This window comes from Microbispora sp. CL1-1 (assembly GCF_012034195.1).
GTDB lineage: Bacteria > Actinomycetota > Actinomycetes > Streptosporangiales > Streptosporangiaceae > Microbispora.
Genome location: NZ_JAATEK010000019.1, coordinates 1 through 115343 on the forward strand (window position 1 = coordinate 1; position 115343 = coordinate 115343).

97 protein-coding genes, 1 tRNA gene and 1 pseudogene (1 of these 99 running past the window's edge) are annotated in these 115343 nt (G+C 71.5%); 40 read left to right on the forward strand and 59 right to left on the reverse strand.

Annotated features, from left to right (window positions below):
* Positions 1–709 (forward strand): pectate lyase (locus tag HCK04_RS21895; protein WP_168066161.1); only part of this gene is annotated, 709 nt, incomplete at its 5' end.
* Positions 710–823: 114 nt separating this feature from the next.
* On the opposite strand, the gene HCK04_RS21900 is transcribed toward HCK04_RS21895, so the two are convergent.
* Positions 824–2176: a M20/M25/M40 family metallo-hydrolase gene (locus HCK04_RS21900; protein ID WP_142649245.1), complete on the reverse strand. Its 1353-nt coding sequence runs from the start codon at positions 2174–2176 to the stop codon at positions 824–826.
* A gap of 249 nt (positions 2177–2425) precedes the next feature.
* On the opposite strand from HCK04_RS21900, the gene HCK04_RS21905 reads away from it, so the two are divergent.
* Complete coding sequence (locus tag HCK04_RS21905; protein WP_142649246.1) at positions 2426–3808, forward strand: aspartate aminotransferase family protein; 1383 nt, start codon at positions 2426–2428, stop codon at positions 3806–3808.
* 67 nt (positions 3809–3875) lie between these two features.
* Positions 3876–4991 carry an alanine dehydrogenase gene (gene ald / locus HCK04_RS21910; protein WP_142649247.1) on the forward strand — a complete coding sequence of 372 codons (1116 nt, stop codon included), beginning with the start codon at positions 3876–3878 and terminating at the stop codon, positions 4989–4991.
* A gap of 218 nt (positions 4992–5209) precedes the next feature.
* Here the strand turns inward: ald and HCK04_RS21915 are convergent, their stop codons facing one another.
* Positions 5210–6661, reverse strand: a complete 1452-nt coding sequence (locus tag HCK04_RS21915; RefSeq protein ID WP_142649248.1) for a tetratricopeptide repeat protein — start codon at positions 6659–6661, stop codon at positions 5210–5212.
* Positions 6662–6916: 255 nt separating this feature from the next.
* Between HCK04_RS21915 and HCK04_RS21920 the strand changes: the two genes are divergently transcribed.
* On the forward strand, positions 6917–7936 hold the full coding sequence (locus tag HCK04_RS21920) for a hypothetical protein (protein WP_142649249.1): 1020 nt from the start codon (positions 6917–6919) through the stop codon (positions 7934–7936).
* A gap of 127 nt (positions 7937–8063) precedes the next feature.
* Here HCK04_RS21920 and HCK04_RS21925 read toward each other — a convergent pair whose 3' ends face one another.
* Together HCK04_RS21925 and HCK04_RS44280 are read right to left on the reverse strand one after the other, a co-directional pair.
* Complete coding sequence (locus HCK04_RS21925) at positions 8064–9314, reverse strand: sulfite exporter TauE/SafE family protein (RefSeq protein ID WP_168066163.1); 1251 nt, start codon at positions 9312–9314, stop codon at positions 8064–8066.
* 2 nt (positions 9315–9316) lie between these two features.
* Positions 9317–9517 carry a hypothetical protein gene (locus HCK04_RS44280; RefSeq protein WP_167530662.1) on the reverse strand — a complete coding sequence of 67 codons (201 nt, stop codon included), beginning with the start codon at positions 9515–9517 and terminating at the stop codon, positions 9317–9319.
* 52 nt (positions 9518–9569) lie between these two features.
* On the opposite strand from HCK04_RS44280, the gene HCK04_RS44285 reads away from it, so the two are divergent.
* From HCK04_RS44285 to murQ, 7 genes are all read left to right on the forward strand, one after another.
* Complete coding sequence (locus HCK04_RS44285; protein ID WP_168066165.1) at positions 9570–9707, forward strand: hypothetical protein; 138 nt, start codon at positions 9570–9572, stop codon at positions 9705–9707.
* A 67-nt stretch (positions 9708–9774) separates the two neighbouring features.
* Positions 9775–11595, forward strand: a complete 1821-nt coding sequence (locus HCK04_RS21940; RefSeq protein WP_142649251.1) for an ABC transporter substrate-binding protein — start codon at positions 9775–9777, stop codon at positions 11593–11595.
* 3 nt (positions 11596–11598) lie between these two features.
* The gene (locus tag HCK04_RS21945) at positions 11599–12606 is read left to right on the forward strand and encodes an ABC transporter permease (RefSeq protein ID WP_142649252.1); all 1008 of its coding nucleotides are present in this window, start codon (positions 11599–11601) and stop codon (positions 12604–12606) included.
* A 94-nt stretch (positions 12607–12700) separates the two neighbouring features.
* On the forward strand, positions 12701–13609 hold the full coding sequence (locus tag HCK04_RS21950) for an ABC transporter permease (protein ID WP_142649253.1): 909 nt from the start codon (positions 12701–12703) through the stop codon (positions 13607–13609).
* A 2-nt stretch (positions 13610–13611) separates the two neighbouring features.
* Positions 13612–14643, forward strand: a complete 1032-nt coding sequence (locus HCK04_RS21955) for an ABC transporter ATP-binding protein (RefSeq protein WP_142649254.1) — start codon at positions 13612–13614, stop codon at positions 14641–14643.
* A complete protein-coding gene (locus tag HCK04_RS21960) occupies positions 14640–15644 on the forward strand; it encodes an ABC transporter ATP-binding protein (RefSeq protein ID WP_142649255.1) in 1005 nt (334 codons plus the stop codon). The genes HCK04_RS21955 and HCK04_RS21960 overlap by 4 nt, the downstream gene beginning before the upstream one ends.
* A 65-nt stretch (positions 15645–15709) precedes the next feature.
* Complete coding sequence (gene murQ / locus HCK04_RS21965) at positions 15710–16705, forward strand: N-acetylmuramic acid 6-phosphate etherase (RefSeq protein WP_142649256.1); 996 nt, start codon at positions 15710–15712, stop codon at positions 16703–16705.
* 62 nt (positions 16706–16767) lie between these two features.
* Here murQ and HCK04_RS21970 read toward each other — a convergent pair whose 3' ends face one another.
* Positions 16768–17664 carry a MurR/RpiR family transcriptional regulator gene (locus HCK04_RS21970; RefSeq protein WP_142649257.1) on the reverse strand — a complete coding sequence of 299 codons (897 nt, stop codon included), beginning with the start codon at positions 17662–17664 and terminating at the stop codon, positions 16768–16770.
* 244 nt (positions 17665–17908) lie between these two features.
* Here HCK04_RS21970 and HCK04_RS21975 point away from each other — a divergent pair, with 244 nt between their 5' ends.
* Positions 17909–19465, forward strand: coding sequence for a family 10 glycosylhydrolase (locus HCK04_RS21975; RefSeq protein ID WP_142649258.1), 1557 nt, complete (start codon positions 17909–17911; stop codon positions 19463–19465).
* A 147-nt stretch (positions 19466–19612) separates the two neighbouring features.
* Here HCK04_RS21975 and HCK04_RS21980 read toward each other — a convergent pair whose 3' ends face one another.
* A complete protein-coding gene (locus HCK04_RS21980; protein ID WP_260617367.1) occupies positions 19613–20326 on the reverse strand; it encodes a carboxymuconolactone decarboxylase family protein in 714 nt (237 codons plus the stop codon).
* A gap of 76 nt (positions 20327–20402) precedes the next feature.
* Here HCK04_RS21980 and HCK04_RS21985 point away from each other — a divergent pair, with 76 nt between their 5' ends.
* From HCK04_RS21985 to HCK04_RS21995, 3 genes are read left to right on the forward strand one after another with little or no spacing between them, the layout of a single operon-like run.
* Positions 20403–21032 (forward strand): TetR/AcrR family transcriptional regulator, encoded by a 630-nt coding sequence (locus HCK04_RS21985; RefSeq protein WP_142649259.1) that lies wholly within the window; start codon positions 20403–20405, stop codon positions 21030–21032.
* Positions 21033–21052: 20 nt separating this feature from the next.
* Complete coding sequence (locus tag HCK04_RS21990; protein WP_142649260.1) at positions 21053–22282, forward strand: anhydro-N-acetylmuramic acid kinase; 1230 nt, start codon at positions 21053–21055, stop codon at positions 22280–22282.
* 21 nt (positions 22283–22303) lie between these two features.
* The gene (locus HCK04_RS21995; protein ID WP_142649261.1) at positions 22304–23122 is read left to right on the forward strand and encodes a MerR family transcriptional regulator; all 819 of its coding nucleotides are present in this window, start codon (positions 22304–22306) and stop codon (positions 23120–23122) included.
* 277 nt (positions 23123–23399) lie between these two features.
* Here the strand turns inward: HCK04_RS21995 and HCK04_RS22000 are convergent, their stop codons facing one another.
* Positions 23400–24866, reverse strand: coding sequence for an MDR family MFS transporter (locus HCK04_RS22000; RefSeq protein ID WP_142649262.1), 1467 nt, complete (start codon positions 24864–24866; stop codon positions 23400–23402).
* Positions 24867–24954: 88 nt separating this feature from the next.
* Here HCK04_RS22000 and HCK04_RS22005 point away from each other — a divergent pair, with 88 nt between their 5' ends.
* Positions 24955–25590, forward strand: a complete 636-nt coding sequence (locus tag HCK04_RS22005; protein ID WP_142649263.1) for a TetR/AcrR family transcriptional regulator — start codon at positions 24955–24957, stop codon at positions 25588–25590.
* 21 nt (positions 25591–25611) lie between these two features.
* On the opposite strand, the gene HCK04_RS22010 is transcribed toward HCK04_RS22005, so the two are convergent.
* Together HCK04_RS22010 and HCK04_RS22015 are read right to left on the reverse strand one after the other, a co-directional pair.
* Positions 25612–26274 (reverse strand): response regulator transcription factor, encoded by a 663-nt coding sequence (locus HCK04_RS22010; protein ID WP_142649264.1) that lies wholly within the window; start codon positions 26272–26274, stop codon positions 25612–25614.
* A complete protein-coding gene (locus HCK04_RS22015; protein ID WP_260617368.1) occupies positions 26271–27422 on the reverse strand; it encodes a histidine kinase in 1152 nt (383 codons plus the stop codon). The genes HCK04_RS22010 and HCK04_RS22015 overlap by 4 nt, the downstream gene beginning before the upstream one ends.
* A 218-nt stretch (positions 27423–27640) precedes the next feature.
* On the opposite strand from HCK04_RS22015, the gene ggt reads away from it, so the two are divergent.
* Positions 27641–29407, forward strand: a complete 1767-nt coding sequence (gene ggt / locus HCK04_RS22020; RefSeq protein WP_142649265.1) for a gamma-glutamyltransferase — start codon at positions 27641–27643, stop codon at positions 29405–29407.
* Between the two features lie 70 nt (positions 29408–29477).
* Here ggt and HCK04_RS22025 read toward each other — a convergent pair whose 3' ends face one another.
* A complete protein-coding gene (locus HCK04_RS22025; protein ID WP_142649266.1) occupies positions 29478–30941 on the reverse strand; it encodes an NAD(P)/FAD-dependent oxidoreductase in 1464 nt (487 codons plus the stop codon).
* Between the two features lie 174 nt (positions 30942–31115).
* Entirely contained in the window at positions 31116–31289 is a 174-nt protein-coding gene (locus HCK04_RS22030; RefSeq protein WP_168066169.1) for a hypothetical protein, read from the reverse strand.
* Between the two features lie 447 nt (positions 31290–31736).
* Here HCK04_RS22030 and HCK04_RS22035 point away from each other — a divergent pair, with 447 nt between their 5' ends.
* Together HCK04_RS22035 and HCK04_RS22040 are read left to right on the forward strand one after the other, a co-directional pair.
* On the forward strand, positions 31737–32645 hold the full coding sequence (locus HCK04_RS22035; protein ID WP_142649267.1) for an SURF1 family protein: 909 nt from the start codon (positions 31737–31739) through the stop codon (positions 32643–32645).
* A gap of 68 nt (positions 32646–32713) precedes the next feature.
* On the forward strand, positions 32714–33034 hold the full coding sequence (locus HCK04_RS22040; protein WP_142649268.1) for a DUF3817 domain-containing protein: 321 nt from the start codon (positions 32714–32716) through the stop codon (positions 33032–33034).
* 81 nt (positions 33035–33115) lie between these two features.
* Here HCK04_RS22040 and HCK04_RS22045 read toward each other — a convergent pair whose 3' ends face one another.
* Both HCK04_RS22045 and HCK04_RS22050 read right to left on the reverse strand, forming a co-directional pair.
* A complete protein-coding gene (locus tag HCK04_RS22045; RefSeq protein ID WP_142649269.1) occupies positions 33116–33310 on the reverse strand; it encodes a hypothetical protein in 195 nt (64 codons plus the stop codon).
* A gap of 582 nt (positions 33311–33892) precedes the next feature.
* Entirely contained in the window at positions 33893–34486 is a 594-nt protein-coding gene (locus tag HCK04_RS22050; protein ID WP_240971675.1) for a hemerythrin domain-containing protein, read from the reverse strand.
* A gap of 202 nt (positions 34487–34688) precedes the next feature.
* Here HCK04_RS22050 and HCK04_RS22055 point away from each other — a divergent pair, with 202 nt between their 5' ends.
* From HCK04_RS22055 to HCK04_RS22070, 3 genes are read left to right on the forward strand one after another with little or no spacing between them, the layout of a single operon-like run.
* A complete protein-coding gene (locus HCK04_RS22055; RefSeq protein WP_142649270.1) occupies positions 34689–35378 on the forward strand; it encodes a response regulator transcription factor in 690 nt (229 codons plus the stop codon).
* A 25-nt stretch (positions 35379–35403) separates the two neighbouring features.
* On the forward strand, positions 35404–39618 hold the full coding sequence (locus HCK04_RS42620; RefSeq protein WP_240971676.1) for a DUF4153 domain-containing protein: 4215 nt from the start codon (positions 35404–35406) through the stop codon (positions 39616–39618).
* 26 nt (positions 39619–39644) lie between these two features.
* The gene (locus tag HCK04_RS22070; protein ID WP_142649271.1) at positions 39645–41189 is read left to right on the forward strand and encodes an amidohydrolase family protein; all 1545 of its coding nucleotides are present in this window, start codon (positions 39645–39647) and stop codon (positions 41187–41189) included.
* Between the two features lie 125 nt (positions 41190–41314).
* Here the strand turns inward: HCK04_RS22070 and HCK04_RS22075 are convergent, their stop codons facing one another.
* Positions 41315–42004 carry a tetratricopeptide repeat protein gene (locus HCK04_RS22075; RefSeq protein ID WP_142649272.1) on the reverse strand — a complete coding sequence of 230 codons (690 nt, stop codon included), beginning with the start codon at positions 42002–42004 and terminating at the stop codon, positions 41315–41317.
* Positions 42005–42108: 104 nt separating this feature from the next.
* Here HCK04_RS22075 and HCK04_RS22080 point away from each other — a divergent pair, with 104 nt between their 5' ends.
* Genes HCK04_RS22080 through HCK04_RS22090 form a run of 3 tightly spaced genes read left to right on the forward strand, consistent with a single transcriptional unit; the run spans position 42109 to position 44949 of the window.
* A complete protein-coding gene (locus HCK04_RS22080; protein ID WP_142649273.1) occupies positions 42109–43350 on the forward strand; it encodes an alanine racemase in 1242 nt (413 codons plus the stop codon).
* Positions 43351–43363: 13 nt separating this feature from the next.
* Positions 43364–43750 carry a Rid family detoxifying hydrolase gene (locus HCK04_RS22085; RefSeq protein WP_142649274.1) on the forward strand — a complete coding sequence of 129 codons (387 nt, stop codon included), beginning with the start codon at positions 43364–43366 and terminating at the stop codon, positions 43748–43750.
* Between the two features lie 2 nt (positions 43751–43752).
* Positions 43753–44949 carry a hypothetical protein gene (locus tag HCK04_RS22090; protein ID WP_142649275.1) on the forward strand — a complete coding sequence of 399 codons (1197 nt, stop codon included), beginning with the start codon at positions 43753–43755 and terminating at the stop codon, positions 44947–44949.
* Between the two features lie 19 nt (positions 44950–44968).
* On the opposite strand, the gene hydA is transcribed toward HCK04_RS22090, so the two are convergent.
* From hydA to HCK04_RS22160, 14 genes are read right to left on the reverse strand one after another with little or no spacing between them, the layout of a single operon-like run.
* On the reverse strand, positions 44969–46435 hold the full coding sequence (gene hydA / locus HCK04_RS22095) for a dihydropyrimidinase (RefSeq protein ID WP_142649347.1): 1467 nt from the start codon (positions 46433–46435) through the stop codon (positions 44969–44971).
* A 59-nt stretch (positions 46436–46494) separates the two neighbouring features.
* Positions 46495–46884: a gamma-glutamylcyclotransferase gene (locus HCK04_RS22100; protein ID WP_142649276.1), complete on the reverse strand. Its 390-nt coding sequence runs from the start codon at positions 46882–46884 to the stop codon at positions 46495–46497.
* Between the two features lie 47 nt (positions 46885–46931).
* Positions 46932–47768, reverse strand: a complete 837-nt coding sequence (locus HCK04_RS22105) for an ATP-binding cassette domain-containing protein (protein ID WP_142649277.1) — start codon at positions 47766–47768, stop codon at positions 46932–46934.
* Positions 47765–48649 (reverse strand): ABC transporter ATP-binding protein, encoded by an 885-nt coding sequence (locus HCK04_RS22110; RefSeq protein WP_142649278.1) that lies wholly within the window; start codon positions 48647–48649, stop codon positions 47765–47767. The genes HCK04_RS22105 and HCK04_RS22110 overlap by 4 nt, the downstream gene beginning before the upstream one ends.
* Positions 48646–49578, reverse strand: coding sequence for an ABC transporter permease (locus tag HCK04_RS22115; protein ID WP_205830572.1), 933 nt, complete (start codon positions 49576–49578; stop codon positions 48646–48648). Before HCK04_RS22115 ends, HCK04_RS22110 begins: the two co-directional genes overlap by 4 nt.
* On the reverse strand, positions 49575–50654 hold the full coding sequence (locus HCK04_RS22120) for an ABC transporter permease (RefSeq protein ID WP_142649279.1): 1080 nt from the start codon (positions 50652–50654) through the stop codon (positions 49575–49577). The genes HCK04_RS22115 and HCK04_RS22120 overlap by 4 nt, the downstream gene beginning before the upstream one ends.
* A 42-nt stretch (positions 50655–50696) precedes the next feature.
* The gene (locus HCK04_RS22125; protein ID WP_142649280.1) at positions 50697–52325 is read right to left on the reverse strand and encodes an ABC transporter substrate-binding protein; all 1629 of its coding nucleotides are present in this window, start codon (positions 52323–52325) and stop codon (positions 50697–50699) included.
* 7 nt (positions 52326–52332) lie between these two features.
* A complete protein-coding gene (locus HCK04_RS22130; RefSeq protein ID WP_142649281.1) occupies positions 52333–54081 on the reverse strand; it encodes a hydantoinase B/oxoprolinase family protein in 1749 nt (582 codons plus the stop codon).
* A complete protein-coding gene (locus HCK04_RS22135; RefSeq protein ID WP_142649282.1) occupies positions 54078–56174 on the reverse strand; it encodes a hydantoinase/oxoprolinase family protein in 2097 nt (698 codons plus the stop codon). Before HCK04_RS22135 ends, HCK04_RS22130 begins: the two co-directional genes overlap by 4 nt.
* A gap of 58 nt (positions 56175–56232) precedes the next feature.
* The gene (locus HCK04_RS22140) at positions 56233–57564 is read right to left on the reverse strand and encodes an amidohydrolase family protein (RefSeq protein WP_142649283.1); all 1332 of its coding nucleotides are present in this window, start codon (positions 57562–57564) and stop codon (positions 56233–56235) included.
* Positions 57558–58760 (reverse strand): FAD-binding oxidoreductase, encoded by a 1203-nt coding sequence (locus HCK04_RS22145; RefSeq protein WP_142649284.1) that lies wholly within the window; start codon positions 58758–58760, stop codon positions 57558–57560. Before HCK04_RS22145 ends, HCK04_RS22140 begins: the two co-directional genes overlap by 7 nt.
* Positions 58757–60268 (reverse strand): FAD-dependent oxidoreductase, encoded by a 1512-nt coding sequence (locus HCK04_RS22150; protein ID WP_142649285.1) that lies wholly within the window; start codon positions 60266–60268, stop codon positions 58757–58759. Before HCK04_RS22150 ends, HCK04_RS22145 begins: the two co-directional genes overlap by 4 nt.
* Complete coding sequence (locus HCK04_RS22155; protein ID WP_142649286.1) at positions 60258–60551, reverse strand: (2Fe-2S)-binding protein; 294 nt, start codon at positions 60549–60551, stop codon at positions 60258–60260. The genes HCK04_RS22150 and HCK04_RS22155 overlap by 11 nt, the downstream gene beginning before the upstream one ends.
* Positions 60548–61513, reverse strand: a complete 966-nt coding sequence (locus HCK04_RS22160; RefSeq protein ID WP_142649287.1) for a dihydrodipicolinate synthase family protein — start codon at positions 61511–61513, stop codon at positions 60548–60550. Before HCK04_RS22160 ends, HCK04_RS22155 begins: the two co-directional genes overlap by 4 nt.
* Before the next feature lie 198 nt (positions 61514–61711).
* On the opposite strand from HCK04_RS22160, the gene HCK04_RS22165 reads away from it, so the two are divergent.
* Positions 61712–62743 carry a LacI family DNA-binding transcriptional regulator gene (locus HCK04_RS22165; protein ID WP_205830573.1) on the forward strand — a complete coding sequence of 344 codons (1032 nt, stop codon included), beginning with the start codon at positions 61712–61714 and terminating at the stop codon, positions 62741–62743.
* 53 nt (positions 62744–62796) lie between these two features.
* Here HCK04_RS22165 and HCK04_RS22170 read toward each other — a convergent pair whose 3' ends face one another.
* The 6 genes from HCK04_RS22170 to HCK04_RS22195 form a co-directional block, all read right to left on the reverse strand.
* Positions 62797–63792: a LacI family DNA-binding transcriptional regulator gene (locus tag HCK04_RS22170; protein WP_142649288.1), complete on the reverse strand. Its 996-nt coding sequence runs from the start codon at positions 63790–63792 to the stop codon at positions 62797–62799.
* A 79-nt stretch (positions 63793–63871) separates the two neighbouring features.
* Positions 63872–65260 (reverse strand): GH1 family beta-glucosidase, encoded by a 1389-nt coding sequence (locus tag HCK04_RS22175; protein WP_240971677.1) that lies wholly within the window; start codon positions 65258–65260, stop codon positions 63872–63874.
* Positions 65257–66081 (reverse strand): carbohydrate ABC transporter permease, encoded by an 825-nt coding sequence (locus HCK04_RS22180; RefSeq protein ID WP_142649289.1) that lies wholly within the window; start codon positions 66079–66081, stop codon positions 65257–65259. The genes HCK04_RS22175 and HCK04_RS22180 overlap by 4 nt, the downstream gene beginning before the upstream one ends.
* Complete coding sequence (locus HCK04_RS22185) at positions 66074–67096, reverse strand: sugar ABC transporter permease (protein ID WP_142649290.1); 1023 nt, start codon at positions 67094–67096, stop codon at positions 66074–66076. Before HCK04_RS22185 ends, HCK04_RS22180 begins: the two co-directional genes overlap by 8 nt.
* 123 nt (positions 67097–67219) lie before the next feature.
* Positions 67220–68521, reverse strand: a complete 1302-nt coding sequence (locus HCK04_RS22190) for an extracellular solute-binding protein (protein WP_142649291.1) — start codon at positions 68519–68521, stop codon at positions 67220–67222.
* A 278-nt stretch (positions 68522–68799) separates the two neighbouring features.
* Positions 68800–69747 carry an AraC family transcriptional regulator gene (locus tag HCK04_RS22195; protein WP_142649292.1) on the reverse strand — a complete coding sequence of 316 codons (948 nt, stop codon included), beginning with the start codon at positions 69745–69747 and terminating at the stop codon, positions 68800–68802.
* 152 nt (positions 69748–69899) lie between these two features.
* On the opposite strand from HCK04_RS22195, the gene HCK04_RS22200 reads away from it, so the two are divergent.
* From HCK04_RS22200 to HCK04_RS22215, 4 genes are all read left to right on the forward strand, one after another.
* On the forward strand, positions 69900–70418 hold the full coding sequence (locus HCK04_RS22200) for an anthrone oxygenase family protein (RefSeq protein ID WP_142649293.1): 519 nt from the start codon (positions 69900–69902) through the stop codon (positions 70416–70418).
* Positions 70419–70457: 39 nt separating this feature from the next.
* Positions 70458–70994, forward strand: coding sequence for a PadR family transcriptional regulator (locus HCK04_RS22205; RefSeq protein WP_142649294.1), 537 nt, complete (start codon positions 70458–70460; stop codon positions 70992–70994).
* Entirely contained in the window at positions 70991–72370 is a 1380-nt protein-coding gene (locus HCK04_RS22210; protein WP_142649295.1) for a DHA2 family efflux MFS transporter permease subunit, read from the forward strand. Before HCK04_RS22205 ends, HCK04_RS22210 begins: the two co-directional genes overlap by 4 nt.
* Positions 72371–72677: 307 nt before the next feature.
* Positions 72678–74072, forward strand: coding sequence for a glycoside hydrolase family 16 protein (locus tag HCK04_RS22215; RefSeq protein WP_142649296.1), 1395 nt, complete (start codon positions 72678–72680; stop codon positions 74070–74072).
* A gap of 64 nt (positions 74073–74136) precedes the next feature.
* Here the strand turns inward: HCK04_RS22215 and HCK04_RS22220 are convergent, their stop codons facing one another.
* Together HCK04_RS22220 and HCK04_RS22225 are read right to left on the reverse strand one after the other, a co-directional pair.
* Positions 74137–74724 carry a DUF5666 domain-containing protein gene (locus HCK04_RS22220; protein ID WP_142649297.1) on the reverse strand — a complete coding sequence of 196 codons (588 nt, stop codon included), beginning with the start codon at positions 74722–74724 and terminating at the stop codon, positions 74137–74139.
* A 250-nt stretch (positions 74725–74974) separates the two neighbouring features.
* A complete protein-coding gene (locus HCK04_RS22225; protein WP_142649298.1) occupies positions 74975–75568 on the reverse strand; it encodes a TetR/AcrR family transcriptional regulator in 594 nt (197 codons plus the stop codon).
* Positions 75569–75651: 83 nt separating this feature from the next.
* Here HCK04_RS22225 and HCK04_RS22230 point away from each other — a divergent pair, with 83 nt between their 5' ends.
* Positions 75652–76359, forward strand: coding sequence for an alpha/beta hydrolase (locus HCK04_RS22230; protein ID WP_142649299.1), 708 nt, complete (start codon positions 75652–75654; stop codon positions 76357–76359).
* A gap of 29 nt (positions 76360–76388) precedes the next feature.
* Here the strand turns inward: HCK04_RS22230 and HCK04_RS22235 are convergent, their stop codons facing one another.
* A complete protein-coding gene (locus tag HCK04_RS22235) occupies positions 76389–76778 on the reverse strand; it encodes a response regulator (RefSeq protein ID WP_244313084.1) in 390 nt (129 codons plus the stop codon).
* 128 nt (positions 76779–76906) lie between these two features.
* Between HCK04_RS22235 and HCK04_RS22240 the strand changes: the two genes are divergently transcribed.
* From HCK04_RS22240 to HCK04_RS22250, 3 genes are all read left to right on the forward strand, one after another.
* A tRNA-Arg gene (locus HCK04_RS22240) sits at positions 76907–76981 on the forward strand.
* A gap of 348 nt (positions 76982–77329) precedes the next feature.
* Positions 77330–77641 (forward strand): hypothetical protein, encoded by a 312-nt coding sequence (locus HCK04_RS22245; RefSeq protein ID WP_142649300.1) that lies wholly within the window; start codon positions 77330–77332, stop codon positions 77639–77641.
* Positions 77642–77643: 2 nt separating this feature from the next.
* Positions 77644–78825 carry a hypothetical protein gene (locus HCK04_RS22250; protein WP_142649301.1) on the forward strand — a complete coding sequence of 394 codons (1182 nt, stop codon included), beginning with the start codon at positions 77644–77646 and terminating at the stop codon, positions 78823–78825.
* 119 nt (positions 78826–78944) lie between these two features.
* On the opposite strand, the gene HCK04_RS22255 is transcribed toward HCK04_RS22250, so the two are convergent.
* The 3 genes and pseudogenes from HCK04_RS22255 to HCK04_RS42630 all read right to left on the reverse strand — a co-directional run.
* Positions 78945–79817, reverse strand: a complete 873-nt coding sequence (locus tag HCK04_RS22255) for a hypothetical protein (protein ID WP_142649302.1) — start codon at positions 79815–79817, stop codon at positions 78945–78947.
* Between the two features lie 61 nt (positions 79818–79878).
* On the reverse strand, positions 79879–81258 hold the full coding sequence (locus HCK04_RS44290) for a HEAT repeat domain-containing protein (protein ID WP_312845759.1): 1380 nt from the start codon (positions 81256–81258) through the stop codon (positions 79879–79881).
* Between the two features lie 81 nt (positions 81259–81339).
* Positions 81340–81648 (reverse strand): annotated as a pseudogene (locus HCK04_RS42630) (ADP-ribosylation/crystallin J1); the annotation flags it as partial.
* Between the two features lie 168 nt (positions 81649–81816).
* Here HCK04_RS42630 and HCK04_RS22265 point away from each other — a divergent pair.
* Complete coding sequence (locus tag HCK04_RS22265; RefSeq protein WP_142649304.1) at positions 81817–82155, forward strand: Imm51 family immunity protein; 339 nt, start codon at positions 81817–81819, stop codon at positions 82153–82155.
* A gap of 154 nt (positions 82156–82309) precedes the next feature.
* On the opposite strand, the gene HCK04_RS44295 is transcribed toward HCK04_RS22265, so the two are convergent.
* On the reverse strand, positions 82310–85006 hold the full coding sequence (locus HCK04_RS44295; RefSeq protein ID WP_142649305.1) for an RICIN domain-containing protein: 2697 nt from the start codon (positions 85004–85006) through the stop codon (positions 82310–82312).
* A 549-nt stretch (positions 85007–85555) separates the two neighbouring features.
* The gene (locus tag HCK04_RS22275; protein ID WP_142649306.1) at positions 85556–85969 is read right to left on the reverse strand and encodes an RNA-binding S4 domain-containing protein; all 414 of its coding nucleotides are present in this window, start codon (positions 85967–85969) and stop codon (positions 85556–85558) included.
* Between the two features lie 146 nt (positions 85970–86115).
* Between HCK04_RS22275 and HCK04_RS22280 the strand changes: the two genes are divergently transcribed.
* The 4 genes from HCK04_RS22280 to HCK04_RS22295 all read left to right on the forward strand — a co-directional run bounded on the left by HCK04_RS22280 (position 86116) and on the right by HCK04_RS22295 (position 89619).
* Positions 86116–86613: an NUDIX hydrolase gene (locus tag HCK04_RS22280; RefSeq protein ID WP_142649307.1), complete on the forward strand. Its 498-nt coding sequence runs from the start codon at positions 86116–86118 to the stop codon at positions 86611–86613.
* Positions 86614–86702: 89 nt separating this feature from the next.
* Positions 86703–88292, forward strand: a complete 1590-nt coding sequence (locus HCK04_RS22285; RefSeq protein ID WP_142649308.1) for a serine/threonine-protein kinase — start codon at positions 86703–86705, stop codon at positions 88290–88292.
* Positions 88293–88308: 16 nt separating this feature from the next.
* Positions 88309–89049 carry a VOC family protein gene (locus tag HCK04_RS22290; protein ID WP_142649309.1) on the forward strand — a complete coding sequence of 247 codons (741 nt, stop codon included), beginning with the start codon at positions 88309–88311 and terminating at the stop codon, positions 89047–89049.
* Positions 89050–89202: 153 nt separating this feature from the next.
* Positions 89203–89619: a hypothetical protein gene (locus HCK04_RS22295; RefSeq protein WP_260617369.1), complete on the forward strand. Its 417-nt coding sequence runs from the start codon at positions 89203–89205 to the stop codon at positions 89617–89619.
* Between the two features lie 164 nt (positions 89620–89783).
* Here HCK04_RS22295 and HCK04_RS22300 read toward each other — a convergent pair whose 3' ends face one another.
* The 17 genes from HCK04_RS22300 to HCK04_RS22380 form a co-directional block, all read right to left on the reverse strand.
* Entirely contained in the window at positions 89784–90620 is an 837-nt protein-coding gene (locus HCK04_RS22300; protein WP_142649311.1) for a rhodanese-like domain-containing protein, read from the reverse strand.
* Positions 90621–90665: 45 nt separating this feature from the next.
* Positions 90666–91619 carry an amidohydrolase family protein gene (locus tag HCK04_RS22305; RefSeq protein ID WP_142649312.1) on the reverse strand — a complete coding sequence of 318 codons (954 nt, stop codon included), beginning with the start codon at positions 91617–91619 and terminating at the stop codon, positions 90666–90668.
* A 22-nt stretch (positions 91620–91641) separates the two neighbouring features.
* The gene (locus tag HCK04_RS22310; protein ID WP_142649313.1) at positions 91642–92958 is read right to left on the reverse strand and encodes an LLM class flavin-dependent oxidoreductase; all 1317 of its coding nucleotides are present in this window, start codon (positions 92956–92958) and stop codon (positions 91642–91644) included.
* 52 nt (positions 92959–93010) lie between these two features.
* Positions 93011–94450, reverse strand: coding sequence for an NAD(P)/FAD-dependent oxidoreductase (locus HCK04_RS22315; protein WP_142649314.1), 1440 nt, complete (start codon positions 94448–94450; stop codon positions 93011–93013).
* Positions 94451–94480: 30 nt separating this feature from the next.
* Positions 94481–94981, reverse strand: a complete 501-nt coding sequence (locus tag HCK04_RS22320; RefSeq protein ID WP_142649315.1) for a hypothetical protein — start codon at positions 94979–94981, stop codon at positions 94481–94483.
* Between the two features lie 5 nt (positions 94982–94986).
* Positions 94987–96384 carry an NtaA/DmoA family FMN-dependent monooxygenase gene (locus tag HCK04_RS22325; RefSeq protein WP_142649316.1) on the reverse strand — a complete coding sequence of 466 codons (1398 nt, stop codon included), beginning with the start codon at positions 96382–96384 and terminating at the stop codon, positions 94987–94989.
* On the reverse strand, positions 96381–97901 hold the full coding sequence (locus HCK04_RS22330; protein ID WP_168066171.1) for an MFS transporter: 1521 nt from the start codon (positions 97899–97901) through the stop codon (positions 96381–96383). Before HCK04_RS22330 ends, HCK04_RS22325 begins: the two co-directional genes overlap by 4 nt.
* On the reverse strand, positions 97898–98968 hold the full coding sequence (locus tag HCK04_RS22335; RefSeq protein WP_142649318.1) for an LLM class flavin-dependent oxidoreductase: 1071 nt from the start codon (positions 98966–98968) through the stop codon (positions 97898–97900). The genes HCK04_RS22330 and HCK04_RS22335 overlap by 4 nt, the downstream gene beginning before the upstream one ends.
* Complete coding sequence (locus tag HCK04_RS22340; RefSeq protein ID WP_142649319.1) at positions 98965–99897, reverse strand: ABC transporter permease; 933 nt, start codon at positions 99895–99897, stop codon at positions 98965–98967. Before HCK04_RS22340 ends, HCK04_RS22335 begins: the two co-directional genes overlap by 4 nt.
* Positions 99898–99907: 10 nt before the next feature.
* The gene (locus HCK04_RS22345) at positions 99908–100738 is read right to left on the reverse strand and encodes an ABC transporter ATP-binding protein (RefSeq protein WP_142649320.1); all 831 of its coding nucleotides are present in this window, start codon (positions 100736–100738) and stop codon (positions 99908–99910) included.
* A 90-nt stretch (positions 100739–100828) separates the two neighbouring features.
* Positions 100829–101932 (reverse strand): ABC transporter substrate-binding protein, encoded by a 1104-nt coding sequence (locus HCK04_RS22350; protein ID WP_142649321.1) that lies wholly within the window; start codon positions 101930–101932, stop codon positions 100829–100831.
* A gap of 528 nt (positions 101933–102460) precedes the next feature.
* Entirely contained in the window at positions 102461–102967 is a 507-nt protein-coding gene (locus HCK04_RS22355; RefSeq protein ID WP_260617370.1) for a flavin reductase family protein, read from the reverse strand.
* Between the two features lie 587 nt (positions 102968–103554).
* A complete protein-coding gene (locus HCK04_RS22360; RefSeq protein ID WP_142649323.1) occupies positions 103555–104256 on the reverse strand; it encodes a hypothetical protein in 702 nt (233 codons plus the stop codon).
* A 234-nt stretch (positions 104257–104490) separates the two neighbouring features.
* Positions 104491–106332 carry a N,N-dimethylformamidase beta subunit family domain-containing protein gene (locus HCK04_RS22365; RefSeq protein WP_240971678.1) on the reverse strand — a complete coding sequence of 614 codons (1842 nt, stop codon included), beginning with the start codon at positions 106330–106332 and terminating at the stop codon, positions 104491–104493.
* The gene (locus HCK04_RS22370) at positions 106329–107675 is read right to left on the reverse strand and encodes a condensation domain-containing protein (protein ID WP_142649324.1); all 1347 of its coding nucleotides are present in this window, start codon (positions 107673–107675) and stop codon (positions 106329–106331) included. Before HCK04_RS22370 ends, HCK04_RS22365 begins: the two co-directional genes overlap by 4 nt.
* Positions 107672–107917: an acyl carrier protein gene (locus HCK04_RS22375; RefSeq protein WP_142649325.1), complete on the reverse strand. Its 246-nt coding sequence runs from the start codon at positions 107915–107917 to the stop codon at positions 107672–107674. The genes HCK04_RS22370 and HCK04_RS22375 overlap by 4 nt, the downstream gene beginning before the upstream one ends.
* A complete protein-coding gene (locus HCK04_RS22380; protein WP_142649326.1) occupies positions 107914–113919 on the reverse strand; it encodes a non-ribosomal peptide synthetase in 6006 nt (2001 codons plus the stop codon). Before HCK04_RS22380 ends, HCK04_RS22375 begins: the two co-directional genes overlap by 4 nt.
* 251 nt (positions 113920–114170) lie before the next feature.
* Between HCK04_RS22380 and HCK04_RS22385 the strand changes: the two genes are divergently transcribed.
* Positions 114171–115343: the 5' portion of an AMP-binding protein gene (locus tag HCK04_RS22385; RefSeq protein WP_260617371.1), read on the forward strand. It continues 252 nt past the right edge of the window; only the first 1173 of its 1425 coding nucleotides appear in the window; its start codon is at positions 114171–114173; its stop codon lies beyond the right edge, outside the window.

Genomic DNA, 115343 nt, shown 5'->3' on the forward strand with positions numbered 1-115343 from the left:
GAATCCGACGCCGCCGCCGTCGGGCTGGCCCAGCCCGAACGGCTCGCAGGCGGTCACCAGCACGATCAGCGTCTCCGGCACCGTGGACGGCGGTCTTAAGCGCTACTACGCAAGTGGTGACATGGGCGACGGCGGGCAGAGCGAGAGCCAGGACCCGATCTTCGAGCTGGCCAACGGCGCAACGCTCAAGAACGTGATCATCGGCTCGCCCGGCGCCGACGGCATCCACTGCCTGGGCAGCTGCACGCTGCAGAACGTCTGGTGGGAGGACGTCGGCGAGGACGCCGCCACCCTGCTGGGCAGCTCGTCGTCGCAGGTCATGACCATTGACGGCGGCGGCGCCAGGAGCGCCTCCGACAAGGTGTTCCAGCACAACGGCCCCGGCACGATGATCATCAGGAACTTCCAGGTGGAGAACTTCGGGAAGCTCTACCGCGCCTGCGGCAACTGCACGAACTCCTACCAGCGGCACGTCCAGATGTCGAACATCGTGGCGACCTCTCCCGGCAAGGCGCTCGCGGGCATCAACACCAACTGGGGCGACACCGCGCGCTTCTCGAACATCACGATCAAGAACGACTCCAGCCACAAGATCGTGATCTGCGAGAAGTACAAGGGTGTGCCGAAGGGCAGCGAGCCCACGAAGATCGGTGAGGGCGCCGACGGCACGAACTGCATCTACAGCTCTTCCGACATCCACTACCAGTAAGCGCGCCGGCCGGCCCGCGGATCCCCCGGGCCACGTGTGACGGCGGTGCGAGAAAAACGGAAGGCCCGGTGGTCCCCCCATCCACCGGGCCTTCTGTGTCCGATTGCCGCGGGCTCAGGACGCGCCGTGCCAGCCGCCGTAGTCGGCGAGGAACAGGGCCTCGGTCGTGATGATCCGCTTGAGCTCGTCCAGCACCAGCCGTTCGTTGGGGGCGTGGATCGAGGCGCCGTCGTCCTCGGCGCCGTACAGCAGGATCTCGGCCTGGGGGAACTGCCGGGCGAGGGCCGCCACCAGCGGGATCGAGCCGCCCTGGCCGACCTGGCGCGGCGCCCGCCCGAAGGCGCGCTCCAGCGCGCGCCCCGCGGCGTTCATGGCCGGGCCGCCCGGCTCGATCTGGAAGCCCGAGCCGGTGACGAAGTCGCTGAAGGAGACCTTGACCCCCCACGGCGCGACCTTCTCCAGGTAGGCCGTCACGTCGTTCAGCGCCTGCCGGGAGTCACCGCTCGCGGGGATGCGGATCGTGACGCGCGCGCGGGCCACCGCCTGGACCGCGTTGATGGCGCCGGTCACGGTCGGCACGTCCAGCCCGGTCACCGTGATCGCGTACGACGCCCAGAGCCGGTCGGCGAGCGAGCCGTCGCCGACCAGCGACACGCCGTCGAGCACTCCGGCGAGCTCGCGGAACTCCTCTTCGCCGGCGGCCTCGCCGGGGAAGGTCCCCGGTTCGAGCCCGGGCACCCGTACGCTGCCCTGGTCGTCGTGCAGGGCGGTCAGCATGCGCATGAGCGCGGCCAGCGCGTCGGGGGCGGCGCCGCCGAACGAGCCGCTGTGCACGGCCTCGGCGAGCGTGCGGACCTCCACGGTGAACGCGGCCATGCCGCGCAGCGAGGTGGTGATCGCGGGGTCGCCCACCGCGGGGTTGCCGACGTCGGCGATGACCATGGCGTCGGCGCGCAGCAGTTCGGGGTTCTTCTCGACGAACGCCTCCAGGCGCTCGCCGGCGTACTCCTCCTGGCCCTCGATGATGACCTTCAGCCCGACCGGGAACCGGCCGTTGAAAGTGCGCAGCGCGGCCACGTGGGCGATGACGCCGCTCTTGTCGTCGGCCGCGCCCCGGCCGTGCATGACCCCGTCGACGACCGTGGGCTCGAACGGCGGAGTGCGCCACAGGGCGAGGTCGCCTGCGGGCTGCACGTCGTAGTGCGCGTAGAGCAGCACGGTCGGGGCCCCTTCGGGGGCGGGCGCCTCGGCGAACACGGCGGGGAAGCTGCCCTCGATGGGGATCTGCCGGACGTGCGGGAGGCCGGCGTCGCGCAGCAGCCGCTCGACGAGCGCCGCGGCCTCAAGGACCGGGGCCTCGGAGTGGCCGGGGAACGCGACGGACGGTATGGCGACGAGGCGCTTGAGGTCCTCGACCGTCTGCGGCATGCCCTCCTCGACGGCGCGCTCGATCTCCTCTGGTGTCACGACGTTCTCCCGGAATGTACGCGGATCTTGCCAGGTCGGCTGGTGGAACCCCATTTGACCACAGGTCGGGCCGGCCCAGCTCCCGCGCCTGGACGGCCCCAATCTACGGTGACGGATTTCGTTGCCGTTACATGTCGATGTCACGGAATCCGAACTTCTTTCACAGTGACGCCACGTAATCACTTGGCAAAACGCGGAAGCGGCATGCACACTGTGCAGCAGCGACGGATCACCTGAGGGAAGGTTGCGATGACGCGCCCCGACGTTCTCAAGGCCGCACAGGACAATCTCTGGATGCACTTCACGCGCCACTCCTCCTACGAGGGAGGGGAGGTGCCCATGATCGTGCGCGGCGAGGGCGCCTACGTCTACGACATCCACGGCAAGCGGTATCTCGACGGCCTGGCCGGACTGTTCGTGGTGCAGGTCGGTCACGGCCGCGCCGAGCTGGCCGAGGCCGCCGCCAAGCAGGCCCAGGAGCTCGCGTTCTTCCCCCTGTGGTCGTATGCGCACCCGAAGGCGGCCGAGCTCGCCGCGCGGCTCGCGGAGCTCACCCCCGGTGACCTCAACCGCGTCTTCTTCACCACCGGCGGCGGCGAGGCCGTCGAGTCGGCCTGGAAGCTGGCCAAGCAGTACTACAAGCTCAAGGGCAAGCCGCTGAAGACCAAGGTCGTCAGCCGGTCCATCGCCTACCACGGCACCCCGCAGGGCGCGCTGTCGATCACCGGCATCCCGGCGCTCAAGCAGGTCTTCGAGCCGCTGGTGCCCGGCGCGATCAAGGCCCCCAACACGAACCTCTACCGCGCCGACGAGATCTCCGGCTTCCCCGGCCTGGACAAGGACCCCGAGGCGTTCGGCCGCTGGGCCGCCGACCAGGTCGGCAAGGCCATCGAGATGGAGGGCCCGGACACCGTGGCCGCCGTCTTCGTCGAGCCGGTGCAGAACGCCGGCGGCTGTTTCCCGCCGCCCCCCGGATACTTCCAGCGCCTGCGCGAGATCTGCGACGCCCACGACGTGCTGCTCGTGTCGGACGAGGTCATCTGCGCCTTCGGCCGTCTCGGCACGATGTTCGGCGGCCAGAAGTTCGACTACGTGCCGGACATCATCACCTGTGCGAAGGGCCTGACCAGCGGTTACTCGCCCATCGGCGCCATGATCGTGTCGGAGCGGCTGTTCGAGCCGTTCAAGCACGGCAGCGAGACCTTCGCGCACGGATACACCTTCGGCGGCCACCCGGTGTCGGCCGCCGTCGCCCTGGCCAACCTCGACATCTTCGAGCGGGAGGGGCTGCTTGAGCACGTCACGGCCAACGAGCCGGTGTTCAAGGCGACCCTCGACCGGCTGCGCGACCTGCCGATCGTCGGCGACGTCCGCGGCTCGGGCTACTTCTACGGAATCGAGCTGGTCAAGGACAAGTCCACCAAGCAGACCTTCAACGAGGAGGAGTCGGAGCGCCTGCTGCGCGGCTTCCTCTCGAAGGCGCTGTACGACGCCGGCCTGTACTGCCGGGCGGACGACCGTGGGGACCCGGTCGTGCAGCTCGCCCCGCCGCTGATCTGCGGCCCCAAGGAGTTCGACGAGATCGAGTCGATTCTCCGTTCGGTGCTCACCGAGGCGTGGGCCCGCCTTTAGACCATAGAGCTCGTGCGGCCGGGCAGGGGGCGACCGTGACGAGTGACCGCTTGAAAGGACACACCTCATGAAGATCGGCGTGCCCGCCGAGGTCAAGAACCACGAATACCGCGTCGCCGCCACCCCGGCCGGCGTCCACGAGCTCGTCCGTCACGGCCACGAGGTCGACGTCCAGCGCGGTGCCGGACTCGGCTCCCACATCACCGACGAGGAGTACCTCGCGGCCGGCGCCAAGCTGGTCGAGGGCGCCGACGAGGTGTGGGCCGAGTCGGAGATGATCCTCAAGGTCAAGGAGCCGATCGCGGAGGAGTACCACCGGCTCCGCGCGGACCAGATCCTGTTCACCTATCTCCACCTCGCCGCCTCCCGGCCGTGCACCGACGCGCTGCTCGCGGCGGGCACCACCGCCATCGCGTACGAGACCGTCCAGGTCGGCAACGGGCTGCCGCTGCTGGCCCCGATGTCGGAGGTCGCCGGGCGGCTGGCCCCCCAGGTCGGCGCGTACAACCTGATGCGGTTCAACGGCGGACGCGGCGTGCTTCCCGGCGGGGTGCCCGGCGTGGCCCCCGCCAAGGTCGTCGTGATCGGCGGCGGCGTCTCCGGCCTCAACGCGGCGCAGATCGCCGTCGGCATGGGCGCCGACGTGACGATCCTCGACGTAAACATCGACCGGCTGCGCTTCATCGACGCCATCTACCAGGGCCGGCTGAAGACGCTGGTCTCGACGTCGTACGCGATCGAGCGGGCGGTGATCGAGGCCGACCTGGTCATCGGCGCCGTGCTCATCCCGGGCGCCAAGGCCCCGACGCTCGTCTCCAACGAGCTGGTCTCCCGCATGAAGCCGGGCTCCGTGCTCGTCGACATCGCGATCGACCAGGGCGGCTGCTTCGAGGACTCCCGCCCGACCACGCACGCCGAGCCGACGTTCCGCGTGCACGAGTCGGTGTTCTACTGCGTGGCGAACATGCCGGGCTCGGTGGCCAACACCTCCACCTACGCCCTGACCAACGCGACCCTGCCGTACGCCGTGAAGATCGCCGACAGGGGCTGGAAGGACGCGCTGCGCGGCGACGAGGCGCTCGGCCTGGGTCTCAACACCCACGCAGGCGTCCTCACCAACGCGCCCGTCGCTTCGGCGCACGGCCTGGCGTACACGCCGGTCGCGGAGATCCTCGCCGCCTGACCGCAGACGTGGGGGATCAGCGCGGAAGTGCCTGACAAACGCTGCCCGTCGTGAGCGTGCAGGTGGATGCATCGCAAGGCGGAGGAGGAGGCCATAGCCGGAGCTATGGGCGACGAATCCGGGCCCCGCGGAGATCGTGAGCCGGTGAGCAATCTTCGCGGGTAGGGCGAGAACGCCGCGATGCGCCGCCTGGGCCACGCGCAGCAGGGCGTGATTTGTCAGGCACGACCGAGACCGAGGCGTCTGCGCAGATCCCTCGCGGTGCCGAGCACGTGCTCGACCTCGGCCGGGGTGGGTAACGGGGCCGTCCCCGGCCGCAGGAGCGTCGCGCGCACCAGGGCGAGGTGCTCGATCGCGGCCCGGTGCAGTCCGCTCGCCTGCGCGAGCCACCCCACGGTGTCCGCCGGGCCCACCACGTCGGGCCCGTCGCCGAGCGGCGAGGCCCCGGTGAGGAGCTCGGTGGTGACGAGATCCCACGTGCCGAGGATCTCGACCAGGTCCGCGGGCTCCGCCGCCGGGTCGCCGCGCCTGCGCGCCGCCGCCACGGCGAGCTCCGCGCGTGCGGCCTGCCCGGGCTCCGCCGGGCGGCTCCAGTAGGGCGGGGCCGGGTCGAGCAGGCACTCCTCGGTCTCGGGCGACGCGCCGAGCAGGGGCAGCAGCGTCCGCAGCTCGACCATGGCGCCGTGGTGCCCGCGTTCGGCCGCACGCCTGAACCAGTGGCGCGCGCCCTTCAGGTCGTTGTGCTCCGCGACGAGCAGCAGGCCGAGCCGGAAGGCCGCCTCGGGGTCGTCGGCCGCGGCCTGCCCATACCATCGGGCGGCCCCCGGCTTGTCGTCCATCCGGGCGCAGACGAGACCGGCCATCCGCCGCGCGTCCGGCCGGCCGGTCTGCGCCGCCCGTTCGAAGCAGGCGCGTGCCGTGGTCAGGTCGCCCCGGCAGAGCGCCATGTCGCCGAGCCGGAAGGCCGCCCCGGGGTGGTCGGCGCGGACGGCGAGCCGGTAGAACGCCTCCGCGCCCTTCTCGTCACGTGCCGCGTGCAGGAGCAGGGCCATGTGATAGGCGGCCTCCGCGTGGCCGCCACGTGCCGCGTACTCCCACCAGTGCAGCGCCTCGGCCTCGTCGCCTGCGGCGTAGCCCAGGAACCCCAGGTCGTGGGCCGAGCGCAGGTCGCCGTCCACGGCGGCCCTGAAGTGCCAGCGCCGCGCGCCGATGCCGTCGCCCTGGTCCTCGCAGAGCAGGGCCAGCCGCCGGGCCGCGTGGCGGGAGCCGTCCTCGGCCGCCCGCTCGAACCACTTGCGTGCTCCGTCGGCGTCGCCGCGCCGCTCCAGCAGCAGTGATGCCAGGTTCGTCGCCGCGTCGGCGTCACCGGTGTTCGCCGCCAGCTCGAACCAGCCGATGGCCTCCTCGGTCGTTCCGTGCGTGCGGTGCCACAGCCCGAGGTTGTAGGCGCTGTCGACGTTGCCCGCCCGCGCCGCCCGCTCCCACCAGAGCCGGGCGCCCAGCCGGTCGTCGCGCTCCGCGCACAGCCGGCCCAGCCGGTGCGCCGCGTCGCTGTCGCCGTCACGGGCCCTGTCGACCAGGTTCGCCTCGGCCGGGTCCAGGGGTTCAGGGGTACGCGGGACCGGTATCCCGGGCCACGCGGTCGCCTCCGTCGCTCCCACTAGTGTCATGGGACACAGGGTGACACGTAACCGAGTCGTCACGGAGGGTTATTGGCAAGACATTGGGATGACACGTGGGTGCGGCGCCGCGCAGGCACCACACCCCGCGCTCCCACCTGAGCTCGACGACGTGTCCGGCGGCCGGTGGTTCCGGGATATCCCGGAACCGGCCGCAGGGATTGCCACGATGTGGCCGGTCAGGGCCCCGGCGCATCGTGGGACTCGTCAGTACGGAGCTCGGACGGGAGAAGAGAGATGACTCAGATGAAGCGCCGTGGAGCGTACGTCAAGGCCCTCGTGGCCGGCGGGCTGGCCGCCGGTCTCACGTGCGCGACGGTGGCCGGTCCCGCGCAGGCGGACGTGAACCGGCGGCCCCCGAGAATCAACAGCATCATCCCGGTCGACGGCGGGTTACGGGTGACGTGGGGGCCGGACACGTTCTTCTCCGGCACGGTCGCGGGCGAGGCGACGGTCCTGACGTTCGGCGGCTACCAGGAGGGCACATGGAACGACCGCGGCGCCACCACCTCCTTCACCATTCCCGCCGCGCACGTGCGGGCCTACGCCGGCCAGGCCCCCCGGGTGACCGTCTGCTATCTGTGGCCCGGCGTCGGGCACCCCTCGGAGTGCGCTTCCAGCGACCCCATCCCGATCGCCGGGAACGTCCCCTCCTTCCCTCCGGGCGCGGGCCAGTTGCGCCCCGTGCCCAAGCCGCAGAACCTGCGGGTCGTCGCATACGGCGACTACCGGGCGACGGTGCAGTGGGTGAACGGCAGCTCGTACAAGAAGGTGCTGTTCCGGTATGACCCCGGTGTGCAGGTGGACATGCCGGGCAACGCGACCAAGGCCACCACGGGGACGCTGGTTCCCGGCAAGACCTACACCTTCAAGGTGGAAGGCGCCTGGTCGGGCGGTCTCTTCGCGACCCGTTACTCCGGGTGGACCGAGATCACGTACACCGTGCCGAAGAACCCGCCCTTCTGGCCGGGGGGTTCGGTGAAGAAGCCGTACGGGCCGGACACGTGCAAGCAGGGATACGTCTGGCGTGAGACCACTCCCGCCGACCACGTCTGCGTGACGCCCGCCACCCGCGACCAGGTGCGGGCCGACAACGCCCTCGCCGCGAGCCGGCGCCAGGGGTGGGGGCCGTACGGGCCGGACACCTGCAAGCAGGGATACGTCTGGAGAGGGGCCACTCCCGCCGACCACGTCTGCGTGACGCGCGCCACCTACAACCAGACCCAGGCCGACAACGCCCTCGCGGCGAGCCGCCGCGTTCCCTGATCCCCGTGCCCCGAGGTGCCCTGATCCCCTGCGATGCCCGCCCCCGCGTTCCCTGACCCCCGGCGGATGCCGGCCGGAGCCCCCGGCCGGCATCCGTCTTGCCCTGCCCGCGGGGATTGCCCGGGGGTCAGGGGGAGCGCTCGAACCTGACGAAGCCCACGTACATGCCCATGCCGCAGGCGTAGCGCAGCCGCCCCTGCGGACGGGCGGGCAGCCGCACCACGCGCTCTCCGGTCACGGGGAGCACGACGTCGTGGTCGTCGATCGTGAGCGTGCGCGTGCAGCCCCGGTTGTCCTTCGTCCTGAAGACGATCTCGACGGGCCGTCCGGCGGCGGCGACGGCGATCCCGGGCCGGAACCCCTCCGGGGTCGCCCAGACGGTGAGCCGCTGGACGCCGTCCGTGCCGGTGAGGGCGCGTCCCGCAGCGGCGGCGGGGGAGCCGAACTCCGGCAGGGAGACGTCCGGCAGCCAGCCGCCGAGCCGCAGCCCGGAGCCGGCGGTGAACAGCCCGGCGGCCAGGGCCGCGATCCCCGCGAGGGCGGCCAGCCGGGTCGAGACGAGCGTGCGCAGCAGCAGACCGAGGGCGGCGAAGGCGGGCGCTGTGCCGAGTGCGAGCCCCGCGAGCGTGGCCGCGCCCCCGAGCGCCGAGCCCGAGCCGACGGCCACGACCTCCATGCCGATCGTGACGCCGCAGGGTACGAAGATCGTGGCCATGCCCAGCGCCGCCGCCCGTGCAAGGCCGGGGGAGCGGGCCCCGCCGCCCGGGGAACCGGCCCCGCCGCCCAGTGGTGCACGACCCCGTGGTGCGCCATCTGTCAGTGCGGGACGCCGGGGTGCGCTGCCCGGTGGTGCGCTGTCCGGCGGCGGGATGTCAGGTGGTGCGCTGTCCGGTGAAGCACTGTCCGGTGAAGCACTGTCCGGCGGTGCGCTTTTCATCTGTGTGCGGTCCTGCGCGGGCCCACCGTCCGCGCACGAGCATGCACGCGGGTCGCCGTCCGCCGTCCCGGGCTCCGCCTGTGCGCACCGGCGGCGACGGAGCATCCGTACGGCGAGCACGACCACCGCGGTCCCGGCGGCGACGAGCAGTGCCGCGCGGGTGCGCGGGCCGACCTGTACGGCCGCGCCCAGCAGCCCGAGCAGCGCCCCGAGGGCGGTGTGGGCGGCGAGCCTGCCGGTCAGGAACGCCGCCACCGGCGGGAGGCCGCGGGCGAGGCCGTGAGACAGGGCGCGGGACGGGCCGCGAGACCGGCCGCGAGATTGGCCGCGAGATTGGGCGGCCAGGCCGATGAGGAGGCCGCCCTGGACGGCGGTGCACGACGCTGTGCCCGCGGCAAGGCCGGCGACGAGACCTCCGGCGAACAGGGCGGCCGGCTCCACGGTCAGCCGGTGAGCGCGAGGTCGTCCAGCGCGCCGGTCTTCGCCGCCTCCACGAGCGAGCCGAGCTGGTCGAGGCTCATCTCCACCTTCTGACCGAAGTCGTCGGTGATGACGACCTGACGCTCCGCCGGGGCGGAGACGTCCACGAACAGCTCGGGGCAGCCGCAGCTGCAGTTGCCACAGAATCGGGCGATGGACTTCACGCAGGTCCTCCTCGCAGGACGGGGGTCTTTGCTCGCAACGTAATGTGATCGCGTGGAAGCGACCAGTAACAGTTCGCTGACCGGCCGGAGAGAAGACCACCACTTGCGGCGGTTCGTCGCGGCGCTCGGTTTCGCCGTGACCGCGATGAAGGAAAGTTGCAGAACCCTCACGAGTTTTGCAGATTATTGACCTGTGCTTGGGCCGCCGCATAAGGTCCGGACAAGATCCGCATCAGAACAACCCCCCGGAGCGGTCAATGAAACGTCTGACAGCGGTCGCGGCGGTGCTCAGCCTCGCGGCCGTCGCGGCATGCAGCGGCGGCGGCACGAGCGGAAAATCCACGGGCGGCGGTGGCGGTGGCGGTGTCTACACCACGGTCGACATCAACAAGCCGTCACTCGACGTCAACGCGCCGATCAACCCGTGGAACCCCAAGGGCAACGCGTTCTGGGGCTACAACGCGATGAGGATCGCCTGGGCGAAGAACACCCTTACTGACCCGAACCAGTTCTATCCGGGCATCGCGGCGAGCTGGGACATCGCGCCGGACAACTCGTCCATCACCCTTCACCTGCAGCCGGGCAACAAGTGGTCGGACGGGCAGCCCGTCACCGCCGAGGACGTGAAGTTCTCCATCGCGCTGGCCTACACCCAGGGCAGCACCGCCTTCGCGGTCGACCCCGGCGCGGCCGGCGCCGCCTCGGACGTCGAGGTCGTCGACGACAGGACGATCAAGATCACCCAGGACATGAAGAACCCCAGCGTCACGTTCGTGCGCGGGGTCATGGACGCGTTCGTGGTGCCCGAGCACGTCTGGCAGAGCGTCGTCCCCGCCGACTTCTGGGACACGCTCAAGGCCGCACGCGGTGACGGCCCCGAGGCGGAGGCGGCGCGCGGACAGGTCAAGGCGCTGTCGGAGAAGGTGCTCGCGTTCGCTCCGGCCCAGGACGTGTCGGCCGGGCCGTTCGTCCTCAAGCGGATGAACCCCGGCGAGGCGCTGCTGGTGAAGAACCCGAACTTCTACAACGCCGCCAACGTCGCGCCCGACCAGCTCAAGCTGCTCAACACCACGGGCAACGAGCAGATCTGGAACTATCTGACCTCCGGCACGCTCGACAACGCACCGTTCACCGCGGTGCCCGCCGACGTGATGAAGCGCATCAAGGCGACGCCCGGCAACCAGGTGATCAAGGGCTACTCCCCGGTGGCCGTCTCGCTGGCGTTCAACCAGGCGAAGAAGCCGTACGACAACGTGCACGTGCGGCGCGGGCTGGCCTACCTGATCAACCGCCAGGAGGTCACGCAGATCGCCTCGCCCGAGGGCGGCACGGCGGCCGTGACCACGTCGGGCATCCACCAGAAGGCCGCCAGGGAATGGCTCGGCGCCGAGCTCGACACGCTGGAGCCGTACGCGCTGGACCCGGCGAAGGCGGAGAAGGAGTTCACCGAGGCCGGCCTCCAGAAGAAGGACGGCAAGTGGGCGCTGGCCGACGGCAAGCCGTGGAAGGTGACGATCAACATCCCGGCGCCGTTCTCCGACTGGGTCTCCGCGGCCAAGGCCATCACCAGCCAGCTCGCCACGGCCGGGGTGGACGCCGAGGTGGTGACCACGGCCGACTATCCGCTGTATCTGTCGGAGCTCGCCGAGGGCAAGTATGACCTCGGCTTCTGGCTCATCGCGCTCGGCCCCGCGCCGTACAACATCTACCAGCGCCTGTACGGCTCCTCGAACGGCTGGAACATCCTCGGCGGCAAGGTCAAGCACTCGCCGGCCGGCAAGGACGGCAACTGGATGGGCGGCCCCGAGACGATCGACGTCGAGGGCGTCGGCACGGTCAACCCCGGCGAGCTGACCGTCCAGCTCAACAGCGTCACGGGCGACGAGCAGAAGGCCGTCATCGCCAAGCTCGCCAAGGCGGCCAACCAGGATCTTCCGGTGATCCAGCTCTGGGACTACGTGAACACGCAGTTCGTCAACACCAACCGCTTCACCGGCTTCCCGGAGGACGAGAGTGATCTGCTGCGTCAGCCCTCCGGCGTCTGGATCCAGCTCGGCCTGATCAAGAAGAAGCAGTAGTCCATGGCGGTTCTCCTCAGGCGGCTCGCGGGCCATGTGGCCCGCGGGTTCGTCATGATCCTGGTCGTCACGACGATCAGCTTCCTGATCATCAGAAACGTTCCCGGAGATCCGCTCCTGGCCCGCTACCAGAAGCTCGTCGAGCAGGGCATGGCCCCCGACGCCGCCCAGCGCGCGGTCGAGGCGCTGTACGGCTTCACGCCGAAGGGCGGCCTGTGGGAGCAGTATCTCGACTACATGGGCGGGCTGGCCCACCTCGACCTCGGGCAGTCGCTGTCCGTGCCCGGCACCGGCGTGTCCACCGTGCTGTTCTCGGCCGCCAAGTGGACCCTGATCCCGGTGCTCGCCGGGACGCTGCTGAGCTTCCTCGTCGGCGTCGTCATGGGCGTCTACGCGGCGATCAAGCGGACCGGCGTGCTGGGCGACCTCCTCGCCATCTCCGGGTCGCTGCTGCACGGCGTGCCGCAGTATGTGCTGGCGCTGCTGCTGGGGGCGATCTTCACCACGCTGATCCCGATCCTCCCCGCCGGGGGGACGGCCGACATCGTGATCGACCCCGGCTTCACCGCCGACTACATCGGCTCGCTGGTGCAGCACGCCACCCTGCCGGTCGTCACGTACGCGCTGGCCGGCTATGGCGGGTGGATCCTCGCGATGAAGTCGAGCGTGGTCACCGTGCTCGGCGACGACTTCATCCTGGCGGCCGAGCTGCGCGGGATGAAGCGGTCGATCATCTTCCGCTACCTGGCGCGCAACGCGATCCTGCCGCTGTTCACGATCCTGGCTCTCTCGCTGGGCCTGCTCTTCGGCGGCTCGATCTTCATCGAGCGCATCTTCAACTACCCGGGCCTGGGGCTGATGCTCATCGACAGCATCAACAACCGCGACTACTCGCTGATGGGCGGGGCGTTCCTGCTCATCACGACGGCGGTCGTCGTCGCGAACATCGCCGCCGACCTCCTCTACACGGTCATCGACCCCCGGGTGCGCAGCGGAGGGGAGGCGGCATGACCGAGCGAATCAGCAGACACAGCGTGCCGCGTGGTGCGGCCATATGCGCGCCTCCGGCACGATGCCACCCCGAGCCGTCAGGCGAGGGGATCGCATGAGCGCCACCATCGTGCCGGAGGCGGAGACGGGGGCCGCCGCGGCGGTCCGCCGCAACTTCTGGCGGGGCGTCTGGCGGGTCATGCGGCGCAAGCCGAGCCGGATGGTCGGTGCGGTCATCCTCGTGGTGTTCGCCCTCATGGGGATCCTCGGGCCGATGCTCTACCCCGACCCCCTGCCGCGCGACACGAGCGCGCTCTACGCGCCCCCGAGCCTGCGGCATCCGTTCGGCACCGACTTCGAGGGGACGGACGTGCTCGCCCTCGTCGTCACCGGTTCCCGGTACGTCCTGCTGACGGCCCTCGTGACGGCCGCCATCACGGTCGTCGTCGGCGCGGGCGTCGGGCTGTTCGCCGGGTTCCGGCGGGGCCGCTGGGACACCGTGCTCATGCGGTTCACCGACATGAAGCTCACGATCCCGGGGCTGCCGCTGCTGCTGGTGCTGTCGACCGTGTGGAAGTTCACCGGCGCGGTCGAGATGGGCCTGGTGCTCGGGCTGCTCGGCTGGGGCGGTGTGGCCCGGGCCGTGCGGTCGCAGACGCTGTCGCTGCGCGAACGCGGCTTCATCGAGGCGGCCCGGGGGCTCGGCCTGTCCACGACGCACATCGTCGGCAGGGAGCTGCTGCCCGGCATGGCTCCGTACATCGCGATGAACGCGCTCATCGCGGTGACCGGCGCGGTCTACGCGCAGGTGGGCCTGTTCTTCCTGGGCGTGCTGCCGTTCGAGGCGAACAACTGGGGCGTCATGCTCAACCTCGCCGTCTTCGGCGGCGGCGCGCTGACCACGACGGCCGCGCTGCCCTATCTGCTGGCGCCGCTGCTGGCGATCCTGCTGCTCACGCTCGGCATCGTGCTGGTCGTGGACGCCATGGACGAGATCTTCAACCCCCGGCTGCGGGAGGAGTGAGCATGGCTCCCGAGCAGAGTCCTCCCGGCGTCCGGATCCGCGGGCTGACCGTGGTCTATCGCACCCCGGCCGGCGAGCTGCCCGCGGTGTCCGGCGTCGACCTCGACCTCGCGCCCGGCACGATCACCGGTGTCGTCGGCGAGTCGGGCTCCGGCAAGTCGACGCTCGCGTTGTCGCTGCTCAACGCCGTCCAGCCGCCCGGCAGGATCGCGGCGGGCAGCGTCGAGATCGACGGGCTCGGCGACGTCGTCGCGCTCGGCGGCGAGGGGCTGCGCCGAGCCCGGGGGCGGCACGTCGGGTATGTCTTCCAGGCGGCGCAGAACTCCCTCAATCCGCTCAAGACGGTCGGCAAGCAGGTGCTCGACCTGGGGCGTTCGCACGGCGTCGAGGACCCGCGCGGCCTGCTGGCCGACGCCCGCGACCTGCTCGGCCGGATGGGCCTGGACGGCGCCCGGGTGCTCGACTGCTATCAGCACGAGCTGTCGGGCGGCATGCGCCAGCGGGTCGGCATCATGCTGGCCCTGGTGCTGAACGCCCGCCTCGTCGTGCTGGACGAGCCCACGACCGCCCTCGACATGATCACGCAGGCGACGATCCTGCGCATCGTGCGGGAGGTGCACGCCGAGCGCGGGCTCACCACGCTCGTCATCACCCACGACCTCGGGGTGGTCGCCGAGGTCGCCGACCGGCTCGCGGTCATGTACGGCGGGCGGCTGGCCGAGCAGGGGCCCACCCGGGAGGTGCTGGCCGCGCCGCGCCACCCGTACACCCAGGGGCTGCTCGGGGCCATCCCGCGCCTCGTCGGCGACATCGGCGAGGCATGCGCCCTGCCGGGCCGCCCGCCGACGCTGGCCGGCATCCCGGCCGACGGGTGCGTGTTCCGCGAGCGCTGCCCGCTGCGCATGGACGTGTGCGAGACCGGCCGGCCGCCGGTGGTCGTCTCGGGCTCCCGGTCGGCGGCCTGCCATGCCGTACGGGAAGACGAGGGGAACAGACCGGCCGTGGCCGCCGTGACGGGGGAGGACCAGGCATGATCAGCGGGATCGGCATCACGAAGACGTTCCGGCAGCGCGGCGGCGTGCTCGGCGCCCGGGAGGTGCCCGCGCTGCGCGGCGTGGACTTCGCCATTCCGAAAGGAGGCGCGGTCTCGTTCATCGGCGAGTCGGGCTGTGGCAAGACGACGCTCGGCCGGATCATCGCCGGGCTGGAGACCTGCGACTCCGGGGAGATCGTCATCGACGACGTGGCGATGTCGTCGCTGAGCCACCGCAGGCGGCAGCCGTACTTCCGCCGGGTGCAGCTCATCCACCAGGACCCCTACTCCGCGCTGAACCCGACGCGCACGATCCACCAGGCCCTGGCCGCGCCGCTCGCGCTGCGGGCGAAACAGACCGGCCGGCCGCACTCGTGGGCGGACGAGCGGGCCAGGGAGCTGCTCGGGCTGGTCGGGCTCGACCCGGGCTACGTGCTGCCGCGTTATCCCCACCAGTTGTCGGGCGGCATGCGCCAGCGCGTGGTGATCGCCCGCGCGCTGACCGTCGATCCCGAGGTCCTGGTCGCCGACGAGGCCGTCTCGATGATCGATGTGTCGCTGCGCCTGGGCATCCTCGCGCTGCTCAAGGACCTGCGCGAGCGGCTCGGGGTGAGCGTGCTGTTCATCACCCACGATGTGGCGACTGCCCGCTATATCGGCACCGACGGCGAGCTGTACGTCATCTATCGCGGCCAGGTGGTCGAACGCGGCCCGGTCGAGACCGTCATCTCGGCCCCGGTGCATCCCTACACGCAGGCGCTGCTGTCGGCCATACCGGTGCTGCACGGCCTGGAGTCGCCGGGCGAGCAGCGCGTGGTGCCGGTGGAGGCGTCGGGAGAGTACCCGGACGGGTGCCTGTTCGCGCCGCGCTGCCCGTTCAGGACCGAGCGGTGCGAACGCGAGCGGCCCGCGCTCGGCCGCGACGGCGACACGCCGCAGGAGCACGCCTGCTTCCATCCCGAGCGCCGCAGCGTGGTCGCACTGCCGGTGAGCCGCCGGTGAGGAGTCGTCCGGACGCGTACGGCGAGCGGGGGAGGCCGGAGATGGAAACCGACGACAGGGACGAGATGACTGACCCACTGACGGGCCTGTCCACCGAGCACGGAGAGCTTGAAACCGAGCTCGGCGAGCTCTATACCGAGCAGGGCGAGTTGTACACCGAGCAGGGCGAGTTGTACACAGAGCAGAGCGATCCGCGTTATCGCGAGATCGACCGGCTGCCGACCGAGGAGATCGCCCGCCTGATGAACGCGGCCGACGCCACGGTGCCCGGCGCGGTGGCCAGGGCCATCCCGGCCGTCTCGGCCGCCATCGACGCGATCGCCGCCCGGATGGCGCGGGGCGGACGCCTGTTCTACGTGGGGGCGGGGACGTCCGGCAGGCTGGGCGTGCTCGACGCCTCGGAATGCCCGCCGACCTTCGGCACCGACCCCGAGCTGGTGCAGGGCGTCATCGCGGGCGGCGAGGCCGCGCTGACCCGGTCGGTCGAGGGTGCCGAGGACGACCGCGACGGCGGGGCGGCGGCCGTCGCCGACCGCGGCCTGGGCCTGCTCGACTCGCTCGTGGGGATCTCCGCCAGCGGACGCGCGCCGTTCGTGCTGGGGGCGCTGGACGCGGCCGCCCGCCGTGGGGCGCTGACCGTGAGCCTGTCCTGCAACCCGGGGTCGCCGCTGTCGGAGCGGGCCGAGCATCCGATCGAGGTGGTCGTCGGCCCCGAGGTGGTGGCCGGCTCGACCCGGCTCAAGGCGGGCACCGCGCAGAAGCTCGTGCTCAACATGATCTCCACGATCGTGATGATCCGGCTCGGCAGGACGTACGGGAACGCCATGATCGAGGTCTCGGCGGTGAACGAGAAGCTCGCGCGCAGGGCGACGCGGATGGTCGGCGACATCACCGGCGCGGGGGCCGCCGCCGCGCGGGGCGCGTTGGAGGCGGCGGACTGGAACGTCAAGGTGGCGGTGCTGATGATCGAGCGCGACCTTGGCCCGGACGGCGCCCGGGCGCTGCTGAAGGCCAACGGCGACCGGCTGGAGGCCGCCCGCCGCGCCGGCGGCGCGGCCTGACCGGCTGACCGGTGGCCGCGCTCTCGGGGAACCGGTGGAGCGGACGGTTCCGCGCGGGTGGGTCAGGCCGAACGGGCGCGGCGGTGGGCGTCGCCGAGATAGTCGGCGAGCGCGTCGCGGGTCGCCCGTAAGGCCGCGTCGGAGCTGTCGAACGTGCGCTGCGCGACGCCGACGAAGACGCAGTCGACGATGAGCAACTGACTGATCCGGCTGGCCAGCGCGCCCGGCCGGAACGCCGTCTCGCGCCCGGCGGAGACGAGGACGTGATCGGCGAGCCCGGCCAGCGACGAGCGCGGGTTGTTCGTGATGGCCACGGCCGTCGCGCCGGCCTTGCGGGCGACCCGGATCGGGCCGAGCACGTCGGGCGTCTCGCCAGTGCAGCTCACCCCGACGGCCACGTCTCCCTCGCGCAGCAGCGCGGCGCTGGTGAGCGCGAGGTGGGCGTCGGTGAAGTAGTGGCCGGGCAGCCCGATCCGCATCAGTTTCTGCGCCATGTCGGCCGCGACGAGGCCGGAGGCGCCCACGCCGTACACGTCCACGCGGCGGGCGCCGGCGACGGCGTCCACGACCGCGCCGAGACCGTCGGGGCTGAGCTGGGCCGCCGTGTCGGCGAGCGCCTGCGACTCGGCCCGGGTGACCTTGGCGATCACGTCGGTCAGCGGGTCGTCGGGGGCGAGGTCGCCGGGCACGAGCCGCTCGGGGGTGTCCCTGGCGACGGCCGCCGCGAGGGCGAACCGCAGTTGCGAATAACCGGCGAAGCCCAGCGCCCGTGCCGTCCGCACGATCGTCGCCTCGCTGATCCTCGAGACCGCGCTGACCTCGGTGATGGTGCTGCGGGCCACCATGGCGGGGTCGTCGAGGATGAGGCGCGCGATGGTCTGGGCGGCGGGGGTGAGCGAGGGCAACACCGCACGCACCGTCGCGATCGGGTTGACCGGTGCGCCCTCGTTCTCGTTCATTGCGTGCAGCCTCTCCTGTGCGCGATCAGCTTAGATCCACGCGCCCGCCGGTGCGGGACAACGCGGACAGAAGTCCACATGTCGAGACATGTGCGGTGTGACCTGGATGCCCGCTGCCGTCTCTCCTGAGGACCTCTTGGGGCAGATTACACGTCGATGACACTTTCTTTTATCCGCATTGATCTGAAAGTAAGTTTCTGTCAGTGTCGTGATCGCCGAAACCCCCCGGCCTTCGGAGGTCCGATTGAGCTCTCCCTCCCGGCGTGCCGTGCTGCGCGGCCTGGCCCTCGCCGCCGCGGCGTCGGCCACACCGCTGCCGTCCCTCGCCGCGTCCCCCGCTTCCGCCTCTTCCGCCGGCTACGTGCCACCGCTGCGCCAGATGCGCGGCATGTGGATCGCCTCGGTCGTCAACATCAACTGGCCGTCCAAGACGGGCCTCACGCCCGAGCAGCAGCGGGCCGAGTTCGAGGCCTGGTGCGACCTTGCCGTGGCGCGCCGGCTCAACTCCGTGTTCGTGCAGATCAGGCCCACCGCCGACGCCTTCTGGCCGTCCCCGTACGAGCCGTGGTCGCAGTACCTCACCGGGGTCCAGGGGCAGGACCCGGGCTACGACCCGCTGGGCTTCGCCGTCGAGGCGGCCCACCGGAGGGGGCTGGCGTTCCACGCCTGGTTCAACCCCTACCGCGTGTCGATGCAGTCCGATCCGGCCAAGCTGCACCCCGATCACCCCGGCCGCAAGCACCCCGAGTGGATCGTCCCGTACGGCGGGAAGCTCTACTACAACCCCGGCATCCCCGAGGTCCGGGCGTTCGTGCAGGACGCGATGCTCGACGCCGTCACCCGCTACGACATCGACGGCGTCCACTTCGACGACTACTTCTACCCGGTCAACACCACCGAGTTCGACGACAGCGCGGCCTATGCGGCGTACGGCGGGGGCTTCGCCGACCTGGCCTCCTGGCGGCGCAACAACGTCGACCTGCTCGTGCGGGAGATGCAGCAGCGCGTGCGGCGGGCCAAGCCCGAGGTGATCTGGGGCATCGGCCCGTCGGGCATCTGGCGCAACAAGGCCACCGACCCGCTGGGCTCCGACACCAGCGGCGGCCAGTCGTACGACAACCTGCACGCCGACACCCGCACGTGGGTGAGGAACGGCTGGCTCGACTACATAGCGCCGCAGCTCTACTGGTACATCGGCCAGTCGAACGCCGACTACGCCAAGCTCGTCCCCTGGTGGTCCGGCGTGGCCGCCGGCACCGGCGTGCAGCTGTGGATCGGCCAGGCGGCGTACAAGGCGGGGACGGCCGGGCAGCCCGCCGAATGGTTCCAGCCGGACGAGCTGTCGCGGCACCTCACGCTCAACCGTGACCACTCGGAGGTCGGCGGAGACATCTGGTACAACGCCGCCGACGTCCGCGACGACCGCCTCGGGTCGATCAGCGGCGTGCTGAACGAGCACTACACCCGGCCCGCGCTCGCACCGCTGCTGCCGAGGCTCGCGGGCGGCGAGCCGCCGCGCCGTCCGGTGCTCGCCTCGGCCCGCCGCGTGAGCGGGGGCGTGGAGCTGCACGTCGAGGCCACCGGACCCCGCGCGCCGTTCCAGTTCGCCGTCTTCCGGTTCGACCGGCCCGCCCGCCCGCAGGACTTCGCCGACGCGGAGCACCTGGTCGCGGTCGTCCCGGGGGACCGGCACGTCCGCTGGGTCGATCCGGACGGCGCACGCGGCCACCGCTACCACGTCACGGCCGTCGACCGGGTCTCCCGGCAGAGCGAGCCGAGCGGGGAACGCGGCGTCCACTGAGCAGGGCCCATTGAGCAGGGCCCGTTGAGCAGGGTCCCGTTGAGCAGGTTGCATTGAGCAGGGTGGATCGAGCGGTCCGCACGGTCGTCAGGCGGTGCGGACCGCGGCGCCGCGGCGTGCGGGGACGTCAGCGCACGTCAGCGCACGTCAGTGGGTGGGGGCGAGGTCGGCGAGGCACGCGTTGAGCGCCTTCCACGCCTGCCACGCCCGGGTCGCCCCGAACTGCGCGTTGAAGCGCAGCACGGCCCGCACGTCCTCGGGGGTCGCGCCGGCCCCCAGGGCGCGGCCCACGTGGATGCGGAACGTCTCGTCCAGCGTCTGGTAGTGCACGTCGACGCTCATCGTCATGAACGCCCGCTCGCGGACGCTCAGCGTGCCCGGGCCCTGGACGCCCCGCATCCGCGACTGGAGGTCGAAATACTCCAGGAAGTACGGGTCGAGCTTGGTCAGCTCGGCCCGCACGGGCGCGGGCAGCGGAGTCGGCGCAGCGCCGGGGCCGGTCTCCAGCAGCTCGCTGGGCAGCGGTTCCGCCTCCGGACGGGGGAGCCCGGCCGCGGCCTCGATCTCGGCGAGCCGCTCCAGCGCGCCCAGCGCCGCGACGTACCCGCTGTCGTAGGAGATCAGGCGCAGCAGTGCCCGCATGTCCGCGGTGGACACGCCCCGCCGCAGCCCCGCGCGGACGTGCATCTCGAACGGGAGCCCGAGGGCGGGCTGGCAGATGTCCGCCACCAGGGCGAGGAACACCTTCTCGCGGTCGGTCAGCTCGGGCACCGCCCAGCAGTGCCCGACGCTGGCGGCCGCCATCTGGGCGAACACCGGGTCCATCTCGTTGATCGTGTCGGTCGAAGCGTGGACGGTCACTGGGATCGCTCCTTTGATGAACGACTGTAGCGCTACGACTGTAGTGTGAAAGTCGTGCTCGTACAATGGGCCGGTCATGGAATCAAGCACGCCCCCGGCTCCCGCCGCCCGCCGCCGTCCGAACGCGCGGGGGCAGGGCGAGCGGCTGCGCGAGGAGATCGTCGCGGCGGCCATGCGGATGCTCGACGCCCTCGCCGACGACGAGGCGCTGTCGCTGCGGGCCGTGGCGCGCGAGGTGTCGATCGCGGCCACCTCGGTCTACCTGCACTTTCCCGACCGGGACGCGCTCGTGCTCGCCGTGCTGCGGCGCTGCAACGAGGAGCTGGTGCGCACCGGCGACGAGGCGGACGCCGCGCACGAGGACCCCGCGGCGCGGCTGCGGGCGCGCATCCTCGCGCAGACCGCCTGGGCCCACGAGCATCCGGGCCTCTACAAGGTGCTGCACGAGAGCGCGGTCCACCGGCGGCTCGGCATGCCGTTCAAGGAGGTGCTGGTCGCCAGGACGACGGAGGCGGTCCAGCGCTGCATGGACGCCGGCGTCGCCCCGCGTGACGACGCGGCGACCGTCGCGATCGACCTGCGTACGGCGGTGAACGGCATGCTGTCGCAGCGGATCAACGAGCCCGACCTGCCCTGGCCGCCAGCCGAGGAGCAGATCGACCGTTTCCTCACCAAGCTCGTCGGCCTCCCGCCGAGAGCCGGCTGACGGGCCCCGGCGAGGTGGGCGTGCGCATACTCGGGCTGATGTCAGGGACCTCCCACGACGGGATCGACTGCGCGCTCGTCCGCTGGTCGCGCGACGGCGACCTGCTCACCGGGGTCGTGGAGCACACCGCCACCGTGCCCTACCCGCCCGAGCTGCGGGCCGCGATCGTCGCCGCGCTGCCCCCGGGCCGTACGGACATGGGCGAGGTCTGCCGCCTCGACACGCTCGTCGGACAGGCGTTCGCCGACGCGGCGGCGGCCTGCCCGGCCGCCGACCTCGTCTGCTCGCACGGGCAGACGATGTACCACTGGGTGGAGGACGGGCGCGTGCGCGGGACGCTCCAGCTCGGGCAGCCCGCCTGGATCGCCGAACGGCTCGGCGTGCCGGTCGTGTCGGACCTGCGGGTGCGCGACGTGGCCGCGGGCGGGCAGGGCGCGCCGCTCGTGTCCGCCTTCGACCTGCCGCTGCTGGCCGGGCTGCCCGCCTCGGCGGGACGCGCGGGCGCGCTCAACCTGGGCGGCATCGCCAACATCACCGTCGCCCCCACCGCCTGCGAGCCGCCGCTCGGCCCTGCCGCTTGCGAGCCTCCGCTCGGCCCTGCCGCTTGCGAGCCTCCGCTCGCCTATGACACCGGCCCGGCCTCGGCGCTGACGGACGCGGCCGTGCGCGCCGCCACCGGCATGCCGTACGACGAGGACGGCAGGCTGGCCGCGGCGGGGAAGGTCCACGAGGGGCTGCTGGCCGAGCTGCTCGCCGAGCCCTACTATCACCGGCCGCCGCCCAAGACGACGGGCAAGGAACTGTTCAACGCGGGCTATCTGGACCGGATCGCCGGGCCGTACGCGCTGGGCCTGCCCGACCTGGTGGCGACGCTCACGGCGCTGACCGCGGAGACGGTCGCGGCGGAGCTGCGGCGGCACGGGCTCGGCACGGTCGTCGTCTCCGGGGGCGGCGTGCGCAACCCGGCCCTGATGCGCGCGCTGCGCGAGCGGGCCGACGGCGTGCGGCTGCTGCCGAGCGACGACCTCGGCGTGCCCTCGGACGCCAAGGAGGCCGTCGCGTTCTCTTATCTCGGCTGGCTCACCGCGCACGGCCTGCCCGGCACCGTGCCCGCGTGCACCGGCGCCACAGGGGCGCGCGTGCTCGGCACGATCACCCCCGGTCCCGGCCCGCTGCGGCTGCCTGCGCCGCTGGACCTGCCGCCTCGGCGGATCCGCATGGGCGGCGTGGTTGACCCTCACACCGTGTGAGGCGCTGGAATCGGCCGCATCATGTTCACGATCGGAGACTTCGCCAGGCACGGCCGCGTGTCGGTCCGCATGCTGCGCCACTACGACGCGATCGGGCTGCTCCGCCCGGCCCACGTCGATCCCGCGAGCGGCTACCGCTTCTACGAGGCGGGCCAGCTCGCCCGCCTCAACCGGATCATCGCGCTCAAGGACCTGGGTTTCACCCTCGGTCAGGTGCAGGAGATCCTGGACGAGCAGGTGAGCGCCGGGGAACTGCGCGGGATGCTGCGGCTGCGGCAGGCCGAGCTGGAGGCGGCGATGGCCGCCGCGGCGGCCCGGCTGGCCCAGGTCGAGGCGAGGTTCCGGACGATCGAAAGTGAGGGACACATGAGCACCGACGACGTGGTGGTCAAGCGCATCCCCGCTGTCCGGGTGGCCGAGCTCGGCGCCGTGGCGCGCAGCTACGAGCCCGAGGACATCGGCCCGGTGGTCGGCCCGCTGTTCCAGGAGCTGTGCCGCAGGCTGGACGAGGCCGGGGTGACCCCGGTGGGGCCGGGGATCGCCTACTACGAGGACGCCCCGGGCGGCGACGGGATCCTCGCGCACGTGGCGCTGCCGGTCGCGGTCGCGTCCGGAGACGGTCAGGACTTCGCGGTCGTGGACCTGCCCGCGATCGAGCGGGCGGCCACGATCGTGCACCGCGGGCCGATGGACGACGTCCTCCCGACCTCGCAGACGCTGGCCCGGTGGATCGCCGACGGCGGTGAGCGCTCCGCCGGGTACGCCAGAGAGCTCTACCTGGAGTGCCCCGACGACCCCGCCGGCTGGGTGACCGAACTCCAGGAGCCGCTCGCCTCGTAGCAGCGCGCCGTCCACCGGCGCTCACCGGCTGGAACGAGCGGCACGGACGGTTCCTTCCGGCGCAGTTACCGATGCGGCAGCTCGCCGAGGCGGTGGGCGAACGGCCGGCGCTGCGCGGCGGCCGTACGGCGGGGCCGCGGCATCGGTCGCTGCGGGCGGTGATCGAGTGGAGCCGGGACCCGCCCGCAGGCAAGCCCATAGGCGTACCGAACCGAGGTTCCAGGGCCGGGGCGTCGCGGACGAGGTCCGCGACGCCCCGGCGTGAGGACCCCCGGGGTCACGCCACCTCTTCCGGTGCGGCCGTCCGGGGACTCGTGGCCTCGTCGCCGTGCACCGGCGTCGCCGCCCGGCTCGCCCTCGTACGGGCCGGGAGGACGACGGCGGGGACGACCGCCACGACGGCGATGCCGATCGCCCACCAGAACGCGCCGTGAAAGGCGGCCGCGGCGCCGTCGCCGAGGAGCGACTGCAGGGCGACGGCGACCACGGCGGTGCCGAACGACGCTCCCACCTGCTGGGCGATGCGGGTGTTCATGGTGGCGTGCGGAATGTCCGTCGGCCGGATGTCCTGGTAGGCGACGGACATCGGCGGGATCAGCACCACCCCGGTCCCCAGGCCGCGGACCAGCAGCACTGCTCCCAGCCACCACAGGCTCGTGTCCGGCCCCGCGAGCGCGAAGGGGACGGTGGCGACGGCGGTGAGCAGAAAGCCGCCGATCGTCACGGCGCGTGCCCCGAACCGGTCGGCCAGCCCGCCGACCACGAAGCGCGAGGCGAGCGCGCCGACACCCTGCGGGATCAGCAGCAGCCCGGCGTCGAGCACGCTGTCGCCCCGAAGCTGCTGGTAGTACAGCGGCAGCAGGAACATGCCGGCGTACATCGCCGCGCCGGCGGTGAACAGAACCGCGGAGGCGCTGCCGAGCGAGCGGACGCGCAGCAGCCGGACGTCGACGATCGGCTCGCGCTCGCCGGGCCGCGCCGCCCACGCGACGAACGCGGCCAGCAGGACGACCCCGGCGACCAGCGGCGCCAGCACCCCGGCGTGGCCGATCCCGCCCTCCCTGGAGAGCTGCGAGAGGCCGAGGAGGATCCCCGCCAGCGCCGGTGCGAGCAGCGCCAGACCGGTCCAGTCCAGGCGCCCGCGCCCGGACGTGGCGCCGGGGCGGTCGGCGGGCAGGAACCGCCACGCCAGCAGCAGCCCGGCGGCGATCACGGGCACGTTGATGAGGAACAGCCAGCGCCAGCTCAGCCAGTCGAGGATCACCCCGCCGATCACCGGGCCGAGGATCGGGCCGAGCGCGATCGGCAGGCTGACGGTCGCCATCAGCCGGCTGTCGACCTGTCCGCCTGCGGCCCTCACCGCGAGCGTCTGCATCAGCGGGAAGATCAGCCCGGCGCCGAAGCCCTGCAGTACCCGGAAGCCGATCAGGCTCGCGCCGTTCCACGCCGCCGCGCACAGCACCGAGGCGAGCACGAACAGCACCAGCGCGGCCATCCAGACCCGCTTGCCGCCCCAGCGGCGCTCCGCCCACCCGGTGACCGGGATCGCGACGGCCACCGCCAGCAGGAATCCGGTGGTGACCCACTGGATCGTGCCGGTGGTCGTGTGCAGCTTCACCACCAATGTGTGGATCGCCAGCGTCACCATCGTGGAGTCGAGGATCGCCGCGATCCCGCCCACGAGCAGCGCGATCAGCGCCTTCTTCACCTGCGGCGACAGCTTCGCCTCAGTGGTCTCCGTCATCGTCTCGCTCTCAAATAAGAGTGGAATCCATCTCTTAGGAGAGTAGGACGTGTTGATAGGGAATGCAATCCTTCCTTATGATGGAGCCGTGACCACATCTGCCGCCGCGCCTGCCGCCGCGCCTGCCGCCGCGTCTGCTCCGCGACGCCGACGCGGGCCCGCGCTGGAGGCCGCGCTGCTGGACGCGGCCTGGGACGAGCTGGTCGAGACCGGCTTCGCGAAACTGACCATGGAGTCCGTCGCCGCCCGCGCCGGCACCGGCATCGCGGTGCTGTACCGCCGCTGGGCCAACAAGGACGAGCTCGTGCTCGCCGCGCTCGAGCACTACCGGAGCAGGCACCCGATCGAGCTCCCCGACACCGGGACCCTGCGCGGCGATCTCCTCGCCGCGCTCACCGGCATGGGGGAGACCCGCGCCGCCTTCTTCGCCGTCACCGCGGCGGCCGCCTTCTCGGGGCTGCTGGCCGGCACCGGGCTCACCCCGTCCCAGGTGCGCGACCGGATCATCGGCGACCAGCGGCTACCGCGCGTCCAGGCCATCTACCAGCGCGCCCACGACCGCGGCGAGATCGATCTGGAGCGGATCCCGCCCGCGGTGCTCGCCATGCCGTTCGACCTGGTGCGCCACGACCTGCTCATGAACCTGAAACCCGTGCCGCCCGCCCGCATCCGGTCGATCGTCGACGAGCTCTTCCTCCCCCTCGTCAGCGGGCGGGCCACCTGACGCGGGCGGCCGTACGGCGGGTCAGACCCAGCCGGGCTTGACCAGGCCCGACTCGTACGCGATGACGACGAGCTGGGCGCGGTCGCGCGCGTGCAGCTTGGTCATCGTGCGGCTCACGTGGGTCTTGGCGGTCGCCGGGGACATGTAGAGCCGGGCGGCGATCTCGTCGTTCGTCATGCCGGTGCCCACGAGCGCGAGCACCTCCCGCTCCCGCTCGGTGAGCGGGTCGAGGCGGGTCGCGATGGCGGGCTCCTTGGCGCGGGCGACATACTCGGCGATGAGCCGACGTGTCACGCCGGGCGACAGCAGCGCGTCGCCGGAGGCCACCACCCGCACGGCCTGGATCAGCTCGGCAGGCTCGGTGTCCTTGACCAGGAAGCCGCTCGCGCCGCCGCGCAGGGCCTCGAAGACGTACTCGTCCAGCTCGAACGTGGTGAGCATGACGATCTTCACGTCGGAGAGGGCGGGGTCGTCGCCGATGCGGCGGGTGGCCGTCAGGCCGTCGGTGCCGGGCATGCGGATGTCCATCAGCACCACGTCGGGACGCAGCTCGCGGCTGAGCCGGACGGCCTGCTCGCCGTCGCCCGCCTCGCCGACGACGGTCATGCCCTCCTGGGCGTCGAGCAGGGCCCGGAACCCGGCCCGCACCAGCGCCTGGTCGTCGGCGAGCAGGACGCGTATCACTTCGGCTCCTTCTGGTCGGCGGATGGGGGAAGGGGGAGACGGGCCTCGACGCGGAAGCCGCCGCCGGGCCGGGGGCCCGCCGCGAGCGACCCGCCGAGCGCCGCGGCCCGTTCGCGCATGCCGGGGATGCCGTTGCCGCCGCCGAGGCCCGCCTCGGCCCGCGCCGTCCCCGCGCCGTCGTCCTCGATCACCACGGTCAGCTCCTCCGGCGCGTACGCCACGCGTACGGTCACCCGCGAGCCGGGCGCGTGCCGCGAGACGTTGGTCAACGACTCCTGCACGATCCGGTAGCCGGCCCGGTCGATGCCGGCGGGCAGCGGACGCTCCTGCCCGGTGACCTCCAGATCGACCGGCAGGCCGCTGCGCTCGATGAGGTCGGCCAGGTTGGCCATCCCCGCCGTGGGGGAGCGCGGCGCGCCCTCCCTGAGCAGGCTCAGCACGCCGCGCATCTCGGTCAGCACGTCCTTGGACGCCTGCTTGATCGTGGCCAGGGCGGTGCGGGCCTGCTCGGGGTGGTCGTCCAGGATGTGCAGGGCGGTGGACGCCTGCACGTGGATCAGCGAGATGTTGTGGGCGAGCACGTCGTGCAGCTCCTGGGCCATGGTGAGCCGTTCCTCGCTCGCCTGCCGCCGGGCCGCCTCCCGCGCCATCCGCTGACGTTCGGCGAGGCGCTCGCGGCGCATCCGGTAGAACTCCGCGACGGTGAGCGTGAGCAGCAGGTAGGCCGCGACCGCGGTGTGGTGGAAGAGGCTCGCCCGATGGGGGATGAGCCAGGTGGCGTAGGCGACCACGAACAGGAAGAACGCCCCTGCCGACAGCCACGCCGCGCGGCGGTGCCCCGACACCACCGCGTTGCAGATCACGATGATCGGGCTGAGGAACACCGGTCCGTACGCGAAGTCGGACAGCATGTAGACCGAGGTGGCCGTGAGCGTGACGACCAGCACGGCGACCGGGGCGCGGCGGCGCAGCGCGATCGCGATCGGCCCGACCAGCAGCAGCCCGAAGCCCCACCAGGTCAGCGGCACCCGTCCGAGATCCGGGTTTCGCAACTGCCCATACTGGGCGCCGATCGACAGGAACACCTGAAGGATCCCCACGATGATCGGCAGAACGGGATCGATGCGGTGAAACACGGCGGAGCGCACACCCGCACGCTAGGCCATCACCCCTGGTCACCGCATCCGCCCCGCGCGGCAGTCCGCCGTACGCCGCAAGGAGTAGCGGGCTTCCCTCCGCCGCAGGCCGGGCCGCTCCGGCTGGACCCGCGTCCTGCAGGCGTCCGAAAGCGGACATTCCCGCAGCCTTTTTGACTGTCGTGAGTCATGCTGGAGTGATCGGTCACGTCTGATGGAGGTGCCGGGGCATGAGAAGCGTCGTCGTCGCGTCGCTGGGACTGGTCACGTTCGCGGGCTTCCTCGCGCCGCCCGTCCACGCTTCACCGGCCGCGAAAGAGGTCAAGCGGCCGGTCGCGGAGGGGTACGGCGGGGCGGTGGCCACCGTGGACCTCGACGCGAGCAAGGCCGCGCTCTCGGTGCTGCGCCAGGGCGGTAACGCGATGGACGCGGCGGTGGCGGGCGCCGCGGCGCTGGGCGTGACCGAGCCCTACTCTGCGGGGCTGGCCGGGGGCGGCTTCATCGTCTACTACGACGCGCGCAAGCGGAAGGTGACCACGATCGACGGGCGCGAGGCCGCGCCGAGGGCGATGACCTCGACGGCGTTCGAGGGCATCCCGTTCGACGAGGCCGTCACGAGCGGGCTGTCGGTCGGCGTCCCTGGCAGCGTGGCGCAGTGGGACCTGGCGCTGCGCCGTTACGGCACGATGCCGCTGCGCCAGGTGCTGCGCCCCGCGATCGAGATCGCCGAGAAGGGCTTCGTCGTCGACCAGACGTTCCACGACCAGACGGAGCAGAACGCCGCCCGCTTCGCCGACTTCACCTCGACCGCCTCGCTCTACCTGCCGGGCGGGCAGCCGCCGCCGGTCGGCTCGGTCTTCCGCAACCGCGACCTCGCGCGCACCTACCGTGAGCTGGGCGTCCGCGGCCCCGACTGGCTGTACGGCGGCGAGCTCGGCCGCGAGATCGTCGCCACCGTGAAGAAGCCGCCGGTGCGCAAGGGAGCCACCCGGAACGTCAGGACCGGCCTGATGGAGGTCTCCGACCTCAGGGCCTACCGGGCGCTCGAACGGCCGCCCACCAAGGTCACGTACAAGGGCCTCGACGTGTACGGCATGGCGCCGCCGTCGTCCGGCGGATCCACGGTGGGGGAGGCGCTGAAGATCCTTGAGGCACTCCCGAAGGTCGGCCTGCACGAATACCTGGAGGCGTCCCGGCTCGCCTTCGCCGACCGCAACGCCTACGTCGGCGACCCGGCGTACGTGAACGTGCCGCTGGACCGGCTGCTGTCCGACGGCTTCGCCAAGGAGCGCGCCTGCCTGATCGGCCCGCGGGCGATGGCCCACCCCGCCGCGCCCGGTTCGCCCGACGGCTCCTACGGACCATGCCCCTCGGGGGCTGCGGAAGGTTCGGTCCCAGAGGAGAAGAAGGAGGGGCCGGAGACCACCCATCTCGTGGTGACCGACCGCTGGGGCGACGTGGCCGCCTACAACATCACGATCGAGCAGACCGGCGGCAGCGGGATCGTGGTGCCGGGCCGCGGCATCCTGCTCAACAACGAGCTGACCGACTTCACCTTCGGCCCGGCGCCGGGCGACCCCAACCTGCCCGCTCCCGGCAAGCGCCCGAGGTCGTCGATGGCCCCGACCATCGTGCTCAAGAACGGAAAGCCGCTGCTCGCCGTCGGCTCGCCCGGCGGTTCGACGATCATCACGACCGTGCTGCAGATCCTGCTGAACCGGCTCGACTTCGGCATGTCGCTCCCGGAGGCCGTGGCCGCTCCGCGCGCCTCGCAGCGCAACACCGCCGCCACCCAGGCCGAGCCCGCGTTCGCCGACCGGTACGGCGCGGAGCTGACCGCGCTCGGTCACACGCTGACGGACGTCCCCGGCCCGCCGGTGGGTGAGATCGGCGCGGCGACCGGCCTGGAGTTCCTGCGCGACGGCCGCGTCCAGGCGGTCGCCGAGCCGGGCAGGCGCGGCGGAGGCAGCGCCCTCGTGGTCAGCCCGCGGCGCTGAGCCGGGTCAGCGCGGGGCCCGGTCAGCGCCGGGCCGGGTCAGCGCTGGGCCGGGTCGGTACGGGGCCTGGTCAGCACCTTGCGCCGATGAGCTCGTAGGCCTCCGGCTTCACCTTCCGGGTGCGTGCCCAGTATTCGAAGGTGAAGCCTGGCCACAGCGCGCGGTTCCTGCCGTGCTCGTCGAGATACCAGCTCGTGCAGCCGCCCTCGTTCCACACCAGCCGATCGAGCCGCCGCTGGAGGCGGTCGTTGAAGGCCCGCTGCGCCGCCGGCCGTACGTCGAGGGCTCTGGCCTTGGTCTTCGACAGCAGCCGCAGGCAGTCCATGACATAGCGCACCTGTGACTCGATCATGAAGACCACCGAGGAGTGCCCGAGACCGGTGTTGGGGCCGAGCAGGAAGAACAGGTTGGGGAAACCCGTGGTCGTGATCCCGTAGTAGGCCTCGACGCCGTCACTCCACGCGTCCTGGATCTTGACGCCGTTCCTGCCGACGATGTGCTGCTCGTTGAGCGCGTCGACCACCTTGAAGCCGGTGCCCCACACGATCATGTCGACCTCGTGCTCGCGCCCCGCGGCGTCCACGATCGACCGCTGCCTGATCTCGGTGATGCTGTCGGTGACCAGCTCGACGTTGTCCCTGGTCAGCGCGGGATAGTAGTCGTTGGACAGCAGGATCCGCTTGCAGCCGATGGTGTAGTCGGGCGTCAGCTTCGCGCGCAGCCCGGGGTCGGGCACCTGCCGGGCCAGATGGCGCTCGGCCATGGCCTGGTGGACCTTCATCAGCCGAGGGTCGATCGTGAAGCCCACGGCCCGGGTCTCCAGCAGCCAATAGACGGCGTCGCGCAGCAGCCGGGCGCCGCCGGGCGCCTCCATGGCCCGCTTCAGCCGTCCGTCGATCGGCAGGTCGGGCTTGGGCTGGATCCACGGCGGGGTGCGCTGGAAGACGGTGAGCCGGCTCGCCTGCTCCGCGAGGACCGGGACGAACTGGACCGCCGACGCGCCGGTGCCGACGACCGCGACGCGCTTGCCGGCCGGGTCCGCGGAGTGGTCCCACCGGGCGGAGTGGAAGGCCGTGCCGGTGAAGCGCTCACGGCCGGGGATCTCGGGGTACGACGGCACGTGCAGGGCCCCGACGCCGGAGACGACGGCGTTGGTCTCGAAGGTCTCCCCGTCGCCTGTCGACACCCGCCACAGGGCCCGCTCGTCGTCGTACTCCAGCCCGCAGACCTCCTTGCCGAACCGCAGGTGGGGCTCCAGGCCGTACTTCCGGGCGCAGGCCCGCAGGTAGTCCCAGATCTCCTCCTGTGGAGAGAACAGCCGTGACCAGCCGGGGTTGAGCTCGAACGAGAAGGAGTACAGCGGCGAGGGGACGTCGCAGGCGCAGCCGGGATAGCTGTTGTCCCGCCAGGTGCCGCCGAGCTCGCCCGCCTTCTCCAGGATCACGAAGTCGTGATAGCCGGCTTCCTTGAGCTTGATGGCCATGCACAGCCCGGCGAACCCGGAACCGATGATCGTGACGCCCGGACTGGGCATGCGACCTCCCCGTCCTATTAGAAGATTTGTCCAATCTATTCCCGGGGGTGGGCCGGGTCCAGGGTCCGGCGCGTACGGCCCGAGCGGCAGGGGAGCGACGTGTCGTCGTGGACGCGTCGGCGGGCATGACAAAGCCGCCGACGGGCGCGGACGTCGGCGGCTGGTACAGGTATGTCAGCGCACCAGGAGGTACGCCACCACGGCGAGGATCACAACGAGCGCCGCACCGACGGCGATCCAAATCGGCAGGCGCGACGGCTGCTCCTTCGAGGCCTCCACGTCCTGCTGCTGCGCGAACGCCCGGAAAGCCTGCGTGTTTCCGGCCGGGTCGATCTGAGGGTCGGACATGGGCAAGACTCTAGCGACACATGGTGTGTCGTGGCCGCGATTTGTCGGATTTTGCCCTCTCCTGGTGGTCACTTGAGGAAGGGCAGAACTCATGCTCCGGCGGAGGCGGGAAACGGCGGCGTACCGGCCTACGGGCGGGGTGGCACCCGCGCCGCGCCGACTGCCGCCGCGCGAACCCGTGCGGGCCGCCGCGTGGAAGGCGCATGACCCGGTGCCGCCGTGCCGAGACGTCACCGGGCTGACCCATCCGGGCCGCCGGGTGGAACCCGCATGAACCCCTGCCGAGTTCGTCGTGACGTCACCGGGCTGACCCGTGCGGGCCGCCGCGTGGAAGGCGCATGACCCCGTGCTGCGGTGCCGAGACGTCACCGCCCCGGCCGGGCGCCGGCGTCCTTCTGGGCCGGAGCGAATACCGGACCGGTGCGGGCGGCGGATAGCGTTGTATTCATGCTCCGCACCCTCCTGGCTCCCCGGCTGGTGGCCCTGCACCTGCTGGTCATCGGGGTGCTCGTGTCCTTCACCTTCCTCGGCCGCTGGCAGCTCGGCGTCTTCGAGGCGTCGGGCGCCCCGAAGCGGGCCCCCGACCCCGCGCCCGTGGCCGTCACCGAGCTGGCGCAGGTGGGGCAGCACGTGAACGGCACCGCGATCAGCCGCAGGGTGACCGCCACGGGGACCTACGACGCCGCGCACCAGTTGCTGGTGGCCGACCGGGTCGCCGACGTGGCCGCCCCCGGCGGCCGGGCGGCCCAGGGGGACGGATTCTGGCTGCTCACGCCACTGCGGCTCGCGGACGGCACGGTCGTCCCCGTCGTACGCGGCTGGGTCGCCAGGGCGGACGACCCCGCCGCGGCCGTGCCCGAGGGCACCGTGACCGTGACCGGGCGGCTACGGCCGGCCGAGCAGACCGACGACGTCATGCGCAGCGGCAACCTGCCGGCCGGACAGGTCGCGACGGTGTCGACGGCGGAGCTGATCAACCTGTGGCCGGACGCGCAGGTGCGGGACGGTTTCGTCGTCGCGACCGCGCAGGAGCCGCCGACCCGCGTCACGCCGGTGGCCGTGTCGCCGCCGACCCTTGGCAGTGGGTTCAACTGGCGCAACCTGGCCTATGCCCTCCAGTGGTGGATCTTCGCGCTGTTCGCCGTCTACATGTGGTTCCACTTCGTCCGTGACGCCCTGCGCGGGCGGCGGGAACGCGAACAGGAACCAGAGCGGGCGCCGGGTGAACCGGGGCCGTTAGAGCCGCAGCCGTCCGAGTCTCAGTTATCAGAGCCGCAGTCATCCGGGCTCCAGCCGCCCGAGCCCCGGTCGCCCGAGCCCCGGTCGTCCGAGCCCGCCGCGCACGTGGAGGCCTGAGCGGCCCTGGAGCCGGGACCACCGGGTGGCCCGGATATCGTGGTGTGACCGTTTCCCCAGCAGAGGTAATGATCGACGTGGAATCCGCGCTCAATTTCTACCGCGTCATGGCCTACATCGTCGGCGTGATGCTGCTCGTGCTGTGTGCCGCCATGGTCGTCAAGTACGGGTTCGACAGCGACACGATGGTCGCGGTGGTCGGGCCGATCCACGGCTTCCTCTACATGATCTATCTGGTGGCCGCGATCAACCTGGGCCTGATCAAGGCCCGCTGGTCGGTCGGCTATCTGCTGCTGGTGCTCATCGCGGGCACGATCCCGTTCCTGTCCTTCGTGATGGAGCGCAGCGTCACCGAGCGGGCGCGCAGGAGGATCGCCACCGCTTCGTGAGCGAAGTGGAACGGCCGGGTCGCGAAACGCGACCCGGCCGTACCTTTTGTTGTGTCGTGTCTGTGGTTGTGCTCGGGGGCCTCAGCGGCCGATCTGACGGCGGCGGATGCGCCGCAGCCGCGCCCGCTGCGACTCGTCCAGCATGAAGTAGGCGACGACCGGCGCACCCAGCGCGCCGATGGTGATCAGCCAGGCGAGGAGCGACGGCACCGGAAGGATGAAGACCAGCACGGCCACCACCGCCGCGCCCACGTAGTACTTGCCCAGTGGCGACATCGTCAGGCCTTTCGTGTCGGGTCTCGCGCGGGGCGAAGTCCCGCGTCGCCTGGAGAACGTCCGGAGCCCCGGCCGAGTTCCGCGAACGCCCGCGGGAAGCCGGCGCCGATCCCGCCCGATCCCGCTCGATCCGCGTCTGACCCGCCCGACCCCGCGCTGCCCCCGGGGCCTGACCCCGCTCGATCCGCGCCTGACCCCGGGGCCTACCCCCTCCCGATCCCGCGCTGACCCCCCGGGCCTGACCCCGCTCGATCCGCGCCTGACTCCGGCCCGACCCGGGACCTACCCCGCCCGACCCCGGGGCCTACCCCCTCCTGATCCCGCGCTGACCCGGCCCTATACCGGCCTGATCCCGGCCTGATTCCGGTTTGGTCCCAGCCGGTGCGCGTCCACGCAGCGGCGCCGCGGTGCCGGGGAGACGAGTGATCGTCTCCCGTCCGGCTCCGCGGCGCCGCGCACACTGCCCGGTCGTCCGGCATGGGCCGCGCTCCCGATTCGACGGGACGGAGTCCGTTCCCGTACTGCGGCCCGGCCGGAGGCCCTTGATCGGGGACTCCCGGCTGGAGACCCCTGACCGGAGACTCAGCCTTCGCCGGACTCCGACTTGCCCATCGCCTTGCGGATCAGGTCACGGGCACGATCCATGATCGCGACCGGTGGACCAAGCAGGACGTTCTCCATCGCCGACTCGACCCCGGGGTGCGGGTGGGTGGGAGCCATCGCCTCGGCCGCCTTGACCCCCACGGCCATCGCCTTGCGCTCGGCCTCGGACGTGCTCGCCTTGAGCTCGGAGAACTCGTAGCGCTCCTCGGCGGCGGCGTGGGCGAACACGGCGGCCCGCAGCCTCTCCAGCTCCTGGGAGAACTCCGCCGTCGTCACGTCCATGTCGTCGAGGCGGCTGAGCATCTCCTTCGCCTCTTCCTCCTCCTGGAGGCGGTTGTCCACGATCGTGTCGCCGTCGACCAGCTTGCGCCGTGCATACGGGTGGACGATCTCCTCCTCCGCCGTCTCGTGGACGGCGAGCAGGCGAACCAGGCGGCTGAACGCCTCCTTGCGCTCCTCCCCCTGGCCTCTGTCGACCTCGTCGAACAGCTCCCGGATGAGGACGTGCTGCTGTGTCAGGAGATCGATCACGTCGTTCTCCCGCATGGTCTCCGGCCTTGACTGGCGGTCCATTAGCGCCTCCTTTCTGGTCATATCCGGGCTACCCGTAACCTGAGGGCGAAACCCCTGACCAGTGGATTCGGCTCATCGAAGCGATGCTGCGGCCCGCAGCCCTTGTTGTGGCGGGCACGGACGGCCCGTCATGCACGGGATGCACGGGATCTGCACATTTCCGGACGGAGACTCTGCACAGAGGGCATCTACGCTTCCCTCCATGGCTACCCCTCAGCAACGCCGCATCCTCGTGGTCGAGGACGACGCCACCATCGCGAACGCCGTACGGCTCCGGCTCGTGGCGGAGGGTTTCGACGTACGCGTCGCGAGTGACGGCGAGGGGGCGCTCGCGGCCTATGCGAAGGCGGAGCCGGACCTCGTCGTCCTCGACCGGCTGCTGCCGGGCCTGGACGGGCTCGAAGTGTGCCGCAGGATGCAGGCCGCCCGCCCGGTGCCGGTGCTCATGCTGACCGCGCTCGGCGAGGAGACGGATGTCCTTGTCGGCCTGGGCGTGGGGGCCGACGACTACATCACCAAACCGTTCAGCATGCGGGAGCTCGTCGCGCGGATCCACGCCCTGCTGCGGCGGGTGGAGCGGGCCAGCCTGCTGGCCCACGAGGACGCGGTGATCCGGGTCGGCGACGTCGAGATCAACACGGCCGAGCGCCGCGTGTTCGTCCGCGGGGCCGAGGCCCAGCTCACCCGGACCGAGTTCGACCTGCTGCGGCGTCTCGCCGAGCGGCCCGGTCAGGTCTTCGAACGCGAACGGCTGCTGTCGGACATCTGGGGCTTCTCCGAGGCAGCCGCGACCCGGACCGTGGACAGCCACGTCCGCGCGCTGCGCCGCAAGCTCGGCCCGGAGGTCGTCCGCACCGTCCACGGCGTGGGATACGCGCTCGTCCGTCCATGACGTTTCAGCAGGGAGAGCCAGGCAATTGAGGCCGCTCGACTTCCTCGGCCGGATCAAGGTCAAGCTCGGCATCGTGATCGTGCTCGCCGTGGTCGCGGCGTTCGTCGTCAACGAGGTCGGCATCAACTCCGGCATGTCCCGGGACCTGCGGATCGCGATCGCCGTCGTGCTCGCGATGATCATGGTGCAGCTCCTCGCCCACGGCATGACCCGGCCGCTGCGCGAGATGGCCGCGGCCGCGCAGACGATCGCCAAGGGCCGCTACGGCCTGCGCGTCAGCGCGACCTCCCGCGACGAGGTGGGAGAGCTGGCGCGGGCCTTCAACGCCATGGCGTCCGACCTCGCCGAGGTCGATCGCCAGCGGCGTGAACTGGTGGCCAACGTCAGCCACGAGCTGCGTACGCCGATCACCGGCCTGCAGGCCGTGCTGGAGAACATCGTGGACGGCGTCACGCCGCCCGACCTCGACACCCTGGGTACGGCCCTCGCCCAGACGCAGCGGCTCGGCCGCCTGGTGGCCCAGCTTCTCGACCTGTCGCGGCTCGACTCGGGGGCCCGGCTGATCGAGCCGGAGGAGCTGGACCTGGCGTCGTTGTGCCGTCAGGCCGTCTCTGAGGCGACTCTCGCGCGTGACGACGTCACGGTGGTGAGCGCGGTCAGGCCGGGGACGGTGCTGTCCGCCGACGCGGCCCTGCTCGCTCAGGTGCTGGCCAACCTGCTCGACAACGCCGTACGGCACAGCCCGCCCGGCGGCATGGTCCGGGTGGAGGCGCGGCCGGCCGGGGCGAACCTGGAGATCAGCGTGACCGACGACGGTCCCGGCATCCCGCAGGCGGAGCGGGCCCGGGTGTTCGAGCGCTTCTCGCGGCTCGACGCCGGACGGGCCGCCGACGCGGGCGGGGCGGGGCTGGGGCTCGCCATCGCCAAGGAGATCGTCGAGTTACACGGCGGGTCGATCTCGGTGTCCGACCCGGTCCCGGCCGCGAGGCGGACCGGGAGGATCGAGGGGACCGAGTTGAGAGGCGGGGGCACGGCCCCTGGGTGCCGGATGGTCGTCGTGCTGCCGCATCGCTCGGAGCCCGCTGCGGCGGAGAGCACGGACGGACTCGTCCGCGCCGGAAGGGGAGACATGGATGTCCACATGCCGGGCGCGGGCCGCGCCGAAGGCAGGCCCGGCGAGCAGGGCCCATTCGGAGGCGAGACCGATCTGATCGATTGCACTCTCGCCCCCGCAGTGAGCGCGGAGAAGACCGCTGATGAGGTCGTGCGCGTAGCGGAGGCACGGGGCGAGGACGCACTGGTGGGGCGGACGCGGCTAGAGGACGCACTGGTGGGGGAGGCGCGGGGCGAGGGTGCGGGGGCGTCCTCGCCCGCGACCCCGGCCGGGACCTCGCCCGCGAGCCAGGCCGGGGATGAGCGAGCGGAGGCCGGGCACGGGGAGGGATCGGAGCCCCCCAGCCCGGATTCCCGCACTCTGGAGCCCCACAGCGTGGAGCCTCACAGCCTGGAGCCCCTCCGGCCGGCATTCCTTCACGAGGTCTCGGCTTCATCGCAGACCGAGACTCCGACAGGCGGCCACCCCCAGAGCGGGGACCACGGCGGCTTTCCGGACAGCGCCGGTGCCCTGGGCGACAGCGGGTACCGCAGTGAGTCGTTGCGGTCTGGCTTCGTTCATGCGCGGGCGGGTCAGCCGGGTGCGGCGGCGCAGGACGTGGGTGTGCGCGAGGGGGGTGCGCAGGACGCCGGGGTTCTGGGCGATGGCGAGGAGCGCAGTGAGTCGTTGCGGTCTGGCTTCGTTCATGCGCGGGCGGGCCAGCCGGGCGCGGCGGCGGAGGACATGGGCGCGCACGACGGGGGCGCGCACCCCGAAGGTCCGCAGGGCGTGGGTGTGCAGGGCGTGGGTGCGCAGGGCGTGGGTGCGCAGGATGGGGGTGTAGCCTCACGGCCGCTCGCCGCACACGTACCCGCGTCACCCATGCCCGCGTCACCCATGCCCGCGTCACCCATGCCCGCGTCACACGCGCCTGTCTCGCACATGCTCGCCTCGGACGTGTCCTCCCCACATGCGCCCGCGTCGCATATGGCCTCGCATATGCCCGCACCGCATGTGCCCGCACCGCATGTGCCCGCACCGCATGTGCCCGCCTCGCGGCCTGGCGCCGTCCATGACCCCGCTGGGCAGCTGGCGCGGGCGGCGCTGGGGGCGGGCCTTGGCATGATCGCCGGATTCCTCACCGGGATGGTCGTCTCGGTCATCCTCGGCTTGGGCGTCGTGGTGGTGCTGCTGTTCGCCATCGGCGGTGCGATCGCGGGAGCGACACGCGGGTCGTCATCGGCTCATCGAGCCGCGCCGCCGCCCTGGCAGGGCGCAGCGCCAACACTCGGGCCAACGCTCGGGCCAACGCCCGGGCCAACGCCTGCGCCGCCACCCGGACCGTCATCCGCGTCGTCACCGGTGCTGTCGCCCACGCCATCACCTGGGCCGACACCTGGGCCGACACTTGGGCCGACAGATGCGCCGTCACCTGGGCCGGTCGCTCGTATGAGCGCCGCCCAGGCCGCGGCACGGGGTGTGAGCGCCTCCCCGTCGCCCGCCCCAGGCGCGCAGAACCCAGGCACGCAGAACCCGGGCACGCAGAACCCGGGCACGCAGAACCCGGGCACGCAGAACCCGGGCACGCTGGGGCTGGGCACGCCCGGACCACAGGGGCCGGGGCGATACCCGCCGCCGCCCGCGTACGTGCCGCCGCCGCTGTTCCCGCGGCCGGAACTGCCGGACGCGCCCCGGTGGCTGCCGCCGGCCGCCGCGGCGACGGGCCTGGTGGCCGCCGTCTCCCTGCCGGACGCGGCGCCCGGGCTGGGCTTCGCGCTGACGGCGGTCGCGATGGGCGCCGCGGCGTTCCCCGCGGTGCTGCCGCTCCGTCGTGGCCGGATCACGCCGTGGACGGTGGCCTTCGGCTGCCTGGCGTACGCGCTGGTCTCCGTGGTGCTCTTCCGCGACGCCGACTGGCTGGTCGGGCCGGTGCTGCTGGCCGCGTTCGGAGTCGGGTCGCTCGCGGTGTCGGGCGGCGGACGGGGCTGGCTCGCGGTGATCAAGGGTGGGGTCTCGGTCGTGTTCGCGCTGCTGCCGCAGCCGTGGTTCCTGAGCGGGCCGATCCGGAGGCTGACCCGGCGCAGGATGCTGCCCACGCTGGTCAGCGCCCTCGTGACCATCGTCCTGCTGGCCGTCTTCGGCCTGCTGTTCGCCTCGGCCGACGCCGTCTTCTCGGCCTTCCTCAGCGACCTGCTGCGTACCCCTGACTGGGTCAGGAGCCTGCCCTACCGGGCCTTCGTGTTCTGCGTGTTCGCGGCGCTGGCCGCGGCGGCGGTGCTGGTGGGTTTGCGGCCGGTGGCCGAGCCCGCCGCGCCCGACCTGCGGATGTCCATCGGCCGCCAGGTGTGGATGATCCCGCTGATCGGGCTGAACCTGCTGTTCACGGCGTTCGTGACGGTGCAGATCACGGTGTTGTTCGGCGGGAGCCGCAGGGTGCTGACGACTGCGGGGCTCACCTACGCGCAGTATGCGAGGTCGGGCTTCTTCGAACTCGTCACGGTCAGCCTCTTCGTGCTCGGCATCGTGGCGGCCGCGGTCGCCCTGCTGCGCCGCGAGAGCCGGGCCGACCGCTGGCTGCTGGCCGTGCTGCTCGGCCTGCTGTGCGCGTTCACCCTCGTCATCCTCGCCTCGGCGCTGCACCGGCTCGGCCTCTACACCGACGCGTACGGCCTGTCGCGGCTGCGGGCCTCGGTGGAGGCGACGATCTGGTGGCTCGGCGCGGTGTTCGTGCTGGTCCTGGTGGTGGGGGCGGTCCGCCTGGCCGGCGGCGGCACGTCGTGGTTCTTCCGTGCGCTCGTGCTGCTCACCGGGGTGTCGCTGTTCGTGTTCGCGGTGTGGGACCCCGACGCGCGGGTGGCAGAGACCCAGCTGACGGTCCGGGGCGTGGAGCGGCTCGACCACGACTATCTGAGCGAGCTGGGGGCGGAGGCCGTGCCGATCCTCGACCGCCTGCCGGAGCCGGACCGCAGCTGCGTGCTGAGCGAAGTGGTGGCGGCCGACGAGCTGTGGAAGCCGGACCCCTGGAACGGCTGGAACCTCGCCCGCGCCCGCGCCCGCGAGGTGCTGGAGCGCAGGCCCGTCGTGCCGCCCGTCTCGCGGTCGCGTGACTGCCCCGGCCCTTCGCGCATGCCCGGTCCGTACGACTGATCCGTACGGCTGATCTAATCGGAGACGTGAGCTTCGATGTTGTGATCACGGGTGGCCGCGTCGTGGACGGCACCGGAGCCCCCGCGTTCCGCGCCGACGTCGGTGTGCGCGGGGGCCGGGTCGAGGCGGTGGGCCGCCTCGGCCAGGCGGAGGCGGCGGTGCGGATCGACGCGGCGGGCAGGCTCGTGCTGCCGGGCCTGGTCGACTGCCACGCGCACGGCGACGCGGCCGTGTTCGACCCGCTCGTGCAGCAGGCCGCGCTGCGGCAGGGGGTCACGACGTTCGTGCTGGGGCAGGACGGGCTGTCGTTCGCCCCGGCGACCTCCCCGGCCGCCTTCACGTACGCGAGCCGCTACTTCGCGGCGGTCAACGGTCCCCACCCGCACGTGGACGGGCCGGTGAGCGTCGCCGGTCTGCTCGCCGGATATGACGGCGCGACCCCGCTCAACACCGTCTATCTGCTGCCGCACGCGACGATCCGGTTCGACGCGATGGGCCCGGCGGAGCGCGCCGCGGACGCGGACGAGCTGCGCGCCATGCTCCGCGCGGTCGAGACGGGCCTGGCCGAAGGGGCGGCCGGGCTGTCGTCGGGCCTGGAGTACGCCCCCGGCCGCTACGCCGACGCCGCCGAGCTGGCGGCGCTGTGCGCGCCGCTGGGCGACCTGCCGTACGTGACCCACATGCGCGCGTACGGCGCGTCCGCGGCGGTGGGGATGACGGAGGTCGTGGAGATCGCCCGGCGGTCCGGCGCGGCCGTGCACGTCTCGCATCTCCACGGCCCGGCCTCCACCCTGCTGCCGCTGGTCGAGGACGCCCGGCGGCAGGACGTCGACCTGACCTTCGACACCTACCCCTACCTGCGGGCCAGCACGATCCTGGCGATGGTGACGCTGCCGCCGTGGGTGCCCGCCGCCGACCCCGACCGCGCCGTGGCCATGTTGTCCGCGGAACGCGGCCGCCTCGCCCGGGAGTGGGCGGGACGCGACGACCTGTGGCCGCGCATCACGCTCTCGCACGCCCCCGGGTTCGAGTGGGCCGAGGGGATGACCCTGCCCGCCGCCGCGGCGGAGTTCGGCGCCGATCCCGCGGAGTTCTGCCGGATGCTGCTGGTGGAGACCCGGCTGCAGGCGGGTTGCGTGCAGGCCCGCCCCGACGAGGGCCCGGCGGGGGAGGAGTCGGTGCGCGCCGTCATGCGCGACCCCGGCCACACGGGCGGCTCCGACGGCATCTACGTGGGCGGCCATCCGCACCCGCGCGGCTTCGGGGCGTTCGCCCGCTATCTCGGCCGGCACGTACGCGAGCTCGGCGACCTCACCTGGGAACAGGCCGCCGTGCACCTGGCCTCGCACCCGGCGCGCCGCTTCCGGCTGCCCGACCGCGGTCTCGTACGGCGTGGCCAGGCCGCGGATCTGATCGTCGTCGACCCGGCGACGGTGGCCGACACCGCGACCTACGACCAGCCGCGCTCGCTCGCCGTGGGCGTGGACGACGTGCTCGTCGGCGGTGTGCCGGTGCTGCGCGGCGGCGAGCTCACCGGCGCCACCCCCGGCCGGGCGCTGCGCCCCGCCTGAACGAGCGGCCCGGACCTGCTCGGCCGGGACCCGGCGCAGCGTGACGGCGAAGTCGTCCACCGGCCCGCCACCGGGCGCGTCGATCAGCCGCTGCCGGTCGTCGGCGTGCCCAGGTCGGGGGATGATCACAGGTTCGTGCGTGCCTGTTCCACGTGCCGCGCGATGCCCAGGGCTCCGCTCGTCTCCGCCAGGACGGCCGCCTCGTCGAGCAGCCGCAGGGCGTCGTCACGGCGGCCCTCCGCGGCGGCGATGTAGGCCAGCCCGACCAGGTTGGCGGCGACCCCCGGATGGAAGCCGAGCTCCCGGCGCAGCCGGACCGACTCCTCCAGCCGTTCGCGCGCCGCCTCCAGCCGTCCCGCCTTGTGATCGGCGATGCCCAGGTGGCGCAGCGCGTAGGACATGGTCAGCTTGTCACCGGCCCCCGCCGCCAGCTCATGCGACCGCCGCAACGCGGGCCCGGCCGCCTCGTCGTCGTGCCGTACGACCTGGTGGAAGCAGCCGATCCAGAAGAGCGCCTCGCCCTCGCCGCGCGTGTCGCCGAGCCGCCGGAAGAGATCGGCCGCCCGCTCGAAGAGTTCGAGCTCGCGGGGGTCCTCCTCGTGGTGTTCGAGGAACCGCGCGTGGACGATCCGGCCGCGGGCCAGCGCGAGCCCGGCCTCGGCGGCGGCGATGTCCCGTCCCGATCCCCGCGTGGTCAGGTCGGCCTCCACCGCGTCCAGCTCGCGGTCGGCCTCGGCGAGAGCCGAGGCGTCGCCGCCGAAGACCGCCTGTTCATAGAGGGCAAGGGCCCGCTCGAGTCGCACGTCGCCGCTCATGGCCACCCCATCCCGATCATGGTGTGAGGGCGCGAGTCTACCCCCGAGACGGTGGTCCAGTACGATCCACAAGGTGGTCTGAACCGGACAACAAGGGGGGCGGCGTGGGTTTCACGGACGGCCTCCCGACGCGGCCCGCGGAGCCGGGGCTCCCGGAGATCGTCGTCGACGCGCGCACCCGCGGTTTCCTGTGGCCGGGCGAGCCGATCGGCGGACGGGAGTTCGCCGCGGCCCGGCACTCCCTGTTCGACGGCGCGTTCACCTGGCCGGTGATGACGGCCCGGCGCTCGGCCCTCGACCACAACATCGCGACGCTGGCGCGCTTCGCCGACCATCACGGGCTGGCCTTCGCGCCGCACGCCAAGACCACGATGTCGCCGCAGCTCGTGCGGGCCCAGCTCGACGCCGGGGCGTGGGGGGTCACCGCCGCCACGCCGGGCCAGGTGCTCGTCCACCGTTCCTTCGGCGTGCCGCGCGTGCTGCTGGCCAACGAGATCTTCGACCGCGGCGCGCTGCGCTGGCTGGCCGGCGAGATGGGGCGCTTCGACTTCCTCTGCTTCGCCGACTCGATCGAGGGCGTGCGCGTGCTCGACGAGATGGCCGGCGACGTCCCGTTCCGCGTGCTGGTCGAGCTGGGCCACCCGGGCGGCCGCACCGGCTGCCGCGACCACCACGAGCTGCTGGCGGTGGCCCGCGCGGTGCGGGAGGCCCGGGGGACCGAGCTGGCCGGGGTCGCCGGATATGAGGGGACCCACGACGAGGCCGCCGGGGTGCGCGGGTTCCTGCGCGACCTGGCCCTCGCGGCACGGACGCTCGCGCCGCAGGTGGCGGGGCCCATCGTGGTCTCCGCCGGGGGCAGCTCGTGGTTCGACCTGGTGGCCGAGGAGCTCGCGCCGCTGACCAAGGAGCCGGGCGCGACCGTGGTGCTGCGCAGCGGCGCCTACATCGCCCACGACGACGGCTACTACCGGGAGCACACGCCCTACAACCGGCTGGAGGGCGAGCTGCGGCCCGCGCTGGAGGTCTGGGCCCAGGTGCTGTCCGTGCCCGAGCCGGGTCTCGTGCTGGTCGGCATGGGCAAGCGGGACGTCCCCCACGACATCCACCTGCCGTTCCCCCGGGCCGTACGGCGGGGTGGCCGGGGTCCGGCCGAGCCGTTGACCGGGGTGACGGTCGTCAAGGTGCAGGACCAGCACGCCTATCTCGACGGCGACGCCGGGCTGCGCCCGGGAGACCTGGTGTCGTTCGGGCTGTCGCACCCGTGCACTGCCTTCGACAAATGGCGGGTCATCCCCGTGGTGGACGACGACGACGTCGTGATTGATTTGATCAACACGTGTTTCTGATGGAGCGGTGACAATGGCTGGCAAGCAGGAGATCCGTACGACGGCAGGGGCCGCGCCGGTCGGCGCGTACTCCCAGGGTCTCGTGGTGGGCGACTTCCTCTACACCTCCGGCATGGGGCCGCTCGACCCCGCGACCGGCGAGGTCGTGGGCGAGGACGTGGCCGCCCAGACCCACCGCACCATGCGCAACCTCGGGGCGGTGCTGGAGGCCCACGGCCTGACGTTCGACGACGTGGTGAAGGCGACGGTCCACCTGCAGAACCTCAAGGAGGACTTCGCCGCGTTCAACGAGGTCTACCAGTCCTACTTCACCCGGCCCTACCCGGTGCGCACCACGGTGGGCTCCGATCTCATGGACATCCTCGTCGAGATCGACTTCGTGGCGTACGCGGGCCGCTGACGATGGACAGCGCCCTGTACGTCTTCGTCGAGGACCTGCCCGCCGAGGGCGCGCGGGGGCTGCTCGACCGGGCCTCGGCGTACGGCGTGCGAGGCATCGCGGTGGCCGCGGCCTATCACCAGGCCAGGGACGTGACCCCGCACGGCGCGTCGCGCCTGACGCTGCGCCGCGACGGCGTCCACTTCCCGCCACCGGAGGACCTGTTCGACGGGCTGCGCCTGGCCCCGCCCGTGCAGCCCGGGGCGCAGGACCGGCCGCTCGACGAGCTGCGCCGCGCCTGCGAGGACCGGGGGATGCGGCTGCACGGCTGGACCGTGTTCCTGAACAACGCCACCCTCGGCCTGGCCCACCCCGACATCACGGTGGAGAACTGCTTCGGCGACCACGGCTCCCCGGCCGACCTGTGCCCCTCGCACCCCGACGTCCGGGCGTACGCGGTGGCGCTGGCCCGCGCCGTCGCCCGGCAGGGCGTGGACACGGTCGTCGCGGAGTCGCTGCACTTCGGGCCGTTCGCCTACGAGCGGTGCTTCGTGGCGCTCGGCCCGATGGACGCCTTCCTGTTCGGCCTGTGCTTCTGCGCCCACTGCATGCGCCGGGCCGCCGACCTCGGGGTGAACGCCGAGGTCGCCAGGCAGGAGTGCGCCAGGATCGTCGGGGGCGTGCTGGACGGCGATCCTCCCGCGGAGGGCGAGGTCACGCGGGCCGCGCTGACGGCGTACGCGGGCCCGGAGGCGGTGGCGTACGCACGGGCCCGCTCCGAGAGCGTCACCTCGCTGGTGGGCGAGGTCGCGGCGGCGGTGACGGCCGAGGGCGCGCGGCTGACGTTCCTGGACGGCACGGGCGCGGTCAAGGGCTACGCCCACGGGCTGCCCTCCGCCGGCCTGGCCGCGCACGACTCCTGGCAGCTCGGGATCGACCTGGTGGCGCTCGGCGACCTGGTCCCGTCGTTCGCGGTGCTCGGCTATGCCAGGGACCCGGCCCGGGTGGCCGACGACGTGGCGGCATACCGGCGCTCGGTCGGCAAGAACCCCGAGCTGCGGGTCGTGCTGCGCCCCGGCGCCCCGGACACCGACTCCGCCGACCGGCTCGCCGCCAAGGTGCGCGCGGCCCGTACGGCGGGGGCCGGGGCCGCCGACTTCTACGCCTACGGCCTGGCGCCCTTCGAGGCGCTCGGCCGCATCACCGAGGCGCTCGCCTGAACGCTCCGCACCGGCCCCGTCAGGTGCTCAAGGCGCTCGGCCGTCGAAGGCTCACCGGCGCGACGGGGTCGTGCAGGCGGCGGGCGGGCAGGTGACGTCCACGCGGGGTGGCATCGGTCAACCGGCCGTCATGCACGACGACCCGGCCCCCGACCATCACCGTCTCCGGGCGTCCCGTCACCCGCATGCCCTCGTAGGGGGTGTAGTCGGTGGCCATGTGCAGGTCGCCGGAAGTGATCGTCCACTCTGTCGTGGGGTCCCAGATGGCGATGTCGGCGTCGGCGCCCGGCAGCAGGGTGCCCTTGCGGGGATAGAGGCCGTTGGCGCGGGCGGGGTTGGCGGCGGTCAGTTCCACGAAACGCGTCGCGGGCAGGCCCATGCCGGCGACGTACGCGGAGAACACGACGGGCAGACGCGTCTCCACACCCGGCAGGCCGTTCGGCATCACCCGTACGTCGCCGCTGCGCGACCGCTTCTGCGCCGTGTCGTAACAGCAGTGGTCGCTGCCGATCGTGGTGATCTCTCCGGTGAACAGGTGCCGCCCGAGACGGCTCACGGCGTCGCGGGGCCGGAGCGGCGGGCAGCAGACGAACCGCTCCGGATGCTCCCCCTCGTACATCGTCTCGTCGAGCACGAGGTGGTGCGCCACCGACTCGGTGTAGGCGCGCAGGCCGCGCCGCCGCGCCGCCGCGACCAGCTCGACCGCCTCGGCGGTGGACTGGTGCACGAAGTAGACGGGAGCGCGCTGCGACTCGGCGATGGCGAGGATCTCGGCCACCGACGCCGTCTCGGCCAGTTCGGGGCGCGTGCCGGCCATGTCGGCGGCGCCGATTCGCCCATCGGCCGCGCAGTGGGCCTGGGTGTCCTCGATGATGTGGTTGGCCTCACAGTGGATCACCACCATGCCGCCGAGGTCGCGCAGGGTGGCCATGGTGCGCAGAATCGTGTCCGCGTCGGCCATGGTCTCGTTGCGGTACGTCGTGAACATCTTCACCGTGACGACGCCGTCGGCGACGAGCGCGCCGAGCTGGTCGGGGATGGTGTCGTCCCACTCGGTCACGCACGCGTGCAGGGCGCTGTCGCACAGGCCCTGCTCCGCCTTGGCGCGCTGCGCGTAGGCGGCGTCCGCGGGAGCCTGACCCGGGCGGGGGATCGCGAAGTCCACGATGGTGGTCGTGCCGCCGAAGACGGCCGCGGTCGTGCACTGCAGGTAGTCGTCGAGCGAGGTGAAGTCGCCGGAGGTGAAACCGACGTGGCAGTGGGGGTCGACGCCTCCCGGCATGACCAGACGCCCGGTCGCGTCGATCTCTTCCGGGGTGCCTGGTGCGGGGGCCCCGGGCTCGGCCAGCGCGAGCACCCGGCCCTCCGCCACGAACACGTCGGCCGGGCCGGACCATCCGGCCTCCACCACCGTCCCCCCGCGCACGACCAGGTCGACGGGCGCGTGCCCGCCGTCCGCGCCTGCTCCGGAACGTCCCGGGAACATCGAGGTCACCGTCTCATCTCCCTGATCATCTCGCCGTCGTCCTCGCGGCTCCGGCCTGGTCACGCGGTGCGGCCGGTGAGGTAGGCCCGCCAGCCGCCGGCGTCGCTGATGTCGATGACGCCGGGGGCGCCGAGCGCCTCGGCACGCATGCGCATCGACAGCGTGCCGCTGCCGTCGTCCAGTTCGATCACGCCGAGCTCCAGCTCCGGCGGCTCACCGGGGAGCAGGCGGTCGCGCAGGATCTCGTAGCTGACCTCGTACAGCTCGCCGGGGACGCTGCGTCCATCGGACGCCACCGGGTGCAGGCCCGGGAACTCGTCGCGGACGGAGTAGAAGCGGTAGCGGGGCGCGGTGGACGCGGGGCCCAGGAACACGGCCTCGCTCAGCGCGGGGCTGAGGCTGCCCCCCGACATCGCCTGGCCGTTCACGAACATGCGCAGCGGTTCCACTGCCTGTTCTCCCTTCTGCGGATGCGGGACGTAAGCCTTCGGAGGGGTCACGGCGCCGCCCGGTTCCCCCGGGCCCGGGCGCGTTCGGCGACGGGGTCCGGGATGGGGACGGCGTCCAGGAGCGCGCGGGTGTAGGGGTGGCGGGGTGAGCCGAAGATCTCACTCCGCGTGCCGATCTCGACCAGCGCGCCGTGCTCCATCACGGCCACCCGGTCGCACAGGTAGTGCACGACCGCCAGGTCGTGCGCGATGAACAGGATCGACAGGCCCAGACGCTCCCTGAGATCGCGGAACAGGTTGAGCACCTGGGCCTGCACGGAGACGTCCAGCGACGAGACGGGTTCGTCGCAGATCAGGAGCCGGGGGCCGACCGCGATCGCGCGCGCGATGGCGATGCGCTGCCGTTGCCCTCCGGAGAACGAGCGGGGGTGGCGGTCCAGATGCGCGGCCGACATGCCGACGGTCTCCAGCAGTTCGACGACGCGGTCGCGCCGCCGCCGCCGGTCCCGCTCCAGCCCGTGCACGAGGAGGGGCTCCCCGACGAGTGCCTCGACGGTCATGCGGGGGTTCAGCGACGAGTACGGGTCCTGGAACACCATCTGCATGTCCCGGCGCAGGTCGCGAAGCTCCCGCCGCCCCGCCCCCGGCACGTCGCGACCGGCGAGCAGCACCCGCCCGGAGTCGGGCCGGACCAGCCGGGCGACGCACCGCGCCGTGGTGGACTTGCCGGAACCGGACTCGCCGACGAGTCCCAGCACCTCGCCAGGGGCCAGGTCGAACGAGACCTCGTCGACGACGCGCCGCCCGCCGAAGCTCTTGACCAGCTTCTCGACCACGAGCAGCGGCGCGGCGGAGCCGTTCGGGTCGTGTGGCGAACGCGTCATCGTCCGTCCTCCCTCCGGTGTGCGCCGTCGGCCGGAGCGCCGGAGGCGTCGACGACGGCGAGGGGGCGCGCCGGGTCGTCGCCGATGCGGGGCACGGCGGCGAGCAGGGCGCGGGTGTAGGGGTGGCGAGGGCGGGCGTAGATGTCGTCGACGGGTCCCGTCTCGACCGCCTCCCCGTGGCGCATCACCACGACCCGGTCGGCGAACCCGGCCACGATGCCCAGATCGTGGGTGATCAGCAGCACCGACATGCCGCGCTCGTCGGCCAGCTCCCTGAGCAGTGCCAGCACCTGTGCCTGGACGCGCACGTCGAGCGCCGTGGTGGGCTCGTCGGCGATGAGCAACTCGGGTTCGGCGATGACGGCGATGGCGATCACCACACGCTGCCGCATGCCTCCGGAGAACTCGTGCGGGTAGTCGTCGAAGCGGCGCTCCGCGTCCCGCACGCCGAGCCGCGACAGCAGGTCGACGCCGCGCCGCCGGGCGACCCGCTTGGACACGCCCCGGATGACCAGCGGCTGGATGATCTGCCAGCCGATGGTCATGACCGGATTGAGCGCGGCCAGCGGATCCTGGAAGACGAGGCCGACCCGGGCGCCGCGCACCTGGCGCATCCGGCGAGGCGGCAGGGTGAGCAGGTCGGTGCCGTCCAGTTCGATCCGTCCGGAGAGCCGCGCGTCCGCGTCGAGCCGCAGGACGGACCGGGCGGTGACCGACTTGCCCGATCCTGACTCGCCCACGAGGGCGACCTTCTCCCGCCGCGCCACGTCGAGGTCGACCCCGTGCACCACTTCGACCGGCCCGTCAGGGGCGGGGAAGCTCACCCGCAGGTCGCGTATGGCCAGCAACGGAGTGTCCAGGGCGGCCTTGGCGTGCTTCATCGGGCCTTCCCTTCACGGATCGTCGGGTCGTTGCGCACGCGGAGCCAGTCGCCGACCAGGTTGAACGCGATCGCGGTGATCATGATCGCGAGACCGGGGAAGACGACGGCCCACCAGCCGTTGGTCAGGTTGTTGGCGGCGGCCGCGATCATCGCGCCCCACTCGGCGGACGGCACCTGCGCGCCCACGCCGACGAAGGACAGGCCGGAGATGACCAGCATCACCGCGGCGACGTCCAGCGTCGTCTGCACATACAGGGTGTCGAGCGCGTTCGGCAGGATGTGGCGGAACACCAGGCGGGCCCGGGTGACCCCGATCATGCGGGCGGCGTCCACATATTCGGCGTCCCGCACCTCCCGCACCAGCGTGCGGACAAGGCGTGCGTAGCCCGGCCACCACGTCGCGGCCAGGGCGATCACCGCCGAGTCGAGTCCCTGGCCCAGCGCGGCGGCCAGGCCGAGCGCCAGGATGATCGCGGGCAGGGACAGGCCGATGTCGCAGATGCGCATGAGCACCTCGTCGACCACCCGGCCCCCGAGCGCGGCGACCGTGCCCACCAGAGTCCCGATCAACGTCGCGGCGATGATCACCACCACGGTGGCGAGCAGCGTCACCCGGGCGCCGTACAGCACGCGGCTCAGGATGTCGCGGCCGTTGGCGTCGGTGCCGAACCAGTGCTCCGCGGAGGGAGCCCGGAGCGCGCTGCCGAGATCGACGGCGTAGGGGTCGTGCGGCGCCAGCAGCGGCCCGACGACGGCGATCACCACCATCAGCGCCGCGACGGCGATCGCCACACGCTCCAGCAGCGGTGAGCGCGGTGCGCGGCGCGCGGCGCGGGTCCACCGTCCTCCGGAGAGGCGGGCGGCGACGCCCGCGGGCGCTTCGCTGTATGCCATGTTCTGCCCGTTCTGTCCGTTCTGCCCGCTCATGGGGTGCCTCCCACAGTCGCGACGGGCTCGGCGCCGGCGACGGGGCCCGGGCCGGCGGGCGCGGATCCCCCGCCGGTCTGCCGGAGCCGCGGGTTGAGCCAGAGCTGGACGAGATCGACCGCGATGTTCGCCGCCACGAACACCACGCCGATCACCAGGACGGTGCCGATCACCGCGTACAGGTCGTTCTGCAGCACGGCGTTGACCGCGTACGCCCCGACGCCGGTGCGCCCGAAGATCGACTCGACCAGCACCGTGGAGCCCAGCATCCAGCCGAGCTGCATGCCGAGGATGGTGCTGGCCGGCACCAGCGCGTTGCGCAGCCCGTGCCGCACCACGACCCGGAACTCCGACGCGCCGGTGGCCCGGGCCAGCGTGATGTAGTCGGAGTCGAGCGCCCCGATCATCGAGGAGCGCACCGTGCGCGCGACCACGGCGATGAACGACGCGGCCAGTGTCACCGCGGGCAGCACCAGATGGGCCACCGCGTCGCCGAACGCCGGGAGATCGCCGCCGAGCAGGGCGTCGACCGTGGTCATCCCGGTGATCTCGGAGACCTCCCGGCCGAAGGCGAGCTGGCCGGTCAGGGGCAGCAGCCGCAGCCGTGCCGACAGCACGAGCTGGAGCATGAGGCCCAGCCAGAAGACCGGCACGGCGGCGCCCAGCATGGCGACGACGCGGGCCGCGAGATCGGCCGCCCGGCCGCGCCGGTAGGCGGCGTAGACGCCCAGCGGCACGGCCACGACGATGTTGATCGACATGGCGGCGAGCACCAGCTCCACCGACGACGGCAGGACCGCTGCGATGTCGTCGGTCACGGGACGCTGTGTGAACACCGAGGTGCCCAGGTCGCCGTGCAGCAGCCGGCCGATGTATCCGAGGAACTGGTCCCACAGCGGCCGGTCCAGCCCGAGCCGGACCCGGACCGCGGCCACCTGCTCGACGGTGGCGTTGCGCCCGGCCGCGGCGCGGGCGGGGTCGCCCGGCAGGACCTGCGTCATCAGGAACGTGACGACGGCCAGCCCGGCCAGCACCACGACGCTGGTGACGAGTCGTCTCAGCAGGAAACGGGCCACGTGGGCACCTCCCCTCTACGGTGATCCGCCGGCTCCGCCGGGTCAGCCGACCTTGATGCGGTAGACGTCCACGGTCTGGTGGTGCGAGGGGTCGTACCGGAAGCCGGTGACGCCCTTGCGGTAGACCGCGACGGTCTGCGGATTGGACAGGTTGATCGACGCGTAGTCGTCGGCGATGATGTGCTGCGCCTGCTTGTACAGCTCGCAGCGCTGACCCTCGTCGGTGAGCCGCTGCGCCTTCTCCACCAGTTCGTCGACCTTCGGGTTGTCGTAGCCCCCGTTGTTCTGACCCTTGTTGATGAACCTGGAGTCGAACATCAGGTACAGCACCGAGTCGGGGTCGGGGTACGGCGGGAAGGCGTAGATCATGCCGAGATCCGGCGTGGTCTTGTTGCTCTTCAGCATGTCCACGTACTGCGGGTAGGTGACCGCCTCGAGCTTCAGGTTCACGCCGATCTTGGAAAGCTCCGACTGCAGCAGCGTCGCCGCCTGCTCCATCTCCGCGGTGGCCTTGAGATAGGTCATGGTGAGCGACACGTTGCTCAGCCCCGCCCCGGCCAGGATGCTCCTGGCCTTGTCCAGGTCGTGACCGGGCTGGGTGACGGTGGAGTCGAAGCAGCTCATCGCGCTGGGCAGCACGCCGACGGCCTTCTTGCCCGCGCCCTTGAGGATGGCGGACACATGCTGGTCGTAGTCATAGGCGTAGGAGAGGGCCTCGCGCAGCGCCTTGTTCGCCACCGGCGAGTCCTTCATCTTGAAGAACACGTAGAGCTGCACGTTGGTGTCGGCCTTGTCGACCGTGAAGTTCGGGTCGCTCTCCATCGACGCCCAGTCGTTGGGGTCGATGTCCATCGCGATGTCGATGTCACCGCTGGTCAGGGCGCTCTTCTGCGTGGCCGCCTGGGCGAGGTAGCGGAACACCAGGTCCTTGGCCTGGGTGGTGAAGCCGCCCCAGTAGGCGTCGTGGCGGGTGAACCTGGCCTCCTGGTTGGGGCTGTAGGAGACCAGCTTGTACGGCCCCGATCCGGCGTCGTTGTTCGCCAGCCACTGCTGGCCGTCGTCGGAGCCGGCGTTGGCCTGGACCAGCGTGGAGTTGAGCAGGTAGACGCGGGTGAGTGCGGCCATGAACGGCGCGTACGCCTGCTTCAGCTTGATCGTCAGGTGGGTGTCGTCGGTGACGGTCGTGCTGTCGTAAGCCGTCACCAGCGACGCCACGCCGATGCCGAGCTTCTTGGCGCGGTCCAGGGTGAACTGCACGTCGGCGCTGGTCAGCTTGCTTCCGTCATGGAAGGTGATGTCGTCGCGCAGCGTCACGTCGATGGCGGTGCCGTCGCCGGAGACCTTCCACTCCTTGGCGGCGACCCCGGTGAGCCGGTTGTCGTCGTCGTACTTCACCAGGGTGTCGTAGGCGGGCCGGACGACCTCGTCGACGGTCGAGTTGTCGGCCTGGACCGGGTCGAAGGTGGCGGGCGGCTCGTTCTCGGCGATGACCAGCGTCTGCGCGCGGGCGGACGGAGCGCCGGAGGCGCCCGGCCCGCCGTCGGCGCCGCCGCCGCACGCCGCGAGGGCGAGCGCCCCCGCCAGTGCGACGGAGATCAGCCGCAGCGGACGAGCCGGGTTTCGAAACGGGCGGGCCTTCGGCCCGGAAACGGGGGGATGGGTGAGGTTCACGGGTCTTCTACCCTTCTTTCGTACGCCTGGAGACCTCGGTGGCGCGGGCGGTCCGGGCCGGGGTCGGCCGCCAGTCGCCCGGCCCGTTGACGATCACGCCGTACAGCCGTTCGGCGCTCTCGGCGGTGACGTAGCCGTCCAGCACATCGGCGACCACCGCCGCCGGGTCGCGGTCGAGCGGGTTGCCGTAGCCGCCCCCGCCGGCCGTGCGGTTGATGAAGCGGTCGCCCGCTTTCATGGCCGCGCGATACATGCCGACTCGCTTGGCCCGGTCGGTGCCCGGCCACAGCACCATCTCGCTCGGCTCGGGCTCGTGGCCGCCGTCCAGCGCCCACGGCCGGGTCTTGCTCTTCTTCTTCATCGACAGGACCTCGCCGTCGGCGAGGTAGCGGACCTGCCGCAGCACGCCCACGCCGCCCCGGAACTTCCCGGCGCCGCCGGAGTCGGGGATGAGCTCCAGCCGCTCGTGGAAGATCGTCGACTTGTGCTCGAGCACCTCGATCGGGGTGTTGCGCACCACGCTCTGGGACGGGTGCTGCTGGGCGTTGGCTCCGTCGTGGTCCCGGGTGGCGCCCCAGCCGATGCCCTCGTTGTTGCTGATCACGAAGTCGCGGCCGGTGCGCGGGTCGTGGCCGAGAGCCATGAACCCGGGCTCGTCACCGCCCGACGACGCCGGAATGGAGGCGATCACCCCCGCAAGCGCCTTGTGCAGCATCTCGAAGGCGACGATCGCGCTCCACTGGGTGAACGTCGCCGACGGGTAGACGGCGTGGAAGAAATTGCCCGGATCGGCTCTGACCTCAAGGTTGCGGAAGTGGCCGGCGTTGGTCGGCTCGTGCGGGCTGGTCAGCTCCTTCAATGTGGCCTTCGCCAGGCTCTCCGTGGAGCCGATCGGAAGGTTGACCGGCCCCAGAACCGCGCCGTCCGACCCGTTGAAGTCGACGATCATGCGGTCGCCGTCGATGGTGACCTTGACCTCCATGCGGATCAGGTCGTCGGTGATGCTGTCGTCGTCGCAGTACTCCACGGCGGTCCAGGTGCCGTCGGGCAGCGCGGCCACGCCCTTGCGGGACACTCGCTCGCCGTGCTCGATGATCTGCCGTACGGCCTGGTCGACGGTGTCCCCGCCGAACTTCTCCCACACCTGCGCGAGCCGGATCTCGCCCGTGCGCAGCGCCGCGAGCTGCGCGTGGAAGTCGCCGATGGTCAGGTCGGGCAGGCGAGAGTTGAACCGGACCAGCTCCAGGATGTCGTGCACGGGCTCGCCCCGGCTCACGATCTTCGTACCGGGGAAGATCAGGCCTTCCTGGTGCATGTCCGTGGAGTCGAGGACGTATCCCGGAGCCTTGGCGCCCAGGTCCATCCAGTGCGCCCGCACCGCGAGGTACGCCGCCGGGCCGTCCTTCCCGTCACGGAAGACCGGGGCGAACAGCATCGCGTCGTAGGAGTGCGCGCCGCTCCAGTAGGGGTAGTTGAGCAGGTAGACGTCGCCGGACGCCATGTTCTCCCGGCCGACGTACTCCACGCCCTTGCGGATCGCGTAGTCGTTCGCGCCGAGGAAGTGCGTGATCCCGGCGGCCTCCGCCATCAGTTCGAGCTCGCCGTTGTAGAGCGAGATGCCGAAGTCCAGCACCTCGTAGATGACCGGGTTGAAGGCCGCGCGGACCAGGGTGCGGCGCATCTGCTCGCCCACCGACACCAGGTAGTTGCGGATCACTTCGACCGTCGCGCCGTCCAGGCGTCCGGTGGTCGTCATCGGTCTTCCTCCTCGGGCGCGGGGGTGGCGGCGGTCACGATGAGCTGGCCGTACGGGTCCACGGCGAGGCGCTGGTCGCCGAAGATCACGGTGGTGGAGGTGCCCTCCTCGACGATGGCCGGGCCGTTCAGGGCGTGCCCGGGGCCGAGCGTGGCCCTGTCGTACACGGGGAAGGCGACGACCTCGCCGCTGGCCACGTCGAAGGCGGGGCGCTCGCCGGACGGGTCCGGCGTCGGCGTCTGCGCGGCCGGCAGCTCCGGCAGGCTCGGTTTGGCGAGCCGGCCCACCGCGCGCAGCCGCAGGGTGAGGATCTGCCCGGTGTCCGGCATGGCGTGGCCGTAGCGGGCCCGGTGCTGCTCGTTGAACCGGGCGAGCACGGTGGCCGCCGTGTCGCCGGGGAGCAGGTCGATGGGGAGCGTGTGCTCCTGGCCGTTGTAGCGGACGTCGAGCCGCCGCACCAGCAGCCGGTCCTCCGGCTTGACGCCCTGTGCGGACAGCACCTCGTCGCCCTGGGTCTCCAGCTCCGCGAACGCCGGCTCCAGCTCGCCCAGTGTCTCGTCCGTCAGCGGCCGCAGCACGGTGGTGGCGAACTCGTACTCCAGATCCGACATGAGCATTCCGAAGGCCGAGAACGCCGCCGGCACCTGTGGCACGATCACCTCGGCGATGCCCATCTCCCGGGCCAGCATCGGGCCGATCAGCGGCCCGGCGCCGCCGAAGGCGAGCAGCGCGAACTCGCGCGGGTCCAGCGCGCGCTCGACGGTGATCTCGCGGAGCGCGCCCACCGTGCGCGCCAGCAGCACCCGGAAGACGCTGGCCGCCGCCTCGGTCACGGTCACGCCGAGCGGCGCGGCCAGCTTCGTGGCGATCGCGTCGCGCGCGGCGTCGGCGTCGATCCGCATGTCCCCGCCGAGGAACGCCTCCGGGGCCAGGTAGCCGAGGGTCAGCGCGGCGTCGGTGAGGGTCGGCTCGGTGCCGCCCGCGCCGTACGCCACGGGGCCCGGCACCGCGCCCGCGCTGTGGGGGCCCACCTTGAGCAGGCCCTCGTCGATCCAGGCGATGGACCCACCGCCCGCGCCCACCGTGCGGATGTCGAAGATGGGGATGAGCAGCGGGAACCCGTCGATGGACGCCTCGTGGACCTCGCCCGGCGTGCCGTTCTCGATCACGCAGCAGTCGACGCTCGTGCCGCCCACGTCGAACGAGATGAGTTTCCTGCCGTTCAGCTCGCGGGACAGATAGGACGCGCCGACGACGCCCCCGGCCGGGCCGGACAGCACCGTCATGAGCGGCGCCCGGCGGGCCAGCTCCGCTGTCATCGCGCCGCCGCCCGACCGCATGATGTGCAGCGGACGGGTCAGCCCGGCCGCCTCGAGCCGCGTCTCCAGAGTGCCGATGTAGTCGCTGAGCACCGGACGGATGTAGGCGTCCAGGGTGACCGTGCTGGTCCGTTCGTACTCGCGGTACTCGCGGGTGATGTCGGTGGACACCGACACCGACACGTCCGGATACGCCTCCCGGAGGATCCGGGCGGTTCGCCGCTCGTGCTCGGGGTTGGCGTAGGAGTGCAGGTAGCACACGGCGATCGACCGCAGGCCCTGCTCCTCGACCAGGATCCGGCCCGCCTCGCGCACCGCGTCCTCGTCCAGGTCCTCGACGACCTGGCCCTGCGCGTCGATCCTGCCGGGGACGCCGAGACGGCGGCGACGCGGGACGAGCGGCGGCGGCGGAGCGTAGGAGAAGTCGTACATGGAATGCCCGGGCACGTTGGCGCGGGCGATCTCCAGCAGGTCGCGGAAGCCCTCGTTGGTGATGATCCCGACATCCGCGCCGCGGCGCTGCAGGATCGCGTTCAGACCCAGCGTGGTGCCGTGCACGAACGCCTCGACCTCGGTGAGCGCCGCGCCGGGGGCGTCGTCGCCGGCGGGCATCAGGCCGCCCACGGCGTCGAGCACGCCCCGGGCCGGGGCGTCGGGGGTAGTGGGGGCCTTGTGCAGCCGTAGCGTGCCGTTCGCCTCGTCGAAGGCGAGCGCGTCGACGAACGTGCCGCCGATGTCCACGGCGAGCCGAACACGGCCGGCGGGGGAACTCATGCCTGACTCCTTCTGTCCAGGGGAACGTGGCTGGGGCGCCGGTCGCGACGCCGGGGGTTCATGAGGCGCCGCCGGTCGTGCCGTCGTCTGGGCCGGCCGCCGGCAGGTCGTCGCGGACGACACGTCCGGCCTGCATGACCAGCGGGATCCGGCGCAGCGCGGAGACATCGGCCAGCGGGTCGGCCTCCGTGACGATGAGGTCGGCGACGTGGCCCTCCTCGACCGCTCCCACCTCGCCCGCCAGGCCGACCAGGCGGGCCGCGTCGAGGGTCCCCGACCGCACGGCCTGGGCCGGGGACAGCCCGGCCTCGGCCAGGAACTCCATCTCCCGTACGGCCACCACCGTGTCCTCGATGGGCTCGCCCGGCGGGTAGTCGGTCCCGGCCAGGAAGGTGATCCCCGGAGCCTCCGGGTCCGCCGGATCGGCCACGCCCGCCGCGATCGCCCGGCGGATGCTGGCGAGGTGGCCGGGCCCGGTCTCCATCGCCTTCTCGATCTGCCAGGGGGTGAACTCGTGCTCGGCCATCCAGTCGGGGCAGCGGGTGACGCACAGCGTCGGCGTCAGGAACACCCGCCGCGCCGCCATCTCCTTGGCCGTTGCGTCGTCGAGGTCGTAGGCGTGCTCATAGCTGCGCACTCCGGCCGCCATCGCCTCCCTGATGGCGGCCCCGGCCCCCGCGTGCGCGACCACGTACGTGCCGTGCTCGTCGGCGGCCCGCACCACGGCGCGCATCTCCTCCACCGTCATCTGCGCGCCCGCGAACGATTCGCCCTGATGGGCGATGCCGCCGGTAATGAAGATCTTGATGTGGTCGGCTCCGGCGTCCAGTTCCTCCCGCGCGGCCCGGAGGAAGGCGTCGTGCCCGTCGGCGTAAGAACAACCGCCGCCCTTGCCGTGACCACCCGTGGTGGAGATCGCCCGGCCCGCACCGACGATACGCGGCGCGTCCACCCAGCCCTCCCGGGCCGCCGTACGGACCAGCAGGTCGGCCCGCGACTGCTCGTGCACGCAGCGGATGGTGGTGACACCCGCCCACAGCGCGTCCTGGGCGCGGGACAGCGCCCGGAGGGCGGTCAGCCCGGGGTTTTCGGCCTCGTCGTTGGCCGAGAAGGGATAGACGACCGACAGATGGGTGTGCACGGAGATCAGGCCCGGCATCAGATAGCGGCCGTTCAGCGCGATCTCCGTGGCGCCGGGCGGCGGCGCCTCGGCGGTGATCCGCTCGATCCGGCCCTCGGTGACCGCCACGTTCGTGTCGCGCCGCACCCGGCCGTTCCGCACGTCCACGACGTGCCCGCCGGTCAGCCACACGGTGCCGGAAGCGGGCCGCCCCTTGGTCTGGCCGGCCGTCGCCGCGACCAGGTTTCTCCTCGGAAGCGTTGTCAGCACTGGGTGTTCCTCTCTTCCTGGTGGTCGGCCTGGTGGTCGGCGTGGTCCATGAGACGGCCGGGACCGAGGTCGGCGATGTCCACAGGTGGTGGCTTGCTCTCCGCGAGACAACGGAGCGTCTCCCCCCACAGGGGGGCGAAGGTGAAGGCATAGGTCCCGCCGGCGACGAGAAAACCGGGCAGCCCGGGAACTTCGCCGATCAGCGGCATCTCGTCGGGTGTGGCCGCGAGCGGCCCGGCCCACATGCGGAGCAACCGCAGGTCCGCGAGGAACGGCAGCACCCGCGCGGCGAGCCGGACGTTGCCGTGCAGGCTGGCCAGGCTCGGCAGGCTCCGGCCCTCCAGGTCGAGAGTCCGGGCGGGCCAGCCGCCGCCGATGAGCAGGTTACCCGCCGCCACCTGTTTGACCGACAGGCCCTCACCGATGTGTTGCACCAGGTGAGGCAGGATGGGCGGCAGCCGCACCGTGGAGTGCATCTGGATCGCGACCGGCGACATCCGCAGCGCGGCCCCGGCCATGGCGGCCACCCGGCCCAGCCAGGGCCCGGCGGTGTCGACGACCACCGGGGTGTCCACGACAAGCCCGCCGTCCCGCCCCGCGGTGACCCGCCAGCCCTCGCGGTGGCGGTCGATGCGCCGGACGGGGGAGTACGGATGCGTCCGCGCGCCGCTCCGCGCGGCGGAGGAGAGGTAGGCCGGGGTCACCTTCAGCGGGTTGGCGTAGCCGTCGAGAGCGCACCAGGTGGCGGCGATCACGGTGGGGCCGAGCTGGGGGAGCGCTGCCCTCGCGGCGTCGCCGTCGAGGACCTCGGTCGGGATGCCCGCGCCGGTCTCCCACGCGTGCTTCTCGACCAGTTCGGCGTGCTGCCCGGGGGTCTCGGCCACGGTGAAGCCACCGCTGCGGCGCAACTCGACCGAGGCGCCCAGCTCCTCCTCCAGCGTTTCCCATCGCTCGCTCGCGGCTCGCTGCAGCGGCAGGAAGCGCGCGTTGTCGAGCGGCACCTCCTGCCCGGGCCGCTGTGAGTGCACGGCCTGGATGTGCAGGTTGCCGGCCGTGGTCCCGGACCCCTCGCGCCCGGGGGCGCCGCGTTCGAGGATCACGACCCGGTGCCCGGCCCGGGCCAGGTGATGAGCCGCGGCGGCGCCGAGCACGCCGGCTCCCACGATCACCGCGTCCGCGGTCAGCACGCCGCTCATGGCCGTTCCTCCTGGGGGGTGGCGGGCCCGAGGGCGTCCGGAGAGGCCCCCGGGGTCGTCTTTGGGGTCGTCTCCGGGGTCGTCTCCGTGGCGAGCAACGCCCTGAGCGGGATCGGCCGGATCGGCGTGCGCGCCGGGAAGACGTTCGCATCGGTGGTCCGGCCGGCGACGGAGCGCACCAGCGCGGCCACGGCCACGCCGCACTCCCGGCCCTGGCACGGGCCCATGCCCGCGCGGGTGCGCGCCTTGACCGCGTTCACATCCACAGGGGCGGGGACTTCGGCCTCCCCGGCCACGGCCCGGATCTCACGCGCGGTCACGGCCTCGCAGCGGCAGATCATCGTGTCGCCGGGGAGCGGGGGGACCAGGGAGGACGTCAGCCGGGCCGGGCTCGGGAAGAGCCGCCCGGTGAGCTCGGTGAAGCGGGCCAGGCCGCGTAGCGCGGCGCCCGCCCGGAGCAGGTCGCGCCGCGCCGGGGGACGGCCCTCCCGGATGAGGATGTCGAAGGCCGCGAGCAGGCCGCGGGCGCGGGCGGTGGGCGCGCCGCCGATGCCGGCGGCCTCTCCGATCACGTAGACGCCGGGTCGCGAGGTTCGCCCGCGCGGGTCCGTGACCGGCGTGGCGTCGCCGGTCACGGCGTCGGTGCGCACGTCGCACCCGAGCATGCGGGCCAGATCGGTCTGGGGACGGAAGCCGTACCCGACGCAGAGCGCGTCGACGAGGAAGGTGCGTGCCGCCGCCGGGTCGCCGACGGCGGCGACCGTGACCGAGGAGACCCTGTCGGTCCCCTCGGCGCGGACCACGGAGTGGCCCTGCCAGATCGGCACCCGGGCGCGGGCCAGTCGCGTGACGTACCCGGCCAGCTCGCGCAGGCGTGCCGGGTGACGCAGCGCGCCGAGCGCCGCGGGCCGGGGCCGGTACGGCGTGCCGGCCTCGGCGACGCCGACGACGGTCACCCCGAGATCGACGAGGGAGCAGGCGACCGGAAGCAGGAACGGGCCCGATCCCGCCACAAGGACCCGCTCACCGATCGGCGTGTGCTCGCTCGCGGCGAGGTGCTGCGCGAAACCGGGGGTGGCGACCCCGGGAAGCTGCCAGCCGGGGAAGGGCAGGACCCGCTCGTAGGCGCCGGTCGCGATGATCAGGTAACGCCCGCGCAGCCGGACGGGACGTCCTTCCCCGTCCACCGCGAGAAGGGTGCGCCCGTCGTCGTCCACGCCCCAGACGGTGTGCCTCGTCCGGCACTCGGCCCCTGCCGCGCGCACCCGTTCGACGAGCGCGCCGCCTTCGGGCCGGTGGTCTCCCCACCGCTCGGCGACCGCGGGCGCGGGCCTGCGGTAGTACTGCCCGCCGAGCTCGGGCTGCTCGTCGACGAGGGTCACGGTGAGCCCGGCCGCCGCGAGCCGCTCGGCCGCGCTGAGCCCGGCCGGCCCGCCGCCCACGATCAGGACGTCCCTGGTCACCGTCTCGGGGGCGCCGGATGGCTCGTTCCAATGATCAGCGGTCACCGTCGTCGCCTCCGCCGGTGCCGACCCGCATACCGGGACGCACCCGGGTCAGGCAGGCACGCACTCCCGCCCGGTCGTCGATCGTCACCTCGCACTCCAGGCACACCCCCATCCCGCAGAAGGGCCCGCGGGGCTCCCTGCTGACGGGGTTGCGGCGCAGCGTCCAACGGCCGTCGCCGACGAGGGCGGCCGCGACGCTGACGCCGTCCACGACGGTGAGCGGACGCCCGTCCACCGTGATCGTCGCGGTCCGCGGAGGTGTGCCCGTCCCGGTCCGTGTCATCGCCGCGCCTCCGTTCCGTCCTCCGCCTCCAGGGCGCTCACCAGCCCGGACTCCCGCAGCACGGCGCCGATGGCGCTGATCACGTCGTCGTCGGCGATCTCCAGGAGCGGCGGCCGTACGTGCCCGCCGGGCTGGCCGAGGATCGCCATGGCCGCCTTGAGCTGGGAGATCGGCGAGGCGTAGACGCCGCTGTAGTCGGGGTTGATCAGCCGCGAGGAGAGCGCCGCGTACCGGTCGGCCCAGACGCGCGCGGTCTCGCGGTCGCCCTTGCGCACGGCCTCGTAGAAGGGGACGGCGAACGGTGCGCCGATGCCCCCGCCGTCGATGTTGCCGTCGCCGCCGATCTCCATCAGCACGGCGAGGCCGCGCCGGTGCAGGAAGCTGCCGAAGACGCGGACGCGGTCGGCGACGGCCTCGACCGTCCCCAGCATCCGCAGCCAGTCGCCGGTGCTGTCCTTGATGGCCACCACCCGATCGAGATCGGCGAGGCGCTCCGCCAGCCCGGGGTGCGCCGAGATGTCGACGGCGACTCCGCGCGGCCAGTTGTAGACCATGAACGGCAGCTCCGTCGCCGTGCTGACCTCGGCGTAGAAGGCGTGGATCTCGGCCGCTCCGAGGTGCGCGTACGGCGGCGGCGTGGCGAGCACGCCGTCGGCCCCGGCGGCTTCGGCGTGCCGTGCGAGCTCGGCGGCCTCGGCGGCGGTGTAGGCGGTGACCCCGACGACCACGGGGATCCGGCCGGACAGCTCGGACGCCGCGATCTCGGCGACACGCCTGCGCTCCGCGGGGCTCTGGCTGAACCACTCGCCGGTGCTCCCGTTGACCAGCACGCCGTGCACGCCCTGACGGACGTAGAGCCGCAGCAGCGCGCGCAGCGCGTCCTCGTCCAGCTCACCGGAGGAGGTGAAGGGAGTGGGAGCGGCCGGCCAGTAACCGTGCCAGTCGACGTCGTCGCGATCCATGAAACGTCCCCGGTGTGTCCACTCGTGACCCCTGCTGTGGGATCGGTTGCACTACGTTCCATCAAGACTACGGTTTTGGTCAAGACCCGAAATGAGGTTTTAACCCAGAAGGTTTTCTCGGGAAACGTGCGATCGGCGGCGTTCCGGTTTGGCACAATGGTCATCGCATGGGATCGATCCCAGGAACGGAGCACTCTATTGATCACCTTGAAGGACGTCGCGGCCGAGGCCGGGGTGTCCAGGAGCACGGCTTCGCGTGCCTTGAGCGGCAGTCCGCTGATCTCGCCGCAGACGCGGACCGCCGTAGTCGAGGCGGCGCGCAGGCTGGGTTACGAGCCCAACCGGATCGCCAGCGCCCTGCGGTCGAAGCAGTCGCACCTCATCGGCATCGTCCTCAACAACCTGATCAACGCTTCGTTCCACACGATCGTCGAGGTGGTGCAGCGCCGGGCGGCCACGGAGGGTTACCAGGTGATGCTGTGCATCACCGACAGCGACGCCGGGCGCGAGGAGTCGTTCCTGCGCGTGCTCGCCTCCCACGGCGTCGACGGACTCATCGTGATCGGCACGGGCAAGAACGCCGCCACGTCCAACGCCCTGCTGTCGAACGGGGTGGGGGTGGTGAACGTCATCCGCGCGGCCGCCGACAGCGCGGCCCCGTCAGTGCTCGCCTCCGATAGGGAGGGCGCGTACGAGGCCACGCGCCACCTGCTCGACCTCGGCCACGAACGCATCGGCTTCATCGGCGGCGTGCTCACGACCAACTCCGGACGGGAACGGTTCGCCGGCTATGAGCAGGCGCTTGTCGAGCGGGGGATCGCGGTCGACGAGGGGCTCGTCGAGCGAGGCCCGTTCGACCCGGGCTTCGGCACCGAGGCGGTCGTCCGGTTGCTGGATCGCGAGCCTCGGATGACGGCGCTGTTCGCGGCGAACCACGAGGCGGTGTTCGGCGTCCTCCCGGCGCTGGTCAACGCCGGGGTTCGCCTTCCCGACGACCTGTCGCTGATCTGTCACGAGGACATGCCCTGGCTGCGCTGCTGGCAGCCGGCGATCACGGTGGTCGACAACGGCGCCCGGGAGCTCGGTGAGCTCGCCATGGACCTGCTGCTGCAGCAGATCGAGCGCGGCGACGGCCCGGCGTCGGATTCCGCGAACGGACGCGCGGGCCGCACCTACCGCGTCGGGGCCCAGCTCGTCAGGCGGGAGTCGTGCGCCCCCGTCGTCTCGTGAGCTCAGGCGTCTCGTGGGCTCAGGCGTCTCGTGGGCTCAGGCGTCTTGTGGGCTCAGGCGGACTCGCGGACGACGAGCTCGGTGGGGAGGATCACCGGGTCGGCCGGGCCGCCCTTGAACAGGCCGAGCAGCAGCCGGACCATCGCGGCGGCCTGTTCGATGACCGGCTGCCTGATCGTGGTCAGCGGGGGCTCGGTGTAGCGGGCCGCCTCGATGTCGTCGAACCCGACCACGGCCACGTCGTCGGGCACCCGGCGGCCCGCCTGGCGCAGGGTCTGCAGCGCCCCGATGGCCATGAGGTCGTTGGCGACGAAGACGGCGTCGAGGTCCGGGTCGTCCTGCAGCAGGTGGCGCATGGCGACGGCGCCGGACTCACGGGTGAAGTCGCCGACGGCGACGATCGACCGCCGGTCGGACTCGCGCAGCGCGTCGCGATAACCCTTGAGCCGGTCCTGACCGCCGATCATGTCCTGCGGCCCGGCGATCGTGGCGATGCGCCGCCGTCCGCCGTCCAGCAGGTGGCGCACCGCCTTCTCCGCGCCGCCCACGTTGTCGTTGTCCACGTACGGCAGGGGCACCGGCACGGGCGGCCTGCCGTACGAGACGACGGGGACGCCCATCCGCGCGACGGCCGAGGGCAGCGGGTCGGCGCCGTGCATCGAGATCAGCATGACCCCGTCGACGTGGCCGCTGGCGATGTAGCGCTCGATCCTCGCGTGGCTCTGGGCCGAGCCGCCGAGCATGAGCACGACCTGCTTGTCGGCGGCCTCGAGCTCCACGCTGGCCGAGCGGATGACCGTGGAGAACATCGGGTCCTCCGAGAAGACCCTGGTCGGCGGCTCCGACACGACCAGCGCGATCGAGTCGGTCCGCTGGGTGACGAGGCTGCGCGCCGCCGAGTTGGGGACGTATCCCAGCTCGTCGACGGCGCGCATCACCGCATCCCTGATCTGCGGTGTCACCGTCATCTGCCCGTTGACGACCCGGGAGACGGTGGCGCGGGACACTCCCGCCCGCGCCGCTACCGCCTCCAGAGTGGGTCGTTTCATGCAGTCCCCCTTCGCCGTGCCCGGCGAGTCACGCCGCGCCGCGCGCGGTCCGGGGGCCGCTCACGACGGGCAGTGGTCGTCAGGCACTCCCCAGCCCGTTGCGTTCGATGACGTCTCGATACCACAGCGCGCTGTCCTTGGGAACGCGTCGCTGGGTCTCGAAGTCGATGTACACGATGCCGAACCTCTTGTGATAGCCGTAGGCCCACTCGAAGTTGTCCAGGAGCGACCATACGAGATAACCCCTCAGGTCCGCACCGGCGGAGATCGCGGCGTGCGCCGCCCGCAGGTGGCCGTCGAGGTAGCCGATCCGGTCGTCGTCGTGCACCTCGTCACCCGTGAGGTGGTCGTCGAAGGCCGCGCCGTTCTCCGTGACGAGCAGCCCGACCTCGGGATAGTCGCGCGACAGCCGTACGAGCAGGGTGTTGAGGCCGGACGGCTCGATGGGCCAGTCCATCGCGGTCGTCGGGCCGGTCGGCGGCTCGAACCGGATGCCCTCGGTGCCGGGGAAGGCGGGGTTCGCCGGCTCGCCGGGCGCGGCCGACACGAAGGACGGGTTGTAGTAGTTGATGCCGAGCAGGTCGATCGGCTGGTGGACGACGGCCAGGTCGCCGTCCCGGATGTGGCCGAGGCCGCCGTGGCGGGCGGCGATCTCCAGCACCTCCTCCGGGTAGCGCCCCCGCAGCGCCGGGTCGAGGAACTGCCGGTTCAGCAGCGCGTCCACGAATGCGGCCTCCTCGTGGCCGTCCGTCTGGATCACGGGAGAGAGGTTGAGGGTGAGCGCGATCTCGGCGGCCCCGGCCGCGCGCAGGGCCCGCGCCGCCAGGCCGTGAGCGAGCAGCAGGTGGTGTGCGGCGCGGAACGCGGCGGCCGGGTCGCGCCTGCCTGGGGCGTGGACGCCGGAGCAGTAACCGAGGAAGGCGGCCACCCACGGCTCGTTCAGCGTCGTCCAGGTGCGGACGCGGTCGCCGAGCCGCTCGTGCACGACGGCGGCGAAGTCGGCGAAGCGCTGCGCCGTGTCCCGCGTTGCCCAGCCGCCGGCGTCCTCCAGCGCCTGCGGCAAATCCCAGTGATACAGCGTCGGGTACGGCCTGATGCCGTGGGCGAGCAGCTCGTCCACGAGGCGGTCGTAGAAGCCGAGACCCGCGGCGTTGACCTGCCCCGCCCCGGTGGGCAGGACGCGCGGCCAGGCCACCGAGAACCGGTAGGCCGCCAGGCCCAGACCGGCCATGAGCCGTACGTCCTCGGCATAGCGGTGATAGTGGTCGCAGGCGACGTCGCCGGTGTGGCCGTCGGCGACGTTGCCCGGGACCCTGGAGAAGGTGTCCCAGATCGAGGGGCCCCTGCCGTCCTCGGCGGCGGCGCCCTCGATCTGGTAGGCCGCGGTGGCGGCGCCCCAGACGAAGCCGTCAGGGAAGATCATCGTCGACGATCCGGTCCCCCGAGTGGCCGTGGTCGTCGCCGTCATCCCTTCACAGCTCCCTGCATGATCCCTCCGATGATCTGTTTGCCGAGCAGGACGAAGACGAGCACCAGCGGCAGGGTCGCCACCGCCGTGCCCGTGAGGCCGAGCGTGAAGTCGCGCACGTAGCCGCTGGCGAGCTGCGACAGCGCCACCTGCACGGTCGGATTGTCGGGTGTGAGCACCACCAGCGGCCAGAAGTAGTCGTTCCACGCCGTCATGAACGTGAGCATGCCGAGCACCGCCGCGGCCGGCCGGGCGGCCGGGATCACGACGTGCCAGAACAGCCGGGCCGTGCTGCACCCGTCGATACGGCCCGCCTCCAGCAACTCGGTCGGCAGCGCGCGGCTCAGATACTGCGTCATGAAGAACACGCCGAACGCGTTGACCAGCGCGGGGACGATCACGGCGTACATCGTGCCGGTCCACTCCAGCTTGATCATCAGCATGTAGAGCGGGATGATGCCGAGCTGCGCCGGGACCATCATCGTCACGACCGTCATCAGCAGCAGCATGTTGCGGCCGCGGAAGCGCAGCTTGGCGAACGCGAAGCCGGCCAGGGTCGAGAAGAACATCACCGACACGGTGATCGTCCCCGCGACGACGAACGAGTTGAGCAGCGCCAGCGCGAACGGCGCGGTGTCGAAGACCCGCCGCACGTTGGCGAAGAAGTTGCCGCCCGGCAGCAGCGGCGGCGGCACCTCGGCCAGCGCCGCGTTGTCGTGCGAGGCGACGACCACGCTCCAGTAGACGGGGAACGCCGAGAAGAACGCCACCGCCACCAGGGTCAGATAGGTGAGCGGACGAGCGCGCAGCGACCTAAGCATCGAGTCCTCCACGCATGCGCCGTACGACGAGATAGTTGACGCCCACGACCACGACCACGAGCAGGAACATCACCCAGGCCGCCGCCGAGGCGTAGCCGAACTCGAAGCTGCGGAAGCCCTTCTCGTACAGGTAGAGGGCCAGGGTCTGGAACTGGCGGTCGGTGCCGCCCGTGACCGCCGCGCCGTTGCTGACCTGCGCGCCGAACAGCAGCGGCTCGGCGATGATCTGCATCGACCCGATCGTGGTGACGATGACCGTGAAGACGACGGTCGGCCGGATCATCGGGAGCGTGATGCCCCACAGCTGCCTGAGGCTGGACGCGCCGTCGAGGGTCGCCGCCTCGTAGATCTCCCTGGGCACGGCCTGCATGGCGGCGAGGTAGATGAGCGCGTTGTAGCCGGTCCACCGCCACATGATCATGACGGCGATGGCGACGTGCGAGGAGGCCACGCCCGCCTGCCAGTCGATCCGGCCGGCCCCGAGCCAGTCGAGCACCATGTTGACCAGCCCGAAGTCGCGCCCGAAGAGCTGGCTGAAGATGACGACCACGGCCACGACGCTGGTCACGTTGGGCAGCAGGAGCGTGATGCGAAACAGCGTCTGTGCCCGCAGCGGCCGGTTCAGCAGGTGCGCCAGCACGAGCGCGAGCAGCAGCTGGGGCACGGCGGACAGCACGCCGATCGACAGCGTGTTGAACGCCGCGTTCCAGAAGTAGCCGTCGGCGAACAGCGCCGCGTAGTTGTCCAGGCCGACGAAGGGGTTGTCGCTGCTCAGCAGGTTCCAGTCGTGCAGCGACACCCAGGCCGTGTAGACGAGCGGGAAGACGCCGAAGGCCGCGAAGAGCAGGAAGAACGGCGCGACGTACGCGTACGGCGAGACGTGCAGATCGAGCCGGTGCAGCGTGGAGCCCCGGCCCGACGCCGCTCGCGCGCGCGCCGGGGCGGGCGAGGCGGCCGGTGGGCCGCCGGGGGAGGGCGCCGCGGTCCGCAGGGACCCGCCCGGGGGTGATGCCATGGGAGATCCTCCTCTGGACGGGGCCCCGGCGCCGACAACCCGAGCGGATCGGATCGCCTGAGCCGATCGCCGGTCGCTGAGCCGGTCGCTGATCCGGTCGACTGGGGCCCCGCCTGCGACGGACTACTTGATGCCTTCCACGTCCTTGAGGACCTGGGCCCACGCCTCGTCGGGCGACTGCTTGCCCTGCTCGACCCGGCCGATGCCGTTGCCGATGGCCGTACGCACGTCGCCCTCGCGGGGGCCGAGGTGCTGCGGCTTGAGGTTCTTCGCGGCGTCGGAGTAGATCCTGCCGACGGGGGCGTCGTTGAAGAAGTCCTTCGTGAAGTTCTGGATGTCCGGCTGGTCGTACAGCGACGGGATCGACGGGAAGTTGCCGATCGCCTTGAACACCGCGGCCTGGTTCTGCGCCGAGGTCAGGAAGTCGATCAGCTCGGCGGCCTCCTTGGGGTGCTTGCTCTGCTTCGGCACCGTGAGATGGGAGCCGCCCGAGTTGCCCGCGCCGCCGGGCACGGTGGCGATGTCCCACTTGCCGGCCGCGTTCTTGGCCTGGTCCTGGATGTACGCCGTCATCCAGGCGGGGCAGATCACGGTCGCGAACGAGCCCTTGGCGAAGCCGGTGTTCCACTCCGGCGTGAACGCGCCGATCTCGGCGGACAGGCCGGCGTCGATCATCTGGACCGACAGGTCCCACGCCTTCTTCACGTCGGGGTTGGTGGCGACGACCACGTTGTCCTGCGCGTCGTACACGCCGACCGGGGCCTGGGCGATGATGGCCCGGAAGATCTCGCCGGGGCCGTCGAAGAACTTCGCGTCCTTGGGCGTCTTGGCGGCGAACTTCCTGCCGGTCTCGATGTACTGCTCCCAGGTGGGCCACAGGGCCGACACCTCGTCGCGCTCGCTCGGCAGCCCGGCCTTCTCGAACAGGTCGGTGCGGTAGCACATGGCCAGGCCGCCGACGTCGGTGCCGAGGCCGACGAGCGCGCCGTTGGGGGCGAGGCCCTGCTGCCACTTCCAGTCGAGATACTCGCCCTGCCGCTTGTCGAGGCCGTATTGCCGCAGGTCGTGGAACTTGTCCGGCTGCGAGGTGAACTGGCTGATGTAGCCCACCTCGATCGCCTCGACGTCGGCGGCGCCCGCGCCGGTGGCCAGGTGCGCGGCGAGGTTCGTGTGGTGGTCGGCGTACGCCGCCTGGCGCTCCTCGATCTCGACGTTCGGGTGCGTCTTCCTGAACTCCTCGTAGAGCGGCTTGAAGCCGAAGTCGCCGAAGAGCCCGACGCTGAGCTTGATCTTCTCCGTGGACTGGCCGCCGCTGGTCGTGGAGCCGGACCCGCCCCCGCCGCACGCCGTGAGCGTGAGCAGGGAGGCGGCGAGCATGGGGGCGACGAACCGGACCATCCGGCGGCCCGCGTGGGGAGTGCCCATGAACCCTCCTTGGGTTCCCGCATTTAATTGATCATGAAGAGAGCGCTCTCGCACAAGATTGGGAGTCGCTCGTGAGGGCGTCAAGGGCTGGATCAGTAACGATTCCCGTTATCTGAGGATGGTGTTACACCTGGTGGAAGCGCTCCCACGGTTATCGGCGCAGGAAGACGGCCGTCCGGTGCCGAACGTGCTCCCCGGGATGGATGAGAAAGCGTTCTCTCGCTTGGGGCGTTGCTGGAGGGATGTCCGTGCGAATCGGCGGGTGTGGCCGCGCGGCTTCAGCCGGCCGGGCGGGTCAGGGTCTCCCGATAGCGCTGCGGGCTCACGCCGTGTTCCCGCTTGAAGGCCGCGCTGAGCGCGAACGCCGTACCGTAGCCGACCCGCCGCGCCACGGCCTCCAGCGTCGCGTCCGTCTCGCGCAGCAGGTCGGCCGCCTGCGCCAGCCGCAGCCCGGTCAGATAGGCCATCGGCGGCTCGCCGACCAGCTTCGCGAACCGCTGCGCCAGCGCGGCGCGGGAGACGCCCGCCCGGCCCGCCAGCTCGGCGACCGTCCAGGGATGCGCCGGGTCGGCGTGCAGCATCCGCAGCGCCGGCCCGACCACCGGGTCGCCGTGCGCCCGATACCACCCCGGCGCCTGGGCGTCCGGCCGGGAGAACCACGTGCGCAGCACGGCGATCAGCAGCAGGTCGAGCAGGCGGTCGAGCACCACCTCCTGGCCCGGCTCGTCCTTGCCGATCTCCTTGCCGAGCAGCGTGACGAGGGAGCCGTCCCACGAGTCGCCGCGCAGCACCAGCAGCGTGGGCAGCGCGGCCAGCAGCCGCCGGGTGACCGCGCCGCGCATCTGGTAGGCGCCGACGAGCAGCACGGCCGACCCGTCCGGGTCGTTGCCCCAGGTGCGCGTGCCCAGGTCCATCTCCCCCGACAGGGCGCGGCCGTCCGGGGTGGTGCACACCTGCCCGGGGTGGATCACCACCTGCGGCGTGGTCGCCGGGTCGTCGGCGACCGTGTAGTGACCGGGGCCGCGTACGACCGCCACGTCGCCGGGCCCCACCCGTACGGACCGGTCGTCGTCGGGCATGATCCACGCCTGGTCGCGCACCATCGCGACCAGGCACAGCGGCGCCTCGTCCTGGATTCGCAGTGACCAGGGCGGGCTCAGGGTCGCCCGCAGCAGGAAGGCTCCCCGCGCCCGGGGGCCGTCGAGGAGATCGGCCAGCGCGTCCATGGCCAGATCGTAGACGGCCGCATATGCGGTCGAGCGTCTCGGCGATGTCGCCGGGAGCGGCCCGCCGGTTGACTGATCGCCATGACGACGACAGCGCACAATCCGCTCATCTCCACCGCCGGTGTCCGCGCCCGGGCCGTGGCGGAGGCGTCATGACATACCTTCTGGCCGCCGTCGCGGCGGGCCTGTCCATGCTGATGACCGCCGGGATGGCGGGCACGTTCTTCGGGTTCTCGGTCGGGGTCATGCCGGGCCTGAACGCCGCGCCGGCCTCCTCGGCGATCGACGCGATGAACGCCGTCAACATCAAGATCCAGAACCCGGTGTTCCTGGCGGCGTTCCTCCTCGCCCCGGTGGCCGCCCCGGTGGCCGCGGCGGGGGCGGGCGGCCTGTTGCTGGCCACCCCTCGCTCCGGCGCGGCCTGGCCGTTCTTCGCGGCGGCCGCGGTGTACGTCGTCGGCGTGCTCCTGGTCACGGGCGCCGTGAACGTGCCGATGAACAACGCCCTGGCCGCCGCCGCGGCCCACGGCGACCCGGCGGAGGCCGCCGCCCGGATCTGGGCGGACTACTCGGCCCGGTGGACCACGTGGAACACCTGGCGAGCCGTGGCCGGCGGGGTGAGCCTGCTGCTCATGGGCTACGGCGCCTACCGCTGGGGCCGCGGCGCCTGACCTCTCGACGGTTAACATAACCTAGGTTAATTTGGACGGGTGTACTCCGACATCGTGATCCTCCGAGGGCTGCTCAACACGCCGAAGCACGGCTACGAGATCAAGAAGTACATCGAACGCGTCACCGGCGGCCTGCTCAACAACAACACGCTCTATCCCGCCCTGCGGCGCTTCGAGCAGCGCGGTGAGATCGAGAAGGTGGCGGAGGAGACCGCCCCGGGCCGTCCGCCGAGGACCGTCTATCGGATCACCGACAAGGGGCGTGAGCGGCTGCGGGCGCTGCTGGGCACGGCCGACACGACGCTCCTGACGAAGGACGAGGAGTTCCAGGTCAGGGTGGGCCTGTTCGACCTGCTGCCCGAGCTCGACCGCCGCAGGATCATCGAGGTGCGCCGGGAGTGCGTGGAGCACTCGCTGGCGGCGCAGGAGGAGATGGCCGCGGCGGCCGGACACGAGCCGTGGGGCCTGCGCGTCCTCCGCTTCAACATCGAGCGCCACCGGCTCGAACTGGCCTGGCTGGACGAGCTGGAGGCGGCGCTCCCGCAGCGGTCGCCGTCGCCGGGGGAGTCGGCATGACGACGGGCGCCGGGGCCGGCGGGCCCACCCGCCTGATGTCGCTCGGGCTCGTCGCGGGCCCGATCCTGTCGATGGTCGACTCGTCGGTGGTCAACCTCGCGGTGCCCGACCTGACCCGCGAGCTCGGCCGGCCTCTGGACGTCGTGCAGTGGGCCGTGAGCGGCTACCTGCTCGCCCTGGCGGTCGGCCTTGGCCTGACGTCCTACCTGGCCAGAAGGTTCGGGCTGGTTCCGACGTACATCGGCAGCCTGGTCCTGTTCACGCTCGCGTCCGCCGCGTGCGCGCTGAGCCCCGACGCCGGCACGCTGATCTGCTGCAGGGCACTGCAGGGCCTGGGCGGCGCGCCGCTCGTCCCGCTGGCGATCGGCCTGCTCATCGGGGAGGGCGGAGCCGCGACGGGCGCGCGCGGCAGGGTGCCGCTCGCCGCGGGTCTCGCGTTCTTCGCGGCGCCCGCCCTCGGCGTCTCCCTGGGCGGCCTGCTGATCGGCGCGTACGGCTGGCGCTCGATCTTCCTGATCAACCTGCCGATCGGGCTGCTCGCCCTGCCCGGCGCGTTCGCGGCCTATCGGGCGGGTCTCGGCGTGCGGGGCGACCGCGCCGTACGGCCGGACCTGCCGGGGCTGGTCCTGCTGGCGACCGGACTCGGGCTGGCGACCTATGGAGTCGAACGGGTGGCGGCCCACGGCTGGGCCACCCCGTCATGGCCGGCCGGTCTGGCGCTCCTGGCCGCCTACGTGCTGTGGGCCCGCCGCCGCCCGCGGGCCGCCCTGGCGCTCGACCTGGTGCGGGACGGGGCGCGGGCGGCGACCCTCGCGCTGTGCGCGGTGTCGAGTGTCGTGCTGTTCGCCGTGCTGTTCCTCGCGCCGCTCTATCTCCAGACGATCCAGCACCACTCCAGCCTCGTCACCGGGCTCGCGCTCCTGCCGCAGGGCCTGGCCATGGGACTGTCCGCCCCGCTCGGCCAGAGGGTGGCCGAGCGGCGGTCGGTGCGGTTCGCGGTGGTGCTCGGGATGGTGCTCCTGACGGTGATGACCGGGCTGATGGCGCTGTTCACGCCGGACACGCCCGTGTGGCTCACCACGCTCGTCCTGTGCGGACGCGGCCTGGCCATCGGGTTCACGAGCCAGCCGCTGGTGATCTCGCTGCTGGGCGGCCTGGCGCCGGAACGCGTCCCCGACGCCAACACGCTGTTCAGCGTGGCGCAGCGGCTCGCGGGATCGTTCGGGATCGCCCTGCTCGTCACGTTCTTCACCACCCGCGGCGCGGCGACGGGCTCGCCGCTCACGGGCTTCCACGAGACCGCCCTGGTCCTGGCCGCGACCGCGCTGCTGGGCACGCTGGGCGCGACCAGGCTCCGCCTGCCGCAGGTCTCTTGACATCGATGGCGGGGTGCCTCCGGGTCCTCGCAGGAAGTGAATTGGAGAGCGCTCTCTCATCGCCGCCTACACCGGGTGTCGTGTGCTGAGAACGCTCTCTTGGATTTCACAGATCCTCTTGACGGGCGTGAGATTCAGAGGGGACAGTGTCGCTCAAGCGGTCCGCGATCGCGGTGCGCGGGCCCTCACGACCCTCTCCGGACACCGCCGTCCGGCCCCGCGGACGTTCGCCGTCTCCGCTGCGTGAGGCCACCCGCAACCCCCCAATCCCCCCGCCGCGACGACCGGACCGAGGAGAGAGGTACTCATGCGTGTGCTCCACTCCCCATGGCGGCGCTCGGCGCTGGCGCTGCTCGCCGTGGCCGCCGCGGTCCTGGCCCTCGCCGTACGGCCCGCCGACGCGTCGGTGCCCGCGACGCCGTCCGGCTGGTCGCTCGTCTGGTCGGATGACTTCAACGGCGCGGCCGGAACGCTTCCGTCGTCCACCAACTGGATCATCGACACCGGTCACTCGTACCCCGGAGGCCCGGGCAACTGGGGCACCGGCGAGATCCAGAACTACACGGCCGACCCGGCCAACGTCAGCCTTGACGGCTCCGGCAACCTGCGCATCACGCCGATCGGCAGCGGCCAGAACTGGACCTCCGCCCGGATCGAGACCCGCCGTACGGACTTCAAGCCCGAGGCCGGGCGGATCCTGCGGATCGAGGGCCGCATCCAGATGCCGAACGTGACGGGCAACGCCGCACTCGGCTACTGGCCGGCCTTCTGGGCGCTGGGCTCGCCGTACCGCGGCAACTACCAGAACTGGCCGGCCATCGGCGAGTTCGACATCATGGAGAACGTCAACGGCATCAACTCGGTCTGGGGCGTGCTGCACTGCGGCGTGAACCCGGGCGGGGCGTGCGGCGAGACCAACGGCATCGGCGCCAGCCGGGCCTGCCCGGGTTCGACCTGCCAGTCGGCCTTCCACACCTACCGCTTCGAGTGGGACCGCAGCGTCACCCCCAACCAGCTCCGGTGGTACGTGGACGGCCAGCAGTTCCACAGCATCAGCCAGAGCCAGCTCGACGCCACGACGTGGTCGAACATGACCTCCCACTCCGGCTACTTCCTCCTGCTCAACGTCGCCATGGGCGGCGGCTTCCCCAACGGCGTCGCCGGGTTCTCCACGCCCACGTCCGCCACCGTGTCCGGACGGCCGATGGTGGTCGACTACGTGGCCGTGTGGCAGAGCGGCGCGACGAGCAGCCCGCCGCCGAGCTCGCCCCCGCCGACCGGCGGTGGCGTGGACGCGCGCTCCATCATCCAGGCGGAGAACTACCAGGCGCAGAGCGGCACGCAGCTTGAGGCGACCCAGGACACCGGCGGCGGGCAGAACGTCGCCTACATCTCCAACGGCGACTGGCTGCGCTTCGACGGAGTGAACTTCGGCTCGACGGCGGCGCGGCAGTTCAAGGCCAGGGTCGCCTCCGGTGCGGCGGCCGGCGTGAGCGGCCTCGTACAGGTCAGGCTCGACAGCCCGACGGCGACCCCGATCGGCGACTTCGCCGTCGCCAACACCGGCGGCTGGCAGAGCTGGACGACCGTGCCGGCCAACATCGCGCCGACGACCGGCACCCACACCGTCTACATCACCTTCAGCAGCGGCCAGCCGGCCGACTTCGTCAACCTCAACTGGTTCACGTTCGCCACGTCCTGACCCGTCCCGCCGTCACGCCCAGGGCGGGGGCCGCTACCGGTCCCCGCCCACGGCCGGGCGTACGTCACTCGGTGGGCTCGACCGTCTCCGGCGACGGCGACTCCTCAGGCGTGCCGGTCTCGCCCGGCGTGGCGGGCGCCGTCGGCGTCTGCGGGGTCTGCTCCGGGGGCGCGGTGCCTCCGCCGTGCCCCGGCAGGGCCGGGCGGCTGGCGTCCGCGACGATGATCGCCCGCGGGCTGTCGCCGGTCGTGCCGATGACCCACACCTGGTCGCCCTGCTGGATCCCCTGCAGGCCCTTTGAGTCCGCGACGACCCTGGTCGACTCGTCGACCGTGTAGGTGCGGCCGTCCACCGTCACGGCGCCGCTCCGCACCGACTCCACCGCGCCGGTCTGGCTGGTGAAGGTCTGGTAGTCGCCGGCCCGGCTGCGCTGGCCGGCCGGTCCGAGATGGAGCAGCGCGAGCTCGGTCATGCCGAACTGCTCGGGACCCGACCGGAGCTGTCCCCCCTGGGCGTACGGCGTCTGGTCCTGCCCCGGTGCGCTCGCGGCGGCGAGGCCGGCTCCGGTGGCGACGGTGAGCGCCGCGGCGATTCCGAGCAGAAGCCGGGGCCGTCTGCGATGAGGTTTCGGCGGCTTGCTGGAGATGGTCATCGGTGTGCTCCCTCCACCCCGCGCCGGAGCACGACACGACCCGGTGCACATGGCACGGTGCGGCCTGGCGTGGGCGGCGCGGCTGGAATGTGCGCGCATGACGTGAGCGGACGCGACCGTGGCGCGGAACGTCCGCGGGAAGGACGCGCCGGGCGTACGCGGACGCGCATGGAGCGCGCGGCACCGCGAACCCGTCGCGGAGGGCCCGCCAGTGGCATTCCCGGCCGGGCCGTCAGGTCGATCCGTCCGGTCAGCCGCCGGCCCGCGCCGGTCGGCCCGCCTTCGGATCCCCTGGCCGCCCTACCCCATCGAGTACGGCGTTCACCACCCGCTCGGTAAAGCCATCGTCCAGAGGCAATTGCCGGAATACCACCCGCAGCCAGACCGCGCCGGCGAGCAAATCCATGATCATCATCGGGTCGGCGGAGTCGCCGAGCTCGCCGCGTTCCCGTGCCCGTTCGAAGATCGGCTGCTCCCTGGCGAACCGGTCGGCGAAGAAGCCCTTGGCCGCCTCCGCCAGCTCGGGGCTGTTGACGGCCGCGCCGAGCGCCGCGACGGCGATGTCCGCCGCCGGGGGAGTGGTCAGCAGCCAGGCCAGGCCGTCCAGCAGCGCCTGCAGGTCGCCCCGCAGGCTCCCGGTGTCGGGCACGTCGAAGTCGAGCGTCCGCGCCTCGACCAGCGCCGCGCCGAGCAGCGCGGCCTTCGACGGCCACCACCGGTAGATGGTCGTCTTGTTGACCCCCGACCGTTCGGCCACGCCCTCGATCGTCAGGCCCTCGTAGCCCTTCTCCGCCAGCAGGCTCAGTGCGGCGTTGAGGATGTCGTCCTTCTTACGTGGGGCCATGCGGGGGAGCTTACTGCAACGCACCGTTGTGTTTTAATGACATATGCAACGCAACGTTGCGTTGTGATTGGAGGAGGTGCGTCATGAGCCTGCCGGTGGTCTTCATTCACGGCATCCGGTTGAGCGGCACGATGTGGTCCCCGGTCAGGGCGCTGCTGCGGGCTCCGTCCGCCGCGCCCGACCTGCCCGGCCACGGCCGCCGCCGCGGCCTGCCGTACGACACGGAGGCGGCCTGCGACGTCGTCGCGGAGACGATCGCCGACATGGGCGGGCGGGCCCTCGTCGTAGGGCTGTCCCTCGGCGGCTACGTGGGCATCGCCACCGCGGCCCGGCATCCCGGCCTGGTCGCCGGCCTGGTCGCGATGGGCTGCACGGCCCGGCCGGACGGGCCCATGGCGGACGTCTACCGGTTCGCCGGGCGCCTGGCCGCCCGCAATCCCAGGCTCGCCGACCGGGTGAGCCGCTTCGCGCTGCGCCGGATGCTGCCCGGGGCCGCCGGCGAAGCCATGATCGAGGGCGGGCTGAGCAGCGAGGTCGTGGCGTCCGTCGTCGCGGCGGTCACGGCGGAGGACCCCCTCGCCTCGCTGGCCGCCTACCCCGGCCGGGTCTGGCTGGTGAACGGCGCCCGCGATCACTTCCGGGTCGACGAACTGGCGTTCCTGCGGGCCTGCGCCGACGGCAGCCTCTTCCACATCCAGGGCCGGGGCCATCTGACCGTGCTCGCCAACCCCGCCCGGCTGGCCCGCTTCATCGACAAGGCGGCCGAGGACGTGTCCGTCCGCGCGGCCTGATCACGCCCGTGCCGTACGCCCGGCCCCGCTCAGAGCGCGCCGGGGCTCTTGGCCAGGTCCCGTACGATCTGGATCAGCTCGGCCGGGTCGAACGGCTTGGTGAGATAGGCGTCGACGCCGATGTCGTAACCCCGCCTGCGGTCGTCCTCCTGGGCACGAGCGGTGATGAGCATGACCTTGATGTGCCGGGTGCTCGGGTCCTCCCGCAGCCGCGTGGCCGTCTCCCAGCCATCAAGGCGCGGCATCATCACGTCGAGCGTGATCACATCGGGATCCACGTCATGGACGCGGTCCAAGCAGTCCTGCCCGTCGTACGCGGTCTCGACCTCGAACCCCTCCAGGGTCAGGTTGACCGCTATGAGCTGCCGGATGACCTCGTCGTCATCCACGACCAGCACGCGTCCCAGAAGCTCGCCCACGGCGGCAAAGCTAGCCAATGAGACGGGGCGGGCGCGCGGTTTTCGCTGATCTACATCCCCGCGCTCCCTGCGGGCCGTAATGATGTCACGAGGGGCCTTCAAGTCCTGGTAGCCTTATCAGCGGTTGAGCCCCCTTAGCTCAGGGGATAGAGCACCGGCCTCCGGAGCCGGGTGCGCAGGTTCGAATCCTGCAGGGGGCACCAGACCTTGACCAGCGGATCAAGCCGCTGACCAGGGCGAAGAACACAGGAACGGGCGGGCCTCCAGTCTCACGGAGTCCCGCCCGTTCTCATTGGCGCTCGCTGGTTGTGGACCAGTTGTGGACCGGCTCTCACGGGGTCAACGCGGCCTCGATGCGGATGTTCTGCTCCTGGCGGCCGTCGAGGCACTTGGCGTAGCGCTTCAGGAGCACCTACACGCTGTTCCCCACGTGAGCGGCCCGCCTCGGACGCATCCACTCCGGCGTTGAGCCAGGCCGTCCCCGCCGTACCTGGCCTGAAGGTCTGCGGACGCGATCATCGCGATGGCCGCCGGAGGTTACGCTTGGCGCTGTGGCGGAGTTGAGTGGGGCGCAGTTGGATGCGCTGGTCGAGCAGGCCACCGTGGATGCCTATGACGACGATGAGCAGCTCTCCGCGCTCCACGTCATGATCGAGGACAATCTCGTGACGCCGTTCCGGACGACCGTCCTGGGTGTGGAGGTCACCGTCAAGAAGGTCAGGTTGCGCGAGGGGAGCGGGATCGTCGCGATCTGCGTACGGGGGCGGCACCAGCAGACGATCGGCATCCTCGATCTTCCGCTGCCGGATCCGCCGCCCCAGGGTTCTGAGTGGATAGAGGCCTACCGGCACAGGTGCCGCTGACGATGAGTGAATACCAGTACTACGAGTTCCTCGCGGTCGACCGCCCGCTGGACGCCCGGCAGCAGGCCGAGGTCCGTGCCCTGTCCACGCGGGCCCGCATCACCGCCACCGGCTTCACCAATGAGTACCACTGGGGCGCCTTCCGCGGTGATCCGCGTCGGATGATGGAGCGCTACTACGACGCCCACCTGTACGTGGCCAACTGGGGCACGCATCGGATGATGCTCCGGTTGCCGCGGGCCGTCCTGGGGTTGGACGCGGTCGAACGGTACTGCGTCGATGGCGGTGTAGAGGCGTGGGTCTTCGGCAAGCACCTCATCCTCGACTTCACCAGTGAGGACGAGGGAGGTGACTGGATCGACGGGGCCGAGGACTCGCTGCCGGCGATCATCGGGGTCCGGGCCGAGCTCGCCGCCGGTGACCTGCGCCCCCTCTACCTGGCCTGGCTGTCGGCGTTCGGTGCGTGGGAACGCGATGAGGACGCCTTCGACTACGGGTTCGAAGACGAGCTCGAACCGCCGGTGCCGGCAGGTCTGGGCTCGCTCAGCGCACCGCAGCGGGCGCTGGCCGACTTCCTGCGTCTCGATGCCGACCTGCTCGCGGTCGCGGCCGAGGCGAGCCCACCTCTCGCGACCGATCGTGATGATCCGCGAGAGCTGGCCACCTGGATCGAGAGCCTGCCGGTCAAGGAGAAGGACCGCTTGCTGGCGCGGGTCGTGCGGGACGAGACCGCACAGGTACGGATGGAGCTGCTGCGCCGGTTTCGCGGCGCACCGAAGGCCGGGGCGGAGAGCGGAGACGGTGGCCGCACCGTGGCCGAACTGCTGGATGGCGCGGCCGAACGGCGCGCGGAGCGAGAGCGGCAGGCCAAGGCACGGCGGGCCGAGGAGGAGGCCCGCCGTGAGCGGGAGCGGGCCGCGGCCCGGGAGGAGCGGCTGGCGGCGCTGGCCCGTGACGAGGACACGGCCTGGGAACGCGTCGACAAGTTGATCTTCACTCGGAAGCCGGGCGAATACGACGCGGCCGTCGACCTTCTGGTGGATCTGCGGACTCTGGCTGAGCGTGTCGCTCGGCTGGAGGAGTTCACGCGGCGGCTCACGTCGCTGCGCCGGGAACACTCGCGTAAGCCCAGCCTCATGGAGCGTCTCGATCGAGCGGGGCTCGTCGACCGGGTCAGGTCCTGAGAGGTTCAGCCCGCACCGGAGACGGAGAGCACCCTCGGACCTACGGGTTCGGGGGTTTCTTCGTGTAAGGGGGTTGGTAGTCGCGGGTGGAATCGATGGTCGGCTCGCGGAGCGGACGTCTAGTCTGGACGGCCGTCGGTCAGGTGGATGCGACGGAGCCCCGGGCTGAAGGCGGCGACGTGATCGGCGGTGCCGTGGTGCTCTTTCGAGGGCGTGAAGCGGCCTTCGCTGACCGCGACGTCGTATGCGCCGCCGAACGGGTACTCGGTCAGGATCCCGGACACCTCGTGCTGGCCTGCCCAGGCGAGTCCGGTGTCCAGCGTCTCGAACACGCCGGAGGCGTATCGGGCGTCGTAACCGTGGAAGATCCAGACGACTGGCCTGAGCGGACTGCGCTGGTCGGCGGTGGGCCTGCGGCGCAGGCCCTCGGGCGTGAACGAGAAGGCGTCGGGGAAGGGGCCCGGCCGATGACGTACGGCGAGCAGCACCGGTTCGGGGTGCACACCCCGCAAACGGGCTGCGAAGGCGTTCCACAGGTGCAGGCAGATCAGGTCGTCGTCGTGATCGGCGGTCGTGTAGGCGAGGGTCTTGGGGAAGTACGGGTTTGTACCGCCGATCCACAGCGACGGGGGCCCGAACGTCTCGATGACCTCCGACAGCGTGCGGTCCTGCGTCACCCACCCGCCGATGTCGCCGCGCAACCGCTGGAACTCCGCCGCCGACAGCGCCCGATCCAGCTCCAGCCAGCCGAGACGATGAGCGATCTCGGCGTAGACGGAGGCCGTGGCCTCCCGCAGGGCGTCGGCGGGCAGGATGTCGCTGTAAGCGCCCATGACGCCCGTCGCGGTGGATGCGTGGCTTTCGTCTAGCCGATCGCACTCCGCCTGCCACCGCTCCAGGCTCCCGTCCACGGCGGCCATCGCCTCCAGCAGAAGGAGTTCGGGTATCTCATCCCTGCCGAACATGCCGGGGCGGCGAAGCACGTGGTTCACCTGATTCAGGTGATGTCGGCGCGCCTCATCCACAGGGGAATCCATTGCTCATCGCATCCGATCATGACACGCCACCGCGAGGTGCCTCAAAGCGTTCGAGGATCCAGCGGAGCTGATGCACCTGCTGGGCGCCGATCAGCGGCTCGGCTGCGTCGACCAACCGGCCGAGGAGGAGTGTCATCTCCTTGGTCGGCGCGTTGTAGGCGGTCGCGGCGCCGCGGCGTGCCCAGTCGTTCAGGTCGGCGTGTGCCCGGTGGCCGAGCTCCACGTCGCGGGTGACCAGTAGGTGGAGGTCGACGTGAACACGGGTCCAGGTGTCCTTTGCCCGGAGCTGCTCATAGGCCCCCAGCCGAACATGCGGCGGTGATTCGGCGGCCAGCAGTTCCCACAGCCGTACGGCCGGCACGGCGGCGGGCTCGCCGCGCAACGCCTGCTTGACCGCGCGGACGACCACTGGCGCAGGATCGGCGAGCATTCCGGCGATGCTGGCGGGGGATCCGCCCAGGCGGCGGACGGCGCGTACGGCCGCCGCCCGCATCCGGGGACTCGGGTGCTCCAGGAAAGGCAGGAGTATGTCCACATCCTGACGCGTGCCGCATTCGCCGAGGCCGGCGACCAGCGCACGAGCCCGGCCGGCCGGTGGGTCGTCAGCCAGGGCGTTCCGGTAGATCGCGGCGGGATCGCGGCCCGCGCGGCGGACCGCCCACTGCGCGGTGGCGCGCGTCATCGCCGATCGATGCGTCAGATGGGCCTCACCGGCTTCAGGGCGGCCGAGCTTCACCAGGGCGGTGAGCGCCTCGATCCCGACCTTCGCGCTTCCCTCCCTCAGCAACCTTTCCAGCACGTCGAGGCGCCGATCTCGGACGGCGTCGGCCACGAGCCGTTCCGCGCACAGGAGCCGGCAGACCACATCCCGTTCGTTCAGAGCGGCACGCATGACCTCCTCGTGCCGGGAACGGCCGGATTCCAGCCACAACCGGTACGCCAGACGCCGCACCCCGATGTCCTGGTGCGTACGGGCCGACGCCGGCACGCCGTCCGAGGCCGCCCGCAGCGCCTCCGCGACGGCCTCCACGGCATGCCCACCACGCGCCCACGATCCGATCGCAGTGGCGACACTCGCCGCCGCCAGCAACGCCGATGTCTCCGCCGACTTCAAAGCGGCGGTCAGCGACATGCGTGCGCGCTCACGCACCTGCGGCACCCAATCGGCGGTCCGCAGCACCAGGACGGGCAGCAGCAACCCGTCCGCAGCCGTGGCCAGGCCCGCGACCGCCGACTCCCTTTGGTGGCCGTCCCACGAACAGCCGGCCACCAGGGACGACAGCCGCTCGTCCTCCGGCAGCCGGGCCTTCGTCGCATGCCCGCCGTACGTCACCGCCGTCGTACGCAGTGCCCGGTCGAGCCCGATCCAGGTCTTCGCCCCGGCGACCGACAACATCGCCAGAACCTCGTCCGCCGGCTCCCGCCCGGCGGCGGCTGCGGCGACCCGCGTCGCCAGCCGGCCATACCCGGGAGCGTGGAACTCCCGGACCACGTGGATGGTCCCCGCCAGATGAGCGTTGAACTCCTCCAGCTCCTCCGCCGGAACCCACAGCTCCAGGATGGTCCGGCCGCCCGCCTGCCGCACCGGATAGCGGCGTGCGAAGTCCGCGTCGACCTCGAAACGTGTGACGAAACCGGCCCCCGACGCCGGGACGTTCCAGTCACGAGCGATCTTGATCGCGTACGCCTCGTTCAGCACGGGATAGAAAATCGGCTGATCGGGCAGCCGAGGCGGCCAGGCCCGCCACCCCGAGGCATGCACCAGCGCCAGCTCCGCGGGTCCCACCGGGCGCCACAACCTCAGCGTGGCCCGCCGGCCCGTACGCGGTCCGCTCTGCTTGCCGTTCACGAGAACCGAGTCTCACGATCCCGCCGGGCTCTGGCCACTGAATAACGAGCGGGCATCGCTGCCGCATACCTTGCGACGTGAGATCGACAATGGCAGCATGCGCCGATGCACCCATTACGGCTGATCGAATCGGTCCCGGGAAAATACTCGCTGTTGCTGGACGCGGGAACCACTCAGGTTGACGACGTCATCGAGGAGCTCGGTCACACGCCGAACGGATATTTCTGGGAAGGTGTCGCGCAGCTGCTCGTCAGCACCGAGGCCCCCGCTTTGGAAGGCCGGTTCTCCTACGACCCCGAAGGCGGCATGTTCTGCGCGGACGGAACGGACCGGAGCGCGCTGGAGGAATTGGGCACTCGTATGGCGGCCGTCGCGGCGGACGCCGACCGCATGCGGCGGCTCGTCACAGCCGCCGAGGCGGACGGGTTCGAGTTCGACGACTGACCCGCCCCGTCTGCCGGCTGCTCGATTCGGCGTACGACCTACGCCCATGCGCTGGGCCGAGCGGTCAGCGGCAGGGGAGGGAATCGCGGGCGTCGGCGGGGTGGGCCGCGGGCGGTGCGTGTACGACCGCCCGCGGCCCGGTGGGAACCTCACATCAGCTGTGCAGGCTCCACTGCTGGTTCGTGCCGCCGTTGCACGACCACAGAATGATCTTTGTGCCGTTGGCGGTGGCGGCGCCGTTGGCATCCAGGCACAACCCGGACTGCACACCGGTGATGGTGCCGTTCGAGTTGAGGTTCCACTGCTGGTTGGTCTGGCCGTTGCAGTCCCAGATGATCACCTGGGTGCCGTTCGTGGTGCCCTGGTTGTACGCGTCCAGGCACTTGTTGCCGTACACCTGCAGCTGCTTGCCGGAGGTGTACGTCCACCGCTGGTTGGTCTGTCCGTTGCAGTCCCACAGCTGGACCTGGGTGCCGTTGGTGGTGCCGGCGTTCGGCACGTCGACGCAGCGGCCGGACTGGCCGCCGACGAGCGAGCCGCTCTGCTGGCCGGTCCCGCCGCCGTTGCCCTGCCTGACGAGCGACTTCGACTCGGCCGATCGGTTGCCCTGGGCGTCCACGACGAAGAGCCGATACTCACCGTTCGACGACGGAACGGCGATGGAGGTGGCGGTTCCGCTCGCCCTGGTCATGGTGCTGCCCTCGGTGAAGGAGGTCGTGCCCGAGGGGGCCAGCCAGACCGTCTTGCTCGCGTCGCCCGCGCTCCGGATGGGAATCGACGTCACACCGGCGCCGACGAACGTGCTGGCGGGCAGGACGTAGTCCGGCAGGGAGAGATTGCTCTGCGGGATGATGTTCCGGTACGCGTCCTCGAGCCCGGAGTTCACGGCGATGCCGTAGGCCTGCGACGGCCAGACGTAGTCGGAGGACACGAGGATGTCCTGGACCGTGCTGTTCGGCAGGTTCTTGTTGGAGACCTTGTTGATGGGGCCGTATGTCTGCGTGATGCTCAGATCGTGCTTACGCCCCCAGTCGTCGGAGTTGATGAGCCACGTGACGTTCTTGTCCACGCTCAGGACGTTGTCGCGGAAGGTCATGTACGCCGAGCCCTCGTCCGGGTGGAGCCCGTACTTGTGACCGGCCGGGACGCCCTCCAGATAGTTGTTGGTGATCGTGGTTCCCGGCTGGCTGCCCAGCGTGTAGATGGGAGCCGTGTCGCCGAGCCGCTGCACCGTGTCGATGATGTGGTTGTAGCTGATGGTGTTGTTCTTCGCCGTGGTGGTCGGCCGGTTCGGCGCGATCGAGCCTGACGATCCGTCGAAGTTCCACCAGCCCCAGCCGAGCGTGATGCCGGACCACGGGGCTTTCTCGATGCGGTTGTGCTGGATGGTCAGGGTGTCGGCGAAGTACGCCGAGATGGGGCTGTGCCCGTTGAACAACACGGCGCTGTCGTAGATGTAGTTGTTCTTGATATCGATGTTCTTGGGCGCTCCCTCCACCCCCACGGGATACTTCTCGTGGTTCGTGGAGGTGTAGTCCCCGATGTAGACATGCTGGGGATGGCCCACGACGACGGCGGAGCCGGCGATGTCGTTCGTGTAGTTCCCGATCAACTGGGTGTTCACCACGTCGTTGACCATGCTGATTCCGTCGACGCCGGTGTGCTGGATCCGGTTGTTCTGCAGGACGAGCCCGTCGGCGTTGTCGATCTGAATGGCGCCCGGCGCCACGTCGACGTTGCGGTAGTAGTAGTCGTGGAAGTTCTTCTTGGCGTAGACGAGTGCGCCGAGGTTGCCCTGCTGGGCCTGCTTGAACACCGAGCCGGCCACGTTGAAGAGGTTCCAGTCGGAATGCTCGACCGTGAGACCGGAGAAGGTGATGTTCCGGACGCGGTTGCTCGTGGAGGTTCCGGCGACCTTGATGAGGGTGGACACGTTGTTCGGCGCGAAGACCGTCGCGGTCGACACGTTTTCCGAAGCGGCCTTGTAGTAGTACAAGGTCTTGCTCGACTTGTCGAAGTAGAACTCGCCCGGGGAGTCGAGGAACTCGTAGGCGTTCATGACCTTGTGGGTGCCGCCGACCTGGGCGTTTCCGTTGAAGGCACCCTGGGCGATGGCCGCTCCTGGCTGCTGGAACAGGGCGACGCGGCTGGAGCCGTCAGTGGTGACCTGCCGGACTCCCACGATGGCCGTGGTCCAGGTCGTCGCCGTCTCTATTTCGATGTCGTCCTGGTTGGCGGCGACAGCGGGGAAATCATTGAGGCTGTATTTCGCCCCCGCGCACTGCGAACCGGATTCCCACGCCCACGGCGCCTGCCCCGCCGTGATGGTGTAGGTGCCGTAGCACCCCTGTGAGCTTATGGTCTTGGAAGCCATGTACGCCCGCTTGTCGTTGACGTAGAGCGCACGGAGCTTGTTGCTGCGGTTCAGCGGGGCTTTCCAGATGTTGCCGCTGTGCTGCGTCCATCCGGTCACCTGGACGCCTCCGTTGAGGATCGGCGTCTCGTTCTGGTAGGCGGTGTAGATGACCCGGTGACCGTTCGTGCCGGAGTCGGCCGGTGTGAAGTCGATCGTGCTGCTGACCGGGTAGTCGCCTCCGCGGAGGTACACGTAGATGTCGCCTGTCATGTTGGCGTTCACCGTGCGGACGACGTCCCTCGCGCGCTGCAGGGTTCTGAACGGTGACGTGATCGTTCCGGGGTTGGCGTCATTGCCGTCAGGGGCGACGTAGTAGGTCGCCTGGGTCGCGGCCGAGGCCGGGGTGCTCCCTGCGAAGGTCGGCAGCAGCACCGCGGCGACGAACACCGCGAGCGCTGCCAACGCCCTCTCAGTGGTGGACAGGGCTGACTTCACGCTCTGTTCCTTTCGCTGGTTCCGAGCGGATTTCCGCCGCCGCGAAATCACCCCGCCGTGGCGGGACTCGTGGGGGGTGTGCCGTTGCGCGGGCGGGCGTCTTCGTCATGCGGGTGCGGGTGTCGATCGGAGGGCCGTGCGGCTGTACGGGCCGAGGGGCGGGTCGGCGCCGCCGCGGCCGGTCCGCGGCCAAGATGCGGCCCGTGCGGCCGGTGCGGTCGCCGTCCGACGGGACACCCGGATGCGGGACATGCGGTCAAAGGGGTGCCTCCGAACGCAAGAGCTCAGTTGGGCTGTCCGAGGGTCATCCCATGAATAGGCTCGGTTTCGTAAAACGTATGACGTGTGATGTCTACGGTCAAGAAACAATCTTCAGCGTGGGGTGGCGTGTGGCCGGTCGGCAGGGGACGGCCGACGACACGAGCGAGTTCTGCCTGAAACTTTCACCGGCAGGAAGGGCGAGGCAGGGTGTCCTCGTGCTCCTTGGACGCGACGTGGCCTGCAGGGATCCATCCCATCTTTAATCGATGTGGAGGGGGTATTGCCCGTTCACTCAGGGCGGGGGCGGCGGTCGCGTCCCTCCGCCAGGGGACGTCCGAGCAGTCTGTCGATGCTGCGGCGCTCGCGTTTGGTGGGGCGTCCCGCGCCACGAGCCCGTACGGCCACCATCACGGCCTCCTCACGCGGAGGAGGCGGCGGGCTCTTGTCGACGTAGCATTCGGCGGCCACGGGGGCGCCGACGCGCTTGGTGATGATGCGGGAGACGACCACGATGCGTTCGCGTCCCTCGTGCCGCAGCCGGATCTCGTCTCCGACCCGCACGACGTGCGCGGGCTTGACCCGCACCCCGTTGACCCGGACGTGGCCGCCCCGGCACGCGTCGGACGCGATCGAACGAGTTCTGGTCAGCCGGACCGACCAGATCCAGATGTCCACGCGCGTGCTCGCCTGCTCACCCGACACTCCGCCACTTTACTGAGAGCGGCGTCCTGCCGGCAGGTCGGCCCGTCCGGCTGTGAACGGCCAAGGGCGACCGGCGAGCCTGCCGCGAGCAGGTTCGGAGATACACCGGCGCCCGGCCATGCGCGGCTCGTAGTGTCGGAGTCGTCATGAGCGACTCCGCGTCATACCTGGCCTTCGTCGCCTCCGTACCGCGCCTTCGTGCCGCGGCGGGCGCACTGCTCCGAGACCGCGAGGGGCGGGTGCTCGTCGTGCACCCGGTCTATAAGGACGAATGGGACATCCCCGGCGGAATGATCGAGGCGGGGGAGTCCACCACCGACGCTCTGCTCCGTGAACTGCAGGAGGAGCTGGGCATCGCACCGCCGGTGGGCCGGCTCGCCTGTGTCGACTGGGTGCCACCCGCACCGCCCTGGGACGCCGGGCTGATGTTCGTCTTCGACTCAGGGGTGCTCACCGAGTCCCAGATCGCGGCGATCCGCCTGCAGCCCCAGGAACTCGACGAATACGTGTTCGCCGCTCCCGCGGACCTGGACTCGCTCCTGCCGCCAGGCCAGGCGCGGAGGATGAACGCGGCGATCTCGGCGGCCGACACCGGCCAGGCCGCTTATCTGGAGGACGGCCGCCACCGGCCGAGTGGTGCTTGACCTGGGGCGGCGCGGGCTCGCCTCGGTGACCGCCGGTCGGCCGCTGCTGGGCGTACCGCGCCGCGCCCCCCGCCGTTAGGGTTCGGTGCATGGTCACCCCCCTGGAGCCCGACGACCCGCGCGCGCTGGGTGAGTTCACGCTGAGCGGGCGGCTCGGCGAGGGCGGGCAGGGGGTGGTGTTCCTCGGCCGGTCGCCGCGCGGGGAACCGGTCGCGGTGAAAGTGCTCAAGTCGGGCCTCGACGCGTCGGTGCAGGAACGGCTGGTCCGCGAGCTCGACGCGATGCGCGGGGTCGCGCCCTTCTGCACCGCGCGGGTGCTGACCGTGGTGGTCGACGGCCGGATGCCGTACGTCGTGAGCGAGTTCATCGACGGGCCCTCTCTGCAGCAGCGGGTCGATTCCGGTGGTCCGCTGCGGGGCGGTGAGCTGGAACGCCTCGCGGTCGGTACGGCCACGGCGCTGACGGCCATTCACGGCGCCGGGATCGTGCACCGGGACTTCAAACCGGCCAACGTGCTGCTGGGGCCGGACGGCCCCCGGGTGGTGGACTTCGGCATCGCCAGGCACGGCGCGAGTGACACGATCACGGCGGGCCCGGTCGGCACCCCGGCCTACCTGGCTCCCGAGCAGATCGCCGGAGCCCCGGCGACGCCCGCCTCCGACGTGTTCGCCTGGGGTGCCACGATCGTCTTCGCCGCCACGGGCCGTGAGGCCTTCGGAGCCGACAGCGTCCCCGCCGTCATGCACCGGATCCTGACCGCCGAGCCCGACGCCTCGGCTCTGCTCCCGCCACTGCGCTCGGTGGTCGAGCGCTGCCTGGCGAAGGATCCCGCGCGCCGGCCGTCCTCCCGCGACCTGCTGCTGGAACTCGTCGGGTCCGCCGCCGACCCGCTCCAGGCGGGCGCGGCGGCGGCCACCACCAGGCCGGAAGGCGTACGGCGAGGCGGGACGACCGCGATCCTCCCGGTGCCCGGTCCGGGCGGGACGTTCCCGTCCGGCGACGAGACCACCGGGGCGGGCGGCCACCGGCGGGCGTCCCGTGCGGGGATCGTCGCCGGGGTGGTGGCCGTCGTGGCCGCGGTGTCGGTCACCGCCGCTCTGCTGGCGCCGCGCCTGCTGTCCGGGGCAGGCACCTCGACGCCCGCCGCCACGACGCCCGCCGCCACGACGCCCGCCGCCACGACGACCGTCTCGCGCGCGGCCGGCTCGTCGGCGCCACCCACACCTGGGGAGGACGCCACGGCCTACGGCACGGAGCAGGACGACACCGTGACGACGGAGGAGGCCGTGGAGGACGCTGCCGACGACACCGCAGAGGACGCCGGGCCGACACCGACAGCGGCTGCCGTGCCGTCGACCACGCCGGGCGGTACGGTTCCGGCCGCGTTCGCCGGCACCTGGGGCGGCCATCTCGAACCCGACCAGCTCGTGGGCACCAGCGAGACCGACGTACAGGTCGTGCTGGAGCAGGGCGGGCGCGCCGGAAGCTGGAAGGACACCAACAGTTCATGCCGGGGGAGCCTGACGCTGACGCGCAGCTCCAGCACGGCGCTCGTCTTCCGGCTGGACACGTGCGCCCCGGGCACGATCACCCTGATCCGGACCGGCGAAGGGCTCGCCTACCGATGGGCCGGCGACGAGGGCGAGGTCACCTATCAGGGCCTCCTGGTCAAGGACTGACCGTAGGGTGGGCGGCATGCCGCTGCGACTTGGCCTGCTGAACTTCAAGGCTCGGGACAACTCGGCGCTCGGCCGGTTCTGGGCGGACGCGCTCGGCTGGGATGTCTTCAGTGACGGACCCGCTGTGACGGGCGTCGGGCCCGTGGGCTTCGTCTGGCAGGACCCCATGGGCTTCTGCGTCTGTGTCGTCGCCGTGCCGGACCCTGAGGCGGTGAGATATCGCGTGCACCTGGATCTGGCCACCACCTCCGCGGCCCATCAGGCGGAGCTGGTCGCGCGGTTGCAGGATCTCGGGGCGACGCCCGCCGACGTGGGGCAGGGCGACGTGCCGTGGACGGTGCTGGCCGATCCCGAGGGCAACGTGTTCTGCGTGCTGGAGCCCCGGGAGATGTACCAGGACACCGGGCCGATCGCCGCGGTGGTGGTCCACTGCGATGACCCTCGGGCCATGGCCCGCTTCTGGGACGCGGCCGTCGACTGGACCCTCCACGAGGTGAGCGACGACCACGCGCGGCTGCGCTCGGCCACCGGCGTCGGGCCCTACCTGGAGTTCATCCGGACCACACCCGATGCCGCGCCCGTGTGGACCCGCGTCCACCTCGACCTGCTGCCCTACCCCGGTGACGACCAGGCGGCGGAGGTCGCCCGCCTGAAGACCCTCGGCGCCACTCCCGCCGACGTGGGGCAGGGCGATGTCTCCTGGGTCGTCCTCGCCGACCCGCAGGGCCACGAGTTCTGCGTCCTCGCCCCGGCCTGACGCGGATCCCGCGCCTTCATGACTCCGCTGACAGTAGGTGTCAGTGGAGGAGCCGTACGGTCCCGGCATGGCGTTCAGCGAGAAGGCCATTCGTAAGTTGGCCGAAAGGGCGGGACTGTGTACGACTTCGATTTCTTCATAGGCACGTGGGACGTGACCAATCGGAGGCTGCTGAAGCGAGGTGTCGGCAGCGACGAGTGGGAGGAGTTCCCCGGCCACTGCGTCGCGTACGGCCTCTTCGGCGGCGCGGGCAGCTTCGACACGCTCATATTGCCCACCAAGGACTTCGACGGCGCGACGATCCGGACGTACGACGCCGAGCGGGACGAGTGGTCCATCCACTGGGTCAACAGCAGGCGCGGCCTGGATCCGGTCCCGGTCGTGGGCCGTTTCGTCGACGGAGTCGGCACCTTCTACGCCGACGACACCGACGACGGCCGTCCGATCCGCATCCGGTTCATCTGGTCGGGGATCACACCCGGCTCGTGCCGCTGGGAGCAGGCGTTCTCCTACGACGGCGGCCAGACCTGGGAGACCAACTGGACGATGGACTTCACCCGCGTCGGGTGACGCACGGCCGCGCGCGGTTCAGCTCAGTTCAGGTCCAGGGAGACGAGCGCCCTACGATCACTGAATCGCCGGCCGCGGCCGGCGGGCCTGAGACGGAATCCGTCGGCGACGGGCGGGCGAACCCGGCCCGGCGAGCGTCTCGGCCGGGCCGGGTCCCGAGGGGGTCAGCCCGGTTGGTCGCCCGTGGCGACGGGGCGGGCCGGGTCGGAGCTCCAGGCCGACCAAGAGCCGGGGTACAGCGCCGCGGTGACACCGAGCTTGGCGAGGGCGAGGATGTCGAGCGTGGCGCCCACGCCGCCGCCGCAGTAGACGCCGACGGCGCCCTCGCCGCCCACACCGAGGGCGGCGTAATCGGCGCGTAGGTCTTCGTCGCTCTTCAGGAGGCCGTCGGCGCCCAGGTTGCCGGCGCTCGGTCTGCTCAGCGCGCCGGGGATGTGGCCGCCACCGTTCAGGCCGGTGTAGGCGGCCTCGGGACGTGCGTCGAGAAGCACGCCGGAGCGGGCGAGTGCGGCGGCCTGGCCGGCGTCGAGCGTCGGCAGGGAGCCGGTTTTGACGGTGAGGTCGCCTTCGCGTTCCGGAGGGGCTTGTGTGACGAGTTCGCCGCCCGCCGCCTGCCACGCGTCGACGCCGCCGTCCAGGTAGCGCACGTCGGGGACCCCGGCCCACGTCAGCGTCCACCAGGCGCGTGCGGCGATGGCCGGGTTCTCCCGTGTGTACACGACGACGATCGAGTTCTCGTTGACGCCCCAGCGGCGTACCGACTCCTGGATCTGCCGCTCGCCCGGCAGCGGGTTGTTGCCGGAACCAGGGTGGCGCGGGCCCGCGAGCTGTGAGATCAGTTCGACGACGTGTGCGCCTGGCAGCCGTCCCTGCTCGCCCTGCGCTGGGTCCAGCTTGCGCCGGATCTCCAGCAGGACGACGTCCCTGCCCTTGGCCAGTTTGCGCCGCAGCTTTTCTGCGGAGATCACCGGGGACTTGACCTCGACGGGTGTCGCAGTCATACGGGGTGCCTCGTACTTTCTCTGGAAAGGTGGGGGACGGTGAGCTCAGACGGCGGCGACGCTCTTCGCAGCGCGCAGTTCGAAGAGCCGGCGGGCATTGCCGGCCCGGATCCGCTCCTGTGCGGCCGCGTCGAGTCCGGCGGCGTCGAGGGCGTCGCCGACCAGTTCGGCGGAGATCGGGCGGCCCGGCCAGTCGCTGCCGACGATGATCCGATCGACGCCGATGACTTCGGCGTAGTAGCGGATGAGCCACGGGTTCAACCGTGTGGTGTCGAAATAGATGTTCGCGGGGGCGCCGTCCGCGGACTTCCGCCGGTACGCCGCCAGCTCATCGGTGGCGAAGTACAGCGCGCCGCTGCCGAGAGCGGTGAACACCAGGTGCAGGTCTGGCAGCCGGGCCGGCAGGTCGGCGTGGAGCGCCGACAGGAAACTGGCGCCGTTCTGCAGTCCGCGCCCGATCGAGTTGCCGGGGCGCCCGGCGGCCTTCACCAGTGCCTCCGCCTGCGGCGCGGCCACAGGGTGAACGAAGACCGGGACGCCGAGAGCGGCGGCCAGCTCCAGGGTTGGGAACGCCTCGGAGGAGCTGAGGAACCGGTCGTCGCGTGAGGAGTCGAGCACGATGCCGTGCAGGCCGAGCTCTTCGATCGCGTAGCGGGTCTGTTCCGCCCCGGCCTCGCCGGAGAACGCGTCGACCGTGGCGAGACCGAGGAACACGTCGGGCCGTTCCCGGACGGCCTCGGCCAGGTACTCGTTCACCGTGTTGACCGCGGCCGTCTCGACCGGGCCGTTCAGGCCGAACAGCTGCTCGACGGGTGCGCTGAGGGCGCGCAGGTCGACGCCGCCGTCTATGCTCTCCAGGGCCAGCCCCGGGAGGTCCTCCAGGAGCTTTTTGGGGAACCCGGCGACCGGGCGCGGACGCTCGCCGCCGGGCACCCGCCAGCCCGGCGGGCGGTAGTGGGTGTGAATGTCGATGAGCCCGGCATCGGCAAGGGTGGTCATGTCATCGCTCCGATCTCGCCGGTCAGCGCGGCGTGGGCAGACCGTAATGGCCGCGCAGAGTCGTCTCGGTGTATTCCTTGCGGTAGATCCCCTTCGCCTGCAGCAGGGGGACGACGTGGTCGACGAAGATCTCCAGGCCGTCGGGGAACGTGGGCGCCTTGTAGTTGAACCCGTCGGCGGCGCCGGTCGTGAACCACAGTTCGATGTCGTCGGCGACCTGCTCCGGCGTCCCGACGAACACGTAGTGGCCGTGCGCCGCGATGTCCCACTCGATCACCTGCCTGGCGGTGAGGCGCGCCTCGACCGCCTTGGTGCGCAGTGCCTCGACCCGGCTCCTGAACGTGCTGGTCGCGATCGAGTGCTCCCACAACGAGTCCGGGATCGGCTTGTCGAGATCGACGCCCGACACGTCCAGCCCGTCGCCGCGCGCGACCTCCTCGATCGCTCCCTCGATGTCGATCAGCTGGTTCAGTTCGTCGAACGTGGCCTGCGCCTCCGCCTCGGTGCTGCCGACCACGGCGAGATAACCGGGCAGGACGTGCGCGTGCCCGGGGTCGCGTCCCGCTTCGGAGACCCGGCGCTTGAAGTCGCGGTAGAACTCGCGTGCCGCCTCGATTGTCGGCTGGGCGGTGAAGATGGCGTCCGCGTGGCGGGCGCCCTGCGAGCGGCCGAAGTCGGAGTCGCCGGCGTGGAAGATGAGCGGACGCCCCTGCGGTGAGCGGGGCACGTTGAACACCGCGTCGATCTGGAAGTGCTTGCCCTGGAAGGGCACGCGGTGGACCTTGCCCGGGTCCAGGAACACCCCGGTCTCCTGATCGGCGATCACCGCGTCCGGCTCCCAGCTCTCCCAGAGCGCCTTGACGATCTGGATGAACTCCTCCGACCGCTCGTAGCGCAGGGCGTGCTCGGGGTGGGCGGACGGGCCGAAGTTGGCAGCGGTCGCGGCGTTGGACCCGGTCACGGCGTTCCATCCGGCGCGGCCACGGGTGAGCAGGTCGAGCGAGGCGATCTGCCGTGCCGTGTTGTACGGCTCGGAGTACGTCGTCGAGACCGTCGAGGCGAGCCCGAGGTGGGTGGTGACGGCGGCGAGCACTCCCAGCAGCGTTATCGGCTCGGGCTTCGTCTGGCCCCCGGACGGCTGCACGGGGCCGAGGTTCGGTCCGTCGGCGAAGAACACCGCGTCGAACAGGCCGCGCTCGGCGGTCTTTGCCGTACGGATGTTGAAGTCGATGTCCCAGAGCTGGTGGGGGTCGACGCCGGGGTGCCGCCATGCGGCCCGGTGGTTGCCGTACCAGTTGCCGAACAGGTTCAGATGAAGTTCGCGGGTGTGGTCGGTCATAATCGTGTCGCAGTCTCCTCGATGGGTCGTTGTCCGTTCGCCGGCCGGCCGCTCAGCCGATCGCCGCCTTCGCGTCGACGTCGGGACGCCAGACGGCGTGGGCGTAGTGCGCGGTGAAGGACTCCTCCGGGGCTGCGGCGGCGGGCGGCTTCGGCCGCTGCCAGTCGGCGAGGAAGAGGTCGCGGCTGATCGCCTCGACCAGGCGCGGCACGCCGGTGCGCAGGCTGGGGATGTCGCCGACGGGACGGCCGAAGCTCTGCGCCGCGGCGACGTTGAACACGTGGACGTCACGCAGCCACGGAGCCGAGCCGGGCACGCGTTCGGTGAGCTCGTAGCCGTCACCGAGATAGGGGTACGCGCCGAGGCTCTCGGAGCGGAGTGCGGCCGGGGGCTCGTACACGTCCCGCCACAGTGCGATGTCCTCGGCCAGACGCCGCAGCTCCGGCCGGGTGCGCGGGTCGTACTGGTAGCCGGTCCCGGCGATGACGAAGTCGTAGGCGTGTGTGCCGTCGGCCGCCTCGACGACGACCCTGCCGTCCTCTTCACGCAGCGCCGTCCACGGCGCGTTGAAGTGCAGGCGCAGGTTCGGGAAGGCGACCGCGCGCAGCACGGTGTCCAGCGGGCTGGTCGACCCCTTGTTCGCCTGGTTCCACCGGTTCTGCCAGCGCGCCGCGTCGGGCAGCCGGTGGAAGTTCTCCTGCGCGCCGGGGTTCGGCACGTTGCCTCCGGTGGGCTGGATGACCAGTTCGGCGCGGTAGGAGAACATGTGCACCTCGCGGGCGCCGGACTCCAGCGCGACCGCGGCGGCGTCGAGCGCGGAGGTGGCGGCACCGAGGATGCCGACATCCTTGCCGTCCAGCCCGGCGAAGTCGATCTCGTGGCCGGTATGGGCGCGGAGATGTTCCGGCAGCCCTTCGAAGATCGCGGGGATGTACGGGCCGCCGGTCCCCTCGACGCCTGTCGCGAGGACGATCTTGCGCACCACCTCGGTCTGCCGCTGCCCGTCGACGTCCAGGTGCAGCCGCAGCAGTCCGTCGACCGGCTCGATGTCCGCGACCCTGGTCCGGTAGCGGACCTCCACGCCGACCTGCCGCTGGAACCATTCGATGTAGTCGGCCCAGTCGGTGCGGGCGATACGTCCGATGGCCCGGAACGCCTCCTCGCCGTGCAGTCCCTCGTACCAGGCCTGGAATCCGATCGCCGGGTTGCCGAGCTCAGGGCCGGAACGGGTCTTCGGCGTACGCAGGGTGTTCATCCGCGCCCGGGTCCGCCACACGCCGGTTTTCGCCTGGTCGGCCGCCTCTATGACGGTGACTCTGGAGATGCCGGCGCGGCGCAGGGCGTACGCGATGGTCACGCCGCTCTGCCCTCCGCCGATGATCGCGACGTCGTGGTCCACGCCGGGAACCGGGGCGACCCAGTTGCCGGGGTCGGCGCCGAGCAGCCGCAGCGACTCCTGCGCCGCGCGGTCGACATCGTGGTGCTTGCTCATCGTGTCCTGCCTTCTACACGGGGGTGGGGGTCAAGCGTGCGCGTAGGCCGCACGCAGCGCGGGGAGGATGTGCTCCCTGAGAAGGTCGATCTGTTCGAGCATCTGGTCGAAGGCGCCGCCGGGCTGGTCGATGGAGAACATCTGCCGCTGGTAGCCGCCGTACTGCTCCTGGAAGTGGGCGATCTTGTCGAGGGCCTGGGCCGGGCTGCCCACGGTCAGCGCGCTATGCCGGATCGCCTCCTCAAGGGTGTCGTAGGGCCACTTGGACAGGTCGGGACGCTGCGCCTCGAACTCGCGCAGCGCGTCCTGGGAGCGGAGACCGACGTGCACCTTCGCGCCCGATCCGACCGGCGCGGACTCCGCGGTGCCGTGTCCGTGGGCGGCGTAGCGCTCGCGGAAGTACCGGACGTGCGGCGCCGCCTGCTCCGCGCGCTGCGCGAGCTTCACCAGACCCCGCAGACGCTCGGTGGCGGTCGCGCCCACGGACGGGTCGCCGGCGAGGTTGCCGGTGCTGAAGATCCCGATTTCCATGGCCGTCAGGCGGTCCTCGCGATGGCCGGCCGGTCGAAGTGCTCCCGGAACGTCGTGCTGGTGTAGGCCTTGCGGAACAGGCCGCGACGCTGGAGCTCCGGCACCACCAGGTCGACGAACGCGTCCAGCGAGCCCGGCTGGTATGGCGGGAAGACGACGACGCCGTCGAGCTTGCGGTCCTCGAAGTTCTCCTCGATCCAGTCGGCCACCTCCTGCCCGGAACCGACGACCGGCACCTGGTTGGCGGGGCCGTTGGCGATGAAGTGGTCGAGGTCGGCGAGAGTGATGTCCTCGTCGCCGAAGCCGAGGAAGGCGTCCTTCACGATCCATGCCGAAGCGGGGTTCGCGGTGACGTCCACGACGTCCTTGACCTTGTCCTTCGGCCCGGCGTTGCCGAGGTCCACGCCAAGTACGCGCCCGAGTTCGCGCGCGTCGAACGGCACGACCGAGAGGTCCTGGATCTCGCGGAACGTGGCGTGAGCGGCCGACGAGGTCTCGTCGACGTAGAACGTGATGCCGGGCAGCAGATAGTAGGAGTCCGGGTCGCGTCCGTAGCTCGCGGCCAGCGCCTTCTGCGTCTGGTAATACTCGGCCTGCTTGTCGGCGAAGGGGATGAAGCGGACGTCCGCGTACTTGGCGCCGAACTCGAACGAGCGCTGGGAAGTGCCCGCCACGATCAGCGGCGGGCGGCGCTGCGGGGACGGCGGGATGTTCAGCGGCCCCTCGACACTGAAATGCCTGCCGCGGAAGGAAGTCGGCTGGATCTTGCTGAGATCGAGGAACCGTCCGCCCTCCCGGTCGCCGACGTACCAGCCGTCCTGCCAGCCGTCCCACAGCGACCAGAGGATCTGGATGAACTCCTCCGCGCGATCCCATCGGGCGTCGCCGTCGGGCTGCTCGTCGAATCCGTAGTTGCGCGCCGCGTCGTCGCTGCGCCCGGTGACGATGTTGATCGCGGCGCGGCCCCGGCTGAGGTGGTCGAGGGTCGCGGTCTGGCGGGCGACGTTGAACGGGTGCTGGTAGGTCGTGTTGAACGTCGATACGAGCCCGATGCGCGTGGTCAGCGCGGCGACGTAGGCGTTCGCGGTGAAGCTGTCGAGCTTGAACAGCCCGTTGGGAGTCCAGTAGTGCTCGCCGTCGACCAGGTTCACGACGCCGTTGGCGGCGGTGTCGGCCGACCAGTTCTGCTTGCGGCCCCCCGGCTTGCCGGGAAGCCGGGAGGACTCGCCGTTGCCGAGGAACAAGTAGTCGAACAGCCCTCGTTCGGCGGTCTGCGCGGTCGCCCGGTAGAAGTCCGGGTCGCCCTCAAGGACCTTGTAGTGGCGCCGGCGCCGCCAGCCCGTGCCGTGGCGCCCCTCGGGCCAGATGGAGTGCCCCAGCTTCACATGCCGTCTCTCACTCATGTCCGTGCTCCTGCTTTCGTAGTCCTGTCGATCGGTTCACTTGGTGTCCGGTAGAGCCGCGTCCGGACGAGGTCTGTCACCGTCGCCCACACGGCGAGCGCGAAGAAGAGCCCGGCCGCGACCACGCCGGCGACGAGCGCGCTGTCGTAGGTGGACCGCCCGGCGTTCGTCAGCTCCCCCGCGTGCCCGTAGACCACGGCATAGAAAGCCGCCGAGGTGGCCGCGATGCCGAGCGAGTTGCCGATGCGCTGAGTAAGGTGGCCGATCGAGGCGGCGAGGCTGCCCTTCTCGGCCGGTACGTCGCTCAGCAGCAGCACATGGTTGGGGGAGATCACCATGCCGCTGCCGAGCCCGTTGAGGATCTGCGCCACGGTGACCACCGCGATCGCGGGGCGTTGCGCGAGGAGGTTCACGGCCAGGACGGAGACGAGGCTCCCCGCGGCCGACGTGAACAGGCCGGTCAGAGTGATGACGCGGCCCCATCGCAGCACCCGCCGCGCCGCCCAGCGCGCTCCGAAGGCGGAGGCCGCCGAAGACGGCAGCAGCACGAGAGCGGCGAGGAACGGCGAGAGCCCGAGCGCGAGCTGCAGGTACAGCATCATCACGAGCCCCACGCCGGGTCCGGCGGCCAGCCACGACGCGGCGACGAGCAGCGCGTTCCGGTACGAGCGGGTGCGCAGCAGCTCCCCGTCCAGCAGCGGGAGCAGGCCACGTCCGAGGTAGCGGCGTTCCCATCGCAGGAACAGCACGGCGAAGACGGCGGCGGGGACGAGCGCCGACCACCGGGCCGCGCTGTCGCCCGGCAGGCCGGTGGTCAGCACGAGCGGGAACAGCACCAGCAGCACGGTGACACCGAGAAGCACGGCGCCGATGGGGTCGAAGCTGCGGGTGATCGTCGTCATGACCGGCTGCGTCCGGGGCAGGTGGCGAGCACCGGCGGCGAACAGTGCGACCCCGACGGGGACGTTCATCAGGAAGATCCACCGCCAGCCCTGGTCCGCACCGCCCACGGTCATGAGCAGGCCACCGATGCCGGGCCCGGACGCGGTCGCGACGGCGGTCATCACGCCGTAGGCGCCGAACGCCCGGCCCCGGTCGGCCCCGCCGAACAGCTGCTGGATCACCCCGATCGTCTGCGGCATCAGGATCCCGGCCGCGACACCGAGCAGGACGCGTCCCGCGATCAGCGTCCGCAGGTCCGCCGCGAGGCCGCAGGCGAGGCTGGAGGCGATGTACAGCAGCAGCCCGACGCGGATCAGCTGGTGTCTGCGGCCCTGGTCGCCGAGGCGTCCGAAGGGCACGAGCGTGAGGCCGAACGCCACGACGTATCCCGCGGAAATGAGCTGCAGGCTCGTCGGGCCGACGTGCAGCGAGCGGGCGATCGCGGGTAGCGCCACGTTCGCGTCGCTGATGCCGACCAGCAGGACCCCCGACAGGATCGACGCGACGTACAGGGCGCGCCATCGCGATCTGTCGTCCATGTGCGTGGTGCCGGCCGGCACTGTCCCCGGACTCATCGCTCCGGCTTCCATCCGAGCCTCGGTGCCACCTCGGCCGCGATCCGCTCCAGGCCCTCCAGCGCGACGTCCACCGTGCGTTTGCGGCCGAGCCCGGCAGCCGCGTCCTCGATGATGTTGGTGACGGCGATGAGATGGTCCACCTCGGGCAGCAGCGCGGCGTCGTCCCGGAGGGCCTGCGCCGTCTGGGACGGCGAGCCGGTCGCGACGTTCATCGACGCGAGCACCTGGTCGTCGGTCAGGTCACGGGAGTCGATCCCGTTGACCTTCGCGAGACGGGCCCGGCCGGCCTTCAGGAACGGGCCCAGCGCCGCCAGCGCCGACTCACGTGAGTCGGCGGGGTAGATCATCCGGATGCCGCCGAGCCGCGGCCGCAGGCTGCCCGACACCTCGGCCGGGGCCTCGACGGGACCCGTCTCCGCCCACTGGGCCAGGTACGCGTCGATGATCGGCCGCTGCTGGGTCCGGGCGTCCAGGGTCGCGGTGCCGAACAGCAGGCCGAGGCCGGTGAGCGCGGCACGGCGGGCCGACGCGGCACTGCCCGCGGTGCGCCAGAGCCGGCGCGACAACGGCGTGCCGTCCACCGGCAGGGTCAGGTCGGTGCCGCGCAGTGGGTGGCCCGCGAGGGCGCCCTGCAACACGGCGAGGTTCTCGTCGAACAGCGCCGTCGCCCGTGCCTTGTCACGGCCGAAGGCGGCGTACTTGTCGATGTTGGCGTTGCCGGTCCCGAGGCCGAGCTGCAGACGCCCCCGGGAGATCCCGTCCAGCGTGAGCGCGTCTTCGGCGAGCTGGACGGGGTCGGTGATCGGCAACGTCACCACCGCGACGCCGAGCCCGATGCGCCCGGTCGCCACGGCGACCGGCGCAAGAGAGATCAGCGGCGACGGAGCCGATCCCTCCTCTCCGCCGGCCAGCAGGTGCTGCGCCACGAATCCGACGTCGTACCCGAGTGCCTCGGCTCCCACGAACAGGCGGACGAGCTCCTCATGCGCCTCCCCTCGCCCGGAGGCGGAGCGCACGTGGGTGAAGAAGCCCAGCTTGAATGGCTTGCGCGCGGGCGGACTCACGCCTCACCCGCCTGGGTGCCGCGCCGCCACCGGGTGACGCGCTTCTCGAGCAGCAGGAAGATCGCGTTGAACAGGTAGCCGATGACGGCGACCGTGAGCACGCCGGCCAGCAGTTGCCGCAGGTTGAAGTTCTGCTGGGCGAACATCAGGTAGTAGCCGATGCCGTCGTTTCCAGAGAGCATGCCGATGACGACCGCGAGCACCAGCGACATGCCCAGCGACTGCCGCATGCCGACGAGGATGTACGGCGTCGCGAACGGCAGGGCGATCTCTTTCTGGGTCTGCAGCCACGACAAGCGGTACGTCTGCGCGGTCTCGGCGAGGATCTTCGACACGCCGCGGGCGCCGGCGTAAGAGTTGATGATCATCGGGAAGATGCCTCCGGTGAGGAACACGGCGATCTTCATCTGGTCGCCGAGCCCGAGGAACAGGATGTAGATCGGCAGGATCGCGGTGGCCGGAGTGAGCCGCAGGATCTCGACGAGCGGCTCGGACAGCCCCCAGATCACCCGTGATCGGCCCATCAGGAAACCGATTCCGACGCCGAGCGGCACCGCGAGCGCCAGCGCCTCGGCCATCGTGCGCAGGGTGATCGACAGTTGCCGCAGCAGATCGCCCTCGGTCGCCTCTCGCCACCACGTCTCGACGATGCGGTCCGGCGAGGAGATGGTCGGGTCGTAGTGGACGCCCGAGTAGGCCTGCCAGAAAACGACGATCAAGGCGACGAGCGTCCAGCCGGACGCTCGGCTGCGGAGGTAGCGGCGCACCGTCCGGCGTACGGGGCCGACGGGCCTGAGCCCGTTCTCCACGGGGGCCGCGCCGTCCGGCCCGGTGACGGTCGCGGGGGTGGCCCCCGGAGTGGTCTCGGTGACGGCCATGGCGTCGGCCCGCGGGCTGGGCTTGAGTGGTGTTCCGGCGATGTCGGTCATGGCTGGTCCTTCACTCGGCACCGACGACGAGGCTGAGCACCTCGCGACGGAGGCGGAGATAGCGGGGGTCCTCGCGGAAGTCGACCTGCGTGCGCGGGTACGGGATGTCGACGGTGACGTCGCGTTCGATCCCACCGCCCTTCTCGCGAAGCACGATCACCCGCTGCGACAGGTAGAGGGCCTCTTCGATGTCATGCGTGACGAACAGGACGGTGAGGCCGTGCTCCTTCCAGATCCGGAGCACGAGGTCCTGAAGTGTGCCGCGGCTGAGCGCGTCGACCGCGCTGAACGGCTCGTCGAGCAGCAGCAGTTCGGGACGCGCGGCGAGGGCCCGCGCGATCGCGACCCGCTGCTGCATGCCGCCGGACAGTTCACTGGGGTAGCGGTTGAAGGTCCCCCCGAGCCCCACCTCTTCGAGGTGCTCCCGGATCAGCTCGTCCTCCTGTGCCTTGGACACACGGGAGGCGCCGTGCCCGTGCCGCAGCCCGAAGCGGACGTTGTCGCCGACCGTGCGCCACGGCAGCAGCGACTCGTTGTAGTTCTGGAAGACGTAGCGGGCGCTGTCGGGCGGCCCGTCCACCCGTTCGGCGCCGACGCGGATGGTGCCGGAGGTCGGCTTCTCCAGCCCCGCGACGAGGCGGAGGAGGGTGGACTTGCCGCAGCCGGAACGCCCGACGACGGAGACGAAGGCGCCCCGCTCGATCGTCAGGCTCACCGGAGAGAGCCCGCGTACGACGTTCCCGTCGAGCGCGAGGTAGTCCTTGCCGGCGCCGTCGATGGTGATGACGCCATGACGGACGCCATCGGTCAGGGCGGTTTCGGCCTCGAGTGCGTGTGTCATGTGAAGGCCTCACGAGAATGGGTTGCCGCTGGGCATCGCTTGTGGTGTCCGGTGGCGGCGGGTGCGTTTCCGGGCCCGCCACCACCGCGGTCATCCCGCGTTCACGGGCGGCTGGATCAGCTCCGGTTCCGGTTGCAGCGCCGAAGGGAAGACCAGGTCGTGCAGGTCGACGCCCTTCTGGATCTTGTCCGGCGCGTACTGCAGGCCGAGCTCATACCAGGACTGCGTGGCGTCGAAGTCGAACGGCCCAGGCTGCGTGTTCGTCAGCAGGTTGTCGACCTTCTGCGGGTCGCCGCCGGTGAGCTTCGACAGGTCGATCTGCTGGTACTTGAGCAGGATCGGCTGCAGTTTCTCCGGCGTCAGCGTCTTGAACCAGACATAGGACGCGTGCAGTGCTTTGTCGAAGGCGTGGGCCACAGCCTGGTGCTCGGGGTTTTCCAGCCACTCGCCTGTGGCCCAGAACGCGGCCGTTGTCGCCTTCAGGTTCGACCACTGCGACGAGTCGGGGTTGCCCAGGACCCGGAAGTTGTACGCGCCCGGCTGCCCCTCGTTGGTGTAGGCCTGGTTCCACTGGCCGAAGAAGGCGTCGACGGAGTTGCTCGCCAGCGCCTGCGGCGCGGCCGCCTGAGCCTGGACGATCGAATACTTGACCTGGTTCGGGTCGACCCCGTTGGCCTTGAGGAAACCCCGCAGGTTGACCGTGTGCTGCGGAACCGGCGGCAGGGCGATGGTCTTCCCGGCGAGATCGGCGGGCGTCTTGATGGGCCCGTCCGCCTGGACGAGGATCGGGAACTGCTTGGCGTTGGTGTTGTTGTTGGCGACCAGCTTGAGGTTGAAGCCCTGCGCCTTGGCGTTTATGCCGGCGTAGAGATCCGCGTAGCCGATCTCGCCGCTGCCCCCCTGCAGCGCCGCGAGCACCTGGGTGCCGTTGGCGAGCTGGCTCTCCTCGACGGACAGGCCGTACTTGGCGAAGAAGCCGTAGTCCCTGGCGAGTGCGATGTTGAAGGCACCCGATGTGTTGATCACTTTGAGTTCGACCGGATGCGCGGGGTCCAGCGCGTGCACGGCGGAGGCGTTGCCGGCGGCGGCCGGTGCGGAGGAGCCGCTGCCGCCGCAGCTGGAGAGCACGGTGGAGGCGGCGAGCGCGGCGATGCCGGAGGCGAGCCATCTGTGGCGCCGGCGATTCGTCGACACGGGATTTCCTTTCAGGGGGGTGGTTGCGGGGAGAGATGTGGTGGGGCGGAGGACGTCGGTTCTCGAGAGCCGGCGGGATGGCCTTCGGGCATGCGCGGGGACCCCCGCACGCACGGCAGTGCGGCGGCGGGGGCACGCCGACGAGGGAAGTGGCAGGCCGGAGGCGAAGGCCGCCGACGCGCGTCAACCGGGGATCAGGACGTCCGGGCGGACCAGGCCGCCCGTGGGGATGCGCCCGGGGTTTCGTTCAGAGTCCGAGGAGATCGCGTACGGATCCGGGCGCACAGGATCGGTCGGCGTCGCCATGTTCACGACGCCGCCATGTTCACGACGCCGCCGTGTGACGGGGCCGCCATGTGATGGGGCCGCCGTGTGAAGGGCAGGCCGGGGTCGTCGCCGGTGGGGTGAGCGGCGACAGGGGGCGGCGCGGACACCGGACGCCGGATGGTTCTGGGGAGGGACGAGGAAGCCGGCGCCGGTCATGCCTTCGACAGGGCGGAGATCGGGTGGAAGGGGGTAGACAGGCAGTCAGGGGTGGGGGATGAATCGGCCGAAACGGCCCTGATGGTATAGCAGCGGGCGGCTGGTGCCGTGCACCGTGGCCTCGCAGACCAGGCCCACGACGAGCACGTGGTCGCCCACTTCGCCCGTCGTGTGCGGCAGGCAGACCAGGTGCACCGACGCGTCGCTCAGCAGCGGAGCCCCGAAGGGACCGCGATGCCAGCGAGTCGGCTCGGCGAAACGGTCGATGCCCTTGCGTGCGAATCTGACCGCGAGCTCATCCTGGTCGCTGGTGAGCATGTTGACGGCGAAGTGGCCGGCTGAGCGCAACCGGGGCCAGGTGCTCGAGGATTGGTTCACATAGAAGGAGACCAGCGGCGGCTCCAGGCTCACCGAGGAGAACGACGTCGCGGTCAGGCCGATGGGGGTTTCGTCGTCCTGAGCGGTGATCACTACGACACCGGCGGCGTGCGCCGCCAGCGCTCTGCGGAACCGCTCGCCGTCCACGGCCCGCCCTGACAGGGTCTCGGTCACCTTCCCGCTCCTTCCCTGCGGGGAGCCGTGCGTTGTCTGCCCTCTGATGTCACGATGCACATCGGATTTCCCCTCTCGCGGCCATGCCGCGGACGCCGCCATGTCACGTCGCGCGGGCCCCTGGGGGAACCGCGTGGCGGTAGGCGGCACACGGGTGTTCACATTGGTGGTCGTGAAGGCGACCACGGCCTTGGATCTGTCGCTACGGGAGAGGTGGAAGGACTCGGGTACCAGCAGCGATCTCGCCGAGTCGGACGGGCGGGATCAGCGACACTGCGCGCTGGCGACGTGCCCGAAGTCAACGTGAGGGCGCCGGATCAAAGGTAAATCCTGGCTCATAACACTCAATGTAGATCTACGAGCCTTAGAAGTCAACATTTCCTACTTGCTTTATCGGGAAATCTGTCGGACGGGGTCGCCAGCGGCGTTCCCCCGCCTCACGTCGAGCATCGAGGGCATGGATCGGAGTCGTGCGGCCCAACCACTAGACGCACGTGGTGGCCGAGCAGCGGCGTCCTGGTCGGGCTCTACCCGGGCCCGGTGGAACCTCGAACTCAACCTGGGGTGTTCGTTGCGGGTCCGCGGCCTTACCCGGTGGCGGTGTAGCGGTTGGCGAGGTTCCTGCACATGACGTTCGATGAGCCGATCCACAGGATCGTGAAGCGATAGCCCTGGCTCGTCCTGGTGACGGCGTCGGCACAGAAGCCGGGACGGAAACCGTCATCTCTGAGGACGTCTCCCCTGGGGACGTCGAACGGCAGCCTTCTCAGCAGCCAGCAGACCCCGGTGTCGACCAGCGCGTCCAGGTCTCCGCGGACGACCGCGACCATGCCGATCGACCACGCGGCCCTGTCGTGGTGATACACCCCGAGCGCCAGGTGGTCGGTCTCATAGGCGCACTCCGCCGCGTCGTTGACGGCGTTCACCCTGCCGACGAAGCGCTCGAGCCCGCCGCGGAACTCCCTGAACTCCTCGGAGCGCCCTTCGGGGATGAAACCGAGGACGTCCTCGGCCAGGCCCGCGATGCTGATGCAGGGGTTCTGCATGACCACACTGACCCCCTCCGCCGGTGAAAAGCTCGGGAGCTGGGACCTCGTGATGGGTCCCGGGGCAGGGCAGACCGGGCCCTTGGGTTTCTCCGGCTCCTTCGGCTGCTTCGCCTTCTTCGGCTCCTGCACCTGCCCCTTCTCGGTCTCCGAGGCACTCGAGCCGCCCCCGGACTCCACGTCCAGACACGACGTGGTGGAAAGGGAGACCGACAGGAGGACGGCGAGCAACCTGTACGCCATCGAACGACGGGCGGCGAACGCTGAAGCAAGAGATCGGCGCATCCGGCTTGTCCCCCCATCTCGCCCCGGCCCATCTCGCCCCGGCCCATCTCGCCCCGGCCCATCTCGCCCCGGCCCATCTCGCCCCGGCCCATGTCACCCCGGCCAGTAACCGCCGTCACATCCTGATCCGGGGCGGCCGGCGAAGCGACGTCCCGGTCCGCTCAGCGGACCGTTGGGGGCGCAATCTTCCGATCAGACGTGTCGCCAGCGCAGGGGAGTGCCGGGTCCGGCGGCGACGACGAGCCCGGCGTGGGTGGTGAACATGGTGCCCGGCACCGCCTCCGCGTGGCACTCCCAGTCGCTCGCGGAAGGCGGGGGAAGCCGGGTCAGCAGACGGCCCTCGGAGTCGAGGGCGAAGAGCCTGCCGTTCATCCCGCCGAGGGCGACGGCGCCTCCCGACGAGCCCACGTGCTCCCAGCCGTCGCCGCCGAACGGCCGCCGCCACAACCCGCCGCAGGACGTGGCGACCCAGAAGGTGCAGTCGGCCACGGCCAGGCCCACGGCGGACCCGGGCGCGGGGCCGGCCTCCTGCCATCCCGGCTCGTCGTGGCGCAGCAGCCGCCCGTCGTGCGTGACGCCGTACAGGCCGACGGCGACGCCGCCCGCGGCCTCGCGCGGGACGGCGAGGGCGCGTACGTCGTCGGCGGGGCCGACGGGCCGCCAGGGCAGGTTCTGGCCGCACAACTCCCGGGCCAGCAGCGTGCCGTCCGCGCTCACCGCGTGCAGCGTGCGGCCGAGCACCGCGAGCGCCCGCAGGTCGGCCGGCGGGCCGATGACGTCCCAGCGCTCCTCGCCGGGAGCGGCCGACAGCCGGTCGACCACGTTGCGGGTGATCCGGTCGACGACGGGATCGTGCAGGCCGTTGCCCCAGTTCACCGTGGCCGCGGTGAAGACCGTGCCGAGACCGCTGGTGAACACGCCCATGGTCGCCATGCCGCCCTGGCCGTACGCGCTCCAGTGCCGCAGGTCGGCGGTGGCGAGGACGACGAACGACGAGGGCGTGCCGTCCCTGCCGGTCGCCCGGGGCACCCCGCCGACCTCCTCGAACTCCGCGGCGTCGGTCTCGTAGCCCAGGCAGCCCTCGCCGAACTTGTCGCCGTCGGTCAGCCCCGTCCCCTCGAACACCCAGTGCGCCGCGAAACGCGTGGTGTACGACTCTTCCAGCATGCGCGGCATGTGCGGCCCCCAGGCTCCGGCGCCCGCGCGGAAGCTCACCCCGGTCAGCGTGTTCTCCGGCCGGTTCACCGGCGCGGCCGACCACTCGACGGTCGTCTGCCGGGGATCGGTGGCGGCGATGGGGTCGGTCACCGGGTCGCGGTGGCACACCATGGTGCGGCCGCCGTCTTCGAGCCTGATCTGCCACCAGCACGTGTTGCCGGAAAAGAAGGCAACGTTGCCGCCGCGCCTCACGAACTCCTCGACGGCGTCGCGCATCCCGAGCGACCAATACTCGTCGTGCCCGTTGACGATCAGCAGCCGATGGCGGGACAGAAGATCGAGGCCGTCATGGAGGTCCAGGTTGGAGCAGTAGGCGACGTCGTAGCCGCCGCGGCGCAGCCACCGCATCAGCCCCTCCTCCCAGCGTTCGGGAGGAGGCCCGCCGCCGGGCCGGTCGAAGGTCACCCGCGCGGCCCGCGTGGGCGACTCGGTCCAGTAGATGCTCTGCCCCGGTTCCCCCGCCCTGTTGTACGCCTGCCAGGTGGTGAAGGGGACGCTCAGCAGCACCGGCGAGCCGGGCACGGCCTGCCGCACCACGAAGTAGACCTCGTTGTCCGGGCACGGCGTGGTCCCCGGCAGCCCGAACGGCCACGGCTGCTCGGGGCCGAAGCGGGCCCGATAGAGCGAGCTGCGCCAGCCGGAGGGGATGTCGAGCTCCCAGTGGGGCGCGGAGGCGGTTCCCTCGAAGACCACCCGGTCGTCGGTGGCGTCGGTCACCACCACGGGCGCCGGGTGGTCGAGGACGAAGCCGAGCGATGTCCCCTGCACGCAGGACGTCGACATGGCATAGGCGCGTACGGTCATCGGACTGGTCATCGCAGGGCCGCTTCGACGACGAGGGCTTCGAGTTCCAGGAGACAACGCTCCATATCGGGCCGGGACAGATAGCGGGTGTCGGCGGTGAGCGAGACGCCCTCGGTCGTGAGGTGGACGCAGAACCGGCAGTTGAGCTTGTCCTGGCTCATCGGCCAGGTCACCGACGTCCGGGCCAGCGCGGCCGTGATCTCGGCCGGGTCGCACCGGGCGGGTCCCGGGTCGGCGAAGCGCATGTCGTTGAAGCAGCAGTAGGGGTGGATCGGCTCACCACGCTCGGCGCTCACGGAGGCGGTGATCCGGTTGCGGTCGGCCGGGTCGTGGTAGGCGCTGCGGTAGGCGCGCAGCGCGGCCGGCCCGGCGGCCCGCAGCAGGCCGGTGAAGGACGCCTCCCGGCGGTCGAGCGTGAACAGCCCCTCCTGCGACATCGTGGCGACGATGTCCGTGGTGTCGCGGCGGAACCGGTTGGCCGAGATCGGCAGCACCGCGCACGTCTCGTGGCCGGTGAACCTGCCGACCAGCTCGGTCACGGCCGTCAGCAGCACGGTCGAGGTCGAGGCGGCGTGCTCGGCGGCGACCGAGCGGACGGCGAGCTCAAGGGCGGGGGAGCGCAGCAGCGCACGCCAGATGGGCGGCTCGGCCGGAGATCCGCTCGGGGAGGAAAACATCGTCGGTGGAATACGCCGATATTCGCGCTCCCAGTGCGCCGCCGCCGTCTCCGCCGCCCGCCGTCCCTCGGGACCGGCCTGCCAGTGCGCGAGGTCGAGCGGCTGCGAAGCCGCGGGCCGTCGTACGCCGGGGCCTCGGAGCAGGAACATGCGCAGGTCGCGCAGTGCGACCTCCGCGCCGAGCCCGTCGGCGGCCAGATGGCAGAAGACCAGCACCACGTGGGCGACCCGATCGCCGTCGAGCACCAGCGCCACCCGCACCGGCCATTCGCCGAAATAGTCGAACGGCCGCGCCGCCAGCTCGTCCAGCACCCGGTCGGGATCTTCGGTGGTGACCACGACCGGCAGCCGGCCCTTCTCCGCCAGCCGCTGGTAGGGCTCCGCGGGTGTTGCCCGGAACGCGTCGCTCATCGTCGTGCGAAGTGCGCCGCTCATCCGGGTACGCAGAGCACCGTGCCGCGCCATCAGGGCGGCCAGCGCCGCGCACACCTCGGCCACGGTGCGGGAGCCCGGCACCTTCAGCACGCGGCCGAAGTTGAAGTAGCGGTCGTCGGGGGCCGTCCGCACGATCGCCTCCCAGATGGCCCGCTGGCCCCAGGTCAACGGCGCCGTCGGCGGTCCGGTCAAAGGTCCCGGTCCGGCGAACTCGACGTACGGCGTCGGGCCGGTGACGTTCATCGGGATGCCGTGGACGCCAGGTGCGCGGACAGCCGGTCGAAATCGTCCAGCAGGCCCATGCCGTCGTCGCTCAGGTCGAACTCCACGCCGAACTCCGACTCGATCGCGTCGATCAGCCGCAGCATCGAGATCGACGTGACGCCCAGGGCCGACAGCGGCACGGTCGCGGCCAGCACCTCATCGGCGGTGACGGCGCCGTCGGACGACTCCGCGACGAGTTCCGCGAGCCTTTCCTTGATCATTCCAGCTCCTTGGCGAGGCGTTCCGCCTCCTCGTCCGACATCTCGTCGAGCTCGGCGATCAGGAGGTCCTCGATCGCCCGGGCCAGCCCACCGACCGTGGGATGGGTGAACAGCGTGCGGATCGGCAGCTCAAGGCCGGTCGTGCCGCGCAGCCGCGAGACGATCCGTACGGCGAGCAGCGAGTGGCCGCCGAGCGCGAAGAAGTCGTCGTGCACCCCGGCCTTCTCGACCCCGAGCACGTCGCCGAAGACCTCGGCCACCAGTTCCTCGGCGTCGGTGCAGGGCGCGACGTACGCCTCCCGGTGGGCCTGCGGGGCGGGCAGCGCGGCCCGGTCCACCTTGCCGCCCGGCGTCAGCGGCAGCCGGTCGAGCCGCACCCAGGAGGTCGGCACCATGTGCGGCGGCAGCGCCGCGCCGGTGAACTCCGCCAGCTCGGTGAAGCCGGCGGATCCGGTGACGTAGCCGACCAGCGTGTCGCCGATCGCGACGACCGCGGCCTCGCCCACCTCGGGATGGGCCAGCAGGCGCGCCTCGATCTCGGCCGGCTCGATGCGGAACCCGCGCACCTTCACCTGGTCGTCCAACCGGCCCAGGAACTCGAGCTGCCCGTCGGGCCGCCACCGCACCCGATCTCCGGTGCGGTAGACGCGCTCGCCGTGCAGGTCGGTGAACCGCTCGGTGGTCGGCTCGGGACGGCCCAGGTAGCCCCGGGCCACGCCCGCCCCGCCGATGCACAGCTCACCGGCGGCGCCGGGGGGAGCGAGCCGCCCGTCGGGGTCGATCACGTACACATGAGTGTCCCCGATGGGCCTGCCGATCGGCGGACGCCCGGGGGAGCCGTCCAGCTCGGCGAGCGTGGCGATGATCGTCGCCTCTGTCGGGCCGTAGGTGTTGACCAGCCGCACCCGGTCGCCGAACCGCTCACGCCAGCGGGTCACCGCGGCCTCGTGCACCTGCTCCCCGCCCAGGATGACCAGCCGCAGCCCCGGCGGCCAGGCGATCGACTCGATCTGGTCGACCAGGTGGTGCCAGTAGGCGGTCGGCAGGTCCAGCACGGTGACGCCGTCGAGATGGTCGGGGAGCGTCACCGCGCCGTCCGGCAGGAGCGCCAGGCGGGCGCCCGAGGCCAGCGCCGGATAGATCTCCTCGGCGTGCGTGTCGAAGGCGAGCGAGGCGAACTGCACGACCGTGTCATCCGGCCCCAGGCCATACTCCCCGGCCATCCAGGCGACCCTGGCCGCGAGGTTGCGGTGCTCCACGACCACGCCCTTCGGCGTCCCGGTCGAGCCGGACGTGTAGATCACGTACGCCGCGGCGTCGCCCGTGACCGGCACGGGCAGCGGCGTGCTCCCGGCGACCGCGTCCGACGCGTACGCCACCGGGACGCCCGGCGGCAGCCCCCCAGCCACGTCGGCGGCCAGGTCGGCGGAGGTCAGGACGAGCGCGGCGGCGCTGTCGCCGAGCATGAACGCCAGCCGCTCGCCAGGAAGGGCGGGGTCGAGCGGAAGGTAGGCCGCCCCGGCCCGCCAGACCGCGAGCAGCGCGGCGACGGAGTCGGGCGTACGGCCGAGGAGGACGCCCACGACGTCACCCGGGCCGACGCCGCGCGCCTGCAGCAGCGCGGCCAGCTCTGCGGCGCGCGCGTCCAGCTCGCCGTAGGTCAGGTCGCCCACCGCGCACGAGTCCCGGTGGGCGCGTACGGCCGCGGCCACCAGCTCGGGGACGTACGGCTCAGGGATGACCTCGGGCCCGCGGCCGATCTCCAGCAGGCGGGACTCCTCGGCCGGGGTGACCAGCTCCGGGGGCGCGGCGAAGTCCTGCCGCAGCACCCGCTCAAGCCGGGCCGCCATCGTCTCGATGGTGCCGGGGTCGAACAGCGCGGCGTCGTAGGAGAGCACGACGAGCAGCTCGCGCTCGTCCTGCCACGCCTCCAGCATCAGGTCGAACTTGACCTGTTCGAAGCCGTGCGCGAACGGCTCGGTCACCAGCCCGGAGAAGGCGGCCGGTGCGGCGCCGGTGTCCTGGTTGTGCAGGATCGCCATCGTCTGGAAGGCGGGCACGCGCAGCCGTTCGAACGGGACGCCCTGATGCTCGAACGCCGACAGGGCCGCGTCGCGGGTGCGCTCCAGCGACTCCCCGAAACTCGAAGGCCGGTCCGTGTGATCTGGCGAGGTGCGGATCAGCAGGACGTCGGCGAAGTAGCCGACCACGCGCTCGAACTCGACCCGGTCTCTGCCGGAGGCGACGGTGGCGATCGTGACGTCGCGCTGCCCGCTCTGCGCGGCGAGCACCGCCCGGTAGGCGGTCAGCAGGGTCATGAACAGCGTCGCGCCGTGTTCCCTGCCCTGCTCGGCCAGCCGCGCCACGTCCTCGGCCGGCAGCCGGAACGTGTGGAAGCCGCCCTTCCTCATCGGCGGTGAGCTGCGCGGCCGGTCGGCCGGCAGGTCGAGCGGGGCCGCGCCGGCCAGCCGCTCGCCCCAGTAGGCGGCGAGTTCCTCCTGGTCGCGCTCGCGCTGCCATCGGGCGACGTCGCCGAACTGAAGGGGCAGCGGATCGAACCGTTCGCCCGAGTAGAGCCGGGCCAGTTCGTCCAGCATGACGTTCAGCGACCAGCCGTCGCCCAGCATGTGGTGGAGCACCACGCACAAGACGTGGTCGTCGGGCGAGAGGCGGATCAGCGTCGCGCGCAGCGGCGGCCGGGAGGCGAGGTCGAACGGCGCGTTCGTGCGCTCGGCGACCAGCGCCTCCGCGTGCGCGACGTCGGTGGCCGAGATCGCCTCGACGGGCACCGGCCCCGGCGGCTCGACCACCGCGACCGGGGCGCCGTCGACCTCGGGAAACCGCGTACGCAGGCTCTCGTGCCTGGCGACCAGCGCGGCCAGGGCCCGTTCGAGTGCCGCCACGTCGAGCGGGCCGCGCAGCCGCCGCACGATCCACATGGCGTACGACGCGTCGTCCGGGTCGAGCCGGTGCAGGAACCAGAGCCGTTCCTGGCCGGGGGAGAGCGGCGCGGGCTCTCCGGCCGGGCGGGGGCGCGGGCCGTCGCCGCAATCCTGGTCGCGTGAGAGGGCCTCGTCGAGCAGCTCGGCCAGCGCCGCGACGGTCGGGCGGGTGAACAGCTCGCGCACCGGGATGCGCACCGGCAGCCTGGCGGTGACCATGGTGGCCAGCAGCGAGTGACCGCCGAGCGCGAAGAAGTCGTCGTCCGCGCCGACGTTCTCGACGCCGAGCACCTCGGCGAAGACCCCGGCCACGAGCCGCTCGGCGTCCGTGCGCGGCGGCATCCCGGCCGGCTTGGCGGCCTGTGGGTGTGGCAGGGCCTTCCTGTCGACCTTGCCGTTCGGGGTGAGCGGCAGCGCGTCGAGCGTCACGAACGTCGCCGGGACCATGTAGCCGGGGAGCTGCCCCGCGACGTGCCGCCGAAGGTCATCAAGTGGCCCAGCACCGCCGGGGACGATGAAGGCCACGAGCAGGTCGTCGCGTACGGCGGCCACCGCCTGGCGGACGGCCGGATGCGCTTCGAGCACGGCCTCGATCTCGCCCAGCTCGACGCGGTGCCCGCGCAGCTTGACCTGGTTGTCCGTGCGGCCGAGGAACTCCAGCGTGCCGTCCGCCAGCCACTTGACGACATCGCCGGTGCGGTAGACGCGCTCCGAGCCGTGCCGTACGAACCGCTCCGCCGTGAGCTCCGGACGGCCGAGATAGCCGGTCGCGACGCCTGCGCCGCCGATCAGCAGCTCACCGGGCACGCCGATGGGCACCTGAGCACCTTCGGCGTCGACCACATGGACGGTGGTGTTCGCGATCGGCCGGCCGATGGTCACCCGTCCGGGCCGCTCGGGCACCTCCCAGGCGGTCGACCAGATGGTGGTCTCGGTCGGGCCGTACATGTTGACGAGCCTGCTCACGCGTGCCCGCAGCTCGGCGGCGAGCGCGAGCGGGAGCGGCTCGCCCCCGGCGAGGGCGACCACCGGCGGGAGGCCGCCCGCGAGCAGCACCCGCCAGCCCGATGGCGTGGCCTGCACGTGGGTCACGCCCGCGTCCGCGATCAGCCGGGCGAGCGCCGCGCCGTCGCGTGCGGTCTCCGCACCGGCGACGACCACCCGGCCGCCGGTGACCAGCGGTAGGTAGAGCTCCAGCGCGGAGATGTCGAACGACAGCGAGGTGAGCGCGAGCCAGACGTCCGAGGGCGTCGATCCGACCAGGTCGCGCATGGCGAGCAGGAAGTTGGTGAGCGCGCGGTGGGGCACCACCACGCCCTTCGGCCGTCCCGTCGAGCCGGAGGTGTAGAGCACGTAGGCGGTGTCGTCCGGCGAGGGTCTGCCGGGAACGTCAGCAGGCGCTTCGTCTGAGAAGAGGTCGGCGTCGGTGAGGACGAGAGCCGCGCCCGAGTCCTCGATCATGTACGCCACGCGGGACGCCGGATAGTCGGGATCGACCGGCAGGTAGGCCGCACCCGACATGGCGACGCCGAGCAGCGCCACGATCATGTCCGGGCCGCGCGACATGCGCACCGCGACCACGCTGCCGCGCCCGACGCCCCGGCCGCGCAGTCGCGCCGCCAGCCCCGCCGCCCGTACGGCCAGCTCGCGATAGGTGAGCTCCCGGTCTTCGGCGACCACCGCGACCGCGTCGGGTGCGGCGGCCACCCGGTCGAGCACCAGGTCGACCAGCGTGAGCGCGGGCAGCTCGGCGGCGGTGTCGTTCCACGCGGCGAGCCTGGCCCGCTCCCGTCCGGTGAGCAGGCCGAGCCGTCCCACGGGCAGTGTGGGGTCCGCGACCGCGGCGGCGAGCAGCACGAGATAGCGCTCGGTCATCAGCTCGACCGTCTCGTGGTCGAAGAGCTCCTCGCTGTAGATGGCGACGCCGAGCACGCCGCCGTCGTCCTCCGCGAACAGGTCGAGCGACAGGTCGACCCTCGCGGGGTGCCAGCCGAGCGGGAACGGCTCGGCGGCCACGCCCGGCACCGGATCGGCCACGTCGCCGTGGGTGTGCAGCGCGAACATGGTCTGGAACAGCGGTGTCCTGCTCGGGTCGCGCTCCACGCCGAGCACGCCGATCAGCCGCTCGAACGACACGTCCCGATGGGCGAGCCCGTCGAGGACGGCCCGGCGGGTGCGGCGGAGCAGGTCGCCGAAGCTCGGCGCCCCGGACAGGTCGCAGCGGAGCACCATGGTGGTCGACAGATAGCCGATCATCTGCTCCAGCTCGGTGCTGTCGCGGCCTGCCGAGGGGGTGCCCACACAGAAGTCCGTCTGGCCGCTGTGCCGGGAGAGCAGCACCTGGTAGGCCGCGAGCAGCAGCATGTAGGGCGTGCAGCGCGCCTGCCTGGCCGCCTCCGCCACTCGTGCCGCCAGCTCGGGCGGGATGCGGAAACGGACCTCCCCACCCGCCGTGCTCCGCGTCGCCGGGCGCGGCCGGTCGGCGGGCAGCTCCAGGACGGGCGCCCCGGCCAGCCGCGACACCCACCAGTCCAGATCGGCAGAGTCGTCGAGGCCCGGCACGTGGTCGCCGTACTGGGGCGGGAGGGCCTCGGGAAGCGGCCGTCCCGCGTAGTGGTCGGCCACCTCGTTCCGCAGCACGTTGAGCGACCAGCCGTCGCCGTTGATGTGGTGCAACACGACGCAGAGCACATGGTCGGCCGGGCCGAGGCGCACCAGCGTGACCCGGAACGGCGGCCGCGCGGCGAGGTCGAACGCGGCGTTGGTGCGGGCGCGGACGATCCGCGCGGCCTCGTCCTCCGATCCCGCCGCGACCTGCTCGATCGTCACCGGGCCGGGCGGCTCCACGACGGCCGTCGGCCGCCCGCCGGCCTGCACGAAGCGCGTGCGCAGCGCGTCGTGCCTGGCGGCGACCGCGGTGAAGGCGGCTTCGAGTGCCGGGATGTCGAGCTCCCCGCGCAGCCGGTAGGCGTAGGCGGTGTTGTACGAGGGATCGTCGGGATCGAGCTGGTTCAGAAACCAGAGTCGTTCCTGACCACGGGACAGCGGACCTGTCTTCACGTGCCTACCCCCGGGCAGGTGGCCTTCTGGAAAGCTTCTTAACAGTTTGCGGGTTGGCCGCAGTGTTCCACGGATCTTCGGCCACCCGCAAGGCTTCTCCGGCGGCGTCTCGAACTCGGGGGGTTGCCCCTTTCGGCGGGCTCATGTCAGACTGGCGCAAGAGTTTAATTAGTAAACTTTCTTATTAGAAGTCGGATAGATCACGGCCTCTGATCCGGCGATTCTCGACCTGGCGACTCCGGGAGCCGATCGTGAGCAAGACTCTTCCCGGCCTGCTCCGGGAGCGGGCCGCCGCCGATCCCGGCCGGGTGGCGATGACCGTGCACGGCGCGGGCTCGCTGACCTTCGGCGAATGGGAGCACCGGGCCCGCGGCGTGGCCCGGGCGCTGCGCGGCCGGGGGATCGGGCGCGGCGACCGGGTCGGCCTCGTGTTCGGCAACGGCGACTGGCTGGACTACGCGGTCGCCTTCTTCGGCGTCCTCGACGCGGGGGCGGTCGCCGTGCCGCTCTCGGACCGCCTGGCCGCCGCCGACGTCGACGCGATGCTCGCGCACTGCGGCGCGACGGCGGTGCTGCGGCCGGGCGAGGTGCCGTACGCCGAAGGAGCCGAGAGTGGCGGGGACGGCGGATGCGGGGACCTCGAACCGGTGGGGCCCGGCGACCCGGCGCAGATCCTCTACACATCCGGCACCACGGGACGGCCCAAGGGGGTCGCCGCCACCCACGCGAACCTGGCCCACGGTTGCGGGGGCCGCCGCAGGCCGTTCACCCACTCACGGCATCTCGCGCACGCGTTCCCCATCGGCACCAACGCCGGCCAGTGGATGCTGGTCAACGCCGTGGACGCGCATCCCGAGGTGGTGACGCTGCCGCGGTTCACGCCCGGCAGGTTCGCCGCGCTGATCGAGCACTACCGGGCGGGCACGGTCTTCGTGGTGCCCGCCATGGCGATCGAGATGCTCGCCGCCGGGGTGCAGGCCAGGCACGACCTGTCGAGCGTGCTGCTGCTCGGCTCGGCGGCGGCGCCGCTGCCCGCGCGGGTCGCGGGCGATCTCTGCGCCGCCTTCCCCAACGCGACGATCACGAACTACTACACCTCGACCGAGGCCGCGCCCGCGCAGACCGTGATGATCTACGATCCCGAGCGGCCGTCGAGCGTGGGCCGCCCGGTCTCCGGCGGGGCCGTGCGGATCGCCGCGGCGGACGGCGGGGCGCTGCCGCCCGGCACGACCGGCGAGGTCTGGATGCGGTCGCCGGCCGCCACCCGCGCCTACTACGGCGACGAGGCCGCCACCGGCGAGGTCTTCCGCGGCGGCTGGGTGCGCATGGGAGACCTCGGCTACCTCGACGACGACGGCTACCTCTACCTGGTCGACCGCGAGAGCGACGTGATCAAGTCGGGGGCCTACAAGGTGTCCACCATC

Bases quoted from the DNA above. Each gene is read 5' to 3' on its own strand.
- HCK04_RS21920 (WP_142649249.1), top strand. From the start codon at position 6,917: ATGAAGCGCCGTGGAGCGTACGTCAAGGCCCTCGTGGCCGGCGGGCTG.
- HCK04_RS22110 (WP_142649278.1), bottom strand. From the start codon at position 48,649: ATGAAGCACGCCAAGGCCGCCCTGGACACTCCGTTGCTGGCCATACGC.
- HCK04_RS21945 (WP_142649252.1), top strand. From the start codon at position 11,599: ATGGCGGTTCTCCTCAGGCGGCTCGCGGGCCATGTGGCCCGCGGGTTC.
- HCK04_RS22285 (WP_142649308.1), top strand. From the start codon at position 86,703: ATGGTCACCCCCCTGGAGCCCGACGACCCGCGCGCGCTGGGTGAGTTC.
- HCK04_RS22250 (WP_142649301.1), top strand. From the start codon at position 77,644: ATGAGTGAATACCAGTACTACGAGTTCCTCGCGGTCGACCGCCCGCTG.
- HCK04_RS22180 (WP_142649289.1), bottom strand. From the start codon at position 66,081: ATGCTTAGGTCGCTGCGCGCTCGTCCGCTCACCTATCTGACCCTGGTG.
- HCK04_RS22040 (WP_142649268.1), top strand. From the start codon at position 32,714: ATGATCGACGTGGAATCCGCGCTCAATTTCTACCGCGTCATGGCCTAC.
- HCK04_RS21915 (WP_142649248.1), bottom strand. From the start codon at position 6,661: ATGACACTAGTGGGAGCGACGGAGGCGACCGCGTGGCCCGGGATACCG.
- HCK04_RS22305 (WP_142649312.1), bottom strand. From the start codon at position 91,619: ATGACCACCCTTGCCGATGCCGGGCTCATCGACATTCACACCCACTAC.
- HCK04_RS22115 (WP_205830572.1), bottom strand. From the start codon at position 49,578: ATGAGCGGGCAGAACGGACAGAACGGGCAGAACATGGCATACAGCGAA.
- HCK04_RS22105 (WP_142649277.1), bottom strand. From the start codon at position 47,768: ATGACGCGTTCGCCACACGACCCGAACGGCTCCGCCGCGCCGCTGCTC.
- HCK04_RS22045 (WP_142649269.1), bottom strand. From the start codon at position 33,310: ATGTCGCCACTGGGCAAGTACTACGTGGGCGCGGCGGTGGTGGCCGTG.
- HCK04_RS22315 (WP_142649314.1), bottom strand. From the start codon at position 94,450: ATGAGCAAGCACCACGATGTCGACCGCGCGGCGCAGGAGTCGCTGCGG.
- HCK04_RS22050 (WP_240971675.1), bottom strand. From the start codon at position 34,486: ATGGACCGCCAGTCAAGGCCGGAGACCATGCGGGAGAACGACGTGATC.
- HCK04_RS21995 (WP_142649261.1), top strand. From the start codon at position 22,304: ATGTTCACGATCGGAGACTTCGCCAGGCACGGCCGCGTGTCGGTCCGC.
- HCK04_RS22075 (WP_142649272.1), bottom strand. From the start codon at position 42,004: ATGAGCGGCGACGTGCGACTCGAGCGGGCCCTTGCCCTCTATGAACAG.
- HCK04_RS22035 (WP_142649267.1), top strand. From the start codon at position 31,737: ATGCTCCGCACCCTCCTGGCTCCCCGGCTGGTGGCCCTGCACCTGCTG.
- HCK04_RS22000 (WP_142649262.1), bottom strand. From the start codon at position 24,866: ATGACGGAGACCACTGAGGCGAAGCTGTCGCCGCAGGTGAAGAAGGCG.
- HCK04_RS22175 (WP_240971677.1), bottom strand. From the start codon at position 65,260: ATGACGGCGACGACCACGGCCACTCGGGGGACCGGATCGTCGACGATG.
- HCK04_RS21955 (WP_142649254.1), top strand. From the start codon at position 13,612: ATGGCTCCCGAGCAGAGTCCTCCCGGCGTCCGGATCCGCGGGCTGACC.
- HCK04_RS22085 (WP_142649274.1), top strand. From the start codon at position 43,364: ATGGCTGGCAAGCAGGAGATCCGTACGACGGCAGGGGCCGCGCCGGTC.
- HCK04_RS22135 (WP_142649282.1), bottom strand. From the start codon at position 56,174: ATGAGTTCCCCCGCCGGCCGTGTTCGGCTCGCCGTGGACATCGGCGGC.
- HCK04_RS22030 (WP_168066169.1), bottom strand. From the start codon at position 31,289: ATGTCCGACCCTCAGATCGACCCGGCCGGAAACACGCAGGCTTTCCGG.
- HCK04_RS22230 (WP_142649299.1), top strand. From the start codon at position 75,652: ATGAGCCTGCCGGTGGTCTTCATTCACGGCATCCGGTTGAGCGGCACG.
- HCK04_RS22130 (WP_142649281.1), bottom strand. From the start codon at position 54,081: ATGACGACCACCGGACGCCTGGACGGCGCGACGGTCGAAGTGATCCGC.
- HCK04_RS22055 (WP_142649270.1), top strand. From the start codon at position 34,689: ATGGCTACCCCTCAGCAACGCCGCATCCTCGTGGTCGAGGACGACGCC.
- HCK04_RS22225 (WP_142649298.1), bottom strand. From the start codon at position 75,568: ATGGCCCCACGTAAGAAGGACGACATCCTCAACGCCGCACTGAGCCTG.
- HCK04_RS21940 (WP_142649251.1), top strand. From the start codon at position 9,775: ATGAAACGTCTGACAGCGGTCGCGGCGGTGCTCAGCCTCGCGGCCGTC.
- HCK04_RS22340 (WP_142649319.1), bottom strand. From the start codon at position 99,897: ATGACCGACATCGCCGGAACACCACTCAAGCCCAGCCCGCGGGCCGAC.
- HCK04_RS22330 (WP_168066171.1), bottom strand. From the start codon at position 97,901: ATGAGTCCGGGGACAGTGCCGGCCGGCACCACGCACATGGACGACAGA.
- HCK04_RS22370 (WP_142649324.1), bottom strand. From the start codon at position 107,675: ATGAACGTCACCGGCCCGACGCCGTACGTCGAGTTCGCCGGACCGGGA.
- HCK04_RS22265 (WP_142649304.1), top strand. From the start codon at position 81,817: ATGCACCCATTACGGCTGATCGAATCGGTCCCGGGAAAATACTCGCTG.
- HCK04_RS22090 (WP_142649275.1), top strand. From the start codon at position 43,753: ATGGACAGCGCCCTGTACGTCTTCGTCGAGGACCTGCCCGCCGAGGGC.
- HCK04_RS22145 (WP_142649284.1), bottom strand. From the start codon at position 58,760: ATGAGCGGCGTGCTGACCGCGGACGCGGTGATCGTGGGAGCCGGCGTG.
- HCK04_RS22160 (WP_142649287.1), bottom strand. From the start codon at position 61,513: ATGGATCGCGACGACGTCGACTGGCACGGTTACTGGCCGGCCGCTCCC.
- HCK04_RS21960 (WP_142649255.1), top strand. From the start codon at position 14,640: ATGATCAGCGGGATCGGCATCACGAAGACGTTCCGGCAGCGCGGCGGC.
- HCK04_RS22210 (WP_142649295.1), top strand. From the start codon at position 70,991: ATGACGACGGGCGCCGGGGCCGGCGGGCCCACCCGCCTGATGTCGCTC.
- HCK04_RS22320 (WP_142649315.1), bottom strand. From the start codon at position 94,981: ATGGAAATCGGGATCTTCAGCACCGGCAACCTCGCCGGCGACCCGTCC.
- ald (WP_142649247.1), top strand. From the start codon at position 3,876: ATGAAGATCGGCGTGCCCGCCGAGGTCAAGAACCACGAATACCGCGTC.
- HCK04_RS22170 (WP_142649288.1), bottom strand. From the start codon at position 63,792: ATGAAACGACCCACTCTGGAGGCGGTAGCGGCGCGGGCGGGAGTGTCC.
- HCK04_RS22360 (WP_142649323.1), bottom strand. From the start codon at position 104,256: ATGGCGTACAGGTTGCTCGCCGTCCTCCTGTCGGTCTCCCTTTCCACC.
- HCK04_RS21905 (WP_142649246.1), top strand. From the start codon at position 2,426: ATGACGCGCCCCGACGTTCTCAAGGCCGCACAGGACAATCTCTGGATG.
- hydA (WP_142649347.1), bottom strand. From the start codon at position 46,435: ATGTTCCCGGGACGTTCCGGAGCAGGCGCGGACGGCGGGCACGCGCCC.
- HCK04_RS22215 (WP_142649296.1), top strand. From the start codon at position 72,678: ATGCGTGTGCTCCACTCCCCATGGCGGCGCTCGGCGCTGGCGCTGCTC.
- HCK04_RS22195 (WP_142649292.1), bottom strand. From the start codon at position 69,747: ATGGACGCGCTGGCCGATCTCCTCGACGGCCCCCGGGCGCGGGGAGCC.
- HCK04_RS22025 (WP_142649266.1), bottom strand. From the start codon at position 30,941: ATGCCCAGTCCGGGCGTCACGATCATCGGTTCCGGGTTCGCCGGGCTG.
- HCK04_RS22325 (WP_142649316.1), bottom strand. From the start codon at position 96,384: ATGAGTGAGAGACGGCATGTGAAGCTGGGGCACTCCATCTGGCCCGAG.
- HCK04_RS22375 (WP_142649325.1), bottom strand. From the start codon at position 107,917: ATGATCAAGGAAAGGCTCGCGGAACTCGTCGCGGAGTCGTCCGACGGC.
- ggt (WP_142649265.1), top strand. From the start codon at position 27,641: ATGAGAAGCGTCGTCGTCGCGTCGCTGGGACTGGTCACGTTCGCGGGC.
- HCK04_RS21950 (WP_142649253.1), top strand. From the start codon at position 12,701: ATGAGCGCCACCATCGTGCCGGAGGCGGAGACGGGGGCCGCCGCGGCG.
- murQ (WP_142649256.1), top strand. From the start codon at position 15,710: ATGACTGACCCACTGACGGGCCTGTCCACCGAGCACGGAGAGCTTGAA.
- HCK04_RS22300 (WP_142649311.1), bottom strand. From the start codon at position 90,620: ATGACTGCGACACCCGTCGAGGTCAAGTCCCCGGTGATCTCCGCAGAA.
- HCK04_RS22365 (WP_240971678.1), bottom strand. From the start codon at position 106,332: ATGACCAGTCCGATGACCGTACGCGCCTATGCCATGTCGACGTCCTGC.
- HCK04_RS22155 (WP_142649286.1), bottom strand. From the start codon at position 60,551: ATGACACGGACCGGGACGGGCACACCTCCGCGGACCGCGACGATCACG.
- HCK04_RS22190 (WP_142649291.1), bottom strand. From the start codon at position 68,521: ATGGGCACTCCCCACGCGGGCCGCCGGATGGTCCGGTTCGTCGCCCCC.
- HCK04_RS22310 (WP_142649313.1), bottom strand. From the start codon at position 92,958: ATGACCGACCACACCCGCGAACTTCATCTGAACCTGTTCGGCAACTGG.
- HCK04_RS21985 (WP_142649259.1), top strand. From the start codon at position 20,403: ATGGAATCAAGCACGCCCCCGGCTCCCGCCGCCCGCCGCCGTCCGAAC.
- HCK04_RS22290 (WP_142649309.1), top strand. From the start codon at position 88,309: ATGCCGCTGCGACTTGGCCTGCTGAACTTCAAGGCTCGGGACAACTCG.
- HCK04_RS22345 (WP_142649320.1), bottom strand. From the start codon at position 100,738: ATGACACACGCACTCGAGGCCGAAACCGCCCTGACCGATGGCGTCCGT.
- HCK04_RS22220 (WP_142649297.1), bottom strand. From the start codon at position 74,724: ATGACCATCTCCAGCAAGCCGCCGAAACCTCATCGCAGACGGCCCCGG.
- HCK04_RS22200 (WP_142649293.1), top strand. From the start codon at position 69,900: ATGACATACCTTCTGGCCGCCGTCGCGGCGGGCCTGTCCATGCTGATG.
- HCK04_RS22185 (WP_142649290.1), bottom strand. From the start codon at position 67,096: ATGGCATCACCCCCGGGCGGGTCCCTGCGGACCGCGGCGCCCTCCCCC.
- HCK04_RS44290 (WP_312845759.1), bottom strand. From the start codon at position 81,258: ATGTTGTCGGTCGCCGGGGCGAAGACCTGGATCGGGCTCGACCGGGCA.
- HCK04_RS22280 (WP_142649307.1), top strand. From the start codon at position 86,116: ATGAGCGACTCCGCGTCATACCTGGCCTTCGTCGCCTCCGTACCGCGC.
- HCK04_RS21970 (WP_142649257.1), bottom strand. From the start codon at position 17,664: ATGAACGAGAACGAGGGCGCACCGGTCAACCCGATCGCGACGGTGCGT.